Below are 115,343 nucleotides of genomic sequence, written 5' to 3' on the forward strand. Positions count from 1 at the left end.
GGTGTTTGTTTGGCGACTACACAATAACCTTTCCAGCCGTTTTCGTATCTAGTTCCCGCTAATGTGCGAAGAACCATAAAAAAAGCCAGCAACCGGTGCTGGCTTTTTTTGGGCTCTGAAACGAATCAGCCGAAGAACAGGCGCCACAACCAACTGCGGTCGAGATCCTCTTTGCACTGGTTGTACTGAGCCGCATAGCGCTTGGAGCGTGCCTCAACCTTGCGGGAGGTCTTTACCAGCCACTGCTTCTTCCTGTAGCTGCCGCGCTTATAGCCGCCCCAGCCCTCGTGGTAGTTGAGGTACTGGCGGTAGGCATCCCACTTGGAGACGCCGTTGATCTTGTTGGACTTGTAGATGTACCACCCCATGAAGTCCATGGCGTCGTCGAAGTCACTGCGGCTGGACCAGGAGTTACCGGTCTCCCGGGCATACTGATCCCAGGTCACCGTCTTGGCCTGAGCATAGCCATAGGCACTGGAGGCCCGGCCAATAGGAATGAACCCCAAAAACCACTCCATGGGAGGCTGGGCATTGTGCTTGAAGGAGCTCTCCTGATACATCATCGCCATGGGCACATGCACGGGCACCCCCCACTTCTCGCGGGTGTCCTTGGCCGCCTTATACCAGTCGCGGTTTTCCATAAAGATGTTGCACAGGTTTTCCGGGTCCCTGGGGGGAGGCGTGGCACAGCCAACCAGAGAAACCAGAAGCGCCGAGCTCAGCAGCAGTTTTACTATCTTCATCATGGGTTTGGATGTTCGTGAGTGTCCCTGAAAGCCTTGATTCTGCCCTGAGGCATTCACAATTGCCACCTTAAGATGATCAAAAGGCGCCGCCACGCCACCTGGATGAAAAAATTGCCCCTTTGTCAGCCAAAGCTGACAGGTGAGTTCTCAATTCCTGCGCTCGAATTCCCCTCGGTCCTTTACAGGTGATTGCCGCACTGGTTAAATGCGCCCCTTTCTTTTTAAACCCGCCATTTCCCAATGTCGACTGAGCTTTACCTGGTTTACCTTGCCACCGTAGTCATCCTGCTGGTCGCTCCCGGCCCCATGACTCTGCTGACCCTCTCCACCAGTGTCCGCCACGGCCATAAGAAAGCCCTGGCCACCGTGCTGGGTTCCAACCTGGCCGGACTGGCGCTGATGCTGTTGTCCGCCACAGGCGTCGGCGCGCTGATCACCAGCAGCCCGGCCCTGTTTGAACTGCTCCGGTATGGCGGTGCCGGCTACCTGTTGTGGTTAGGCGTCTCTGCCTGGCGCTCACGTCCGGAAGAGAACCTGGAGTCCGGCTTCAGATACCGGGACGACGCCTCCGCCTTCGGACTGTTTCGCCAGACATTGATGGTGGGCCTGGCCAACCCCAAGGGGCTGATCTTCTTTGCCGCCCTGTTTCCCCAGTTTCTGAATCCCGAGAAGCCGATGGTGCCTCAGTTGCTGGTACTCTGCTCCACCTTTACCGCCGTGGACTTCATCGTGCTCAATCTGGTGGCGTTCGGCGGCTGCCAGCTGGCCAACCGCCTGTGCAGCACCACGGCCCAGAAGCGGTTTAACCGGCTTTGCGGACTGACCTTTATCGGGCTGGGCGGCGCCATGGCCATCGCCTGATGGGCGCCAGACAGAAAAAAGGCCGCTGATGCGGCCTTTTTTGATCTGTGAAGGCTACTCCAAAGAGCAGGTCTGGGGCTGTTGCTGCCAGATGGTGGGCTCCCAATAACGCCCCTGTTCGACAGGCTGAGAGTCAGGGTCGAACCGGGCGGCCAGAGAGAACTGCTGATCCGCCTCCATCCACAGGGTCATCTCCCGATAACTGCGGTCCCGCAGACTGACCCCCAGCCTGGGATCATCAATCAGTTCCACCAGGCGCAGCTGATGCTCTCCTGGGGCCAGACGGTAACTGGCCTTGGAGACCACCGCCTTGCCATCGATGTGGGTCACCATCACCTGAAACAGTCCCTGCTCCGCAGGAGGGCGAACACCACTGGCCACCACACCACAGGCAAACTCCTGGTTGCTGGCACAGCCGGTCAACACCGCGCTGATCAGCAGTAACCACCCCTGGGGTTTCACTGCTCACTGCCTTTGAAGTAGTGATCTAGATACTCCTCAAAGCTACCCACCTGGTTGGCTTCCAGGGCCTGCTGGCGCTCAATGGAATCCTCGGCCTCCTGCTGCAGCCTCTGCTCAGGCAGGCGCTGGGACTGTCCACCGAGCCAGTGCTGACGGTGGGCCTTGGCCAGCGCCATCACAGGATTGGCCTGGGCTCTTTGCTCGGCCAGGATGCGACCAGACAGGGTCTGCTCAGGATCCTCAATACACCCCTGCCACAACGTCAGGGCGTCCTGATAATCACTGCCCTGGTCACCGTCGATCACCCTGGCAATCTGGCGCCAGCGTTCAAAGCTCTCCCCCAGCCATTGACTGAGTGGCTTGCTGTCACCACAACCGTACTCCAGCGCCAGACCGGGCTGACGGCCTCGTGCCACCACGGTGTCGAAGTTGCGCTGAGTCTGCTGCTGACATTCATCAGTCCAGCAGGGGCTGGGCAACAGCAGGCAGTCCAACAGGAAGAGATCCAGCAACAACACCTGGTCCCGGCTCACTCCATGGGGCGCGAAGGGGTTCACATCCAGGGTGCGCACCTCGATGTACTCAACGCCTGCGCGGTCCAGGGCATCGGAGGGGGTCTCACCGCTGTGGGCGGTGCGCTTGGGCCGGATGGGTGAGTAGAGCTCATTCTCAATCTGCAGGATATTGGTGTTCAGCTGTACTCGCTGGCCCCCCTCCTCCAGACCCAGCTCGGCGAAGCGCTCTGACGGCAAGGTAATGGCACGCTTGAGGTCGGAGACATACTCCTGCACCGAGTTGTAACGGATTCTCAGGTTGGTCTGCTCGCTGTTGGTGTACCCAAGGTCACTCATCCGCAGAGAGGTGGCCCAGGGCAGCACCAGCAGGCCGCTGGAGAGGGTATCGAATTCCAGCCCAACCTCGCGGCCATCCAGGAAGGAGGAGCAGAGCGTGGGGGAGGCACCGAACAGATAGGGCAGGATCCAGGCCTGATGACGGAAGTTGCGAATCAGGTGGAAGTAGCCGGTGGAGATGGTCTCCTGAGACTGATCCCCGTACAGGGCTTTCCACAGCGACTTCGGCAGAGAGAAGTTGAAGTGGACCCCGGCGATGGACTGCATCTTGGCCCCATAACGGCGCTTCAACCCCTCACGGTAGAGGGTTTTCATCCTTCCGACGTGGGAGTGACCATACTGGGCGATAGGCACATCTTCCTGATGATCGATAAAGCAGGGCATGGACTGGGGCCACAGCAGCTGATCGCCGATATGGTGGCTGACAAAGCGATGGATATCGCCCAGCTCCTCCAACAGGCCATCGACACAGGTGTTAACCCCGGTGATCAGCTCCAGCAGGGACTCAGAAAAGTCGGTGGTGACCCACTTATTGGTCAGGGCAGAGCCCAGGGCCTGGGGATGGGGATCCCGGGCCAGCAGGCCTTGGGGAAGAATACGCAAGGCTTCCCGCTCTATCCCGCGCCCCATAGAGCGCAGGGCGAGCCGCCCCTCCTCATTGGAGAGTCGGCTCAGGTTCCGTTCAAATTCCGTCAAGTCAGATACTCGTTAAAACGGGAGGGCGTTGCCCTCCCGGTGTAGATGGAAAGGGACAATTTTACAGCGTCAGTGTGACGATATCATAGCCCAGTTCTTTCAGAGAGGGCTCTACGCTGCTTTTATCACCAACAACCAGGATGATCATTTGTGACAGGTCCAGCTGATCTTTAGCCAGGCGATTCAGCTCTTCACGACTGATGCTGCGGATCAGAGCGCCCTGCTGTTCAACAAAGTCCTTGGGCAGGTCATAACGTTGCAGCTTGCCCAGGAAGCGGGCTTTCTGCCCTGGGGTCTCGAAACTCAAGGCATCAGACTGGGTCACCGAAGCCCGCATGAAGGCCAGCTCCTCCTCCGTCATCCCCTTGTCTGCGAAGCCCTGGAGCTCATCGACAAACTCCTTCACCGACGCCGCAGTGGCGTCGGCACGCACGCTGGCACCGGCCACAAAGGAGCCCAGCTCGGGGCCGCCGCGGAAGCTGCTACGGGCACCATAGGTGTAGCCCTTGTCTTCACGCAGGTTCAGGTTGATGCGGCTGTTGAAGGCCCCCCCCAGTGGGTAATTCATCAGCCCGGACTTGAAGTAGTCCCCCAGGGCATCGAAAGGCATGCCACGGCGACCTATCTTGATCACCGACTGAGCCGCACCCGACTTGTCCAGCAGGTATACCTTGGGACCGGCCAGTTGCGGCATCGCCTGCAGGGGGGCCCACTGACTGGCTTCGCCCTGCCATTGCCCCAGCCAGTTCAGCTTGGCCAGCAGCTGGGCCTGATCCAGGTCAGACACCGCCACCACGCTGGCGTTACCGGCGCGGAACTGCTCCATATAGAAGCCTTTGACCTGTTCCAGCGTCAGCTCCTGAACGCTCTCCAGAGTCCCGCCCACGGGTTTACCTGCACTGTTGCCACCATAGAGCAGTTCGCTCCAGGCGGTGTTGGCCAGCCAGCCCGGGTCGTTGGCCTGATGCTGCAGCCCCTGAATCTGCTGAACCTTAACCCGTTGGAAATCCTCGTCCTTGAATGCAGGCTTGAGCAAGCGCTCCTGCAGCAGGGCCAGGGTGGCGTCCAGGTTTACGGTCAGGGCGCTGACGCTGACATAGGTACGATAACCGGAGGCACTGACGGAGATGGAGGAACCCAGCTTCTCCAGCTCCTGAGCCATCTCAACCGTGGTGAAGGACTCGGTGGACTCACCCATCATGGTGGCGGTGAGCTGAGCCAGGCCCGCTTCGGTGGCTGAGGTCAGGCGCTGCCCGCCATCGAGGGCAATCATGATCTCTGTGGTGGGGGTCTCATCGCTCTGAGTGCCGATGACATCGATGCCGTTGGCCAGACGCAGCTGCCACAAGGCAGGCACCTTGAGCTGAGGTGCAGGGCCGGAGCCAGGCACCTGGCTTCTGTCGAAGCTGTCCTGGATCTGGGCCTGTTCAACCTTATCGGCATGGCTCAGTTGCTCCTTGGGGATCGGACCCGGAGCCGTGAAACTGGCTGGCGCGGCGGCCAGGGCCAGTTGCCCCTGGGGCACGACACTCATGATCACCGCATGTTTTCCCTTGATGTAGGTGTTGAACACCCGCATCACGTCTTCGGCGGTGACATTGCGGTAGCGCTCCAGATCCTGCTGAAGCAGGTCCGGCTCGTCGAAGAAGGTCTGGTTGTAGGCCAGGGAGGTCACCTTACCGCGCACACTCTGCAGGCCGAAAATGGTATTGGCTTCATGGCCTACCTGGGCTTTCTTCAGGTCGTCGGCCAGAACACCGCGCTTCTCAAACTCCGCCACGGATTCACGAATCACCTTCTCGATGCCGCCCAACTGGGGCTGTTTGCCTGGATTGGCCAGGGCATACATGGTGAACTCACAGGCCAGTTCCCGGCAGGGATGGCCAACGCCCGCCTGCACCGCCAATCCTGATTTCACCAGGTTCTTGTAGAAGATGGAGGTCTTGCCGCCACCGAGGATCTCGGACAGCAGGTCCAGAGCCGCTTCATCTTCATGACGGGCGTACACTGTGGGGAAAGAGAGGTAGATCAGGGGCAGGTGCACCTTGTCTTCCAGGGTGAGGTAGCGATCGCCCTCCAGGGAAGCGGGCGCCTTGGGCTGGGCGGTCACTTCCGGACCCCGGGGGATGGTGCCAAAGTACTTGACCACCCACTGCAGCACCTGCTCACGATCGAAATCGCCGCCAATGGTGAGGGTGGCGTTATTGGGGCCATACCAGCGCTTGAAGAAGGCGCGCAGATCGTCCACGTTGCCGTTGTCCAGCTCCTCCATCCAGCCGATCACCGGCCAGGAGTAGGGGTGCCCCTTGGGGTAGAGGGCTTGAGAGACCAGCTCATTGAGTCGCCCGTAGGGCTGGTTGTCCACCCGCTGGCCACGCTCATTCTTTACCGTGGCACGCTGAACCTCGAACGCCTCTTCGGTGACCGCAGGCAGCAGGAAGCCCATGCGATCTGCCTCGAGCCAGAGCATCTTCTCCAGCTGATTGGCCGGCACAGTCTCAAAGTAGTTGGTTCGGTCGCTGTTGGTGGTCCCATTCAGGGTACCGCCGGACTCAGTCACCAGTTGGAAGTGCTGTTCATCGGCCACGTTTTCGGAGCCCTGGAACATCATGTGCTCGAAGAAGTGAGCGAAACCGGATTTACCCAGATCCTCCCGGGCGGAGCCCACATGATAGGTCACATCCACGTGCACCAGAGGGTCTGAGCTGTCTTTGTGCAGAACGACCGTCAGACCATTATCCAGCTGGAACTTTTCGTAAGGAATTGTTACTTCTGCCTGCTGAGACAGATTAGAGCCAAGATAAGCGACCCCATCAGGCAGTGATGGGGTGGGTGCGTCTGATGCGCATCCTGCCAGGGTGATCGCCAGACTGAGTGCCAGCGGCTTGAACAATTTCACGGAATCCCTCCTGTAGCGGCCCACAGCCCGGTCGGGCTGCGCCTAGAACTGACTGATGATGCCCAGAGTGGTGAGGGCGATCACCAAGTATCGAAAAAACTTACCAATGAAGATCAACAGACTACTAGATAACATCCCAAACCGGAACCATCCGGCAAGCAGGGGGATGGCATCCCCTATCAAGGGCAGCCAGGCCAACAGCAGGCTCCAGACGCCATAGCGCTGCACCTTGGGTATCAGCCATTGGTGCTTCCCCTCAATCAGCTCTTCGGGAGATTTGGCACGCCGCCCCAAGCGTCCAAGGAGGTAACTGGTGAGGGAACCCAGAGTATTGCCTATGGTGGCGATTATGACGAGGCTTAACCAGGTATCAGGAGTGGATTGAACCAGATAGCCCAGAAGCAGCTCCGAGCCGCCCGGGGCCAGAGTGGCAGAGACAAAGGCACTGGCGAACAGGCCCCCTTCGGCAGAGAGCAAGAGGCTACTCGACGGTTTCCGAGGGGATCATCAGAGCCTTGAGCTCTTCATTATTGGCCAGCATATCGGCCAGGGTGTAGTTATCCAGAGTGCCCAAAAACGCATTGGTGGCTTCGGAGAGGACCTGCTTCAGGCGGCAGGCGGGCAGGATTTTACAGTAGGGTTCGCCGCAGTTGATCAGTTGGAGGGGTTCCAGGGCACGAATCACCTCACCCAGGCCGATCTCTTCAGGGGCTTTTGCCAGACAGATGCCCCCCTTCTTGCCCCGTACGGTCTTCACAAAACCCGCGTGACCCAGTTTGTTGATCACCTTCACCATGTGATTACGGGATACACCGTAGATCTCTGTCACCCGGGTGATGCTGGTCAACTCCCCTTCTGGCAGCGTTGCCATGTAGAGCAGGGAACGGAACGCGAAGTCACTGAAGCTGGTGAGTTGCAAGAATCTTACCTCCAATCAACCGCCAAAGGCGTTCAGAGGTACGGGCTGACGGGGCCTCTGCTCCCCTTGCGGTCAAAAACGCTGTGACTGCAGACAGCTGTATCTGTCGATACGGATCTCCTGGCTGATGTTGCCCGTATCATCCTGGTACAGGTGACGATACACCATGCCCAACTCCAGGCGCTTACGATAGTAGGCGCTGGTACAGAAACTGTAAATGGTCTCCTGAGCGTGGTTCTCCACCACAGCGCCGAAGGCACCGAGACGATCGCCGTTTACCTGACGATAGTACAGCATCATCTCACCATCGCCATATTCGGCTTTTAAGAAGTTAGGATTCTGGCTTTGTCCGATACCACTGTTGAGGTCCATCACCAGTTGATGACTCTCTCTATCCAGCCAGTCGGGAACCGCGTCGAACCAGGCCAGAACGGGTAGGGAAAACAAAGTCAGCAAAGTCAGATAGCGCATAGTCAATTTGATAATCCCCCGAGGGCTATATGCTACACGCGAATGGATAAATAAGAAGCCAATTTGTCAAAATTTTACACTCAGATCACAAGGGTTAACGTACTGATAAACATTGTCAATCCCTGTCGTCTTCCAGTGGGAATCGTGAGAAACCGGTAGTGGAAGCCTGTTTGAAAACCCGGCAAACTCTTGGTATCTATTAAGAAAATACCTTTAGCTCAATGATGAGGAACCACCATGATAGGAAGAATGTTTCTGCTGCCAATTATCCTGTCACTGCTGTGGTACCTGTTTCTGACCATGAACGGTTACAGCCTGAAGCAGGGACAGAAGGGGTTTTACTGGATTTTTGGCCTCTGCCTGGGGCTGATTGGCTTCTTCGCCCTGATGATTGAGCTGACTCAACCCGGCTAGCGCTTTTGATATCTCTTCAACAACGCCTAAGGGCTCCGCCCGCAGGCAAGCAATCCGACGAGCGCGCATAAAAAAACCCGAGCGTCAGCTCGGGCTTTTTTATCAATATGGCGCGCTCGGAAGGATTCGAACCTTCGACCGCCTGGTTCGTAGCCAGGTACTCTATCCAGCTGAGCTACGAGCGCGCAATGGCGGTGAGGGAGGGATTCGAACCCTCGATACCGATCAAGGTATACGCCCTTAGCAGGGGCGCGCCTTCAGCCACTCGGCCACCTCACCTAATCAACCTGTTTTCCGGTAGGTCCCCGGTCACCTGGAGAGCTCGCTCTGCCGTGGTGCGGGGCGTATATTACGTCGTAGCAGAAATATGTCAAACGCTTTTTGGCGGGCGCGATAACAACTGCACTGTTTTTATCCAGTCCAGCCAAGATTCCGGCAGCAAGCGCTGAAAATGATTATTTTACTGTCAGCAGCCGTGCCGGAGAGCGCCCTTCAAACGGGATTCAGGCATAAAAAAACCGACGCTGTTGCGCCGGTCTTTTTTAGAAGTTTCCACCCTGCGGAGTGCCGTCTTTCTCGGCTTGAATCCGCATGTAGATCTCCTCGCGATGCACAGAAACCTCTTTGGGAGCGTTCACACCAATACGTACCTGGTTGCCCTTTACTCCCAAAACAGTAACGGTTACTTCGTCACCAATCATTAAGGTTTCGCCTACGCGGCGAGTCAAAATCAGCATTCTTTCGCTCCTCTCTCTTCAAGTCCACGGCCTTCGACCGTGGAATCTTGCAGCGCTATTATAAAGTTAGCCTAGATTAATTCTACCCACATTGGCAGATATTCTCAGTCTTCACCCAGCCCAAACGAGCTGTGGAGGCTTCGGACGGCAAGCTCAAGATACTTCTCATCAATGGCAACGGAGATCTTTATCTCCGAGGTCGCAATCAAATGAATCTTAATTCCTTCTCGACCCAAGACTTCGAACATCTGCTTGGCCACCGAGGTGTGGTGAGTCATAGAGGCCCCCACTACGGAAACTTTGCAGATGTCGCAGGTTTCTATCAGTTCCCTGGCACCGAACCTCTCCATCAGAGGCTCGATAACGGATCGCGCCAGGGGAAGATCACCCCGAGGAACGGTAAAGGTCAGGTCGACGCGGCCTTCTCCGGCGCCCGCCTGAACTATCATATCCACGGCAATTTTGGCATCAGCCAAGGGGGAAAACAGGGCAGCAGCCACGCCGGCCTCATCCACCAGACCGGTCAGGGTCAGGCTGGCCTCTTCGCGACTGTATGCGATACCGGTAACGCAGTTGCCGGAGTGGCAACGGCCATCGTAATCGATCAGAGTCCCTTCTCCTTCCTTGAAACTGGACAGCACCCTGAGTGGCACCTGGTGCCGGCCTGCAAATTCAACAGAGCGCATTTGCAATACCTTAGCACCCAGACTGGCTAGCTCCAACATCTCCTCGAAGGTGATGTGGCTCATTTTGCGCGCCTTAGGTTCTATCCTAGGATCAGTAGTATAAACCCCTTCTACGTCGGTGAAAATCTGACATTCGTCAGCACCCAGGGCTGCAGCCAGTGCAACGGCCGTGGTATCTGAGCCTCCACGGCCCAGTGTTGTCACCTCTCCGTCAGGGCTCACCCCCTGAAATCCGGCCACAATGGGCACCTGTCCCGCATCGAGGCAGCGCTCCAGGCGCTGCTGTTCGACGGACTGAATCTCGGCGCGACCATGATGGCCGTCGGTGTGGATTCCAACCTGGAATCCCAACAGGGAGACAGCCTGCACTCCCCGCTTATGCAAAGCCATGGCCATCAAGGCGATGGAGATCTGCTCACCGGTGCTGACCAGCATGTCCAGCTCGCGCTGATCAGGCTGAGCCGACACCAGGGAGGCCAGTTCCAATAAACGATTGGTCTCACCAGCCATGGCTGACAATACCACTACCGTCTTGTGGCCTTCGCGTACGGTACGGGCAATACCGTCGGCGACCGCCTCGATGCGGTCAAAAGACCCCACCGAGGTGCCACCATATTTCTGTACGAACAGGGACACAGATTACAGCCGCTGCGTCAGCCAGTCGTTCACGCTTGCCAGGGCGGCAGGCAGAGCGGCGACGTCGGTTCCACCGGCCTGAGCCATGTCAGGACGGCCACCGCCCTTGCCACCGACCTGCTGAGCCACCATGTTCACCAGCTCACCGGATTTCACCTGGCCGGTAAGATCCTTGGTTACGCCCGCAATCAGGCTGACCTTGTCGTCCTTGGCGGTTGCCAGAACCACAATGCCACTGCCCAGCTTATTCTTCAGCTGGTCCAGAGTGTCACGAAGGGATTTGGGCTCAGCCCCTTCCAGATTGGCCACGATCACCTTGGTGCCGTTGATCTCAACGGCGTTGTCCGCCAGAGAGGCACCGGCCTGAGCGGTCAGCTTGGCGTTGAGGCGATCCACCTCCTTCTCCAGCCAGCGGCTGCGCTCCACCAGGGTGCGAACTCGCTCGCCCAGGTTGGTGGTGTCGCTCTTGACCATGGTCGCCAGGCCTTCCAGCTGTTCACCCAGCTGGTGCATGGCATCGATGGCCACCTGGCCGGTCAGGGCTTCAATTCGACGCACACCTGCGGCGATGCCGCCCTCGGAGATGATCTTGAAGAAGCCGATGTCACCGGTGCGGTTGACGTGGGTACCACCACAGAGCTCGGTGGAGAATTCGCCCATGTTCACGACCCGTACTTCGTCGTCGTACTTCTCACCGAACAGGGCCATGGCACCGGCGGACTTGGCATCGTCGATGTTCATCAGACGGGTGGCCACTTCGTTGTTGGTGCGGATCTCATCGTTCACCATCTTCTCTACGGTGCGCAGAACCTTGATGCTGACCCCTTCGAAGTGGCTGAAGTCAAAACGCAGCCCCTCGGCGTTCACCAAAGAGCCCTTCTGGTTCACGTGCTCACCCAGCACCTTGCGCAGGGCGGCGTGCAGCAGGTGGGTGGCGGTGTGATTGAGCTTGATCGCCTGGCGACGGTGGGAATCGATGGCCGCCGTCAGCTCTTCGCCCACGTGTATCTCGCCGCCGGACACGTAGCCAACGTGGACGATGGCGTTGCCCGCCTTGCGGGTGTCCTTGACGGTAAAGGCACCGTTGGCCATCATCAGTTCACCGGAGTCACCCACCTGACCGCCGCTCTCGGCGTAGAAGGGGGTGGTGTCCAGGATCACCTGGCCCTCTTCCCCTTCCAGCAGCTGCTCGACGGACTCGCCCTCCTTGTAGATGGCCACCACCTTGGCGGCCTGCTCGTTGAGGGTGTAACCACTGAACTCGGTGTCGCTGTCGATGCGCAGCACCTCGTTGTAATCCATGCCGAACTTGCTGGCCTGCTGGGCACGTTTGCGCTGCTCGGCCATGGCGGCATCGAAGCCCTGCTGGTCGATCTTCATGTCGCGTTCACGGGCGATGTCGGCGGTCAGGTCCGCTGGGAAGCCATAGGTGTCATAGAGCTCAAACACCTTGGCACCAGGGATGGTGTCACCGTCCAGGTTCTCCAGCACATCTTCCAGCAGCGCCAGGCCGCGGTCCACGGTGCGCAGGAACTGCTCTTCTTCGGTCTTCAGGACCTTGGAGATCACCGGCATCTGAGTGTTGAGCTCGTCGTAGGCGGCGCCCATCAGCTCAGCCAGCTTAGGGGCCAGGCGGTGGAAGAAGGGTTGACGGGCACCCAGTTTATGACCGTGACGCACGGCACGGCGGATGATGCGGCGCAACACATAGCCACGGCCTTCGTTGGAGGGCATCACGCCATCGGCAATCAGGAAGGCACAGGAGCGGATGTGATCGGCGATCACCTTGAGAGAGTTGTTCTCCAGATCCTCTACGGACAGCAGCTGAGCCGCCTGCTTGATCAGCGACTGGAACAGGTCAATCTCGTAGTTGGAGTGAACGCCCTGCATGATGGCAGCAATACGCTCCAGGCCCATGCCGGTATCCACAGAGGGCTTAGGCAGAGGTTCCATGGTGCCGTCGGCCTGACGGTTGTACTGCATGAATACGATGTTCCAGATCTCGATGAAGCGATCCCCATCCTCTTCAGGGGTGCCGGGACGGCCACCCCAGATGTGGTCGCCGTGGTCGTAGAAGATCTCGGTACAGGGGCCACAGGGACCGGTGTCACCCATCTGCCAGAAGTTGTCAGAGGCGTAAGGGGCGCCCTTGTTGTCACCGATGCGGATGATGGACTCGGCAGGTACGCCGATCTCCTTCAGCCAGATCTCATAGGCTTCATCATCGGACTCATAGATGGTGACGCACAGCTTCTCCTTGGGCAGCTTCATCTCCTTGGTGAGGAAGTTCCAGGCGAAGTTGATGGCATCACGCTTGAAGTAGTCACCAAAGCTGAAGTTACCCAGCATCTCGAAGAAGGTGTGGTGACGGGCGGTGTAACCCACATTTTCCAGGTCGTTATGCTTACCACCGGCGCGCACACAACGCTGGGAGGTGGTGGCACGGGAGTAGTTGCGCTGCTCTGCGCCGAGGAATACGTCCTTGAACTGGTTCATCCCCGCATTGGTAAACAGCAGAGTGGGATCGTTATGAGGAACCAGGGAGCTGGACTCCACTACTTCGTGGTTCTGAGTGCGGAAATATTCCAGGAAAGCTTCCCGAATTTCAGCAGTGGTCATACGCATGCGGTCATCCTGAAAAGAGTTGTATCTGGGTTGAGGCAGCGCACTGTCCATCGGCTTGGCAGCGCTGCCTGTTCAAACGGGTGATTATATCCGTAACAGGGCCGGGCAAACCAGCGATATGGGGGAATTAAGGGAAAATTACTCGCTTCGGGAAAGCTCCTCGAAGGCGTAGTGTATCTGGTCGCGGTCAAAGCCACGGCCGCTGAGGAAGCGCCACGCCTTCTGACGGGCGGCGTAGTCGGCCAGCAGCTGGGCGTCGAAGCGTCGTTGTGCCAGCTCCAGGCAGCACTGCCACCAATCCAGCTCCTCCTGCTCTATGGCCTGAGTAATCAGGGAAGAGGAAACGCCGCGCTGACGCAGCTCCTGCCTTACCTTGGCGGGCCCCTGACCACGAAGGGCACGACTGCGGGCGTAAGAGAGGGCAAAGCGCGCCTCATCCAGATAGCCCCACTCCTCCAGCTGAAGGAACAGCGCTTCGCTGCCAGAAAGATCAAAGCCGCGCTGACGCAGTTTTTGCTTCAGCTCGGCTTTGGCGTGATCCCGGCGGCTCAGCAGATTCAGAGCCGCCTGTTTGAGGTCGGCCTGGCTCAGGCTTCCTCACCCTCTTTAGCAGGGTCAAACTCGTCGGCCTGGGGCTCGGCCTTCACCAGCAGCATGGCGCGCAACTGGGTTTCGATCTCGTCGGCGATGGCCACGTTCTCCTTGAGGAAACGGATGCAGTTGGCTTTGCCCTGACCGATCTTCTCACCCTTGTAGCTGTACCAGGCGCCGGACTTCTCCACCAGCTTGTGCTTCACACCCAGGTCGATCAGCTCACCCTCTTTGGAGGAGCCCTCACCGTAGAGGATCTGGAACTCAGCCTGTTTGAACGGAGGCGCCACCTTGTTTTTCACCACCTTAACCCGGGTTTCGTTACCCACCACTTCGTCACCATCTTTGATGGCGCCGGTACGGCGGATATCCAGACGCACGGAGGCGTAGAATTTCAGGGCGTTACCACCGGTGGTGGTTTCGGGGTTACCGAACATGACGCCGATCTTCATCCGGATCTGGTTGATGAAGATGCACAGGGTGTTGGAGCGCTTGATGTTGGCGGTCAACTTACGCAGGGCCTGAGACATCAGACGCGCCTGCAGACCCACGTGGGAATCGCCCATCTCACCCTCAATTTCCGCCTTTGGCGTCAAGGCAGCCACGGAGTCGACGATCACCACATCGACGGCGCCGGAGCGCACCAGCATGTCGCAGATCTCCAGGGCCTGTTCACCGGTATCGGGCTGGGACACCAGCAGCTCCTGCACGTTCACACCCAGCTTCTCGGCATAGATGGGGTCCAGGGCGTGTTCGGCATCCACGAAGGCACAGGTTTTGCCCATCTTCTGGGCTTCGGCGATCACCTGCAGAGTGAGGGTGGTCTTACCGGAAGATTCGGGACCGTAGATCTCAACAACACGGCCTGCGGGCAGACCGCCAATACCCAGAGCCACATCCAGGCCTAGTGAACCGGTGGAGATGGCCTCAATGTCCATGGCAGTGGCATCACCCAGGCGCATGATAGAGCCTTTACCAAACTGCTTTTCAATCTGTCCCAGGGCAGCGGCCAAAGCCCGCTGTTTGTTGTTGTCCATTGCTAGCTCCACTCTAAAATTGGATGAGGCGTTAAATTTCACTGGGCTCAGTATACTGTATAGTCATACAGTATCAACCCCTGTTTACTGTATGGAGGCGTTTTTCGATCCGGGGTATGATAACGGCTTTGTCGATTTTGCCCAGCAGGAAACTCGTGAGCCCACAGTCCGACGCCCTAGCGCATCACACGCCGATGATGCAGCAGTACCTGACTCTCAAAGCCCAACATCAGGATGTGATCCTGTTCTATCGCATGGGCGATTTCTATGAACTCTTCTATGACGATGCCAAGCGCACTGCGGCCCTGCTGGACATTACCCTGACCGCCCGCGGCAAGAGCGGCGGCGATCCCATTCCCATGGCCGGGGTCCCCTACCATGCGGTAGAGGGTTATCTGGCCAGATTGGTTCAGATGGGTGAGTCGGTGGCGATCTGTGAACAAGTGGGTGACCCGGCCACCAGCAAGGGTCCGGTAGAGCGCAAGGTGGTGCGCATCGTCACCCCGGGCACAGTAACCGACGAAGCCCTGCTGACCGAGCGTCGCGATAACCTGGTGGCCGCCCTGTACGAACACCAAGGCCGTTTTGGCTTTGCCACCCTGGATCTCACCTCAGGTCGATTCTTCCTTAATGAATTGAACGACGAAGAGAGCCTGGCCGCCGAACTACAACGGGTGGCGCCGGTGGAGCTGCTCTACTGCGAATCGTTGATGGCGATGCACCTGGTGGAGGCTCTCAAGGGACTTCGTCGTCGACCCGAGTGGGAGTTCGATCTCGCTACCGCCCGCAAACAACTGACCGAGCAGTTCGGTACCAGAGACTTGACCGGTTTTGGGGTCGAGGAGGCCAACCTGGGCCTGTGCGCCGCAGGCTGTCTGCTCCAGTACGTCAAGGACACCCAGCGTACCGCCCTGCCCCACATCCGTAGCATCGGCCGCCATCTCTCCGATGAAGGCATCGTGCTAGATGCGGCCACCAGACGTAACCTGGAGCTGACCCGTAACCTGGGAGGCGGCCATGACAACACCCTGGCCTCGGTTCTGGACGCCAGTGCCACCGCCATGGGTTCCCGTCAGTTGCAGCGCTGGATCCACCAACCGCTGACTTGCCGCAACGCCCTGAACCAGCGTCTGGACGCCGTGGCGGAATTACTGGATCTGGGACTGAGCCCGGATCTCACGGACCTGCTCAAGGAGATTGGCGACATTGAGCGGGTGCTGGCGCGACTGGCCCTGCGCAGCGCCCGGCCCCGGGACTTTACCCGACTGCGCCAGGCGATGAGGGTGCTGCCGGAACTGAAACAGACCCTGGGTCAGTGCCAGTCTGCCCGGTTGAACACCCTGACCCAGCAGCTGGGCGAGTTTCCCGAAGAACTGGATCTGCTGGAGCGAGCCATCATCGATAACCCACCGGTGCTCATTCGCGACGGCGGCGTTATCGCCCCGGGCTACAACAGCGACCTGGACTACTGGCGGGATCTGTCCCAGGGGGCCACAGACTACCTGGCCGAGCTGGAAGCCCGAGAGAAAGAGGTCACCGGCATCGCCACTCTCAAGGTGGGTTACAACAAGGTGCACGGCTACTTCATCGAGGTCTCCAAAGCCCAGTCAGCCCTGGTGCCGGCCAGCTACATCCGCCGTCAGACCCTGAAAAATGCCGAGCGCTTTATCATTCCTGAGCTCAAGGAGCATGAGGACAAGGTGCTCACCAGTCAGGGCAAGGCCCTGGCCCTGGAGAAGCAACTGTATGAGGCGCTGTTCGACCTGCTGATGCCCAAGCTGGCCGAGTTGCAGATGTTTGGTTTTGCCTGTGCCGAACTGGATGTGCTGCAGACCTTCGCCGACCGGGCCGAGGCCCTCAACTACTGCCGCCCTACCCTGAGCGACAGCGTGGGCATAGAGATCCGCGGTGGCCGCCACCCCGTGGTAGAGCAGGTGATGAAGGAGCCCTTTATCGCCAACCCGGTCTCCCTGTGTCCCTCTCGCCGCATGCTGGTGCTGACCGGCCCCAACATGGGCGGTAAGTCGACCTACATGAGGCAGACGGCGCTCATTGCCCTGATGGCGCACATCGGCTGCTTTGTGCCGGCCGACAGCGCCGAGATTGGCCGTTTGGATCGGATCTTTACCCGAATTGGCGCCTCGGACGATCTGGCGTCCGGACGCTCCACCTTCATGGTTGAGATGACTGAAACCGCCAACATTCTCAACAACGCCAGTGAACGCAGCCTGGTGCTGATGGATGAGATTGGCCGCGGCACCTCCACCTACGATGGTCTCTCCCTGGCCTGGGCAGCCGCAGAGTTCCTGACCCGAAAGAGTCAGTCCCTGACTCTGTTCGCCACCCACTACTTCGAGCTGACCCAGCTGCCGGAGCAACATGCCGAAGCGGTCAATGTCCATCTGGATGCGGTGGAGCACGGGGCCACCATCGCCTTTATGCACGCGGTGCAGGAGGGGCCGGCCAGCCGCAGCTATGGCTTGCAGGTAGCCGCCCTGGCGGGTGTGCCTCAGGGGGTAATTCGCCAGGCCAAGCAGAAGCTGGCTCAACTGGAACAGCTGGGGCAGGCCCAGGCTGAACCCCAGCTCTCCCTGGCCATCAGCGCGGCAGAGCCGGAGCCCCACCCGGCCCTGGAGATGCTGGAGCACAGCGACCCGGATAACCTCAGCCCCCGCCAGGCCCAGGATCTGCTCTATCGCCTCAAAGCGATGCTGTAAGCCTGAGCGATAAAAGAAAACGCGGCCCAATGGCCGCGTTTTTCATTGCGCTAACAAATAACAAAATCAGGGACGGAACAGTGCCTCACTGGAGAGCCCCTGGGATCCCAGCAGATCCTTGAGGCGACGCAGGGCTTCAACCTGAATCTGACGAACCCGCTCTCGGGTCAGGCCAATCTCCCGGCCCACATCTTCCAGGGTGGAGGGCTCATAGCCCAGCAATCCAAAACGGCGAGCCAGTACTTCGCGCTGCTTGGAGTTGAGCTCATCAAGCCAGCGGACCACCGAGTCCTGAATGTCGTCTTCCTGCACCTTGGATTCGGGGCCGGAGCTGTCGTCATCTGCAATGATGTCCAGCAGGGCCTTGTCGGAGTCACCACCGATGGGCGTGTCCACCGAGCTGATTTTCTCGTTCAGCTTCAGCATCTTGCTCACATCCTCAACCGGCTTGTCCAGCTTGGCGGCGATCTCATCTGCGGTCGGCTCATGATCCAGGCTGTGGGCCAGCTCACGGGCGGTGCGCAGGTAGACATTGAGCTCCTTGACCACATGAATAGGCAGACGTATGGTGCGGGTCTGATTCATGATGGCGCGCTCGATGGTCTGGCGGATCCACCAGGTCGCATAGGTCGAGAAGCGGAATCCACGCTCAGGGTCGAACTTTTCCACAGCGCGGATCAGTCCCAGGTTGCCCTCTTCGATCAGGTCGAGCAGAGCCAAACCCCGGTTGTTGTACCGACGGGCGATCTTCACCACCAGGCGCAGGTTACTTTCGATCATCCTGTTGCGGGACTTGGCACAATCACGCTGGGCACGGCGAGCGTAATAGACCTCCTCCTCGGCGGTGAGCAAGGGTGAGAATCCGATCTCACTCAGATACAGCTGAGTGGCATCAAGATTTTTCTGCAGATCATCCTGAACCAGCTGATCTACGGCGGACTCTTTTGCTGCCTTTCGCTTACCTGACGTTGCTCGGTTAGAATCAGTCCCCAAAACTGCTTCTTCCCTGTTCAGATCCACGGCAGCACTGCTGTATTGCTTGATATTTCGACTCATTGGCCAGTCTCCCAATTTGTCCCAAACCACTGATGATTACTTCACGGTAAAGCCTCCATATACCTTGACGTCCCTGCAAGAAAGATTACTGCTTTGGCAGATAACGCTCCGGATCCACCGACTTACCCCGGTAACGGATCTCGAAGTGCAACATCACCCGATCGCTGTCTGTACTTCCCATTTCGGCGATCTTCTGACCTGCTTTCACTGCCTGTTTCTCTTTTACGAGTATTTTTCTGTTGTGGGCATAGGCACTGAGAAAATCGTCACTGTGCTTAATGATGATCAACTTGCCGTATCCCCTGAGAGCACTTCCGGCGTACACCACCCGGCCCTCGGCTGAAGCTACAACAGGCGCCCCCTCCCTGGAAGCGATATCCAAACCCTTCTGCCCCTGAGCGGAGTCGGAGTAGCGGGCCACTACCTTTCCTGAGGCTGGCCAGCGCCACTTGGACACTTTCTTCGGCAACGAAGAGTTTAATGACCTGTTAATATTTTGTGAGCTTCTTGTTGAAGCATACTCCTGAGAATTTTTGGGATCAACAGATTTAGTGTTTTCTTTTTGTTTCGGCGATCTGGCAGAGCTTGATGTGGATCGACTGGAATTCGCAGGTGTTTTTGCTGTTTTCCCGCTGCTGGAGGTGGTTGGTGCTGTTTTTTTGACCGATCGCAAATCAAGCCACTGTCCTACCCGGATTGTGTAGGGTGATGGCAGCTTGTTAATCCGGGCCAGATCCTTGTAGTCGGTGCCGGACGCCCAGGCAATGGAATAGAGGGTATCCCCGGACTTTACCTGGTACCTGGATTGGCTGACACTGCCGCGAGCCTTGTCCTTATAGGTTTTGCCTGTGTATAAACTTTCCACAGGCGCAGGCTTATGAGCCTGGAAACTGCATCCGGCCAGAGCGAAGATCAGAAACAAAAAGAAAGATCTGCTTACATAACGAGCAGCATGACGCACAGCAACCCTCCCAGTATCAACCATCCCAGCCAGGCATGAGACCTGGGCAGACGACCGGTCTCTTTGGCCACCCAGGCCACCAACAAATAACGGCTGGCACGACTCACCGTCGCCGCCAGCAGGAACAGAGGCCAAGACACGCCGCTGGCTCCGGCGGCCAACGTGGCCAATTTGTATGGCAAAGGTGTCAAACCCGACGCCGCCAATATCCAGGCGCCCCATTGGCCATAGAGTTCCAGGACCCCGGTCAGTTCCGCCTCATAGTGCCAACGCTGCACCAGGGGCATCACCAGAGCCTCCATGCCATAGCGCGCCGCCAGATAGCCAAGCAGGCCACCAAGCACCGACCAGAACACCGTCAACCCAGCCAGAGAGAGCCACTGCCCGGGTGCCAGCCGACACATGGGCGCCAGGGCCAGTTCTGCAGGAATCGGCAGAATCAGCCCCTCCAGAAAGGCAAACGCCGCCAGGGAACGGCGGCGTAGCCTGTGACCCTTACTCGGTGTCACCGGCCACCAAGGGCACGAAACGCACCTCCTCCAGCACCTCGCTCAGGTACCGATCCCCCTGACGGGTGATCAGGTGCAAAACCTGAACCTGCTCGCCTATGGGGATCACCATACGGCCCCCATCGGCCATCTGCTGCAGCAGCGCCTGAGGCAGTTCCCGGGCGGCGGCGGTCACGATGATCCCGGCAAAGGGCGCCCGAGCCGGCCACCCCTGCCAGCCGTCGCCGTACTTGAAGGCGATGTTGTGCAGATCCATCTTCTTCAGCCGCTGTCTGGCCTTGATCTGCAGTCCCTTGATGCGCTCCACCGAACAGAGCTCCGGCACCAGCTGGGCGAGGATCGCCGACTGATAGCCCGAGCCGGTCCCTATCTCCAGCACCGGCCCTTCGGGCATCTCCTCAAGCAGAGCCTGAGTCATCCGCGCCACGATGTAGGGCTGAGAGATGGTCTGCCCCTGGCCTATGGGCAGAGCGGTGTTTTCCCAGGCCTTCTGTGTCAGGGCCCCCTCCACAAAGGAGGTTCTGGGGGTATTGGCGATGGCCGCCAAAACCCGCTCATTGCGGATGCCCGCCTGACGAAGCAGATCCGCCAGTCGCTGACCATAAACCTGGGCCTGACCTATCATGACAACCCGCCCATCCAGCCTTTGAGCCCATCCAGCTGATCGTGGGCGGTAAGGTCTACCGTCAATGGAGTGATGGAGATGTAACCGTTGGCCACCGCATGGAAGTCCGTTCCCGGACCGGCATCCTGCTGCTGACCCGGAGGGCCCAGCCAGTAGATGTCGCGACCGGCGGGATCCTGGGTACGGATCATCCCTTCCGCCTTATGGCGGGCACCCAGGCGAGTCACCTGCACCCCCTGAATCGCCTCTTCTGGCAGGTCCGGCACATTGATGTTGAGGATCTGGTTGGAGGGCAATGGATTCTGTTTCAGATGCTTCACCAACTTCAGGGTAAACTGGGCGGCGGTCTCATAGTGGCGCAGTTCGCGGCCCACCAGGGAGACAGCGATGGTCGGCAGACCCAGATGGCGTCCCTCCATGGCCGCAGCCACGGTGCCGGAGTAGAGAGTGTCGTCCCCCAGATTGGCGCCCGCATTGATTCCGGACACCACCAGGTCGGGCTCGCCTTCCATCAGCTCACGAATGGCCAGGTGGACACAGTCAGTGGGGGTGCCGTTGACCGCCAGATAGCCGTTCTCTATGGATTGCACCCGCAAAGGGTTGGTCAGGGTCAAGGAGTTGCTGGCCCCGGAACAGTTGCGATCGGGCGCCACGGTCGTCACCTCTGCCAGGGAGGACAACGCCTCGGACAGGGCGCGGATTCCTGGGGCATGAACCCCATCATCATTGCTTACCAGAATCTTCATAGTGGGCTATTTTTATCCATTAACCGTTTGATTTTCAAGATTGTGTGCCTCTTCATAGCGGAGCAGCTCACGCAATACCGCCGTGGCATAGGCGCCGGCAGGCAGCTGGAAGCTGAGCACCAGGGTCTCCCCCTCCAGCGTCCAGCTCATCTGCTCAGGACGCAGCAGCAGGGGACGACGCTCCTGATCCATGCGCGCATCCTTGAGCCCCTGAACCAGTTCTGGCCAGCGAGCCATCACCCCTTGCTCAAACTGGTCAGCCTGGTCGTCACCGGCCTGGTAGTCGCCGGCCATGGGCGCGGACAGACGCAGTTCACCACGCTCCACCCGCCCCGGGATCTCGGCGTCAGCGACCTCAGACTTAAAGAAGCTGCCACCGGTGGGCATCATCACGGTGTCCCCGGACAGAGAGGCCAGGCCATGCTGCTGCAGCCGCTCAGACACCACATGGTTAAACAGGAAGCTGCGGGCCGCCGAGAGATAGATGCTGCGCTTGTTCCTGTCCTTGATGCGCTTGCCGGCGAACATCTCTGCGGCACGCTCTACGTTGCGCCCACCATGGCCAAAGCGCTGCTCACCAAAGTAGTTGGGCACCCCCTGGGCCTTGATCTGCTCCAGGCGCTGCTGCAGATTTGTACCCGGCTGCAATTGACGCAGGGTCAGGGTAAAGCGGTTGCCGCTGAGGGCGCCGGTGCGCAACTTCTTGCCATGACGCAGGGCCTGCAGCACCTGGAGGTCCTCACCATTGAGGGCGCTCCAGTCCGGGGTCTCCTTGCCTGGAATGCGGACGCTGAACCACTGGGTGGTCACCCCATACTTGTCCTTGAGTCCCGCCCAGGAGACATCCATCCGCTTCACCCCGGCAAAACTGGCGAGCTTTTGGGCCAGTTGGTGGGTGGTCATCAGTCGCTTGCGGATCTGCAGCAGGTGGTGCTCACCCTGACCATCGGCCTCGAAGGGGAGCGCCTCTTCGACGATGAAGTCTTCAGGCTGGGTACGCAGGATGGCATAGCCGTCAGGCTCGCCATGGAGATAGTGCCACTGGGGCAGGGTGTATTCAGTCACGGGTAAGTACCACTACTGCTTCGGTGGCGATCCCCTCGGCACGGCCGGTAAAGCCCAGCTTCTCCGTGGTGGTCGCCTTAACGTTAACTTGATCCAGCGCCGACTCCAGGTCGGCACTGATGTTGGCGCGCATCTGTTGGATGTGGGGCGCCATTTTGGGAGCCTGGGCGATAACAGTCACGTCCAGGTTGCCCAGTGTGTATCCCCGCTCCTTCACCAAAGCATAGCAATGGCGCAGCAGCACCCGGCTGTCTGCCCCCTTGAACTGGGGATCGGTATCGGGGAAATGATGGCCGATGTCGCCAAGGGCCAGGGCCCCAAGCAGGGCATCGCTGATGGCGTGAAGGATCACATCCCCATCGGAGTGGGCCAGCAGCCCCTGATGATAGGGAACCTTCACCCCGGCCAGGGTCACCGGCCCCTCACCACCAAACTTATGAACATCGAAACCGTGGCCAATGCGAATCATCTTTACTCCTTGATCAGTAACCCGGCGATGCGCAGATCGTCAGGGTGGGTTACCTTGATGTTGGCTGGGCTGCCCTCCACCAGGGTGGGGTGCCATCCCAGGCGCTCCATGGCGGAGGCCTCATCAGTAATATTGGCGCCCTGCTCCAGGCCCTGAGTCAGGGCATCGCGCAGGGCCTTGAGCGGAAACAGCTGAGGGGTCAGGGCATGCCACAAGCCACTGCGCTCCACCGTGTGGTCAATGGCACCATCGCCATTGGCCCGCTTCATGGTATCCCTTACCGGGGCGGCCAGGATGCCTCCCTGCTCGCCAGAGAGCCGGATCAGCCGATCGATATCTCCATGACTCAAACAGGGGCGCGCCGCATCATGGACCATCACCCAGGCCTGATCGTCCTGGATGTGGCTGAGCGCACTGAGAACCGAATCTGCCCGCTCCTGTCCCCCCGGGACCCGGGTCAGCCTGGGATCGGTGGACTCCGGCAACTCATCGAAGAAGCCATCTTCGCTGCCCAGTGCCACCACCACCCGGGTGATGTCGGGGTGGCTGAGCAACCTGCCCAGGGTGTGGGACAGTATGGGGCGGCCATTGAGCGGCAGGTACTGCTTGGGAATGTCGGCTCCCATGCGCTTGCCAACGCCGGCCGCGGGCACCACGGCGTAGAGGGGGGTATGCTTAGGTAACATCTTGGCTCCGAGATGGGCGGGATTACTGGTGCGCAGAATCAGCGGAGGGGCGTTTGATTACCCGAAAAAACTGCTCATTGGGTCCCACCATGCCCAGCTCGTTCCTGGCACGCTCCTCGATGGACTCCAGCCCATCGCGCAGATCGGTGATCTCCTGACGCAGCATCTGATTGCGCTGTTCCAGCATAAGGTTGTTGGCCTGCTGCTCGGCGATCTGCACCTCCAGCCGACGCACTTCGGCGTAGCCATTCTCACCATTCCAGAGACGGTACTGAAGCCCCACCAGGGACAGCGTCAAGACAATAAGCAGCAGTCGCATCGTATCCACCCGTTTTATGATGACAAGATCTTGACCCAAGGCGACCAAAAAGGAAAGTCACCAGGCACAAAAAAGCCGCCCTAAGGCGGCTTTTCAGTATGGTTTTCAACGCTTCAAGGCATTAGCCCTGGCCGTTGATCTCTTTCAGACCACGGTAAGGTACGTTACCGCCCAGGGCCTCTTCGATGCGCAGCAGCTGGTTGTACTTGGCTACACGGTCGGAGCGGCACAGGGAGCCGGTCTTGATCTGGCCAGCAGCGGTGCCCACAGCCAGGTCGGCGATGGTGGCATCTTCGGTCTCACCGGAACGGTGGGAGATCACTGCAGTGAAACCAGCGTCTTTGGCCATCTTGATGGCGTCCAGAGTCTCGGACAGAGAGCCGATCTGGTTGAACTTGATCAGGATGGAGTTACCGATGCTGTTGTCGATACCACGCTTGAGGATCTTGGTGTTGGTTACGAACAGGTCGTCACCCACCAGCTGGATCTTGTCACCCAGGATCTTGGTCAGGTAGGCCCAACCTTCCCAGTCGGACTCGTCCAGGCCATCTTCGATGGATACGATGGGGTACTTAGCGCTCAGGTCGCCCAGGTAGTCGGAGAAGGCGTTGGAGTCGAAGCTCTTGTCTTCGCCGCTCAGGACGTACTGACCATCTTTGTAGAACTCGGAAGCCGCGCAGTCCAGAGCCAGGGTCACGTCGGTGCCCAGCTTGTAACCAGCCGCTTCAACCGCTTCCTTGATCACCGCCAGGGCGTCGGCGTTGGATGCCAGGTTAGGGGCGAAACCACCTTCGTCACCTACGGCGGTGTTCAGACCCTTGGCCTTCAGCACCTTCTTCAGGCTGTGGAAGATCTCGGCACCCATACGCAGGGCTTCACGGAAGTTAGGTGCGCCAACAGGCTGTACCATGAACTCCTGGATGTCCACGTTGTTGTCCGCGTGCTCACCACCGTTGAGGATGTTCATCATAGGTACTGGCATGGAGTACTCACCAGGGGTACCGTTCAGCTCAGCGATGTGGGCGTACAGAGGCAGACCCTTGGCGGCAGCGGCGGCCTTGGCAGCAGCCAGAGAGACAGCCAGGATGGCGTTGGCGCCCAGGTTGTCTTTGTTCTCGGTGCCGTCCAGGTCGATCATCACCTTGTCCAGGCCACGCTGGTCAGCGGCATCGAAGCCTACCAGGGCAGGAGCGATAGTGTCGTTAACGTTGGCAACGGCTTTCAGCACGCCCTTACCCAGGTAGCGAGACTTGTCACCGTCACGCAGTTCCAGGGCTTCACGGGTACCGGTGGAGGCACCGGAGGGAGCGCAGGCCATGCCGACAAACCCGCCGTCCAGATGCACTTCGGCTTCTACAGTGGGGTTACCGCGGGAGTCCATGACTTCGCGGCCGACAATCTTAACGATCTTTGCCATTTCAAAGTTTCCTATTACAGAGTTTCAAAGTTAAAGGACGGGCGCCACTAGGGCACCCGCCCGGGAATCTCGCTCTAGTTTAGTTCCCTTTTCTGGAACTCGTCTGCTGCCTTAACAAAACCGGCAAACAGGGGGTGACCGTCACGTGGGGTAGAGGTGAACTCTGGGTGGAACTGGCCAGCCACAAACCATGGGTGACTCGGGATCTCGATGATCTCAACCAGCTTCTTGTCGGTGGACAGGCCGGTGAAGGCCAGACCCGCCTCTTCCAGGCGCTTGACGTAGTTGTTGTTCACTTCGTAACGGTGACGATGGCGCTCAACGCAGGCGGCGCCGCCGTACATCTGGGCTACTTTGGAGCCCTCTTTCAGGTGGCACAACTGGCCACCCAGGCGCATGGTGCCGCCGAGGTCGGAGCCTTCGCTGCGCTCCTCTACATTACCCTCTTCGTCGACCCATTCTGTGATCAGGCCCACAACAGGGTGATCGGTGCCGGAGTTGAACTCGCTGGAGTGTGCGCCTTCCAGGCCAGCCACGTTGCGGGCAAACTCGATCAGAGCCACCTGCATACCCAGGCAGATGCCCAGGTAGGGCACCTTGTTTTCACGGGCGTAACGGGCGGCCATGATCTTGCCTTCCACGCCACGCTCACCGAAGCCACCGGGAACCAGGATGCCGTCCAGGCCTTCCAGGATGGAGGTGCCCTTGGCTTCCACGTCCTGAGAGTCCACGTACTTAATGGTCACGGAGACGCGGTTCTTCAGGCCGCCATGCTTCAGCGCCTCATTGACGGACTTGTAGGCGTCAGGCAGTTCAACGTACTTGCCGACCATACCGATGGTCACTTCACCGGTTGGGTTGGCCTCTTCGTAGATCACCCGCTCCCACTCGGACAGGTCCGCTTCAGGACAGGTCAGGCCAAAGCGCTTGGCGCACAGCTCGTCCAGACCCTGGGACTTCAGCAGAGCTGGGATCTTGTAGATGCTGTCCACATCCTTCAGGCTGATTACCGCCTTCTCTTCCACGTTACAGAACAGGGCGATCTTGCGACGCTCATTGGCGGGCACCACGCGATCGGAACGGCAGATGAGGATGTCGGGCTGAATACCGATGGAGAGCAGCTCCTTCACGGAGTGCTGGGTCGGCTTGGTCTTCACTTCACCGGCAGCGGACAGGTAGGGCACCAGAGTCAGGTGCATGAACATGGCACGATCACGGCCCAGTTCTACCGCCAGCTGACGTAGGGCTTCCAGGAACGGCAGAGACTCGATGTCACCCACGGTACCGCCCACTTCCACAATGGCCACGTCATGACCTTCGGCACCGGAGATCACCCGCTCTTTGATGGCGTTGGTGATGTGTGGGATCACCTGGATGGTGGCACCCAGGTAGTCGCCGCGACGCTCTTTACGCAGAACATCGGCATAGATACGGCCGGAGGTGAAGTTGTTGCGCTTGCTCATCTTGGTGCGGATGAAGCGCTCGTAGTGGCCCAGGTCCAGGTCAGTTTCGGCACCGTCTTCGGTCACGAACACCTCACCGTGCTGAGTGGGGCTCATAGTGCCGGGATCCACATTGATGTAGGGATCCAGTTTCATGATGGTCACGTTAAGACCGCGAGCTTCCAGAATGGCGGCAAGAGACGCTGCTGCAATGCCTTTACCCAACGAGGAAACCACCCCGCCCGTCACGAAGATATAATTTGTAGTCATGCTGAACCTGAGATAAGAATGATACGACTTAGTGGGAGTTCACTATAGGACGGGATGACAGTATACCAGAGGCCCCAGGGTAGGACAATCTGAGAAGCGTTGAATCCGTCTCAAAATAATCCTTGAACCGACAACCCTCTAGTGGTCAATTTTGCGCCACATGAAGCGGGAACCAGGGGCTATTCCCGCCCCTTGATCTGCTGCCAGTAGGCCTCCAGCTCATCCAGGCTGTGGACATCGAGTTCACGACCAGATTCGCAGGCCAGGCTCTCCACCCCGCGAAAGCGTCGTTCAAACTTGTCGTTGGCCCGGCGCAGGGCCTGCTCCGGATTCACCTTAAGATGACGGGCCAGGTTGGTGACGGCAAACAGCAGGTCACCCACCTCCTCGGTGAGTTTCTCCTGGTCCACCGCCAGCTGATGGGCTTCCTCGAGCACCTCATCCACCTCTTCGTGGACCTTATCCACCACGGGCCCCAGGCTGTCCCAGTCGAAGCCGACGCTGGCCACCCGCTTCTGAATCTTTACCGAGCGGGTCAGGGCAGGCATCCCCCTGGGGATGTCGTCCAGCAGGGAGTGCTCGCCCTTGTCCGCCCGCTCGGCGGATTTGGTGGCTTCCCAGTTGGCCTTGAGTTCCGCCTCGGGGATCCGGGCATCGGTGAACACATGGGGGTGGCGCCGCTCCAGTTTGTCGCTGATGCGCCTGGCCACCTCCTCGAAATCGAACCACTGCTTCTCCTTACCCAGCTGGGCATAGAACACCACCTGAAACAGCAGATCCCCCAGTTCACCGGGCAGCCCATCCCAGTCGGCGCGCTCGATGGCGTCGGCCACCTCGTAGGCCTCCTCCAGGGTATGGGGCACGATGCTGGCAAAATCCTGCTTGAGATCCCAGGGGCAGCCGCCGTCGGGATCGCGCAGCTTGGCCATGATGGCCAGCAGTCTCTCTATCTGGCTCACAGTCGACCTACCTCCACCACGCCGGGGATCTGGCTCAGTCGGGACACCAGTCGGCTGAGGGACTCCATGTTATACAGCTCCAGCTTGAGCTCAATGATGGCGGTGTGTTTCATGTTGTCAGAGCGGCTGCGCATCTCGGTGACGTTGGACTTCTCATTGGTGAGCAAGGTGGTCACATCCCGCAGCAGGCCGTTGCGGTCATTGGCCACCACCCGGATGCTGACGCTGTAGCCCCCTGCGGCGCTCTCGCCCCAGACCACATCCACGCCACGCTCCGGGCTGCGCTCCAGCATATCCTTGAGCTGTTCACACTCCTCCCGGTGCACGGAGACGCCCCGCCCCTGGGTGATGTAACCGTAGATGGGATCCCCGGGCAGGGGCTGACAGCACTTGGCCATGTGGGTCATCAGGTTGCCCACCCCATTGACCTCGATCTGGCCACTGCGACGACTGGGGCGGGAGGGGGCCCGGTTGACCAACTCGGCCACCGCATCCTCCTCGTTCTCCATGGCCCGTTTGTGGCGGCTCTGGATGTGGTTGATCACCTGGTTGAGACGGATGTCACCGCCGCCGATGGCGGCCAGCAAGTCATCCAGGCTGTGCATATTGAAGCGCTCAACCGCGGAACTGGCCTCCTCCAGCTTGAGGCCATGGCGGCCCAGCTCGGTCTCCAGGATCTCCCGGCCGGCAACGGTGTTCTTCTCTTTGTCTTCCTGCTTGAAGAAGTGGGCAATCTTGGCCCGGGCCCGGCTGGTCTTGATGTAGCCCAGGTTGGGATTGAGCCAGTCGCGCTTAGGGTTCGGCTGCTTGGCGGTGATGATCTCCACCCGCTGGCCGGTCTCCACCTCGGTGGTGAAGGGCACGATGCGGCCATCGATCTTGGCGCCGATGCAGCGGTGGCCCACCACTGAGTGGATGTAGTAAGCAAAATCCAGCACCGTGCTGCCGGCAGGCATGTCCACCACGTCTCCCCTGGGGGTAAACACGTAGACCCTGTCCTCGAACACCTGGCTGCGCACCTCGTCGATGAGGTTGCCGCTCTCCACTACATCCTCCTGCCACTGAAGAATCTTCCTCAGCCAGTTGATCTTCTCTTCGAAGCCGGTGGATTTGCCGGACTGAGGACCCTCTTTGTATTTCCAGTGGGCGGCCACACCCAGCTCAGCGTCCTGGTGCATCTGCTCGGTGCGGATCTGAATCTCCACACTCTTGCCCGCGGGGCCCAGCACCACGGTGTGGATCGACTGGTAACCATTAGGCTTGGGGGTCGCCACATAGTCATCGAATTCGTTGGGAAGATGGCGCCACTTGGTGTGCACCACCCCCAGGGCGGCGTAACAGTCCTGCAGCCGCTCGGCGATGATGCGCACTGCGCGCACATCGAACAGCTCTGAAAACGCCAGGTTCTTCTTCTGCATCTTCTTCCAGATGCTGAAGATGTGCTTGGGACGGCCATAGACCTCAGCGCGGATCTCGTCTCTGTCCAGGTTCTGCTGCAAATCGGAAACAAACTCATGGATGTAGCTTTCCCGGTCAATGCGCTTCTCGTCCAGCAGCCTGGCTATGTCCTTGTAGGTGTCCGGATGCAGGTAGCGGAAGGAGAGGTCCTCCAGCTCCCACTTGAGCTGACCAATACCCAGACGGTTGGCCAGGGGCGCGTAGATGTCGCGCACCTCCCGGGCCAGCACCACCCGGGTCTCCTCGTCGGCGTTTTTCACCTCGCGGAGCATCACCACACCCTCGGCCAGCTTGATCACCACGGCACGGACATCCTCCACCATGGCCAGCAGCATGCGCCGCAGATTGTCGATCTGCCCTTCGGAGGCGTGAACGCCACTGCCGGTCTGCAGGGTACGGATGGCATCCATCACCTGAACGCTCTTGATCAGGGGCAGCAGCTTGGCGTCGTACTTCTCCTCGATCTGCTCCAGGGTCAGTAACCCCTCATCCAGGCAGGTAAAGAGGACACTGGCCTCCAGGGTGGCGATGTCCATGTTCAGGGGCAGCAGGATCTCCACCATCTCCCTGGCGCGGATCAGACACGCCTCCAGCACCGGACGCTCCTCCACGGTCAGTTCCTGACAATATCGGAAACAGGCCTCCAGCCTCTGGCGCGACTCCGCGCTGAGCTCCAGCTGCTTCAGCCACTGGCTAAGATCGACCTGCTGTTCTCCGAAATGGATCTGACGAACCGATACCATGGTGTTATGTCATCCTCTGTAGATCGTGATTCCTTCGCCGCTAGCTGGCGGCATCCTGTTGTTCAGAGCCCACTTTTTTCGAAAAGTGCCATGGACTCCAGATGTTGAGTATGGGGGAACATATCCACCAGTCCAACCCTCTTGAGGCGATATCCCTGCTCAGTGAGCAATTTTGCGTCACGGGCCAAACTGGCCGGATTGCAGGAGACATAGAGCACCCGCTTGGGAGACCATGCAGGCAGGTGGGTCAGGGCGCCGCCTGCGCCTGCTCGTGCAGGGTCAAGCAACAGCAGATCCACCGGCTTGAGCCAGAGTGGGTCACCCTCACCGTCGTTAAGATCCGCCTGACAGAACCTGAGGTTGTCCACCTCCAGCTCGCGGGCGCGCTCATTGCCCCGGGCCACCATGGTGTCCACCCCCTCCACCGCCAGCACCGACTGGCAGCGACGCGCCAGAGGGAAGCTGAAGTTACCGATACCGGCAAACAGCTCCAGTACGGTGTCGTCCTCGCCCGGAGCCAGCCAGTCCAGGGCCTGGGCCACCATCCCCTGGTTCACCTGATCATTGACCTGAATGAAGTCACCGGGCAGGTAGGCCAGGGGCTCACTCATCTCGCCCAACTCAATGGCGAAAGGTGCAAGAGGCTTGCCATCCAAGCGGCGCACCTGCGCCCCCTCATCCAGCAACACTGTCAGATCATGCTCACCGGCAAAATCACTCAGGAGGGCGCAATCCCCCTCAGCAAGGGGCTTAAGCACTCTCAGACAGAACAGGTCGCCGCTGGCGGTGCGGGTCAGCTCCAGGTGCCCCAACTGACGTTTTCCCTTGAGACTGCTCAGTAAGCTGTGGATCTGCGGCAGCAGCTCGCTGAAAGGCTGCACCAGTATGGGGCAGCGGCGCACCGATTCGATCTCATTACTGCCCTCCCGGCGAAAGCCCATCTGCAGCTCGCCCTTCTCCACCTTCAGGGCCAGACGGGCGCGGCGACGGTAGTGCCACCCCGAACCATGGAGGGGCTCAGCCACCTCGTCAGGCTCACAGCCCCCCAGCCGGGACAGCATGTCAAGCAGCGCCTGCTGCTTGTAGACCCGTTGCTGCTGCTGGGACAAGTGCTGGACCTGACAGCCGCCGCAGCGGCCGAAATGGTCACACTCCGGCTGAATGCGCAGCGGACTCTCCCCCATACGTTTGAGCAATTTAGCCTGAGCAAAACGCTTCTTCTGCTCAGTCAGCTGCACCTCACCACGCTCACCGGGCAGCAGGCCGGGAATGAACACCACCTTCCCCTCATGATCGGCCACCCCCTGGCCCTTGTGGTCCAGGCGCTGGACATCCAGGGTGATTTTTTTCGACAACTTCTTTAATTTATTGGACTTAGGGGTAAAAAACTGTGCCATGAAAAGGTCCGTTGATTACAATAGGGGGATCCACATAGGCGTGGTTACGACCGGGATCGCTTGCAGCGCCCGGTTTACCAGGGCACAAAGCGGATCGCCTGAGCCAAAACAGATAAGGGGAGCATTGTCCCACAGATGAATGGGGTCACCAAATACAGTCTCAGAGCCTGGGTACTGGTGCTGGCGTTGGCGCCCACCATATTAATCGGCATCCTGTTGGGCAGCTTCTTTACCCTGACCCGCTTTTCTGAGCTGGACCAGTCACTGATCAACCGGGGAGAGAACATCGTCAGCCCCCTGGCGATGGCGGCCAGCTATGGCCTGAGTACCAGTAACCGGGACTACAGCCAGCGACTGATCGACATGATCCACAAACAGAACTCCCTGTTTATCCAGTTGATCGCCATCTTTGACAACGAGAACCAGGTATTTGCCACCAGCCAGTACCGGCAGAACTTCGACCTGATCAAGCTGCCCCTGAACCGGGATCTCAAGCAAGGGATGGACGTGGAGCACATTGGCGACAACGTGATAATGCGTGCCCCCATCTTCACCCTGCCCACCCCCAACATCGACACCAACTTTACTCCGCGAACCCAGCTGGGCTATGTGGTGCTGCAGATCAACAAGCATGAAGCCCTGGTGAGTCAGTACCGAGGGGCGGGCTGGGCCTTCATCATCGTGCTGATCGGGGTACAGCTGAACCTGCTGTTCACCTTCCGGCTGATGAAGAACGTCACCCGGCCCATCACCGACATGGTGGCGGCGGTGGCCAAAATTCGTGAGGGCAAGCTGGATACCCGACTCCAGGGTGAGCTGATTGGCGAACTGGACCAGTTGAAGCGGGGCATCAACGCCATGGCCTCCTCCCTGGCGGAATACCACAATGAGATGCAGCAGAACATCGACCAAGCCACCTCGGATCTGCGGGAGACCCTGGAGCAGATCGAGATTCAAAACGTCGAGCTGGACATCGCCAAGAAGCGCGCCCTGGAGGCCAGCCGGGTAAAATCGGAATTTATGGCCAACATGAGTCACGAGCTGCGTACTCCCCTCAACGGGGTGATCGGCTTTACCCGGCAGCTGCTGAAGACCCCGCTCCACGACAACCAGCGTGACTACCTGAAAACCATTGAACGCAGTGCCAGCAACCTGCTCTCCATCATCAACGACATCCTCGACTTCTCCAAGCTCGAGGCGGGGCGCATGGTGCTGGAGAAGATGCCCTTTGCCCTGAGGGACGCCGTCGATGAAACCATGCAGTTGCTCTCCACCGCCGCAGCGGAAAAGGGGCTGGAACTGGTTATCGAGATCGATGACCACCTGCCCGACAGCCTCAACGGTGACGTAATGCGGCTGCAGCAGATCCTCACCAACCTGGTGAACAACGCGGTCAAGTTCACCGACAAGGGCAGCGTTCGCCTGCAACTGGATGCCGCCAAGGAGACCGCCGAGCGGGTGCTGATCCGCGGAGAGGTCTCAGACACCGGTATCGGCATCTCCAAGGAGCAGCAATCGCTGCTGTTCCAGGCCTTCGGTCAGGCGGACAGCTCCATCAGCCGCCGCTTCGGCGGAACCGGCCTGGGGCTGGTGATCACCAAACGCCTGGTCAACCACATGGATGGCCAGATTGGCTTCACCAGCAGCGAGGGCCAGGGCTCGACCTTCTGGTTTACCCTCAGCATCGATAAGAGTCCCTTCACCATCTCCGACCCCCTCAACCTGGATCAGGTCCGGGGACAGAGTGCCCTGGTGTTTGAACCCAGGCTGCTCACCCGCAACAACCTGGTACAGCAGCTGGAAAACTGGCAGATGGACACCACCGCCTGTGGCTCCAGCGCCCCACTGCAAAACTACCTGGAGGGGCGCCACTTCAGCCACGCGCTGATCGCCTGGCGCAAGTTGCAGCCCAGCGAGTCGATGATGGACACCCTGGGGACCATCCGCCAGCACTGTGACAACCTGGTGCTGCTGCTGGACAGCGACAACAGTGAGGTGGTTCATCAGGTTGAAGAGCTGGGCATCGACCACTGCCTGACCCTGCCCATGAGTGAGCGGCGACTGTTTGCCAGCCTCACCAACGGCGGTCCCCAGCACCTGCCCGCTGCCGAGCCCCCGCAGTTGCCTCCACGGGAGAAGCGCAAGCTGAAAGCCCTGGCGGTGGATGACAATAGGGCCAACCTGAAACTGATCGACACCCTGCTTCAGGAGCTGGTTACCCAGGTGGACACCCTCTCCTCTGGCACCGAAGCGATACGCCGGGCCGCCCAGGAGGAGTACGACCTGATCTTTATGGATATCCAGATGCCGGACATCGACGGCATCCAGGCCTCTCGGGAGATCCGCCGCGCCTCACTGAACACCCGCACCCCCATCATTGCCGTCACCGCCCACCTGCTGGGCGAGGAGCGGGAGGAGGTGCTGGGCAGTGGCATGGACGACATCCTCACCAAGCCCATCGACGAGCGTGGCCTGGAGGAGATGATCATGCGCTGGACCTCTCAGGTCACCGCCGAAGCCAGCCAGGTGGTGGATTGGGAGCTGGCCCTGACCCAGTCCGGTGGCAACGATGACCTGGCCCGGGAGATGCTGAAAATGCTGGCCCAGAGCATCCCGGAAACCCGAGAGCAGATCGAATACGCTCTACACCAAGGGGACCGTCACACCTTGCAGCAGACGGTGCACAAACTGCACGGCGCCACCTGCTATTCTGGGGTACCGGCGCTGCAATCCCTGTGCGCCAATCTGGAAGGGCAACTCAAGCAGGGACAGGACACCCTGGACCTGGAACCGGAAATTCTCGAGTTACTCGACGAGCTAAACAAGGTAGAATCCGCTGCCGAGACCATACTGGCAGCCTAAACGGAATCGATAGATGAGCAAGACACCCGGCTTCTTCAGCCGCATCAAAGCGCTGAGCGCAGATCAAAAACGCCTGTTTGCCACCGCCCTGGCGGAACGTATGCTGCCCAATTTCCAGCTGTTCTGTGCCGCCACAGAGAGCGAGGGAGCCGACCAGCTTCAGGTCTCCCTGGACCTGCTTTGGGAGAGCTGCTTCACCCAGAGGCTGAAGCTGGCCATGGAGCAGCAGATCGAAAAACTGGAAGCGATCACTCCGGACCCGGAGCAGCACGACATGTATGGGGTCTACCCCGCCATGGACGCCGTGGTCGCCGTGTCCACCATCTTCATTGCCATGCAGCAGAAGGTGGAGGAGGACCTGATCAACGTCTCCAAGCTCTCCAGCTCCACGGTCACCAACTACATTGAAGTGACCGAAATGCCCGAGCTGGAAGGGCGTGCCCTGGATGATTTCATCTTCAACCACGAGATGATGCAGGAGGAGAAATCGATTCAGTCCCAACTGCTGGACTGGGTGGAGTCCGAGCCCTCCTCAGACGATATCAGGGAGATGCGCAAAGAGATCCGCAGCAGCGGCATCTCCAATATCGGCATCAGCCTCTAAGATACCTGCCCGAGGGGCCCGTCAGGGCCCCTACTCCTACTCCAGAGCCGCCTCGGTGCGCTCAATCAGATCGTCCACCTCAAACTGCGCCAGTTCCTCATTCACCCTCTGACAGATGGTCAATACCCGCTCGCGATCCAGCCGTTCCAGAGACACCGACCAGTTCAGCTGCGCCAGAATGGGCAACATGGATTCCAGTACCCGCTCCATGGGCATCTGCATCATCTCATCCCGAAAGCTGTAGTTGTTGGAGAAGAGGGAAAACCCCCGCTCCAAGCAGGTCACCAGGTTCAGACAGTGATGAATCGCCTCATCACTGGCCTTAAGCTCCCCCCGCTCCCGGGCGCAGATCAGGAAATCGCAGTTGAGTTGATACCAGTTGTCCAACAGCCGGCGGGTGGTGGCGATTCTCTGGTGAGACGCGTGTTTCCAGACACAGGGCATGGCCGCCAGAAACTGGATGCCTCCCGGGTCCATGGAGAGCCGGGCCCGATAGACCCAGATGAGCTGCATCGCCACAAAGCGCTCGGCAAAGCTGCCCGACTCCAGGGCGATCTCCTGTGACGCCTTCACCCCCCACTTTCCGATGATCCGGTTGAACAGGGCGACGGCAATATCCTCCCGGCTGGAGAAGTAGTTGTACAGGGTATTGACCGGACAATTGGCCTGACGGGCCAACTCCAGCAGGCTGAGAGAAAACAGACCGTGATCCACAATGGCCTGTTCAGCGGAATTAAGAATGGTATTAATCCTTTTACGTTTTAATTCAGCGCGATTCATTTTGGCTCCGGATCACAAAAAGTCTGGGGAAAGTATTCATAAAACGTCGAGGTATTTCTGTTAACCAAAGCACAGCAAAATGGGGAATGAAGGGTTCTGAGAATCCAGTCACGGAGAAAAAGTATTTTATGAAATAATTCCCCAGAACCAGAGCCACAGCCATCACAGAAGCCGGTTGTGTCAGCCCCTATTCTGTTCTCCAACGACGGCACTGCCGCCCCCACCATCCAATGGAGAACTTATGAAACGCTTACTGTCCCTGGCCGCCCTTTCCCTGTTCGCCCTCAGCGCCAACGCCGCTGACTACAGCGAAGGCAAGCACTACATAGACCTGAAAGACAATGGTTTTTCTGCAAATAACCAAGTAGTAAAGGTCTATTCCACCAACTGCCCCTTCTGCTATAAATATGAAAAGGCGGTGATGCCGAAATATATTGAAAACTTGCCCGAAGGGGTCAGCTACGACGCCTATCACATCTCCACAAAACCTCCGTTTGGCAAGGAGAAAGCCACTGTGGTTGCCGTAGCGAAAACCCTGGGAGAAAAAGAGTACAAAAAGGCAAAGATGGCTTATTACAAGCATCTTCATGATGACAAAGTAAAATTTAAGTCCTCCGAAGAAGCCATTCAATTTGGCCTTAACGCCGCCGCCATCGATCAGGCCACGTTCTCCCGTCTGAAAAACTCCGCCAAAGTCACCGACTTGATGACCAAGTGGGACCAGGGGATCAAGGTCGCCAAGGTGAAGGGGATTCCCGCCATCGTGGTCAACGGCCGCTACCTGATCAATACCCAGTCGATCACCAGCATGAAGATGCTGGATGAACTGACCGCCGAACTGCTGACCAAGTAAGGGAAAGGCTCATGTCTGTATCACAATTGCAGCAAGGCTGGCACAGCCTGACATCTTCCCCCATAACCACCCTGGAGCAATGGCAGCAGCAGCGCTGGATCTGGCTGCTGATGAGCGGCGCCGCCCTGTTTCTTATCCTCTCCGCCATGGGCTACTTCCAGTGGTTTCTGGAGATGGATCCCTGCGAAATCTGTGTCTACATCCGCTTCAGCCAGATGTGCATCCTGTTTGCCGGGCTGATCATGGCGATTAAGCCAGACAGCACCCCACTGAAACTGGTGGGGATGGCCCTGGCCTGGTATGCGGTGATTCAGGGGATGGCCTGGTCCATCGACCTGGCCAGTCTGCACCACTCCTCCCACGCCCTGGACAGTGTCATGGCCGAGGGCGGCGACCTGTTTGCCGCCGGGGGTGGTGGCGGTGCCTGCTCCACCGAACCCAAGTTCCCTCTGGGCCTGCCCATGCATATCTGGTTCCCCTATGAGTTCCAGCCCTCGGGCATTTGCGGTGAAGATGACTGGAGTCTGCTGGGACTGAATATGGCCCAGTACTGCATCATCGCCTACTCCCTGTTTATTGCCGCCCTGGCCCCTTTAACCGGCGCCTGGCTTAAGACCCTCATCAAACGCTAACCAACCCCGGCTCCAAGGAGCCACCTGGAGATAAAGACTATGAAGACACGCGTAACCGCGCTGGCTTTGGCCCTGCTCACCTCAATTCCGGCTCAAGCCGCCATGCTGGCAGTCGAAACCGGTGTGATGGACTGGGGCAGCAAAGCGGAAAATCACTTCGGTGACGGCAAGAGCGAGAACGAATTCATCACCCTCAAGGGCGCCACCGGCAACGCCTTCGGTGATATCTACGGCCACGTCAAACTGGAGGATTTCACCGACTCGGAGATGATCGGGTCGGAGATCAACCTGGTGGGCCAGATAAACATCGGTGACAGCGACTGGAACTGGTACGGACAGGTGTTCAACAAGCAGAAGCCGGTCTGGTCGGAAACCAACACCACCCTGGGCCTCAGCCATGACAAAACCTGGCGCAGTGGCCTCTACACCCAGGTGGCCCTGGCCGCCCACATCGTCACCTCCGACTATGCCCACTTCAAAAAAGCCAATGGCGAACCCTTCGATGCCAACGGCTTCAATGGTGGCTACCTGTGGCTGTGCGCCACCAAGGACCTGGAGCTGGCGGGCCAGCAATTCTCCCTGGGCTGGTGGCAGGAGCACTTCTTCGGCCGCGGCGACGACTACCTGATTGTCTCTGGCGACGGCGAAGACCACGGCTTCAACGGTCAGCTGACCCTGAGGTACCACATCGGCCAGGGGCTGTCCGCCTCACTGCAGTACCGCTACGCCGAAAACAACCTGGGTAAGAAGGGCTACCACGATGGTCTGTTCTACGCCCTGCAATACAACTTCTGATAAAAACCATACTGGAGATACGATGATGAAAAAGACTCTGCTTGCCACCTCCCTGGCCATGGGCCTGCTGGGCCTGAGCCACTCTGCCCTGGCCGGCGGCGACGACTGGGCCGACAAGTACCTGACCTCGGTCGCCACCCAGGGCCAGATCGGTATCGTCAAGGTGAACCCCTATGATTTTGCCCCCCTGACCGCGGTGATCGACCTGAACGGTTTCCACATCAGCGACGTCAAGGTACGCATCGAACCCAAGAAGGGCGGCTCCCTGATTGAGTACCCGGTGTCCGACAGTGCGGTAACCACCCACAACGGCATCCCGGTGTTTGGCCTCTATCCTGACTACAACAACACCGTCTCGGTGGAGTACAAGAAAGACGGCAAAAAGATCAAAGAGCAGTACAAGATAAAAACCGCTCCGGTGAAACAGTTGCTGTTTGATGGCCAGGCTCGCTCCTTCCCGGAGGTGGATGTGGTCAAGGTGGACAAGAAGTTCAATGACCGCCTCTATCTGGTGAACCATCTGGGTGCCGACGAGAACACCCAGGGCTGGGACAACTACCCCATCGTCTTCGTGACCGACACTTCCGGCGAAGTGCGCTGGTTCATGGACTGGGACAAGGTGTATGACCAGGACACCACCAAGGGGATCGCCATGGGTTTCCATCTGTCCGACAACGGCGAACTCTACTGGGGCCAGGACCACTACTACGCCCGTTATGACATGCTGGGCCGCAAGGTATTCAAGCGGGAGATGCCCCGGGGGTTCACCGGTTTTTCCCACGCCATGCTGGAGATGCCCAACGGCCACTACCTGCTGCGAGTCGCCAAGGACAACTATCTGCGCGACGATGGCAAGCGGGTCAAGACAGTACGTGACCACGTCATCGAGGTGGACCAGACCGGCAACGTGGTGCAGGTGTGGGATTTCAACAAGATCTTCGACAACATGCGCGACGACCTGCTTATCGGCCTGGATTCAGGTGCCGTCTGCCTGAACGTGGATGAGAGCCACGCCGGCGAGACCATGGACATCGAGCCCGATGCCCCCTTTGGTGACCTCCCGGGCGTCGCCGCCGGTCGCAACTGGGCCCACATCAACTCCATCGATTACGATGCCAGTGATGATTCCATCATCGTCTCCATGCGCCACCAGGGCACCGCCAAGGTCAGCCGAGATGGCGAAGTGAAGTGGATCCTCGCCGCCAACAAGGGCTGGGGCAAACTGTCCGACAAGGTGCTGACCCCGGTGGATGCCAAGGGCAAGCCCCTGGACTGCAACATGAACACCGGCACCTGTGAGGGCACCGACTTCGACTGGCCCTGGACCCAGCACACCTCCTGGCTCACCAGCCGCGGCACCCTAGTCTCCTTCGACAATGGCGACGGCCGCCACTTCGAACAGCCCGCCATGCCCACCATGAAGTACAGCCGTGGCGTGGAGTACAAGATCGATGAAGAGAAGATGACGGTGCAGCAGACCTTCGAGTATGGCAAAGAGCGTGGCTACGAATGGTACTCCCCCATCACCTCCAACATCGAGTGGCGCGATGACAAGGACAGCTTCTTCATGTACTCCGCCTCCGCGGGCCTGTTTACCGGTGAGCCCGGCAAACACTTCATCAACGAGGTAACCGAAGGCGGCAAGGTGAAGGTGGAGCTGACGGTGAACTCCATGGCCAAGACCGAGCCCAGCTATCGGGCCCTGATCGTGGATCCAAAACAACTGTTCTAAGCGTTTCCCTCCTGACGACAAAAACCAAGCCTCGCTATGCGGGGCTTTTTTGATCCATTGCACAATTCCCTAAATTCTCTACCCATTTTGTGGGATTGGTCCGTTCCCATCGCTCTCTTTTGTGATTGCCACCTCACAAACCGGTAACAGATTCCGGTTTTATATACGCGAAACCACATATACACACATAGGCATATAGCTATGACCACAAAAAGAGAGTTCAGCACGTCCCGCCGGGCGTTATTGAAAGCTTCACTGGCCGGCACCGCCGCCACCGGGATCACCGGTGGCTTTGCCTTCGCGCCGGTAATGGATGCCATCGCCGCCGAGCTGCCCAAGATAGACCTGCGCACCAACACAGGCACCTGGGTCCCCACCACCTGTCAGGGCTGCACCTCCTGGTGTGCCAAGCAGGTGTACATCATGGACGGTCGCGCCACCAAAGTGCGTGGCAACCCCTACTCCAAGATCCACGACACGGCTGGCTGTCCCCGTCAACACCTGGGCTTGCAGATGGTGTACGACCAGGACCGCCTCAAGACTCCAATGATGCGCACCAACCCCAAGAAGGGACGCAACGAGGACCCCAAGTTTGTCCCCATCAGTTGGGACAAGGCCCTGGACATGATCGCCGACCGCATCCTGGATCTGCGTAAGCGCGGCGAGAGCCACAAGTACGCCCTGCTCCGCGGTCGTTACTCTCTGGTCAATGATCTACTGTATGACAAGATGACTAAGATCATCGGTTCTCCCAACAACATCTCCCACAGTGCCATCTGTGCCGAGTCCCACAAGACCGGCCCCTTCTTCCAGGACGGTAACTGGGGTTACAATCAGTACGATGTGAAGAACACCAAGTACATCCTCTCCTTCGGCGCCGACCCCATCGCTTCCAACCGTCAAGTAAGCTTCTACTCCAGTGAGTGGGGCAATACCCTGGACCGCGCCAAGGTGGTGGTGGTTGACCCTCGCCTGTCCGCGTCCGCTGCCAAGGCCCACAAGTGGATCCCCATCGAGACCGGCCAGGACTCGGCCCTGGCCCTGGCCATCGCCCACGAAGCCCTGGTGGCCGGCGTCTGGTACAAGCCCTTTGTGGGAGACTTCAAAGACGGCAAAAACCACTTCGTTGCCGGAAACAAGGTGGATGAGTCCCTGTTCGAAGACAAGTACAGCCATGGTCTGGTGAAATGGTGGAACCTGGCACTGAACGAGTACAGCGCCGAGTGGGGCGAAAGCGTGACCGGCGTGAAAGCCAACGACATCCGCACCATGGCCAGGGAGATGGGTGCCGCCGCACCCGCAGTACAGGTGTGGACCTCCCGTGGCCCGGTGATGCAGACCCGGGGCACCTACACCTCCCTGGCCTGTCACGCCCTCAACGGCCTGTTCGGTGCCATCGACAACGAAGGCGGACTGTTCCCCTATAACAAGTCGCCTCTGAACAAGACCTTCCCCGATGCCGCAGAATACCTGGATGAAATCGCCAAGAAGGGCAAGAAGCACGAAAAGATCGATCAGCGCGGACGCCTGGAATTCCCGGCCCTGAAGAAGGGCAAATCTGGCAAGGGGGTAGTGACCAACAACGCCGCCGACGGCATCCTCAATGCTGACCCTTACGAAACCGAAGTGATGTTGGCCTACTTCAACAACTTCGCCTTCGCTGCGCCGGAAACCGATCGTTGGGAGAAAGCCCTGAGCCGGCTGCCCTTTATGGCTCATGTGACCACCAACATCTCCGAGTTCAGCTGGTTTGCCGACCTGCTGCTGCCCTCCAGTCATCACATGTTCGAGAAGTGGGGCGTTCTCGCCAATGCCGGTAACGGCGTCAGCAACGTTTCCCTGCAGATGCCCAGCATCAAGCGGATGTACGACACCCGCCAGGATGAGACCGAAGTGCCCTACCTGCTGGCCAAGAAATTGGCGGACAAGGGCTTCGACAACCCCTGGCGCTACATCAACGAACAGATCGTCGACCCGGAAACCGGCAAGCCCGCCAAGGACTCCGAGGAGTTCGCCGAGATTGCCGTCAAGTACGTCACCGCCCCTCTGTGGCATAAAGATGCCTCCAAGTACGGTGAGAAGATCTCCGGCTGGAAGGAGTTTGTGAAGCGTGGCGTATGGAACTCCCACCCCTATGAGTACCGCAAGCGCTGGGGCAAGTTTAAGACCGACACCCACAAGTTCGAGTTCTACAGCGTCACCCTGGAGCACGCCCTGGGCAAACACGCCAAGCGTCACCATGTGTCCATCGACGAGGTGATCAAGGCCTGTGAGTACACCGGCTTCGGCGAATTGGCCTTTGTGCCTCATTACCAGGAGCCGGTCCGTGACGGCGATCCCAAGACGTTCCCGCTGCTGCTGGTGGACCACAAGTCCCGCCTCAGCCACGAGGGTCGCTCCCAGAACGCCCCCTGGTTCTACGAGTTTGGTGACCTGACCCCTGGCGATGAAGCCCATAAGGACGTGGCAAAGATCAACCCTGTGGACGCCAATGCCATGGGCATCAAGGATGGTGACGAGATTCGCATCATCAGTACCGTGGGCGAGCTGACCTGCACCGCCAAACTGTGGGAAGGGGTTCGTCCGGGCTGTGTTGCCAAGGCGTTCGGTCAGGGGCACTGGGCCTACGGCCGTCATGCCGCCAAAGAGTTCGGCAAGACCCCACGCGGTGGCAGCAACAACGCCATCATCCCGGCCCGCTACGACAGATTCAGCGGCGCCTCGGCCTACTATGGCCACATCCGTATCCGTATCGAGAAAGCGTGAGGTAACAACAGATGAAATTTGGAATGGTTATCGACCTGCAGAAATGCGTAGGTTGCGGCGGCTGTGACCTCGCCTGTAAGACGGAAAACAACACCCCTGACGGCATCCAGTGGTCCCATCACATCACCAAGACCGAGGGGAAGTTCCCCGACGTTAACTACAGCTACATCCCGACTCTGTGTAACCACTGTGAGGATGCGGCCTGTGTGAAAGTATGCCCCACAGGAGCCATGCACAAGGCGGACAACGGCCTGACCCTACAGGACAACGACGAATGCATCGGCTGCCGCCGCTGTGAGCGTGCCTGTCCCTATGGCGTCATCAGCTTCAACAAGGGGTCACCGCACCGCAACTGGCAGGATGACCACGAACTGGTGGCCGGCGGCACCGTCTCTCCCAAAGAGGTACTGATGGTGTCGGGTGCCAAGCACTCCCCCCACGAAAACCCGGAGCGCGGCGATACCTACCCGGTAACCCGTCCCGTCAAAACAGTGGAGAAGTGCACCCTGTGTGATCACCGGTTGGCCCAAGGACTCAATCCCGCCTGTGTGGACACCTGTCCCGCCGGCGCGAGAGTGGTGGGCGATCTCAGCGATCCCTACAGCGAGGTGTCCCGCCTGTTGAAGATGCATCAATCTATGCAACTGAAGCCGGAAGCGGGTACCAAGCCGAGGGTGTACTACATCCGCAGCTTCGGCGTCCGCCAAGCCTAAGTCAGTAACAGGACGGCGGGTTACCCCGCCGTTTTTTTTGGGGGGGGAAAATTGAATGGCGGATGACCCCGCCACTCAATAGACCCTACCCCATACCCTCACCAGAGTACGAATCCGCTCCGACAGCTCGTCAAAGCAGCGTTCAAACCCCGTCATCCCCTCCTCCTGTGCCGGGTCCGGGCAATCCCACTCCAATAGCTCCTCCACCTGGGGAAAGCGGCTATGGTGAACCGCCGACTTATTGCACAGGCTGATCACCGCATCGAAGCTCTGGCCATCAAACTCGTCGATGGATTTGGATCTCAACCCATCCACGGGCAGGTCATGCCTCTTGAGTTCGGTGAGAGTGCGCGGGTCGATGGGCTCGGGCTCACCGCCGGCGCTGAATGCTTCGAATCGCCCATCGGCGTAATGTTGGAGCAGGGCCTGGGCCATCTGGGAGCGGGTGGCATTGTTGCGGCAGAGGAAGAGGATACGGCGGGTCATGGGCGTTCTCGTCAGCCGGGGGACACCCGCCAAGTATAGGAAATGGGGGCAGACACCTGCCCCGGAAAGGTTATCTGTTGCTCCGCAGACGGACTGCGACAACAAGATTCAGCTCTGTTCTCCCTGGGAGAGGGAATCCCGGCTCTCCCTGGGCAACTTCAGCGAGATCAGGGTGGTCAGGGCCAAAAAGGCGGTGGAGACCCAGAGGCAGGCCGCCAGCCCGGCCAGCTGGAACACCAGTCCGGAGAGGATGGTGCCCACCAGCCGCCCCATGGCGTTGGCCATGTAGTAGAAGCCCACATCCATGGAGACCCCATCCTCACCGGCGTAGTGGACGATCAGGAAGGAGTGCAGGCTGGAGTTCACCGCGAACACCGCACCGAACAGCATCAGTCCCACCACTATGGTGAATTGGGGCAGAAACTGCAGCTGTACCCCCAGGGCCACTATCAGGGTCACGAAGGTAAGCAGCGCCGCCCACTTCAGGGCCCCCCCGCGGTCAGGCACCGCCCCGTGGCGACGATCGCTGCCGGTGATCCTGGGGGCAATCCCCTGAACCAAGCCGTAGCCGATCACCCACAGGGCCAGGAAGCCGCCTACGGCGGTGTGACTCCAGCCGAAGGTGGTGCCCAGGTAGACCGGCAGGGCAATCACAAACCACAGGTCCCGGGCCCCAAAGAGGAACAGCCGCGCCGCCGACAGGGTGTTGATGCTGTGGCTTTTGGAGAACAGTTGGGAGAACTTGGGCTTGCTCTTGGCCCGCCCCATGTCCTGCCCCAACCAGTTGAGGCTGGCCAGCAACACCAGCAGCAGCACACTGGCCATGGCCGCCATGGCGCCCTGGAAGCCCAGCAGCACCAACAGCAAGCCTCCGAGGAAGAACCCTGCCCCCTTGAGGGCGTTCTTGGAGCCGGTCAGCACCGCCACCCAGTGATAGAGGGCACCGGACTCCCCCTTGGGCACCAGAGTCTTAATGGCACTCTTGGCGCTCATCTTATTGAGGTCCTTGGCGATGCCCGACAGCGCCTGAGCCGCCATCACATAGGGCACCGACAGCCAGGTCGAAGGCACTGCCAGCATCAACAGCGCCACCACCTGCATCCCCAGTCCCAGGTTCATGGTGCGGTTGAGGCCGATGCGGGCCCCCAGATAGCCGCCCACCAGGTTGGTGACCACCCCGAAGATCTCATAGAAGAGAAACAGCGACGCGATGGCCAGGGGGCTGTAACCCAGCTGATGGAAATGGAGCACCACCAGCATCCTCAGGGCCCCGTCGGTCAGGGTGAAATTCCAGTAGTTGAAGGTCACCAGCAGGTACTGGCGTAGGCCTGGGCTCAGGCCGCGTATCTTGGCAATCATAGAGTCAATAGATAAACCAGCATAGAAAAGGCCGACCCAGAGGTCGGCCTGAAATCAAAGGCCCTGGGCCACCAGGTAGCGGGCCAACTCCATGGTGCGGTTCACATAGCCCCACTCGTTGTCATACCAGAGGTAGAGCTTGAGCTGGGTGTCGTTCACCACCATGGTAGAAGGCGCATCCACCACACTGGAATGAGGGTTGGTGCGATAATCGATGGAGACCAGTGGACGCTCCTCGTAGCCCAGTACCCCTTTCAGCTCGCCTTCCGCAGCCTCCTTGAGCAGGGCATTGACCTCCTCCACTGTGGTGGCCCGCTCCAGCTCGAACACGCAATCGGTAATGGAGGCGTTGCACAGTGGCACTCGCACCGCATGACCGTTGAGCCGGCCCTTGAGCTCGGGGAAGATATGGGTGATGGCGGTGGCCGATCCTGTGGTGGTGGGGATCAGGCTCTCACCACAGGCGCGGGCACGGCGCAGATCCTTGTGAGGGGCATCCAGAATGGTCTGGGTGTTGGTGATGGAGTGGATGGTGGTCATGGAGCCGTGCTTAATGCCCAGCTTCTCCTGGATCACCTTCACCGCTGGCGCCAGACAGTTGGTGGTGCAAGAGGCGGCGGTGACAATGCGGTGCACCTCTCGGTCGTACCAGTGATGGTTTACGCCATAGACTGCGTCCAGCACCCCTTCCTGCTTCACAGGCGCAGTCACCACGACGCGCTTAACCCCCTGGTCCAGGAAGGGCTGCAATGTTTCTTTGCTCTTGAACTTGCCGGATGCCTCAATGACGATGTCGCACACGGACCAGTCACCCTCCGCCGGAGTCTTGTGGCTGGTCACCTCGATGCGTTTACCGTCGATGATCATGGCATCGCCTTCGCTGCGGATGTCCGCATCCCAGCGGCCATGAACACTGTCAAAGGCCAGCAGGTGGCTCAGGCTGTCGGCGTTGCCCGCCGGGTCATTCACCTGAACAAATTCAAAGTCCGGCCACTGCCAGGCGGCGCGCAGGGCCAGGCGCCCCATGCGCCCGAATCCGTTGATGCCTACTTTTACCGTCATCTTTCTCTCTCTCAGTCGGTTGGTTACGCGGAGTGTGGCGCCGCGTCGGTATGGGGTTTGTCGTCGGCCTGGGGAAACCAGTGGCGGGTGCGGTTGGCCAGGGCCACCAGGGAGAGCATCACCGGCACCTCCACCAGAACGCCCACCACGGTCGCCAGCGCCGCACCGGAGTGCAGGCCAAACAGGGCAATGGCCACCGCCACCGCCAGCTCGAAGAAGTTGGAGGTGCCGATCATCGCCGCCGGAGCCGCCACATTATGGGGCAACTTGAGCAGCTTGGCACCACCGTAGGCGATGACAAAGATGCCGTAGGTCTGAATAAGCAGGGGGATGGCAATCAGGCCGATCACCATGGGGCTGGCCAGCAGAGTGGGCGCCTGGATGCCAAACAGGATCACCACGGTGGCCAGCAGGCCGGTCATGGACGCCGGCTTAAGGCTGTCACAGAAGCGGGCCAGGGCGGCTTCTCCGCGTCGCAGCAGCAACAGGCGAACCAGGATACCCACGGCCAGGGGCAGCACCACATAGAGCAGGGTGGACAACGCCAAGGTTTCCCAAGGCACGGAGATCTCAGACACCCCCAGCAACAGGGCGGCGATGGGGGCAAAGGCCACCACCATGATGAGGTCGTTCACCGACACCTGAACCAGGGTATAGGCGGGATTGCCCCGGGTCAGCTGCGACCAGACAAACACCATGGCGGTACAGGGCGCCACGCCCAGCAGGATCATCCCGGCGATGTACTGCTCCGCGTCGGCGGCGGGCACCAGATCCGCAAACAGACCGCGGAAGAACAGCCAGGCGATGGCGGCCATGGTAAAGGGCTTGATCAGCCAGTTGATCACCAGAGTCAGCCACAGCCCTTTGGGCTGGCGGCTCACCTGACGCACAGAGCGGAACTCCACCTGCACCATCATCGGGAAGATCATCACCCAGATAAGTGCGGCTATGACCAAGTTGATCTGCGCCACCTGCCAGTTGGCCAGGGCAGCGAACGCGTCAGGCCAGAGCTGGCCCAGCAGGACGCCCGCACCGATGGCCAGGGCCACCCACAGGCTGAGATAACGTTCAAACAGTCCCATGGTTTCCCCTCAGTCGCAGCACAGCGCTTTGCGGTCAGGGCGATCGCCCATGGCCGCCAGTCGCTTGACGTCGGCGTCGATGACGTCCGGCCTTTGCTGATTAAGGCCATCCAGGGTATCCAGAGTCCAGTCCGGCAGTTCGGCCAAACGGTAGAACACCCACTGACCTTTACGCACATCCCTCAGCAGGCCTTCGCTGCGCAGGCGGGCCAGGTGGCGGGATATCTTGGGTTGGCTCTCATCCAGGGCGCCGGAAAGCTCACAGACGCACAGCTCCCCCTCGCGACTGATGAGCAGCATGATCTTCAGCCGGGTGGCGTCGGCCAACCCCTTGAGCAGGGATACGGGATCTCTCATGGTGACTCACATATGGAAAAACGAATATGCACTAATTATATTCGCCAATCCGCATATGTAAAGCCAGAAAGATGACATTTTGATGACAAAAGGCCCGCTGAGTGCGGGCCTTTGGGGGAGCATCACAGATTGGGGAACAGGCGGGCCAGGGCTTGCAGCCACACCAGGGCAAAGATGCCGGCGAGGATGTCGTCCATCATGATCCCCAGGCCCCCCTCCATCTGCTTATCGAAGAAGCGGATGGGCCAGGGTTTCCAGATGTCAAACAGCCGGAACAGGGCAAAGCCGATCACCAGCCAGATCCAACCCGCCGGGACGGCGATCAGGGTGATCAGCATCCCCACCACTTCGTCCCAGACAATGGCGGGATGGTCATGCATCCCCATGTCCTCGGCGGTCTTGCCGCACAGGTAGATTCCCACCGCGGATAACAGGATCAGCGTCATCAGGTAGGGAAACAGGGACCAGCCCTGCATCACCCAGTAGAAAGGGAAGGCGGCCAGGGTACCAAAGGTGCCCGGCGCCTTGGGAGCCAGCCCCAACCCGCCCCCCAAGGCCAGAAAGTGCACCGGGTTACTCAGGCGCACACCTGCAAATCGAGTCATCTCTCGTCCCTCAGAAATGGCGGAAGCTCTGGGGCGCCTCAGCCAGAGGCTCACCATCGCAATAATAATGGATGCCGCTGCCGGCGCGAACCTGGCCGATGCAGGCATGGCTGACCCCAGCTTCACCCAGGGCGGTCATCAAGGCGCCCTTCTGGGCCTCGGGCACGGTGAACAGCAACTCATAGTCTTCGCCGCCACGGATCGCCAGTTGACGGGCGTCCTCCTCTCCCAGGGTTTCCAGCAGTGCCTTGGACAGGGGCAGCTTGTCGATATCCACATGGGCGGACACCTCTGACGCCTTGACGATGTGCTCCAGATCCCCGGCCAGACCATCGGAGAGATCCAGGCAGGCGCTGGCGATGCCACGCAGAGAGCGTCCCGCCAGGATTCGCGGCGTCGGCCTCAGGTGACGGGTCACCAGAAACTCCTGGTGATCATCACTGGCCTGAAGCTCGCCCTTGAGCAGCTTCAGGCCGGCTGCGCTGTCGCCGAGGTGACCGGTAACATAGATCCAGTCGCCGGGTTTGGCACCACTTCGGGTCAGGGACTGATCCGCGGGCACGTGTCCCAAAGCGGTCAGGGTAATGGTCAGCGGCCCGCGGGTGGTGTCCCCCCCCACCAGGGCGATACCATAGTACTCGCAGATCTGGTTGAGGCCGGCGGCAAAGCGTGCCAGCCAGGCTTCATCGCTGCTCGGCAGGGTCAATGCCAGGGTCAGCCAGGCGGGATCCGCGCCCATGGCGGCCAGATCCGACAGGTTCACCGCCACCGACTTATACGCCAGCACCTGAGGGTCGATGGAGGGCAGGAAGTGGATCCCCTCGACCAGGGTGTCCGTGGTGGCCACCAACTGATTGTTGTCCGGCATCCGCAGGACGGCGGCATCGTCGCCGATCCCCATCAATACGTCCTTGCGCTGGTTGCCTCGCTGACACCCCTGACGGAAGAACCGCTCGATCAATTCAAATTCGCTAATAGGCATACATAAAAAGGGCCACATAGTTATGTGGCCGCTCCATTAATCGATCAACGCTAAAGCTTAACGCTTCTGGGCGTTGGCCAGCTTGTCCAACACCCCGTTGACGAACTTGTGGCTGTCGTCGGAGGCGAAGACCTTGGCCAGTTCAATGGCTTCATTGATAGCCACCTTGAAGGGCACGTCGTCGCGATAGAGCAACTCGTACGCGCCCAGACGCAAAACCGCCAGTTCGATGGGGTCCACTTCCTCGATGAGACGAGCCAGGTAAGGCTTGCACTTTTCATCCAACTGCTTGGCGTGGGTCGATACCCCAACCAGCAGTTCACGGAAGTAAGCCACATCCACGCCGTCGGTTTCCTGCTCTGTGAGGAAATGGTGCTCTACATTAGCCACATCATTTCTACTCAATTGCCATGAATAGATGGCTTGCACCGCCAGTCGGCGGGCTTTGCGACGCTCTGAAGGCTTCACTTGGTTCTCCTGAATTATAGACGTCTCTTAAATCTGCTTAAGGACGTTGACCATCTCCAGGGCGCTCATTGCGGCCTCGTGGCCCTTGTTGCCAGCCTTGGTGCCGGCACGCTCAATGGCCTGCTCGATGGTATCGGTAGTTAGGACGCCGAAGGAGACGGGAGTATCAAACTCCAGCATCACCTGTGCCAGTCCCTTGTTGCACTCTCCGGCAACGAAATCGAAGTGGGGAGTGCCACCACGGATCACCGCACCCAGTGCGATGATGGCGTCAAACTCACCCTTGGCGGCCAGTTTGCGAGCTGCCAGAGGCAGTTCGAAGGCACCAGGTACGCGAACGATGGAGATATCATCGTCATTGACGTTACCCAGACGCTTCAGGGTATCGATAGCGCCCTCTACCAGGCTCTCTACGACAAAGCTGTTAAAACGGCCGACCACCAGGGCGATCTTAGCGCCTTTGGCTTCAATGTTTCCTTCGATGACAATCATGATTTATATCCAAAAAACAGATTGGTATACGCCCCTGCATGAGGCCGGGGCGAAAAGTGGCGTAATGATAGCACAGCCAGCATTAAAAACTTAACGCTGGCCGGCCAGTTTTATTCACCGATGTACTCGGTCACTTCCAGTCCGAAACCGGACAGGGCGTGGTAACGTTTCTGCCCGGACAGCAGGCGCATCCGGGTCACACCCAGCTCCGCCAGGATCTGGGAGCCCACACCCACGGTGCGGGAGGTGCCAAAAGGCTTGTGCTTGGGACTGGCCGCCCCCTTGTCCTCTTCGGCGTAAGCTTTGATCTGCTCCAGCAGCTCCTCGCTGGTCTGGTGGCGACCCAGCAGCACCAGCACACCGTTCTCCTCCTGAGCAATGCGGCCAAGCGCACTGTCCAGGCCCCAGGGGCTGGCGCCACCGCGCTCGGAGAACAACAGGTCATTGAAGCCGTCGTGCAGATGAACCCGAACCAGAGGGTTGTCGGTCAGGTCGCCCTTTACCAGAGCGAAGTGGGCTTCACCGTCAATGGTGTCGCGGAAGCTGACCAGCTCAAACTCACCATGGCGGGTGGGCCAGCGGCAGCTGGCTTCACGGACAATGGTGGTTTCGTTGAGGTTGCGGTACTCAATCAGGTCGGCGATGGTGCCCACCTTGAGTCCATGCTCTGCGGCAAACTCCTCCAGCTGAGGGCGGCGCGCCATGGTGCCATCCTCATTGAGGATCTCCACAATCACCGCAGCGGACTCATATCCGCCCAGACGGGCCAGGTCCACCGAGGCTTCGGTGTGACCGGCTCGGGTCAGTACCCCACCCTCGCGGGCACGCAGGGGGAAGATGTGACCTGGCTGTACCAGGTCGGTAGGCTTGGCGTCCTTGGCCACCGCGGTCAAAATGGTGACCGCGCGGTCGGCGGCGGAGATGCCCGTAGTGACCCCCTGAGCCGCCTCGATGGAGACGGTAAAGGCGGTGCCGTACTGCTCGGTGTGACGGGAAACCATCTGGTGCAGGCCCAGGCGATCACAGCGCTCACCGCTCATGGGCATGCAGATCAGTCCACGGCCATACTTGGCCATAAAGTTGATCGCTTCCGGGGTCACCGCTTCCGCGGCCATGATCAGATCGCCCTCGTTCTCGCGATCCTCGTCGTCCATCAGGATCACCATCTTACCCAGACGGATATCCTCGATGATCTCTTCAATGCTGTTCAGTGCCATCTTGATGACCTTGTTATTTTAAGAATCCAGTTTTTGCCAACATCTCCATGGTGATGCCGCCAGTCTCAGGCTCATCATCCAGAGGTTGCATCAGTCGCTCCAGGTAACGGGCGATCAGATCCACCTCCAGGTTCACCGTAGAACCGGGCTTGAGCTCACCTATGGTGGTCTCCTGGACGGTATGGGGTACCAGGGTAAGTCGGAAACGGTGACCGTCCACCTCGTTGGCGGTCAGGCTGATGCCATCAATGGTCACCGACCCCTTCTCGGGAATGTAGCGGCCCAGGCCCGACGGGGCCCGCAGCCAATACTCTATGGCGCGTCCGCGGGGGCTGACGCTTTCTACTGTGGCCAGACCATCGATGTGGCCGCTGACCAGGTGACCACCCAGACGGGTGTCCGGGGTCACCGCCCGCTCCAGATTGACCTTCTGGCCAACCTGATAGTGAGCAAAGTTGGTTCGTGCCAGGGTTTCACCGGACACATCGGCCACATAGCCGTCCGCCAGCTTCTCCACTACGGTGAGACAGACGCCGTTGGTGGCGATGCTGTCTCCCAGTTGCACGTCTTCCAGAGGCAGCTTGCCGCTGGCCACGGTAACCTTGAGGTCGTCACCACGGCGCTCCAGCTGGCGCAAGGTGCCTACCGCTTCGATAATGCCTGTAAACATCTATGACTCCGCGCGCACCAGGGTCAGCCGCAGATCGGCGCCAACCCGGCGTACGTCTTTAAATTGAAACTCTGGCACCTGGGCCATCTCAGCCAGCTCGGGCAGGTTCACTACCCCGCGACCATCGCTGCCCATCATCTTAGGTGCCTGATACAGAATTAGTTCATCCCAGAGCCCGGAACTGAGAAAGGCTCCGGCCAGTGAGGCGCCGGCCTCCACCATCACGGTGTTGATCTGACGCCCGGCCAGCTCAGCGATCAGGGCATGAAGATCCAGCTTCTCCCCCTTCGAGGGGCCCTGCCAGCACTCCACCGGTGATGGCCAGTCACAAGCGTAGGCCTGGGTGGACGCCAACAACATGGGACCGTCAATCTCGGTCATCTTCAGCGGTGGCGCCAAGCGGGCCCGGCCGTCCACCACCACCCGCAAGGGCTGAGACCAGTACTGAGGCAGTGCCAGCGACGAGGGCAACTGCTCGGGGCGCACATTCATGGACGGGTCATCCGCCAGCACCGAGTCGGCACCGGTAATGATAGCGCCGTGGGCCAGCCGCATCGCCTGAACATCGGCCCTGGCCTGAGGGCCGGTGATCCACTTGGATTGACCGTTGGCCAGGGCGGTGCGGCCATCAACGGAGGCCGCCAGCTTGATGCGGATGTAGGGACGTCCGGTGGACATCCGCATAATAAAGCCTGGGTTGATCGCCCTGGCGTCCCCCTCCAGCAACCCGGAGGCCACCTCGATGCCGGCCTCGCGCAGCATGGCCAGGCCCCGGCCCGCCACCTGGGGGTTGGGATCCACCATGGCGGCCACCACTCGGCCGACTCCGGATTTGATCAGGGCTTCGGCACAGGGAGGCGTGCGGCCGTAATGGGAGCAGGGCTCCAGGGTCACATAGGCGGTCGCCCCCCGGGCCTGCTCGGCGGCGGCGCGCAGGGCAAACACTTCGGCATGGGGCTCACCCGCCTTGGGGTGGAACCCCTCCCCCACCACCTGGCCATCTTTGACGATGACGCAGCCCACCGCAGGGTTGGGGCGGGTAGAGAAACGTCCGCGCCGGGCCAGTTCAATGGCCCGGCGCATAAATTGAAAGTCGTCTTCTGACCAGTTCATTACTTTTCCAGCTTGGCGATCGCTTCGCCGAATTGAGACAGGTCCTCGAAGGCCCGGTACACGGAAGCGAAACGGATGTAAGCCACCTTATCCAGGGCCATCAGCTGCTCCATCACCAGGTTGCCCACCATGTCTGACCCCACCTCCCGTTCGCCTGTGGCGCGCAGGGCAGACTTGATCTTGCTCAGGGACTGTTCGATCGCTTCCTGAGACACCGGCCGCTTCTCTACGGCGCGCTGAATGCCGCGGCGCAGTTTATCCTCGTCAAACGGCTCTCGGGTGCCGTTCTGCTTGATCACCCTGGGCATCACCAGTTCGGCGGTTTCAAAGGTGGTGAAACGCTCATGACAGGTGAGACATTCGCGGCGACGTCGCACCTGGTGCCCTTCGGCCACCAGACGGGAATCGATCACCTTGGTGTCGTTGGTTGAACAAAATGGACAGTGCATGTTGCCTCCGGCGGGGTCCCTTTTACCAGGACAGCTTAACTGACTGCATAGAATAGCGGATTTACGCCCTCAGGTTAACGGTTTGCGGGGGATTGGGGCTCGCCCTTTGATCTGGCTCTCCGTCTGGAAGGAGCTCCATAACCCTTTACTAACATTAGAGCGTCCCAAAAAGAGAATTCGGGTCATTATGGGCAGGAAAACAGCAGGGCCCATCGAACGATGGGCCCTGTACAGAAGGGGTAGTCACCCTGGTTTATTCAGCTTAACGGTAAACCGGACGGCGAGCACATAACTCCTTCACCTGGGACTTCACCCGCTCGACCACGGCTTCGTTGCCGAAATCATCCAGGATGTCACAGATCCAGCCGGTCATCTCGCGGCACTCCGCCTCGTTGATGCCACGGCGGGTCAGGGCAGGGGTGCCGATACGCAGGCCTGAGGTCACGAAGGGGCTGCGGGGATCGTTAGGCACAGAGTTCTTGTTGACCGTGATGTTGGCGCGGCCCAGGGCAGCGTCCGCATCTTTACCGGTAATGTCCTTGTCGATGAGGTCCAACAGGAACAGGTGGTTCTGGGTACCACCGGACACCACCTTGTAGCCTCGGGTCATAAACACCTCGGCCATCGCCTGGGCGTTGGTCACCACCTGCTGCTGGTAGGTCTTGAACTCAGGCTGCAGCGCTTCCTTGAAGGCCACCGCCTTGGCAGCGATCACGTGACACAGAGGGCCGCCCTGACCGCCGGGGAATACCGCGGAGTTCAGCTTCTTGTAGATGGTCTCGTCGCCACAGGCGGAGAGGATCAGGCCACCACGAGGACCCGCCAGGGTCTTGTGGGTGGTGGTGGTCACCACGTGAGCATGAGGCACAGGGTTGGGGTAGACACCGGCGGCAATCAGACCAGCCACGTGGGCCATGTCCACAAACAGGTAGGCACCCACCTGGTCGGCGATCTCACGGAACTTGGCCCAGTCGATAACACCGGAGTAGGCGGAGAAGCCGGCGATGATCATCTTGGGCTGGTGCTCCTTGGCCAGGGCCAGCACTTCGTCGTAATCGATCTCGCCGGTCTCGGGAGAGATACCGTACTGCACGGCGTTGTACATTTTGCCGGAGAAGGAGACGCTGGCGCCGTGGGTCAGGTGGCCACCGTGGGCCAGGCTCATGCCCAGCACGGTATCACCGGGCTGCAGCAGGGCCATGTAGACCGCGGCATTGGCCTGGGAACCGGAGTGGGGCTGCACGTTGGCGTAGTCGGAGCCAAACAGCTCGTTAGCACGGTTGATGGCCAGCTCTTCAGACTTGTCTACGTACTCACAACCACCGTAGTAGCGCTTGTGAGGGTAACCTTCGGCATACTTGTTGGTCAGCTGAGAGCCCTGGGCCTCCAGCACTCGGGGGCTGGTGTAGTTTTCGGAGGCGATCAGTTCGATATGCTCTTCCTGACGGACACGCTCCGCTTCCATCGCTTCCCAGAGTTCGGGGTCAAAATCGGCGATGTTCATAGTTTTTTCCAGCATCCATGTCTCCTGCGTAGGGGGTTATTTTTTAGGCGGCCACTAGTTTACTCCTGTGTGACCCCGATCCCAAGTCCAAACAGCCCGGATGCTGTTTCCTCATAAATGAACGCGATAGATGGCGCATCCCTGCGCATCGAAATCCGCCTTGCCAATCCCCCAGGAATCGGCGAGGCACCCTCTTAACCGGCCGCCTGCACCGGCACGCCCTGGCCAACCCCCTTCACGCGGTTGCCTTCGGCCAGATACACCAGGCAGGGCTTGTGGGCCTGGGCCTGATGCTGGGCCATCTGCACATAGGCGCAGATGATCAGCCGATCACCGGGGGAGGCTTTGTGGGCGGCGGCCCCATTGACGGAGATCACCTTGCTGCCCGCCTCGGCGGCAATGGCATAGGTGGCGAAGCGCTCGCCGTTGTCGACGTTGTAGAGTTCGATCTTCTCGTACTCCAGGATCCCGGCCAGGGCCAGAAACTCACGGTCGATGGCGCAGGAGCCTTCATACTCCAGTTCGGCGTGGGTCACTCGGGCCTGATGCAGCTTGCCCTTCAACATGGTTGTGATCATAAGTGGTCTCTTCTATTGGATGCGAAATTGACTGACGGCGCCGTGCAACTGGGAGGCGAGTTGCCCCAGCTCAACGCTGGCCCTGGCGGTCTGAGCCGAGCCGGCGGCCACCTCCCGGGAGGCCTGACTGACCCCTTCCAGGTTCTGGCCAAGCTCGGTGGCCACAGACTGCTGCTGGGCACAGGCACCGGCAATCTGGGTGTTCATGGCGGCGATGGCATCGATGCTGCTCACCACCTGGTTCATGGAGTGGCTGGCCCTGTCTGCCTGGGCCACACACCCCTTGATCAGCTCACAGCTGGCCTGGGTTGCCTCGCCGGCCTGTTTTGAGCTGGCCTGAAGCTGCTCGATGATGGCATTGATGCGACTGGTGGACTCCTGGGTTCGGCCAGCCAGGGTGCGCACCTCGTCGGCTACCACCGCAAAGCCCCGGCCCTGCTCTCCCGCCCGGGCCGCTTCGATGGCGGCATTGAGGGCCAGCAGATTGATCTGATCGGCAATCTCGCGGATCACATCCACCACCACGGTGATGTTATTGGTCTCCCGCTCCAGCTCTGCCGCCAGCTCTCCTGCCTGCTGGATCACCCTTTCAGCCTCACCAATGCCCTGGATGCTGCTTTGCACCTCACTCATGCCGGTTGCGGCGTCGTCATTGGCCTGATCCGCCGAGCCCGAGGCGGACTGGGTATTACCAGCCACCTCATCCACCGTGGTCTGCATCTGGGTCATGGCCGCGGCGATGGAGCCAATGCGGGCCTGCTGCTGCACCATCCCCTGAGACACCTGTTCCGATACGGAGCCAACCTCATCGATGGCGCCGCCAAGCTGATCGGCGGCCCCGGCAATTTCAGCCACCAGAGAGGCCAGCCGCTCGCCCATCCGCCTGCTGTCGGCGGCCAGTTGCCCCAGTTCATCCTGGGAAAAACGGGACTGATCCAGCTGACAGGTAAGGTCCCCCTGGGCCACAGCGGCAATGAAGGCCCGAACCCTGGCCAGAGGCAGGCAAATCTGGCGAACCAACACCAGGGCGGTCACCAGCATGAAGGCGCAGAGCAGCAGGGTGCCGCCGCCCAACACCCAGTAGCTGCGCTGAGACGCCTCCTGACTGGCGAGGGTGTCCGCCTCCACCACCTTCTGATTAAATTCCACCAGTGCCTCGGTGGCTTCCATCAGTTTCAGATAGGCGGGGTAGCTGGCCATGATGGCGCCGTTGGCGTCCTGGTATCGGTCTTCACTGACCAGGTCCAGGAAGGGGGCATTGGCGATCAGGTAGTTTTTCCAGGCTTGCTGAAGCTGCGCCAGAGTCTGGCGCTCCAGCTCAGACTCTACCCCGGCGGCATACTCTGTGAGGTGACCCTCCATGGTCAGCGGCATCTTGCGGCCATCGGCGACCCACAGGCCCATGTCCGGATCCCCGGCGTTGGACACCAGGGAGAAATCATACTTTCGATAGTCGATGATGAAGGCGCGCATATCCTCCACCAACATCAGCCTGGGCAGGGTCTGCTGGCTGAACTGGACCATGGTCCTGTCCATCTCCATGGTCTGACGGGTCACCAGACCGATCAACAGGGCAAAGGCCAGGGCGATGCCCAGGTACCCCAGGGCGATCTTGTTTCTCACACTCAGGTTACTGACTCGCACCTGATACTCCTTGCTTGATGATTGTTTTGGGGCCCTAGCGGACCGATACCGTTGAGAACAGGTGGATGACCAGAGTGCCGGCCAGGATCAGGCCACATCCCAGCAGCGCGGGCCCGTCCAGCTTCTGCCCCTGAACCAGCCAGGCGATGACGGCAACCAGCACCATGCCTATGCCACACCACAGGGCATAGGCGAGGCCGACGGGCATCTGGGTCACCACCCTGGCCAACAGGGCGAAAGCCAGCAGGTAGCCTCCAAGGCAAAAGAAAGTAGGCAGTGCCCGGGTGAAGCCCCGGGTCTGATCCAGCAAACTGGTAGCCATCACCTCCGCCACTATGGCCAGCAGCAGCCACAGATAGGTCATAGGTTGCCGCTCTAGCCCAGAAGCGGACGAATGTCCCGGGCGACCACCTCGAGGAAGTGATCCGCCTGGTCGCAACTGCCCAGCATCTTGATGAAGCCGTGAATGACCCCGTCAAACACCCGGTATTGCACCGGCACCCCGGCGCGGGCCAGCTTGTCGGAGTAGAGGGCACCGTCATCACACAGGGGGTCGTACTGGGCACAGTAGATCAGGGTCGGCGGCAACTGGCTGTGGTCACTGGCCCCAAGAGGGGCGCAGTAGGGGTGGAGGGCATCTGTGGCAGAACGCATGTAGTGGCCCCAGTAGTACTCCATGCTGGCACGCTCAAGCAGATAGCCTGTGCCATGGTCGACCATGGAGCGGGTCTCCAGGCCATACTGAACGGCGGGATACACCAGCACCTGACAGGCCAGACTGGGGCCCTGTTCATCCCGGCAGCGCAGGGCCACGGCGGCGGCCAAATTGCCACCGGCGCTGTCGCCAAACAGGCCAATGCGCTGCGGATCCAGCCCCAGTTTGGCTGCGTGGTCAAACACCCACTGGGTGGATGCGAAGCAGTCCTCCATGGGGATGGGGAACTTGTGCTCCGGGGCCTTCTGATAGTTGACCGCCACCACCACGGCGCCGGTGCGATTGGCCAACGCCCGGGCAAAGGGGTCGTTGGTGCCAACGTTGGAGACCATCCAGCCGCTGCCGTGAAAGAAGATCAGCGCCGGCATCCCCTGATCAGGGGCAGTGACGCCAGCAGGCCGGTAGAGGCGCACCGGCAGATCCGCCGTGGGACCGGGAATGAACAGGTGTTCCACGGCCGCCACGGGCTCCGGGGCCCGGGCTGGCTCGCCGCCTGAGAGCTCCAGGGCCCGGGCTTCCTGAGGAGTCATCGCCTCGTAGGGCTTGGCTCCGGATTGGCGTACCTCTTCCAGGTAGGCCGCCACTTGAGGGTCCAGTGACATCAACGTCTCCTTGGTTGTCAGTGGGGCGGCTTGCCGCCCCGGGTGTAGGGTGTCGCCCACCAGGATTGCCCGCAGGGGATCCGAGGATGAGAGAGGTGGATTCACTCCGGCAGATGACAGTGTTTGCTCCTCCGGCAGGCGACAAAATCTGTGTCAGGCTGAGGCCTTCACTTCGGTGACCCCTTTGAGTCGGGGCCGGTTCGCCTCTGCTCGGGTCAGGGGCTCAACCGGCTCCATGGAGAGGGCACTGCGTTTGGCCAGAGCCTGGTACTCCAGGGTATTGAGGCGCTTCCACTCCAGGTCCTGTTCGCTGAGGCTGCGCTTCACCTGAGCCGGGCTGCCCGCCAGCAGCTGCCTGGGCTCTCCCTGGAAACCCACCTTGACGAAACTCATGGCCGCCACCAGGCTTTCGGGGCCGATCACCGCCCCATCCATCACCACGGCGTTCATCCCCACCAGGGCATCACGACCGATGACGCAGCCGTGGAGTACCGCCCCATGGCCAATGTGGCCATTGGCCTCCACCTTGGTGTCCTGATCGCAATAGCCGTGCATGATGCAGCCATCCTGCAGATTGGAACCGGACTCCAGGATCAGCCTGCCGAAATCTCCGCGCAGCACCGCATTGGGTCCCACATAGACGCCGGGACCTATGATGACGTCGCCAATAAGCACCGCCGTTGGGTGCACATAGGCACTGGGATCCACCACGGGAATCAGGCCTTCAAACTGGTAACAGGGCATCACCACTCCAGATAAAAAATGTGATATCAACTCACGAGATAAAAATAAAAAAAGGGCGAGACTCTACTTATGGCACACCCGCCAGAATTCCTCGTGTAGAGCTCGCCAAGCGATAACGCTAACGCTCGATAGGTACAGGTTGAAAAAACACTTATCCCTCCGGATTGTCAGAAACAAACCAGATAAATAGTTTTGAACTCTAATAACCCAAAGGGTTAAGTGAATACGGAGTTTATTTTTACCTTCTCATTCCATCAGGCAAAATAAACGGTCAGACGATGATGATTACTTTCCTTTCCAGACGGGATCGCGCTTCTCTGCAAAAGCGGCGGGCCCCTCCAGGGCATCCTCGGAGTGCAGCACTGCCGGGTAGTGCTTCAGCGCGCCGCTGCGGGTAAAGCGGTAACCCTCTTCCACGGTCATCTCGGCGGTGGTGCGACACACCTCCTTCAGTGCGGCCACGGCCAGAGGTGCACTCTGAGCGATCTGCGCCGCCAGTTCACGGGCGCTGTCCATCAGTTGCTCCACGGGCACCACACGGTTGACCACACCCCAGCGCAGCGCCTCTTCGGCGTCCATGCGGCGACCGGTCATCATCATCTCGGTGACGATGGCCTGAGGCATCACCTTGGGCAGACGCAGCATGCCGCCGCTGTCGGGTACAATGCCCAGCTTGGCTTCGGGCAGAGCGAAGCTGGCGTTGTCGGCACAGACGATCATGTCCGCCGCCAGGGCCAGTTCGAAGCCACCGCCGAAGGCGTAGCCGTTCACCGCCGCGATCACCGGCTTATCCAGGTCGAACAACTCAGTCAGACCGGCGAAACCGCCAGGACCAAAGTCGGCGTCCGGGGCTTCACCCTCGGCGGCGGCCTTGAGATCCCAACCGGCAGAGAAGAAGCGCTCGCCAGCACCGGTAATGATGGCCACCCTCAGTTCCGGATCATCCCGGAACATCATGAACACTTCGCCCATGGCGTAGCTGGTCTTGGCGTCAATGGCATTGGCCTTGGGACGGTCCAGAACAATCTCCAGGACGTGGCCATTTCGGGTAACGTGCAATGATTCGCTCATACTCTTTCTCCAATAAGAGCCATTTAATGACTCCATCCATTAAAAATTCGTATTAATTAACTTCACACAGCAAATGTTTCTGAACCTTTCCCGTGCAAGTCTTGGGCAGGGCGCCCCTCAACTCGACAAAGGAGGGAACTTTAAATTTCGCCATGTTCTTAACGCAGTATTCCAAAATCTCTTCTTCGCCAATGTCGGCTCCGTCATTGACCACAACGAAGGCCTTGATGGCTTCATCACGAATAGAGTCTTTCACCCCGATAACCGCCGCCTCCACCACTTCGGGAATTTCGGAGATGATGTTCTCAATCTCCAGGCAGGAGACGTTCTCACCGCAGCGCTTGATCATGTTGCTGGCCCGGTCGACGAAGAAGAAGAACCCCTCCTCGTCCCGATAGGCGGAGTCACCGGTTTTCAACCAGCCGTCGCTGGTGAATGCTCGAGCGGTGATCTCCGGCGCCTGGTAATACTCCTTAAACAGGGTTTTACCCGGCTCTCCCCGCACCTGAATCTCGCCAATCTCCCCCGGGGCCAAGGTTTCCCCTTCGGGGCCGGCGATTCTGGCCTCATAACAGAGACCGGTGCGGCCAATGGAGGGCCAGCGGCGCTTATCCCCGGGACGATCGCCAATGATGCCGACGATGGTCTCGGTCATTCCCCAAGAGGTGAAGATGCGCACCCCGAAGCGGTCAATAAAGGCGTCCTTCTCCTGATCGGACATACTCAGGTAGAACAGCACCTCACGCAGCCGGTGATTGCGCTCCCAGGGCTGACGGGGCTGCATCATCATGGTCCGCATCATCAAGGGTATGCACTCGGTCACCGTGGCCTGGTATTTCACCACCTGCCCCCAGAATGCCCGGGCACTGAACTTCTCCAGCAGCACAAAGGTGGCGCCTGAGGAGAAGGCCGCCATGGCGGCGGTGCACTGGCAGTCGATGTGATAAGCCGGGGTCGCCGTCAAATAGACATCGTCACTGCGCAGGGCGATCTGCCACGAGGTGTAGTAACCGGCAAACCTCAGGTTGTAGTGGGTGATCACCACCCCCTTAGGCCTGGAAGTGGTTCCCGAGGTAAACATGATCTCTGCCACATCGTCAGCGTTGACGCTCTCCTGACTCTTCAGTTCGGTACACTGCTGAGCCAGCAGACGATCAAAGTTGGCGGTCCCCTTGAGGGAACCACAGCCACCGGTGATCAGCAGCTCGGTCAACACAGGTTGGCTCTGCTGAATCTCCAGATAGATGGGCAGGAACTCGGGCCGGGTTACCACCGCCTTCACCTGACACTGATCAACTATGTAGGCGCACTCCTCCTGAAGCAGGTGGGTGTTGATGGGCACCATCACCGCACCGATCTTGGCCAGACCAAACCAGCACAGGATAAACTCCACACTGTTGTTCAGGTGCAGAGCCACCCGGTCACCCTTGCTGATGCCTCGGGTGGTGAACAGATTGGCGGCCCGGTTGATCTCGTCATTGAGCCCTGCGTAGCTGTACTGCCTGGTGTGGCCCGCCACGTCCTCAAAGATCAGCGCCGTTTTGTCGCCATGCAATTGCGCCAGGTCATCCCAGGCTTCTCGCAAACTCTGTCCGTTAATAATGTCCATCTGCTACCTTACACATCAAACCAAGTTCAGGATGGGAAAACCCTAATTTCCGGAGTGAAGGTTGTCACGCCCGTCACTCCGGACTCGTGATCTCCAAGACTATTTGTCGGAGACCTTGGCCAGTCCCTTCTCCGCCAGTTGCTCAATCGCCTCATCGCTGTAGCCGATCTCGCTCAAAATGGCGGCGGTGTCCATGCCGTGACCCGGCATGCCGCGCCAGATCTGGCAGGGGTTGTTCTTGAACTTGGGCATCACGTTGGGGCCCTTGCAGGTGTCACCCTTCATGGTCTGCCACTCGGTGATCGACTCGCGAGCCACGTACTGGGGGTTATCCTCCAGATCTTCGGCGCTCAGCACCTTGGCACAGGCGATCTTCAGTTCGGCAAAACGCTCACGTACCTCGGCCACCGAGCGGGTATTGATGTAGCGGTCCAAGGCATCCTCAATCTCCTGCCCGTGAGGACATTCGATGCGGTGAATCAGCTGGGTGCCTTCCGGAACCGCCTCGGTGCCCAGCAGGTGGGCCAGGCCGATATCCTTGAACAGCTCCTCAATTTGATTGGCACCCACCATCTCCATGACGATGTAGCCGTCTTCACACTTATACAGGCCACAACCGGCGTAGTAGGGATCCCGTCCCTTGTACTGACGGGGCGCCATCTTGCCGCCGTTGAAGTAGTCCATCATGAAGTACTGGCCCATGCGCAGCATCACCTCATACATGGCCACGTCGATGCTCTCACCCTTGCCGGTCTCCTTGGCCTTGTGGAACGCCGCCAGGGCGGCACTGGTCACGGTCAGGCCGGAGAAATAGTCGGCGGCATAGGGGAAGGCGGAGGCAGGCTGGTCGATGTCACCGTTCTGCATCAGGTAGCCGCTGAAGCCCTGGGCGATGGTGTTATAGGCCGCCAGGTTGGTGTACTCGTCGGTGCCATACTGGCCGAAACCGGACAGGTGACCGATCACCAGCTTGGGGTTGCGCTCCCACAGCAGTTCATCGGTGATGCCACGACGGGCAAAGGCAGGCCCTTTGCTGGCCTCGATGAAGATGTCGGTGGTCTCCATCAGCTTGAGGAAAGCCTCGCGCCCCTCATCCTTGAAGATGTTCAGGGAGAGCGCATGCAGGTTACGGCGAGACAGCTCTGGGTAGTTGGGCTGCACCCGGATGGTGTCGGTGTAGGCCACGTTCTCGATCCAGATCACCTCGGCGCCCCACTCGGCCATCATCTGGGCAGAGAAGGGACCAGCAATCTCGATGCCGGAGAATACAACCCGAACGCCGGCCAGGGGACCAAACTCGGGAGTGAAAAGCTTTTGGGACATGATGGTCGTCCTTTTCAAAATCAGTCTGTGTTGGAGCGCCGCCGATGGCGGCTGCCCGGGGGAGGTCCTCCCCCGGGCTCCTTGCTTAGCGGTACTCTTTCAGTACTGCACGACCCAGGGTCAGGATCTGCATCTCATCAGAGCCACCGGAGACACGATCGACCCGCAGATCGCGCCAGAAACGGCTGATGCGGTGTTCGCCGGCGATGGCGTAGCCACCCAGCACCTGCATGGCGGAGTCCACCACCTCGAAGGCCGCGTTGGCGCAGTAGAACTTACACATGGCGGCATCACCGGAGGTCATCATGCCGTTATCCGCCTTCCAGGCCACGTGGTAGATCATGTTCTTCATGTTGCTCAGGCGGATGGCCATGTGAGCAAACTTCTCCTGGATCAGCTGGGTACGGCCGATGGCCTGGCCAAACTGAACCCGCTGGTTGGCGTACTTGGCTGCGTCTTCGAAGGCGCAGTAAGCGGTACCGTAGTTGGTGCAGGCCACCAGGAAGCGCTCCATATCGAACTCCTCCTTCACCCGGTTAAAACCGTTGCCTTCGGCGCCGAAGAAGTCCTTCTCCTCCAGCTCGACGTCGGTGAAGGTCACCTCGCAGCAGCTGTCCATCTTCAGGCCCAGCTTGGGCAGTTTGCTCAGCTTGATGCCGGCCTTGGTCATGTCCACGAAGAATTCGGAGAACACCGGAGTGTCGGAGGAAGCATCGCGAGCCATCACTACCAGGTAAGGCGTACCCGCGGCGGAGGTGATGAAGCACTTGCTGCCGTTGAGGTAGATCTTGCCATCTTTACGCAGGTAGTTGGTGGTCAGGCTGCCCACATCGGAGCCGGCGCCAGGCTCGGTGATGGCGGAGTTCCACATCTGCTTGCCGGTGCCACGCAGAGCCATGATCTTGTCGATCTGCTCATCGGTGCCTTCACGCAGCACTGTGGTGAAGCCAGCCAGCTGGTACAGCACGTAGGTGGGCGCACCCAGGCGGCCCAGCTCTTCCCAGATCACCGCCAGGGTGGTGAGGCCGGCGTCAAAGCCATCGTGCTCTTCCGGCAGCAGCAGGCTGTCGATGCCCATCTCCGCCAGCTCCTTCACGAAACGCTCGGGGTAGGTGCTGGTCTCGTCGCACTCGGCGAAGTAGGCCTCCCAGTTCTCGCGCTCCATCAGGTCACGTACGCCTTTGACAAACAGTTCCTGCTCGTCGGTCAATCTGTAGTCCATATTTCAATACCTTCTATTTACTTGCTTTCAGGGGACGTAGGTCGTCACCAAATGGAATCTAATCTGCCCACTTGTTGCGCTTGGCGTCCTTGAGGAAGGACATGATCACCAGGATGTTGACGATCACCAGAGGCGCGCCGCCGGCAATGATGGCGGTCTGCAGAGGCTTGAGGCCACCCAGGGAGAGCAGCACGATGCCGATAATTCCCACCAGTACGGACCAGCCCACACGAATCCACACTGGTGGCTCATTGTCGGCGTCCACGCCCTTACAGGTGGACATGGCCAGGGTGTAGGAACAGGCGTTGATCAGGGTCACTGTGGCCAGGAAACAGAGGATGAAGAAGCCCCACATGGTAATGGTGCTCATGGGCAGGGCCGCCCAGGTCTCGATGATGGCTCTTGGCGCACCATGCTCCTGAATCAGCGCTCCCATGTTGATGATCCCCTCATGCATCAGGTTCACGGTGTTGGAGCCCAGGATGGTCCACAGGAACCAGGTGGAAGCGGTCAGGCCACCCACCATGGTCAGGCACAGCTGACGTACGGTGCGGCCACGGGAGATCTTCGCCAGGAAGATGCACATCTGGATGCCGTAAACCACCCACCATGCCCAGTAGAACACGGTCCAGTCCTGAGGCCAGCTGCCTTCACTGATGGAGCTGGTGTAGAACAGCATGCGAGGCAGGTAGTCGATCATCACGCCCACAGACTCGGTGAAGTAGTTCACGGTGAAGCTGGTGGCGCCGATGAGGAATACCCAAACCAGCATGATGATGCTCAGGTAGCTACGCAGGTCACTGGCGATCTTGATGCCTTTGGTCAGGCCGAAAGCCACACACACGGCGTTGAAGATGATCCAGACGGAGATAACGAAAGTATCCACTTCGATGGTGCGTGGAATGCCAAACAGCCACTGGATGCATTCAGTCACCAGAGGCGTGGCCAGACCCAGGCTGGTGCCCATGGCCAGAATCAGTGCAACCACGTAGATGTTGTCGATGATGGAACCGGCGATGCCCTTATGGTGCTTACCCAGTACAGGCTCCAGGGTGCCACTGGGGCGAACCACGTCCATCTTCTTCACAAACAGGAAGTAACCCAGGGCCACGGTAAAGAAGCCATAACCCATCCAGGGCAGAGGGCCCCAATGGAACAGGCTGTAAGCCACGCCCAGCTCCTTCGCCTGAACCGACATGGATTCCAGCTCGAAGGGTGGGTAGGTCAGGTAGTAATAGGCCTCCAGGGAGCCCCAGTAAAGTACAGCCGCCGACGTACAGGAGGCGAACATCAGGAAGATCCAGCTTCCGGTACTGAACTCAGGTTCCTCCTGGCCCAGGCGATTGTTGGCGTAGGGTCCCCACACCAGCCAGGCCCAGCCAACGGCCAGAGCGATCATGTACCACTCGAAGGCCCAACCCCAGCTGTGGGTCAGGTAAGAAAATACTGCGCTGATCGCCTGGTTGGCCGCGTCCAGATCCCTAACGGTCAGGTAGGACAGCAGGATCACCACCAGCAGTGAGGGAAAGAATACGGTTTTCTCGATCCCCACTTTTTTCGGGAGTGCGCCTTTTAACGCTTGTACACCGTTCATCCTAAAATCTCCATATCTGCCGATTAGATATAATAAATAATCGGCAAGTTGTGATTTGTATTTGCTTCCACTCTAAATTCAGACAAAGCGATGCCCGGGCTGATATTTGTACATATCGCCTTAAAGAGTGGTTTGATTTTTTTCTGCCCCTAACGAGGCAATATTAAGCTGTTTCTAATTTAGCAAAATGCTTATCAGAAATAGTACTGCATATTAATGTTAAATCGACCGTTCCAGTCACCAGAAGCCTGTTCCAGACCCAGGCTATTTCCGCCCAGCCACAGAACATTCTTGGCATTGTAGTAATCGACATAAACAAAGAACTGCTTATAGGAAACAGAGAAGCCCGTGGAGTTCAGAATAGAATCATCAAAACCGGCCTCATCGGGCTGAAGTACACTGTAGTCGTTATACAGGGTGATGGTTCCCCAGCTCATTGGGAACTTCTTAGAAACGTTGGCGGTAAGAATTTTACCTTCACTGGCCACTTCATAGAAACCAGTTACTGCACCAATACCAATCTTATTGGTGTCCACTTCTCCATCATCATATTGGTCGAAGCTGTAATCCAGATATTGCAGCTGCAGACCCCACTCACCCATGGACAGATCACCGTGAGCGGCCCAGGTGAAGGTATCACCAGACTCGTTTTCAATTGCGTTGTACAGCTGGCCATATTCCAGTGAGGCGCCCAGCAGCAACTGGTAGTTTTCACCTTCCAGACGATAGGACTGGCGCAGATCGAAGGTGTTGCGCTCTTCGTTGTTGTAGGTGTTATCACCAATGGTTCCGGAGCTTACGGTACCAGCGTAATGACGATAATCGCTGGCGCCATAGGTGGCTCCTTGGTGGAAAGAAAACTCTGTTTCCCAAGGACCTTTTTTATAGGACAGGTTGGCACCCACACCCCAGTCATCCTCGAAACCCAGGTAGTAGTTCAGGCTGTACCACCAGTTGTGAGAGGCAAAGTTCTTGTTGCCGAACGCCTTCTCGACCACACCCAGCTTAAAGGTCAGGTCGTCGCTGGCATTCCAGTACGCGTAGGCATACTTGAGGTAGTCATAGGAGTCGGTGAAGCGGTACTCCGCGGTCACACCATAGTCTTCCCAGTCCTCAGACAACTTGATGGCAAACATGTTGAAATCAAGATCGCCCGATGTGGCTTTAGAGGAATCACTGAAATCCTTCCAAGCATAGTTAACACGGACATTTCCACCCACTTCAACAGCACTTGCTGTATTGCTCACAAGAAATAGAGCCAGTGGCAAAGCTAATATTTTTTTATTCATTACATCGACCTCCATTTTAGGTTGTTCGCATTATGCATATTGATTTCGTGGAAAAAACCGCCCCTCGTCACAATTCACTCTCCAAGATCGGGGCCAAACCGGCATTTATTTGACTACTATCACACTTTTCTTGGGCGAAACTTTGTTTTGCGCTTTTTTTGCACACCCCAAAAAGTGTGAATCGCATTTTTTTGTGACGGAGATAACATTTAGGTCGCCACAAGGACGGTTTCAATTGCCCTGAGAATATTTCGAGTTGTATTAATAAAAGCCAGAAAACAAACCAAGGAAATGAAATTGCTCGGCGCGAATCTTTTTACTGAAAAACGATTCCTTTCTTGAAGATAAGCAGTAATAACAATTGGCACCACCGCACATTTAAAATGGGCCGTGAACAACATTTGTTACCCAGTTAAAAACTGAGCAATAAAATTGGTTTGTACGTTATCAACCCCACAGTTTGCCCTGTGGTAAGTGAAAAAGTGTTTCCCCTTCCCTTTGTCACTTACCCCGGCAACGCAACAGCAACACTGGAGAGACGATGAAAATCCTTGCGTGTTACAAACTGGTTCCCGAGGAGCAGGACATCAACGTGCAGGCAGACGGTGCCATAGACACCGCCAAAGCTGCGATGAAGATCAGCCAATTTGATCTGAGTGCCGTCGAGGCGGCTGTCCAGCTCAAGGCTCAATTGGGTGAAGGCCACATCACCGCACTGAGCATGGGTGGCAAAGCTCTGGAAGCCCCCAAAGCCAAGAAAGACATCCTGTCCCGCGGCCCGGACGCACTGACACTGGCAGTGGACGACAGCTTTGAACAGGCCCTGCCTCATCACACCGCCCGGGTACTGGCCACCGCCGCGCAGAAGAGTGAATTTGACCTCATCATCTGTGGTGACGGCTCCGGCGACCTCTATGCCCAACAGGTCGGCTTGTTGCTGGGTGAGCAACTGCAGCTGCCCAACATCAATGGCGTCAGCAAAATCGTCGGTGCCGAAGCCGGCATTCTGACCGTTGAGCGCGAATTGGATGATGAAGTCGAGGTGCTGGCCATTCCCCTGCCCGCGGTAATCTCCGTATCCGCCGACATCAACGAGCCACAAATCCCCTCCATGAAGGCGATTCTGGGCGCGGCGAAGAAACCCAGCACCATTCTCCGTCAGGCGGACCTCGGCCCCATCGAGGTACCGGCCATGGCCGAACTGCTGACAGTGAAAGCCCCTGAGCAGCAGGAGCGCAAACGCATCCTGATTGAGGGTGACGGTGATGACCAGATCGCCGAATTCGCTGACCACCTGCGCAAAGCCGCCAACTGATTTCGGAGAAGAGAAGAATGAGCAAACTGCAAAATGTATGGGTTTTCAGTGATAACCCTTCCCGTCTGCCTGAGCTGATTGCCGGTGCCGGCCAACTGGGTGAACAGGTCAGTGCCCTGGTGCTGGGTTCCCAGCAGCAGGTTGACCAGGCCCTGGCCCTCGGCGCTCACAAGGTGTATCACCTTGGCGAGAAGCCTGCCGAGCGCATCGTCGAAGACTATGCCGATACCCTGATGGCGATCCTCGGTGAGACCAGCGACCGCAGCCTGGTACTTCTGGCGGCAACCCGCCGCTGCAAGGCGCTGGCCGCCAAGCTGGGTAACCGCCTCAGCGGCGCCGTGTTCAACGATGCCAGTGAGATCCGTTGCGAAGCCGACGCCATTGTCGCCAAGCACATGGTCTACGGAGGCCTGGCCCTGGGCGAGGAGAAGCTTACCTCCAAGATCACCCTGGTGACCCTGGCATCCGGCACCTTTGAGCCTGCGGCCGAAGGCGCAGCCCAGGGTGAGGTGCTGACCCTGCCCTTCGTCGAGCCCAAAACCGCCATTAAATGCATCGAGCGCCGCGCCAAAGAGGGTGAGGGTGTGGATCTGTCCCGGGCCAAGCGCGTTGTCGGCGTGGGCAGCGGCATTGTGTCCCAGGAGAACCTGAAGCAGGCCGAGGCCCTGGCTGGCCTGCTGGGTGCCGAGATGGGTTGCAGCCGCCCCATCGCGGAAACCGAAAAATGGATGGAGCGCGAGCGCTACATCGGCGTTTCCGGGGTAATGCTCAAGCCGGAACTCTACCTGGCGGTTGGGATCTCCGGTCAGATCCAGCACATGGTGGGCGTCAACGGTGCCCAAACCATCATCGCCATCAACAAGGACAAGAACGCCCCCATCTTCCAGTACGCCGATTACGGCCTGGTGGGTGACACCACCAAGGTGATCCCGGCCCTGGTAGCGGCTCTCAAGGGCTGATAGCTCTCCGCCAGCGGTCCCGTTTCAGGAGGAAGCGGGACCCGGCATCCAGCGATAGAGAAACAAGACTATGTCAGAAGAAGCATTTGACACCATTATCGTCGGCGCAGGCCTGGCAGGCAGCGTCGCCGCCTATATCCTGGCCCAGGGCGGTGCCGACGTACTCGTGATTGAGCGGGGCAACTACCCGGGCAGCAAGAACATGACCGGAGGCCGGCTCTACGGCCACAGCCTGGAGCGGGTGATTCCCGGCTTTGCCCAGGAAGCCCCCATCGAACGCAGGGTCACCAAGGAGAAGGTCTCCTTTATGACCGACGACAGCGCCGTCACCCTGGATTACCACAATGGTCAGGGCCAGCAGGCGGTGGAAGAGTCCTATACAGTTCTGCGCGGTGAGTTTGACCAGTGGCTGGCCGGCAAGGCGGAAGAGGCCGGCGCCCAGTTTATTACCGGTATCCGGGTCGACAAGGTGCTGACCCGCGATGGCAAGGTGGTAGGCGTCGAAGCCGATGGCGACGAGCTCCTGGCCAAGTGCGTCATCCTGGCAGAGGGGGTCAACCCTGTACTGGGTGAACAACTTGGGATGGTCCAGCCCAAGGTTCAGGCCAGCGCCATGGCCGTCGGAGCCAAGGAACTGATCGAGTTGTCCGAAGAGCAGATTCGCGATCGCTTTAACCTGAGCGGCGACGAAGGTGCTGCCTGGCTGTTTGCCGGCTCCCCTTCCAACGGTCTGATGGGAGGCGGCTTCCTCTACACCAACAAGAGCACTGTATCCCTGGGGATCGTCGCCGGCCTGCATCACATCGGTGACACAGACAAAACCGTGCCCCAGATGCTGGAAGACTTTAAAAACCATCCGGCGGTCAAGCCCCTGATTGAAGGCGGCAAGATGATCGAGTACTCCGGTCATGTGGTGCCCGAGGCGGGCATCCACATGGTACCCAAGCTGGTGGATGACGGTGTGCTGATCACCGGCGATGCCGCCGGCCTGTGTGTCAATGTGGGTTACACCGTTCGCGGCATGGATCTGGCCATCGCCTCCGGCGAAGCCGCCGCCCGGGCCGTGCTGACGGCAAGAGAGAGCAACGACTTCTCCGCCAAGGGTCTCGCCAGCTACCAGAGGATGCTGGAGGAGAGCTTTGTGATGAAGGATCTCAAGCTGTATCAAAAGCTGCCGGCCTTTATGGAGAACCCGCGCATCTTCAATCAGTACCCCAAGATGGTGGCGGATCTGATGCAGGAGATGTTTACCGTCGACGGCACCCCCTCCCAACCCATCCGCAAGACCCTGATGAAGCACTGCAAAGAGGTGGGTTACCTCAACCTGCTGAAGGATGGCATCAAAGGAGTAACCGCATTATGAGCAACAGCGTAAATGTCGACGTCAAGCTGGGGGTCAACAAGTTCCATGTGGACGAGGGGCACCCCCACATCGTCCTCAAGGAGAACCCGGACCTGGCTGAAGTGAAAAAACTGGTCAACGCCTGTCCCGCCGGACTCTACAAACTGATGGAGGATGGCAGCGTCAAGTTTGACTCAGCCGGATGCCTGGAGTGCGGCACCTGCAAGTTCCTCTGTGGCGACACCATATTGGAAAAGTGGGAATACCCCAGAGGGACCTTCGGCATCGAATATCGCTACGGTTAGCGGTGATAAAAAGAGGCAATAAGTATATTGCCTCTTTGTCGTTGCAGTTGGGTGCGCTGCCAGCAAGGCCGCCAGAAAACAAGCGCAACCAGCTGATATTAGATGCATTTAGAACAAACAAAACACAAACACTCACGACTTTAAAAATAACGAAGACATAGAGAGATTCTTTCGTACCGGCCGCTGTTAGCCACGACACACAACTCGGGGCTGAGAACTGATACACTCGCCGGCCAAATCTGGGCAGGGACAGGCCCACCCGCAGGAGAGTGGTCGCTCCTCGGGGGTGAAAACACAGACAGCAACATTAAGGGATATTTCACAGCGCGATCTTTCTATGCAGAAAAACAGAGGCTAATGATGAAAGCTGAAACAAGTTTCGATGATATGGAGTTTTCTCCACTGCATAAGAAGATCATGCTCTGGGGCAGCGGCGGTCCCTTCCTGGATGGCTATGTCCTGGTGATCATCGGCATCGCCCTGGAGCAATTGATCCCCAGCATGCAGTTGGACTCCAACTGGATCGGCCTGGTGGGCGCCTCCACCCTGGTGGGCCTGTTTGTCGGCACCGCCCTGTTTGGCTACATCGCCGATCTGTTCGGCCGCCGGCTGATGTTCCTGATTGATATCATCGCCATCGCCCTGCTTTCCGTAGGCACCATGTTTGTCTCCTCCCCCATGGAGCTGGTGATCATGCGCTTTTTGATCGGTGTGGTGATCGGCGCCGATTACCCCATCGCCACCTCCATGGTGGCGGAGTTCTCCCCCACCAAGCAGCGCGCCCTGACCATGGGGTTCATCGCCCTGATGTGGTACGTCGGCGCCACCGCTGCCAACGCCGTCGGCTACCTGCTCTACGACATGGAGGATGGCTGGCGCTGGATGCTGGGCAGCGGCGTCATCCCCTGTCTGGTGATCCTGCTGGGCCGCTTCCACCTGCCCGAATCCCCCCGCTGGCTGCTGAAAAAGGGCCGGGTGGAGGAGTGCCGCCAGGTGATGGAGACCTATTTCGGCAAGGGGGTCACCCTGGAACAGGAAGCCCCCAAAAAGACCAGCTATGGCGACCTCTTTCGCAAGCGCAACCTGAAGATGGTGATCTTCACCGGCACCATCTGGAGTTGCCAGATCATCCCCATGTTCGCCATCTACACATTCGGGCCGCAGATCATCGGCATGCTGGGGCTGCATGAGGGGAAAGATGCCGCCCTGGGTAACATCATCATCAGCGGTTTCTTTATCGCTGGCTGCATCCCCGCCATCTACTGGCTCAACTCCATCGGCCGCCGCCCCCTGTTGATCGGCAGCTTTGCCGCAATGACCCTGGCCCTGGCCGTGCTGGGGCTGATCCCCAATCCGAGCATCGCCCTGGTGGTCACCGCCTTCGGCCTGTACGCATTCTTTTCCGGGGGGCCCGGCATTCTGCAGTGGCTCTACCCCAATGAGCTGTTCCCTACAGAGATTCGGGCCTCGGCGGTCGGCGCGGTGATGGCATTCAGCCGCATCGGCACCATCGTCTCCACCTACGCCCTGCCACTGTTTATGGCCAGCTATGGGATCTCGGCCACCATGATGATGGGCGCACTCATCTCCCTGCTGGGATTGATGATCTCCGTCGCCATGGCCCCGGAAACCCGGGGAATGGCCCTGGCGGAAGCCAGCTCGGCCAAGTTTGGCTGAACCTATGTCCGAGGCCCCGCCGGCGGCGGGGTCCAGTCGCCCAATATGAATGGATGAAACTCCTGTGAGCGCAACCTCAAGTCATGAGCTGAAGCTGAACACCACCACTCCGCTTCCCCTGCTGGCCAATATCGATGGCCTGAAGTTCTTCGGCACCTTCCTGCTGGTGCTGCTGGGTACCCTGCCGATGCTGCTCCATCCCGAAGCGGCCAAGGCGCAGATCTTCGTGCTGTTCCGTTTTATCACCGAGGAGCTTGGCTGGCTCTACATTCTCGCCGGCGTCGGCTCCTTCCTCTGGTGCCTGTGGCTGGCCTTCGGTCGCTATGGCAATCGCACCCTGGGTGACACCACCGAATATTCGGATTACAGCTGGGTGGCGATGCTGGTGTGTGCCGGGGTCGGCTCGGGCATCATGTACGGCAGCATGCTGGACTGGGCCCACCTCTGCAATCTGGGGATCAACGGTACCCAGCCGGTCACTGCCGCCGCCAACGACTGGGCCGCCGCCTACGCCATGTTCCACTGGGGCCCCATCGCCTGGGCCATGTACGCCACCCTGGCGGTGCCCATCGCCTACCACTTCCACGTCAAGCGCACTCCAGTGCTGAACATCTCCCAGTGTTGCCGGCCATTCCTGGGCGACAGGGTCAATGGCCTGGCGGGCAAGACCATCGACATCCTGTTTATGATTGGCCTGATCGGTGGTGCCGCCACCTCATTGGGCCTGGGTGCGCCGGTGATCGCCGCCGCCGTCAGTGACCTGCTGGGTATTGCCAACGACACCCGCCTGGAGATTGCCGTGCTGTTCTTCGTCACGTCGGTGTTTGGCTGTAGCGCCTTCTTCGGCATCAAGAAGGGGCTGAGGACCATGTCGGACATCAACGTGGTGCTCTCCATCCTGCTGCTGGCCTTCGTACTGTTGGCCGGTCCCACGGTGTTCACCCTGGAGATGGGGATCAGCACCCTTGGGCGGGTTCTCACCAACTTCATCTCCATGTCCACCAATATGGACCCCATCGGCGACAGCGGCGTAACCACGGGCTGGACGGTATTTTACTGGGCCTGGTGGGCCTCATTTGCCCCCTTCATGTCGATGTTTATCGCCAAGATCTCCCGGGGGCGCACCGTCAAAGCCACCATACTGGTGACTCTGCTGGCCGCCTCCTGTGGCTGTGCCGCCTTCTACATCATCTTTGGCAACTTCACCCTGCATCTTCAGGTAACGGGTCAATTGGATGTGGCCAGCCTGGTGCAGCAGTACAAGGGTGGAGAGGTGATCATGATGGTGGCCAAATACCTGCCCGCCCATCAACTGTTTGAAGCGGTGTTTGCCTTTGTCTGCTGCATCTTCCTGGCCACCACCTACGATGCGGTCAGCTATGCCCTGTCAGCCACCACCACCGCCGAACTCACGCCAGAGCAGGAGCCGGCGCGCTGGAACCGTCTGTTCTGGGCCTGTGTCCTGAGTCTGCTGCCTCTGGGGATCATGGTGCTCGACGGCCCTCTGGAGGTACTGCAGACCGCCACCATAGTCTCTGGCCTGCCGGTCCTGGGGGTGATCACCCTGGGGATCCTCTCCTTTATCCGCGAATTGCGAGCCCATGGCTGGCAAAGAGGCAGCCCCCGGAAACCTACCTCTTAACCTCAGTTTCTCCTCTCTGTGGCGCTTATGACTGGATTCCCGCGGCCCAGCCAGTATCATAGGCGCCATCCCAATACTGCCGGCCCCCCTTTCCGGCCCCGGGGCCAATGATGAGACGGCCCGGGCCCGGGCTGGCAAAGCTTGAATTGATACAGGAAACCTCATGGCACAGTTTATCTACTCCATGCTCAGGGTTGGCAAGGTGGTACCACCTAAGCGCCACATCCTGAAAGATATCTCCCTCTCCTTCTTCCCCGGCGCCAAGATTGGTGTTCTGGGTCTGAACGGCGCCGGTAAATCCACCCTGCTGCGCATCATGGCCGGTGTAGACACCGAGTTCGAAGGTGAAGCCCGTCCCATGCCCGGCATCAATGTGGGTTACCTGCCCCAGGAACCCCAGATGGACATGGAAAAAACTGTCCGTGAAGTGGTTGAGGAAGCGGTTGCCGACGTGAAAGGCGCCCTGACCCGTCTGGACGAGGTGTACGCCGCCTACGCCGATGAAAACGCCGACTTCGACGCCCTGGCCAAGGAGCAGGGTGAGCTGGAAGCGATCATCGCCGCCAAAGATGGCCACGCCCTGGACAACGCCCTGGAGCGTGCCGCCGACGCCATGCGCCTGCCTGAATGGGACGCTAAGGTGAAGGTACTTTCCGGTGGTGAGCGCCGTCGTGTGGCCCTGGCCCGTCTGCTGCTGGAAAAGCCGGACATGCTGCTGCTGGATGAGCCCACCAACCATCTGGACGCCGAATCCGTAGCCTGGCTGGAGCGCTTCCTGGAAGAGTATCCCGGTACCGTGGTGGCCATTACCCACGACCGTTACTTCCTGGACAACGCCGCCGGCTGGATTCTGGAGCTGGACCGCGGCGAAGGCATCCCCTGGGAGGGCAACTACTCCTCCTGGCTGGAGCAGAAGGAAGCCCGTCTGGAGCAGGAAGCTGCCCAGGAGAAGGCCCGGATGAAGTCGATCCAGAAGGAACTTGAGTGGGTTCGCCAAAACCCCAAAGGGCGCCAGGCCAAGAGCAAGGCCCGTATGGCCCGCTTCGAGGAGCTGAGCAGCACCGACTATCAGCGTCGTAACGAGACCAACGAGCTGTTCATTCCACCTGGCGAGCGCTTAGGTGACAAGGTGCTGGAGGTGAGCAACCTGGCCAAGTCCTACGACGGCCGTGTGCTGATCAACGACCTCTCCTTCTCCGTGCCCAAGGGGGCCATCGTCGGCATCATCGGCGCCAACGGTGCCGGTAAGTCCACCCTGTTCCGCATGCTTTCCGGCAAGGAGCAGCCAGACAGCGGTACCATCGATCTGGGTGACACCGTGAAACTGGCGTCCGTGGACCAGTTCCGTGACGATATGGATGACAGCAAGACCGTATTTCAGGAGATCTCCGGTGGCCAGGATATCCTGAAGATCGGCAACTTCGAGATCCCATCCCGTGCCTACGTCTCCCGCTTCAACTTCAAGGGCACCGACCAGCAGAAGCGTGTTGGCGAATTGTCCGGTGGTGAGCGCGGCCGTCTGCACCTGGCCAAGCTTCTGCAGGCTGGCGGCAACATGCTGCTGCTGGATGAGCCTACCAACGACCTGGACGTAGAGACCCTGCGTGCCCTGGAGAACGCCCTGCTGGAGTTCCCGGGCTGCGCCATGGTGATCTCCCACGACCGCTGGTTCCTGGACCGCATCGCCACCCACATCCTGGATTACCGCGACGAAGGTCAGGTGAACTTCTTCGAAGGCAACTACAGCGAATACCGCGACTGGATGAAGAAGACCCACGGCGCCGATGCCCTGGAGCCTCACCGTATCAAGTACAAGCGCATCGACTGATGCCACTGCGGCGCCCGGTTCCCGGGCGCCCTTCTCCCCCCTTCAACCTTGAACTCTCTCAACTTTTCATCACCCCACCAGTGTTAAGCTTACCGCTTCAGGTGAGATTGGATGCTTTACTGACCCAGTACCCGGCAGAGGCCATACCCTTTCCCAGGTCCCTTGGGTAAGATGAGCACAACCCAGCCTCCCGGAAACGGATGCAAGACACGATTTTGGTGAAGGATCTATGAACTACCGATTGACCCACGAGCAGGAACAATTTGTCCGCAGCGTACGCGCCCTGATGGAGCGGGAAGACTGGGAAAGCTATTTCGCCCAGTGCGACAATGACTGCGTCTACCCGGAACGCTTCGTCCACGAACTGGCCCGCATGGGCATCGACAGCCTGCTGCTCCCGGAGGAGTACGATGGCTTCGACGCCGGCATGCTGACTCTGACGGTGATCTGGGAGGAGCTGGGACGCCTGGGCGCCCCCACCTATGTGCTCTACCAACTGGCGGGTTACGGCACCCTGCTTAAAGAGGGCAGCGAAGAGCAGATCAACAAGATCCTCGCCCTGCGCGGCACCGGCCAGCAGATGTGGAACTCCGCCATCACCGAGCCTGGCGCCGGCTCCGATGTGCGCAGCCTGCAATCCACCTACAAGCGCAAGAAAGGCAAGAAGGGCAAGATCTACCTCAATGGCACCAAGTGCTACATCACCTCCGCGGCCGGCTGTCCCTACCTGGTGGTGATGGCCCGGGACGCAGACGCGGTAGTACCCATCTTCTCCGAATTCTTCGTGGACATGTCCAAACCGGGCATCGAAGTCAGTGAGTTGCCCAAGCTGGGGCTGAAGATGGACAGCTGCTGCGAAGTCAGCTTCACCGATGTGGAGCTGGATGAGAGCGACCTGTTCGGCACCGAAGGCAACGGCTTCGAACGGGTGAAGGAGGAGTTCAACCTGGAGCGCTTCCTTATCGCCTGCACCAACTACGGCAGCGCCTACTGCGCCTTCGAGGATGCCGCCCGTTACGCCAACTCCAGAGTGCAATTTGGCCAACCCATCGCCCGCACCCAGCTGATTCAGGACAAGTTCGCCCAGATGGCGATCAATCTGAACAACATGAAAAACATGCTCTACCAGACCGCCTGGAAGGCGGACAACGGCCTGATGACCTCGGGCGATGCCGCCATGTGCAAGCTCTACTGCGCCAAGGCCGCCTTCGAGGTGGTGGATGAAGCGATGCAGGTGTTTGGCGGCTCAGCCATCACCGGCGAGCATCGCATCGCCCGATTCTGGCGGGACCTGAGGGTCGACCGGGTCTCCGGGGGCTCCGAGGAGATGCAGCGGCTGACCCTGGGGCGGGCGGTGCTGGCGGAGTACGCCGAAGAGTAACAGCGCCGCAATGCCACCCGGGTCACTGTCGGTGACTGATGTTCGGCACTATACTGAAATCAAACAGGTTTGGAGCAGTAACGGATGGAAGAGCGCAGACACTTTACCCGGGTACAGTTTATGGGGCCGGCCCTGCTTTGGCAGGGTGAACACCAATGTTCCACTAAGGTGCTGGATCTCAGCCTGCACGGCATTCTGCTGGCCCGTCCAGAGGGACTGACGGTCACCCCTGGGGAGACTCTGACCGTGCACATCCCCCTGGGAGAACAGGCCAGCATCGAGATGAACGCCGAGGTGATGAGGATAAACCGGCTCTCCCTGGGACTGGTGTGGCACAACATCGAAGTGGAAAGCCTGATCCACCTTAGACGCCTGATTGAACTGCACAGCCCCACCAGCATCGATAAGGAGCTGGAGGAGCTGTGGCAGGAGCTGTAGCTTAGACGGAAGCTAGATGGCTTCTAGGGCCTGAGCCAGCTTCGTGACGCCGATCACCTCCATCCCCTCCACCATCTGGCGGGGCACATTGCCCTTGGGCACGATGGCGCGGGTAAAGCCGTGCTTGGCTGCTTCGTTGAGACGCTCTCCGCCATTGGGCACAGGCCGGATCTCCCCGGACAGCCCCACCTCTCCGAACACCACCAGGTCCCTGGGTAGGGCCTGATCCCGGAAACTGGAAACCATCGCCAGCAGCAGGCTGAGATCCGCCCCGGTCTCGGTCACCTTGACCCCGCCAACCACGTTGGCAAACACATCCTGATCCGACATCTGCAGGCCACCATGACGGTGCAGTACCGCCAGCAGCATCGCCAACCGGTTCTGCTCCAGACCCACGGCGATCCGCCTGGGGTTGCCCAGCTGACTGTGATCCACCAGGGCCTGCAGCTCCACCAGCAAGGGGCGGGTCCCTTCCCAGATCACCAGCACCACAGATCCCGGTGACTGCTCCTCAGCGCGGGAGAGGAAGATGGCGGAGGGGTTGGCCACCTCTTTGAGTCCCTGCCCGGTCATGGCAAACACCCCAAGCTCATTGACCGCACCAAAGCGGTTCTTATGGCTACGCAGGGTGCGGAAGCGGGAGTCTCCGTCGCCGTCCAGCAGCACCGAACAGTCGATGCAGTGCTCCAGCACCTTGGGGCCGGCCAGAGAGCCATCTTTGGTGACATGCCCCACCAGGAACATGGCCACATTGTTCTGCTTGGCGAAACGGGTCAGGTAGGCGGCACTCTCCCGCACCTGGGCGACACTGCCTGGGGCAGACTGCACATCCGCCATATGCATCACCTGAATGGAGTCGATCACCATAATGGAGGGCTTCTCCTTATCGGCGATGTGGCAAATCTGCTCCACCGAGGTCTCTGACAGCATCTTCAGCTTGTCTGTAGGCAATCCCAGACGATTGGCACGCATCGCCACCTGCTGCAGAGATTCCTCTCCGGTCACGTACAGGGTGTTCATGGATTGGGACAGGCGACACATGGTCTGCAGCAGCAGGGTGGACTTACCGGCCCCCGGGTTACCGCCAATGAGAATGGCGGAGCCGGGCACGACACCACCGCCCAGTACCCGGTCCAGCTCACTGAAGCCACTGGAGAATCTGGGCAGCTCCTGCAGATCAATCTCGTTGAGCAACTGGACACCGCTGTTGGTGGCGTCACCGGCATAGCCGCTAAAACGATCGCTTCGCCCCTTGGGAGAGGCGCCCAGGCGCACCTCGGTCAGGGTGTTCCAGGCGCCACAGGCGTTACACTGCCCCTGCCACCTGGGGTGGTCAGCCCCACAATCGTTACACACATACGCTGACTTGGATTTGGCCATACTTTTCGCCCATGCTCATCGGAGGAGCCTCAAAAAATGGGACTCCAATCATTCACTTGAGCCAGGGATTATATACGTCATCCCCGCCACGGGTTACACTCTTGGGGATAAAAAATTGAACAGCGTTCCCATGGAAGAGCACCACGACCTCATAAATCAGCTGATCCCCCTGTTGCAGGACAGCAGCTTTGACAACCTGCTGGATCAGGCCACCACTCATCTGAGCAACTCGGATCGCTTCCTGATCCGCATGGAGCTCAGGCGCCTGAATCAGGACTGCCTGCGCCGCATCGACCTCAGTGGCACCGAAGCGGTGACGGAATGTTCCATTGCCGGCCTGACCCACAGGCTGACCGAAGAAGCCAAGCAGTTTCTCGAGCAGCAGCTGGAGCTTTACGAGGGACGCTACACCGTTGGCGCCTATGAGGCGCTGATGGCCTATCTCAAGGGTGAGCCCGAGCAGGAACAGCAGGAGAGCGACGAGCCCAAAGAGCCTGCGCCCTTCCGCATGGACCTGCTGCCCATGGGGCACTACATCCGTCGACGGGAAACACGGCATACCTTCTCCTCCGCCATCACCCTGTGGCAACCCGAGGGGGCACCGGTCTCCGGTCGAACCCAGGATCTCTCCATCCGCGGCGCCCGTGTCAAGACCGAGCGCAAATGGCATCTGAACCCGGACCTGCCCATCTTTGTCAGCTACACCGAGCTGGCTTCTGAGTTTGTTGCCCCAGAACTGAAACACGGCGTCAGCTACCGGCTGGTGGAAGCTTTGCCAGGAGATGACCACCAGAGCCTGAGGCTGGTTCGCAACGACAAAGAACCGGACCTGGACCAGACTCTGGAGCGAATTCTCAGCGTCAGCCGTCTGCGCACCCGCCCCGAGCTCAACCATCTGCTGCGCACCGCCAAGAGCCGGGGCTACGAGCGTCAATTTCTGCCCCAGCTCAGTTCGGTGCCTCTGGCCATGTCCATCAAGCAGGGCAAACTGCGCCCCTCCCTGGTGCTGCAGACCAAGGCCAACCAGGCCCACCTGGATTACTGGATGGATGAACGAGGTCACAGCCAGATTGGCTCCGCCCTGACCGAGGAGCGCCTGGCCCGGGTGCTGAAACACCCCGGCGACGTGGCGCACCAACTGCTGTTCAGCTTCATCCACCTTCATGAAGGCCACAGGCTGTTCTTCTCCGCCACCCTGTGGGAGCTCAACAAACTGGAGATGACCGCCTGCTTCTTCAAGCACGGCAGCCATAAGCAGGGCTTCAAGCTGCACCGCATTCGTCTCCATGCCATCAGCGAGCGTGACAAGGAGTGGGCCTGCCACTCTCCGGTCAATGGCCGCGCTGCCGACTCCCTGGTGCAACAGCAGCTGCGCGCCCTCTCCCTGCTGATCAACCTGGAGAGCACCTTCCTGGGCCAGGAGAGCGGCTTCGGCGGCTACGAGTCAGAGTGCCACATCAACCAGCTGCGTCGCTTCGGCCAGAAACGGGTCTCCGACCTGGACCCCAGCCCCCTGGCCAGCGATCACCAGGAGCTGCGCCGCGAACCCAGATTCTCCCTGCACACCAAGGTGGTGATAAACCAGGGACGCCGCGATCTCATCGCTCAATCCGTGGATGTGTCGCCACGGGGACTGCGGCTGATGCTCACCGAAACCGCCGAGCTGGAGTCCAGGAAGATGGTGAAGGTGGAGTTTCCTGAGCTGCAACCCATGGCGGGCAAACTCAAGCTCAAGGGGCTGCCCTACGAACTGGTGCGTTGTCAGCAGGACAAACGCACCCTGCACCTGAAGGCCTCAGAGGATGAGCCTCACGCCGGCGTGGTGTTCCTCTCCCACCTGCTGAGCCAGAATCGCAGCAAGATTGCCCAGGTGGGTTCCAAGCTGCAGCACCGTCAACTGCTGGAGGGGATGAAGAACCTGATCCTAAAACGACTCTACTCCCTGCCCTTCTTTGTGCATAAGCGAAAGACTCACCTGGAAGCCAACCTGGCCGGCAGCAGCCTGTTGCCCAGCGCCACCTTCCAGGCGCTGACCGACCCACAAGGGCTGAGCCTGGAAGCGATTCTGGACAATGCCGTGGTCAAGGAGCATCTGGAGGGGATCGGTAAGGGTCAGGAGCAACACAAGGAGTGGCACAGCACCCTGCTGCTCCACTGGCCGCCTGAGAGGGCGCTGCGCAAGAGTTGGACCCTGTCGGAGATTGGTGACACTCACAATGTCCACAGCAAGCTGATGGAGTTGGGAGCCAAGGGGCACCTCAAGGTGGTGAGCATCAAGCTCAGCCGGGCTCAGAAGCCGGACCTGGATTATCTGCAGGGCGAACTGGCCGCCATCAGCACCCACGCCCTGCACCGGGCCAAAGAGCTGGAAGAGATGCTGTGGCAGGTGGTTGTGGTGGGTGAGCTCAAAGAGATTACCCCTGAGACCCTGCTGGAGTATCAGCTAGCCACTGGGGAGACTGCAGCCAGCTGAGCACATCGGGGTACAGCTCGTGGGCTGCATCCCGGTGAGTCAGTAAACCCGCATGGTCGTAGTCGCGGCGCCAGCCCTGGCGTCGTCCCACTACCTGGTAGCGCGCCATCTCCCCCAGACCACACTCCTCCATCAGGTCTTTGACATCCCTGGGATTACCCAGAGCCTTGTCGCCAGCCCCCGCCAGAAACCAGGTGGCGGGCCATCGCCCCTGAGCCACCAGCGCCCGGGCCGACTCGCCGTAATCAAAGCCATCCATCTCATCCAGCCAGTGGGCGTCGGAGATCCAGGGCAGAGAGTCCATCAAAAAACGGGTCGACTGATCATCCATTCCCACCCGCCAGCGCTGCAGGGGCAGATAACCCAGCTTTTGTCCCAGCCAGGGAAACAGACGCTTCCAGGCCAGCTCTATCTTCAGCAGCCGCTCGGAGCTCCAGCTGCGCACCGTCCGCTTGGACGCAAACAGGATCAGGGTGGGGATCTGTTCCAACAGGGAGGGATAACGGGCCAGGGCGGCGATCATCAATACGCCCCCCCAGGAGTGGCCCACCCAATGGACGGGCCGATCATGGCGCTCCAGCAACAGACGCTGCACCAGGGGCAGTTGCTCATGGATCACCTCATACTGACCGTGTTCCTCACGGTGAGACAGGGGAGGATGGGACTGCCCATGACCGTAACAGTCGAGCACATAAACCAGGTAGCCCTGATCCGCCAGGTAGCACCCCAGGCCACGGCCGCCACTGCTGTAAAACACCCGGCCATTGCTCATGGCGCCATGCACCATCAATACGACGCCTTTGGGCGACTCTTCCGGGGTCAGCACCCGCAGATGCAGCTGACCGCTGCGATAATCGATATACTCCGATCCCTGGCTGTGTGTCATGGCCGTTCCAAACCTCCTACTCCTTGGAGGGTTGATTAGACCCTGTTTTGTGATCTAGATCAACAGTGCTAATGTGGCGTCCAGACCCAGAACGGCCAGGTGGGCATCCGCCTGGGGCGCCACCGCCGGCTTGGCCCTGAAGCCCACACCCAGCGCCGCCCGGTTCATCATCGGCAAGTCGTTGGCTCCATCGCCCATGGCCACCCACTGGCTCTGAGGAATGTCGTACTTCTCGCCCAGCTGAGCCAGGATCGCCGCCTTCACTTCGGCACCGACAATCTCACCACTGACCCGGCCGGTAAGCAGCCCATCGGCCTCCTCAAGATCGTTGGCCTGGAAGTGATCCAACCCCAACTGGGCCGCCAGAACCGAAGCGATGCGGTTGAAGCCGCCGGAGGCCAGCGCCACCTTCCAGCCCGCCTGTTTCAACCCTTCTACCAGGGCTTCCAGGCCAGGGTTCAGAGGCAGGTTGGCGGCAATATCATCCAGTACCGAGGCCGGGATGCCGTCCAGCTTGGCCACCCGCTGGCGCAGACTCTCCTCGAACCCCAGTTCACCGCGCATGGCCGCTTCGGTCACCTGACTCACCTCGTCGAACACGCCCCCTGCCCGGGCGATCTCATCGATGCACTCAATGTCGATGGCGGTAGAGTCCATATCCATCAGCAACAGGCCAGGAGTGTCCAGGCGCGGACGATCAGCACGCAAGCTAAAGCACTCGGCCCCCTCGGGCAGAGGCAGGATCACCTCCCCCAGCCAACTGACCCAGTGATGGGCGCCTCTCTGGCCGGTTGAGACCACCCGCCCCTGTTGTCGGGCGTCACCGGCCAGTCGCTCTGCGGCGGCTGCGTCGGTGAGGACAATCCGGGTCTCCTGGACGGTAAGAGGCTGAGAACTCATGGTTTACTCCTTGAAAAGCGACAGGCTGTCTGTTCATTGCACAGATTAATCGCTAGGATCACAAAAGGATTAAGAGGCTGCAAGGACATTGGCTTGACCCATAACGGCGAGACAACCAACCATAACTACGGACGACTGACCCTTAGGCTGACGCAGGTGGTGGCCGCCGTGGCCCTGCTCTGTGCCATCTTACTGATGTGGCAGCACCAGGTGACACAGCGCAGCGAACTGCTCTACAGCAAGGCCGATGGTCAGGCGGAACAGATCGTTCAGTTTGCCGCCATCGCCGCCGCGCCAGCCCTAGCCGAGGAGAAGGACGATCAGCTGCAATGGCTGGTGGACAGCCTGGTGCAAGACAGCCGAATCCTCTCCGCAACCCTGTTCAGCGCCGATGGTCAGCGGCTGTTCCAGGCTCAGAGCCTGTTCCCCCTGTCGCAACTGCCGGAGGAGTCGGTCCTTGAGGCCGCCCTGGACCGATTCGATCCCTTTGTGGCCGAGGTGATCCTGGATGAGCAGTCCCTGGGTTACCTGCGCATTCGCACCAATACCCACTTGTTCTTCATTGAGCAACGGCGCTTGGAGCGCACTCTGATTCGACAGCAGCCGCTGATGATGTTGATGGCCGGCCTGGTGGGCGCCCTGCTGACCCTGGTCCTGTCCACCCGCCGCCTGGACATCAACCGTCGCCGGAAACAGCTGAAGGCCGCCATGACCGCGAAAACGAAGGAACCGGAGGAGCCTGAGAAAAGCGCCCGGGAAGAAGGAGAAAAAGCCGCCCCTCCAGGGGAGAAAAACTAGGCGCCAGATACACAAAAGGCGGGCCACAAGGCCCGCCTTTTTCATCTGGAACTCTGACTTACAGCAGGGAATCCAGAGTCATCACGATCATGTCGTTGAAGGTGGTCTGACGCTCTTCAGAGGTGGTCGCTTCACCGGTACGGATGTGATCGGATACGGTCACTACGCACAGGGCGTTGGCACCGTACTCGGCAGCAACACCGTACAGGCCGGCAGCTTCCATCTCTACGCCCAGAACGTTCATCTTCTCCATGATGTCGAACATCTCTGGATCAGGAGTGTAGAACAGGTCGGCAGAGTAGATGTTACCGATCTTAACGGCGATGTTGGAGGCTTCGGCAGACTTCACGACGTTGGACAGCAGGCCGTAGTCGGCGATGGCAGCAAAATCGTAGCCTTTGAAGCGAGTGCGGTTTACGCCGGAATCGGTGCAGGCACCCATGCCGATGATCACGTCACGTACTTTAACGTCGGTGCTTACGGCGCCGCAGCTGCCTACGCGGATGATGTTCTTCACACCATACTCGGTGATCAGCTCTTTTGCGTAGATGGAGCAGGATGGGATGCCCATACCGGAACCCATTACGGACACTTTCTTGCCCTTGTAGGTACCGGTGAAGCCCAGCATGTTACGTACATCAGTAACCTGCTCAACGTCTTCCAGGAAGGTTTCCGCGATGTACTTGGCGCGCAGAGGGTCGCCAGGGAACAGAACGGTTTCGGCGAAAGCGCCAGCAGGTGCGTTAATGTGTGGAGTTGCCATTATTATTGACCCCTATTTCATTTCATCAGTTAATTCAGGAAGGACTTGCCGTAGTCCATAGCATCCAGCTTAAAGTAGCTGGCGATGGACTGACCGATATCGGCAAAGGACTCACGGTGCCCCAGGGAGCCCGCAGCCACAGGCTTGCCATAGGCCAGTACGGGAACATGCTCACGGGTGTGGTCGGTACCTGACCAGGTAGGATCACAACCGTGATCAGCAGTCACCAGCACGACGTCACCGTCGCTGAGCTTCTCGAGAAGCTCTGGCAGCCGCTTATCAAAGTATTCCAATGCATTAGCATAGCCGTTTACGTCACGGCGGTGGCCATAAGAGGAATCGAAATCTACGAAGTTTGTGAACACGATGGTGTTATCACCCGCTTCATCGACCTGCTCCAGGGTGCGATCCCACAGCGCTTCCAGGCCACTGCCCTTCACCTTCTTGGTGATGCCGCAGTTGGCGTAGATATCGGCGATCTTACCTACGGAAACCACTTCACCACCGGCAGACTTGAGCTTGTCCAGCACTGTGGGTGCCGGCGGCTCAACGGCGTAGTCGGCACGGTTACCGGTACGAGCAAAGTCAGCGGCGCCGCTGCCAACGAAAGGACGGGCAATCACACGACCAATGTTGTAGGGCTCCAGCTCTTCGCGAGCGATTTTGCACAGTTCGTACAGTCGCTCCAGGCCGAAGGTCTCTTCGTGACAGGCGATCTGGAATACGCTGTCTGCAGAGGTGTAGAAGATGGGCTGACCGGAGCGCATGTGCTCCTCACCCAACTGCTCCAGGATAGCAGTACCTGATGCATGGCAGTTACCCAGGAAACCGTCCAGGCCCGCACGCTCGAGGATGCGATCGGTCAGCTCTTTGGGGAAGCTGTTCTGCTTGTCGGTGAAGTAACCCCAGTCATACAGAACTGGCACACCCGCCATCTCCCAGTGACCACTGGGGGTATCTTTGCCGGAAGAGAGCTCAGACGCATAGCCATATGCACCGGTCACTTCAATGTCGGCATCCATACCCGCAGGCACCTGACCGGTGCTCTCCTGAGCAGCCTTGACCAAACCAAACTTGGCCAGGTTAGGCAGCTTCAGGGGGCCACTGCGGCCCACTTCGGCGCGACCCTCGGCACACTCTTTGGCGATGTGGCCAAAGGTGTCGGAGCCCACGTCACCGAACTTGTCAGCGTCTCCTGCGGCACCGATGCCGAAGGAGTCCATCATCAGGATAAATACGCGTTTCATTCAATTACTCCTTAGCGACCGCGGATGGTCTCGTACACATCCGGAGTGGCTTCATAGGCATCGCCCAGGCTGATCGCCTGGCGCAGCGCTGCCTCAGCTTCCTGGAACTGCGCCTCGTTACGGGCGTGAACCATAGCAATAGGCGTGGCACTGTCAACAGTTTCACCCAGGGAGATGATGTTGGTCATGCCCACAGCGTAGTCGATGCCGTCGGTAGGCAGACGACGACCGCCGCCCAGGCCAACCACAGCCATGCCCATGGCGCGAGTGTCCATGGCAGTAACGATGCCGCTATCTTCAGCATATACGGGACGGATGATCTCCGCCTGCGGCATGTAGATATCCATCTTGGAGATGAAATCAGCAGGACCGCCCAGGCCAGACACCATCTTGGCAAAGACCTCGGCGGCCTTTCCGCTGTCCAGAGCGTGTTGCAGCTTGGCGCGTGCTTCGGTGGTGTCGGCAGCCAGCTTGCCCAGAACCAGCAGTTCAGCGGACAGAGACATGGTCACTTCATGCAGACGTGGGTTACGGTATTCGCCAGTCAGGTAGCGCACCGCTTCACGCACTTCCACGGCATTACCGGCGCTGGACGCCAGAGTCTGGTTCATATCGGTCAGCAGCGCAGAGGTGCGAACACCGGCGCCGTTGGCCACATCCACGATGCTTTGAGCCAGGTCTTTGGACGCGTCATAGGTGGGCATAAAGGCGCCGCTGCCCACTTTCACGTCCATCACCAGGGCTTCCAGTCCGCAGGCCAGCTTCTTGGACAGAATGGACGCGGTAATGGCGGCGATGGACTCAACGGTGGCGGTCACATCGCGGATGGAGTAGAAACGCTTGTCTGCAGGAGCCAGGTCACCGGTCTGGCCAATGATGGCCACGCCCGCATCCTTCACTACCTTACCGAACACTTCGTTGGTCGGAGTGATGTTGTAGCCGGGAATCGCTTCCAGCTTGTCCAGAGTACCCCCGGTGTGGCCCAGGCCACGACCGGAGATCATGGGCACATAGCCGCCACAGGCAGCAATCATGGGGCCCATCATCAGGGACACAACATCACCCACACCACCGGTGGAGTGCTTGTCGATAACAGGGCCGTCAAAGTTATGGGCATCCCAGTTCAGCACCATGCCGGAATCACGCATCGCCTTGGTCAGGGAGATGCGCTCATCCATGGGCATGTCGTTGAAATAGATGGCCATGGCGAAAGCCGCAATCTGACCTTCACTGACGTTGCCGTTGGTAATGCCTTCGACGAAGAACCGGATCTCCTGCTCGGACAGGGGCTCTCCATTACGCTTCTTGCGGATTATCTCTTGCGGTAGAAACATCCTATGCCTCCGATATGGGTTGCTCCTGCGACGGGAGCAACACCTTATAATTTTGAAACGGACTCGGAACTAATGTGTCGTAAATTTACTAGCGCTGAGCCAATTTTAGTCAAGGTCAGCGCCAGTTCCGGCGATCCAGATCACAAATATCAATCTGAGTGTAGATTAATAACCTTTGCTTTCTGCTGGGGCGTCAGCCAGTTCCAGAGTATGCAGCAGGCTGTTCAGCAGACTGGAGGCACCGAAGCGGAAGGTGCGAGGGGAAACCCAGTCTTTACCCAGGAGTTCGGCAGCCAGGTCCAGGTATTCACCGGCCTGTTCAGCGTTACGAACGCCGCCAGCAGGCTTGAAGCCGATGGCAGGGTTCTTCTCGGCAATCACGGTCATCATGATGCGAGCCGCTTCCAGGGTGGCGTTGACCGGAACCTTACCGGTGGAGGTCTTGATGAAGTCAGCGCCGGCATCGATGGAGATTTCGGAAGCCTTGCGGATCAGGGCCTCGTCCTTCAGCTCACCGGACTCGATGATCACCTTCAGCAGTACATCGCCGCAGGCTTCTTTACAGGCTTTAACCAGATCGAAACCAACCTGCTCATTGCCAGCCATCAGGGCACGGTAAGGGAATACTACGTCAACTTCGTCGGCACCATAGGCTACCGCAGCCTTGGTTTCAGCAACGGCGATGTCGATGTCATCGTTGCCGTGTGGGAAGTTGGTTACGGTGGCGATCTGTACCTGTTCGGCACCGATCTCACGCAGGGTCTTGCGGGCAATAGGAATAAAGCGAGGGTAGATGCAGATGGCCGCAGTGTTGCCAGCACCAGTCTTGGCATTGTGGCACAGGTCAATCACCTTCTGATCGGTGTCGTCGTCATTCAGGGTGGTCAGGTCCATCAATTGAATGGCGCGCTGTGCAATCGCTTTGATATCACTCATGGTGAGTCTCCAGTCTAAATTTAAACTAAAAGCAGTATAGAAAAAGAATGGTCACTCGCACGTGGCACGAATTCTAATAAAACCTATTAACGGCAGGCACTGAACCCGGACGGGTTCGAGGCTGGAGGTCACCTACGCTCACATGCGTGACGCGAGATTGATTCCTTGGAGAGTTCCCGAAGCACCTCACTGGCACTCCAGTGCGAACACTCAGTTTTGTACAATGAACAAACTATGCAGCATCATGGCAGTAGAAACGCCAGATTACAACCGCTCAGAGCGGATTTTGTTGAATTATTACTGACAAAATTCTGGCCATGACTCGTTACAGTCTGATTGGCTTTCACAAAGGGCCAGAAGCAGGAAAAACAAAGCCCCGGGGCCTGAGCGCCGGGGCTTATTCTTCAGCAAGTTAACTTAGAACTTGTAAGTAACTGCGAAGTAGTGGGAGACACCAGTGGACTCCAGACCTACGATACCGCCCTTGTCTTCCAGCAGGTATACGTCTTGGTAACCCTTCAGACCGTAACCAGCGGCGAAGCGGTCAGAGTGCCAGTACAGGCCGAAGAAGGCTGCACCACCGTTGGAGGTCATAGGCACGAACTCGTTACCCATGTCTTCGTCACCAGCAAACTGATAATCAACGTAGCCCTGGAAGGACAGGAAGGAGCCGTTCTCGAAGAACTTGAAGGGCTTGAACCAGTTCATGGAGAACTGATAGCCGTTCCACTCTTTGGCGTTCAGGTCGTAGTGAGCGTACAGGTTCATGCCGGTTTTGCCCAGCCAAGGAACCATAACGTCGGCACCCACACCCCAGAAGGTAGTGTTAACGCCGCTGTCAATCTGGCCATTCCAGTTGAACAGGGTGGAGAAGTAAACTTCCTGAACAGGACCGAAGGACAGGTCCTTACCGGTCAGCGCGTCCAGAGAAACGCGAGGAGCAAACTTCATGAACATCTTGCTTTCGCCAGGACCCTTGTCGGAATCGCTGGAATCGTTGTTGGTCAGGTTGAAGATATCAACGTAACCGTACAGATCGAAGATTCCGGAACGACCGCCGAACTCCATCTCCAGGTAATCGTGCTGATCACCAGTAGCTGGGTTATTAGGCTTCTCGCCGATGGAGTACATCAGGTTAAACTGCATCCACTTGTAGTCATTCTTGTGGATGTCGCCGTCAGAGTAGTCAGCAGCGAAAGCGTTCATTGAGAGAGCAGCAAGAGCTGCACCAGCCAACATCTTTTTCATCATCAACCCCTGTATATATACAGATTATTAAAATTTGGTTTTCCAACATCCTTGGAACAGGGCGCATTTTATCTAACGCACCCACAGGAACAATCGGTTGTTCCCCGTTTCCAATAAAAAGAAAGTGAAAATGTGCAGGATCGTGATCCGGGTAACATTTTAGCCTGTTTTTGATAGACATTTTGTCATACTGGCACAACAGAACCACCTTCGTCACATAATTCCTCAACATGTAGTTTTATTTCATGCAACGCCAGCTTCAGCACAAATGTTAACCAAATAATGATCTGACAACACAGCTCACCCGATCATTGTGAAAGCAAACTACAATTGAAGAGTATTCACCCGAAATCCGAAGAGGATTCAAACGGCGGCGACGCACTGAAAATTTAATACCAAAGAGCAGCCAATTTTTGACCAGTCAGGACGCACCCCATATCCCGAATCAATCTCACTCTCAAGCGCGTGAAAAAATAACCCCCCTCACATCGACAAACCTTGCGTGACCCGAATCACAATCACCCCCTGACGCTCCCGCCTGCAACGAGAAGCGGAGCGAAGCCAAAAGCGGCCCAACGAGATCCAGATCACCCTCCCAGACTGGACCAACCAGCGTTACCAACCAACAGTTCTGATTCATGAATTACGCCGACCCTTCACCCACCACACTTTGGGGCGATAGGCAAGCCCTTACGCCATTTGTGATGCAAAGATCTGTCAACCCAGTTTGTGGGTGCTTAAGAGAGATGAAAGAGCGGGATATGGCGCAGCAGAACCAGCAACCGTGCGGCTTGCACTTAGATCACACACTATCACCAGCGACTTTGAAGACTGCTCTCCCATTTCCCGCGGAATATGGCGCAAACAAGAAAACATAGGGATTTGCCACTGGTCCCGGGGTAAGGCCAATGACGCGTTGGAACAAGCGAGTTGCAAGGCTGTGCCCAATGCCTCAGCCTGGCTTGGTCACTCACCCAGGGCGTCTATGACAGCATCCTGACACGTGGCGATAAACAACGAGACTCGGAACCAACCAGCGCTTGATAAGAGCTCAGGATCTTTCACCCGCCCCTCATCTACGCAAGCCAAACGGGATTCTCCAGCCAGCAGTGGCTGCACGCGCCCTTTCGCCCTAGCCTACCTGAAAGGGGCCGCCACTCACCTTCTGGAGCTTCGGGAACAGTTCTGCCAAGCAGAAAAGAAAAATTTGAGTAGGGAGAAAACAATAAAAAAGGCCGAACCCTAAGGTTCGGCCTCTCTACACTCTACAGTGCTGTGCGATTACAGAGCCAGGAACAGGCCTGCCAGAGTCGCACTCATCAGGTTGGACAGGGAGCCAGCCAGTACCGCACGTACACCCAGACGAGCCAGGTCGTGACGACGGTTAGGAGCCATGGCGCCCAGACCACCCAGCAGAATGGCGATAGAGGACAGGTTGGCGAAGCCACACAGAGCGAAGGACAGGATAGCCTGAGTACGGTCAGTCATAACTGCACCGTTGATCAGAGCTTCACCGCTCAGGTAGGGAGCCAGGTTGATGTAGGCAACGAATTCGTTAACAACAATCTTCTGACCAATGAAGGAACCGGCAACCAGAGCTTCTTCCCATGGAACACCAATCAGGAAGGCCAGAGGGGAGAACAGGTAGCCCAGCAGCAGCTCCAGGGTTACGCCTTCGTAACCGAACCAGCCAGCAACGCCGCCGATGATGCCGTTGATCATGGCGATCAGGCCGATGAAGGCCAGCAGCATTGCGCCAACGTTCAGAGCCAGTTGCATACCGGAAGATGCACCAGCCGCGGCGGCATCCAGTACGTTGGCAGGCTTGTCTTCGGCTTCGCCGATTTCATCCATGTCCTGCTTGGCTGCTTCAGTCTCAGGCACAATCAGTTTGGCCATCAGCAGACCACCTGGGGCAGCCATGAAGGAAGCGGCAATCAGGTACTCCAGCTTAACACCCAGACCGGCGTAACCAGCCAGTACGGAACCGGCTACAGACGCCAGACCACCGGTCATGATGGCGAACAGCTCGGACTGAGTCATGGTCGCGATGAAAGGACGAACCACCAGGGGTGCCTCAGTCTGACCCACGAAGATGTTGGCGGTAGCAGACATGGACTCAGGACGAGAGGTGCCCAGAGCCTTCTGCAGCGCGCCACCCAGGATGCGGATGATCCACTGCATGATGCCGAGGTAGTACAGAACCGCAATCAGGGAGGAGAAGAATACGATGATTGGCAGAACGTTGATGGCGAAGATAAAGCCAACTTTGAACTTGGCCAGATCGCCGAACAGGAAGCCGATCCCGTCGTTGGCGTAACTAATTACGCTGGAAACACCGCTGGAAATTGCGCCCAGTACGTCCTTACCGAAAGGAACATACAGAACGAACGCACCCAGAGCGGCCTGGATAGCCAACGCACCACCAACGGTACGCAGATTGATCGCTTTGCGATTGGTCGAGAACGCGACAGCGATCGCGATTAGGGTTACCACCCCTACTAAGCTCATCAGAATACCCATGAACCCATCATCCTCTTGTTAAATTTTATAAATAGTGTCGTAAACCAACTTATCATCCGCACGGGATTATACTGTGACTCACAACAAAAATCGCCGATCAGATCGCATTTTTTGAGCAGAAATCAGCCTGTCGCCATATTTATCTTACAAATCAGTAATTCGCATACAAAATTTGTTGCTCAAATTACAGTCAAACCCAACTCAAATGCTGAAAAGTCAAGTGTAGCAGCCATTAAGAGGTTGGTTTGATGTTGAATTTACGACAACCGCTTAAACAGTCGGATGTGATTTTGAGACAAAACCTGAGCAACCGACGAATAGGGTAAGTCTAGAAGCTGACTCAGCTCCTGCAATACAAGTGCGGCTCGTTGAGGTTCATTGCGCTGCCCCTGATGGCCATTGAGGGGCATATCGGGAGAATCCGTTTCCAGCAGCAGTCGTTCCAGTGGCGCACTGGAAACCGCTGTACGGGTTTTTGATGCTCTGGGATAGGTGATGACGCCTCCGACGCCGAGGTAGAGACCCCGACGCAGATATTCTGAGGCAACCTGGGTGCTGCCACTAAAGCCATGCACCACCCCACCCGCCTTCAATGGCTCTCTGTCCAACAGGGCCAGCAGGTGATGATGGGCCTTCCTTATATGGAACAGCACGGGAAGGTCGAAACGATTGGCCAATCGCATCTGCTCCAGGCACAACTGAATCTGCTCAGGCATGGGCAACGGCGAATTGACCCCGTCCAGACCGCACTCTCCCACCGCCACCAGTTTGGAGGGTAAGCCGCTGAGCAATTTCTCTAACTCCTCAAGTTGAGCAAGGCTCTCCTTGGTGGCAAAACAGGGATGGATGCCCAGGGCAAACCAAAGCTGATGATGAGCCTGACAGAGTTGGATCACCCGCTGCCAGTTTTCTGGCCCTATGGAGGGAATGATGGCTCCCTGAATATCTGACATCCGGGCGCAATTGAGCACCTGCTCCCTGTCCTGGTCAAAATCAGGGAAGTCCAGGTGGCAATGGCTGTCAATCAGCATCGGGATGAGGGCTCTTTTCAGGGGAACGCTCCTTGGAACGGGGCACGCAGGAGCGTTTGTGCTCAGGGCTGAGCCCATTGGCATCACACCAGGCGCAGTAGGCCTGCCACCAACGCTTAATCCATCCCATGACACTCTCTCCTTGAAAAACTGTAGATAAAGAAAAAGGGCAGCGATTGCTGCCCTTCATTATATGTGGCTTTTTCTCCACGACCCAGCCTAGTGCTCCCGGGTCTTGTGGAAAACGATGTCCGGGTAACGCTCCATGGTCAGGTTCAGGTTCACCATGGTGGGTGCAATATAGGTCAGGTTATCCCCCCCATCCAGGGCCAGGTTGGTGGAAGCCTTGCGACGGAACTCATCCAGCTTGCGCGGATCCTCACAGTTCACCCAGCGGGCAGTGGCCACACTGACCGCTTCATACAGGGCGTCCACCTTATACTCAGACTTCAGACGGGCCACCACCACATCAAACTGCAGCACACCGACGGCGCCCACGATCAGATCGTTGTTATCCAGAGGGCGGAATACCTGCACCGCGCCCTCTTCGGAGAGCTGCACCAGCCCCTTGAGCAGCTGCTTCTGCTTCAGGGGGTCCCTCAAACGGATGCGACGGAACATCTCAGGCGCAAAGTTGGGGATGCCGGTAAACTTCATCTCCTCACCCTGGGTAAAGGTGTCGCCAATCTGGATGGTGCCGTGGTTGTGCAGACCGATGATGTCCCCCGGGTAGGCTTCATCGGCGTGGCTGCGATCACCGGCCAGGAAGGTCACCGCGTCGGAGATGGACACATCCTTACCGATACGCACGTGGCGCATCTTCATCCCCTTGCTGTATTTACCGGAGCAGATCCGCATAAAGGCGATGCGGTCCCTGTGTTTGGGATCCATGTTGGCCTGGATCTTAAAGACGAAACCGGAAAACTTCTCTTCGTCGGCGGTCACGTCGCGGGCATCGGTGGCACGAGGCTGAGGCGCAGGCGCCCACTCAGTCAGACCGTCGAGCATGTGGTCCACACCGAAGTTGCCCAGTGCGGTACCGAAGTACACCGGCGTCAGCTCCCCGGTGAGGAACATCTCTTGATCGAACTCGTTGGAGGCACCCAGCACCAGCTCCAGCTCCTCCCGCAGTACTTCTGCCAGCTCTGCGCCGATCTTGTCATCCAGCTCGGGATTATCCAGCCCCTTAACGATATCCACGTCCTGAATGGTGTGACCCTGGCCGCTCTTATAGAGGATCGCCTCGTTACGGTGGATGTGGTACACCCCTTTGAACTCCTTACCACAGCCGATGGGCCAGGTAATGGGGGCGCACATGATGTTCAGCTCGGTTTCCACCTCATCCATCAGCTCCATGGGGTCACGGATGTCGCGGTCCAGCTTGTTCATAAAGGTCACAATGGGGGTGTCGCGCAGTCGGGTCACCTCCATCAGCTTGCGGGTTCGATCCTCTACACCCTTGGCGGCGTCGATCACCATCAGGCAGGAATCCACTGCTGTCAGGGTACGGTAGGTATCTTCCGAGAAGTCCTCGTGACCCGGGGTATCCAGCAGGTTCACCAGGGAATCACCATAGGGGAACTGCATCACGGAGGTGGTTACCGAGATGCCACGCTCCTTCTCCATCTCCATCCAGTCGGACTTGGCGTGCTGGCCTGAGCCGCGTCCCTTCACGGTCCCCGCCTTCTGGATCAGGTTTCCGTACAGCATCACTTTCTCGGTGATGGTGGTCTTACCCGCGTCGGGGTGAGAGATGATTGCGAAGGTGCGCCTCTTGGCCACTTCCTGCTGGTGCGTAGACATAACAACCCATGGATGAACAAACAAAGGCCGGCATTATATCAATCCCGCCAAGCCTTGGCGACGGCCTCATCCTCTTTGGCTGAGTCGGTGGGGACAATGGCTATAAAGGAGGAGCCAAGCAGGCCTATCCCGCCACAGGGCTGTGCGAATCAGTCCTTGTTCTCTTGAAAACGGCCGGACAGGTTGTATTTATCAAGCATCCTGTACAGGGTCACCCGGGAGATCCCCAGCTCCTTTGAGGTCTTCATGATGTTGTTATCATTGCTGTTGAGGGCCGCCACCAGAACCCTAAGGTCGGCCTCAGCCCTGGCATCGGCCAGGGTGCTTACCTCATTCTGAAGCGACTCTATCTGCAGGTTAAGGTCCTTGGGACCCAGGGTTCGCTGTTCACACATCACCAACGCCCTCTGTACCCGGTTCTTCAGCTCCCTGATGTTGCCCGGCCACTCATAGGCCATCATCTGCTGCATCGCCTTGGGGGCGAATCCCTGAACCTTGGAGCTGGCCAGGTTGCGATATTTACGGAAATAGTAGTGGGCCAGCAATTCGATGTCCTCCCGCCGCTCACGCAGAGGGGGCAATTTCAGGTTGAGGATGCATAGCCTGTAGTAGAGATCCTCGCGAAAGCGACCCGCCTTCACCTCGGCAGCCAGATCCTTATGGGTCGCGGCAATCACCCTGACATCCACGGGTATCTGCTTTACTCCCCCAACCCGGACTATGGTCATCTCCTGCAGGAACCTCAGCAGGTTGACCTGCACCTCCAGTTGAAGGTCTCCTATCTCGTCCAGGAATATGGTGCCCCCACAGGCAGTTTCAATGTGGCCACGATGGCGGGAGTGAGCACCGGTGAAGGAACCACGCTCATGACCGAAAAGCTCTGACTGGATGAGATTGATGGGGATCGCGCCACAGTTCACTGCCACAAATGGGCCTTCACAGCGCAGTGATCCGCGGTGAATTGCCTGAGCAACCAGCTCCTTGCCGGTCCCACTCTCCCCCTCCAGCAGGACGGTGGCATCCACTTTGGCCACCTTGCGAATCTGTCGGTAGACATTGCGCATGGCACTGCTCTCGCCCACCAGGGAGACCCCTTCAGGGTGAGCCTCCTCCTCAAGAGCACTGGCCCGGCGCAACCGAGCCATGCCTTCTGCGTGACCGAGAGACATCATCAGCCGCCGGGGATCAACCGGCAGGGTATGGTAATCGCTGCAATAGCGGGCGATCAGCCTTCGGGTATTTTCATTCTGAGTCCAGTTTTCGGGCACCAGCCCAATCCACTCCACCGCGCCGGCGGTGTCCTGCAGCAACACCTCGAGCGCCTGATTGAGGCCATTAATCCAACGACTGTCCAGAAGAACGACACCCAAAGAGGGCTGTTCTGCACTTATGAGTGCTCGAGCCTTGTCTATTGAGTCCAGGTAGATGGGAGACCAACCTGACTGAATCACTTCGTCAGGCAGTATCCATTGTTTCGGGTCTTGCAGACAGATAAGCTTCCGAGATGCCATGAACCAGTATCCAAATTATGTCCCTTGATGAACCAGGCAATCCCTTAATACTGCATTAGGTTTAGTCCACGAACCTCACTCAAGCCACAGAAACGATCAGTTAATTGACACTAATCAGGATACTCGACTGTGTCCCTTCGATGCCGTTGCCTAGCATAAGGTCCCGCCACCTTGCAGCTATAGAAGAAATTTTCAACAAAAAAATAAGATGGTTAAAAGGCCATACTGAAGGTATTTCTCTCTCAGAAGGTGTTACACACTGCCTGACTGGTCACCTAAAAAAGGAGCGTCACGCCCACCTCGAAGCCACGACTGTTAACCGGGCGAATCCAGCAGCAATTAATAAGCTCCCCAAAAAACAATTAATTGACTCTGGCACACTAAAATCACTGTTTCATTACTGAGACAGATGAAAAAGCCAGGCTTCGACAAACATGAAAAGCTGTTGTTTTTATTACCCTTATTCTTCTGGCCCAAGGCTTGCTTTAGTTCAGGCAGAGGTTCACCAGAACCAACCTCAGGCTCCAAGACGCTGACGTGCGACTGGACGCCGGTTTCAGAAACCCTAACACCTCTACCGCACTGGCAGGCTGTCCCTGAGTTGTCACTGATAAGGACACGCCGTTGCCAACACCATGGCGTCATAGATAAGAATGGGGATATGACATGATGAGAATGAAAGGCTTTACACGACTAACGGCATTGGCGGCCGCCATTGGACTGGCTGCCACCTCTGCGGTTGCCGTCCACGATGACGGCACCTTCGAACTGGAAGGTAATGCAGTCCAGGATGCTGGCACCCCGCCGCCAGATGACTGGCAAACCCTGTATCAGGGAGGGGGCAGTCCCACGGTGTTCTCCGGCATCATCAAAGATAAAAACGGCCAGGATGACATCTTTACCGGAGGGGGCTCCAAGACACCCAACTTCATCGCAGACTGGCGACGCAAGTTCTCTCCCCCACCACCGGATAAAAACAACATCACCAACGCCTATGCCGCCAACTATGTGGTTTCTGGCGAGCAGGTGATCTATTTCGGTGCCGACCTGTTTGCTGACAACGGTGACGCCGAACTGGCGTTCTGGTTCTTCCAGGACGACGTCGCACCTGCGGGCACCGGCTTTACCGGTGAGCATGTGGACGGCGACGTCTACGTGGCGGTGAAGTTCAGCAATGGTGGTACCCAGTCCAACATTGCGGTGTATGAGTGGTGGGAAGCCTGTGATAAGCAGGACGTTCCCGGTGGTGGCGGACCTTTGTCTGCAGGCGACTGTGCCGCCGATAACATTCGTGTTGTGGTGCCTGAAGGCCCAGCAACCTGTAACGGTGCACACGCCGCGGATCAGCCTGCTTGCGCCATTACCAACATCAACGAAGAGAATTCGCCCTGGCCTTACAGCCCGAAATCCGGGACTGACGGGAAGTTCCCTCCAACCACCTTCTTCGAGGGCGGCATCAATATCTTCGACGCCTTCGGCGAAAACAAGTGCTTCTCCAGCTTCATGGCGAGCACAGGTGCGTCTACCTCCTTTACCGCCACAGCGAAGGACTTCGCCCTGGGCGACTTCGATGTCTGCTCCGTCGACGTTAGCAAGACCTGTGTCAACGACACCGAAGACGACGATGCCCCCACCGCCATCGTTTACAACGTGCGCGGTTGTGGCTACAACGATGGTGGCGGTGCCATCAACCTGACCACCTTCCAAAACTCCATCAACGGTGGCGCCAACTATGTGCCCGCCGATCTGGCCTGGTACCAGCCTGGTCCGGTGGACGATGGAGCCGGTGGAACCCGGGACTTTGATCCCACCATCGATTGTGATGACCCGGTCAAACTGGCGGATGCCATTGCCGATGGCAGTGTAGTAGGCTCCCCCAGCACCTTCGACCTGGGCAGCGGCGATGCGCTGATCTACCAGTTCAGCGAAACCACCGCATCCAATGGCCCGTCCGATACCGTTACCCTGGGGGCCCAGGGCACCGATGGCTCCCCCATCGATGCGGCATCCGATTCCGCCACCTGTCCGCTGCGCACCTTTGCCGCCTCCTTCAATGTGGTCAAGCGTTGTGCTGCCGATCTGGAGGATATTGGCGATAACCTGGCGGTGCTCATCAACGTTCAGGGCACCGTCTGCAACACAGGTGAAGTGGCGCTGACCAACCTGACCCTGGTGGACGACCCCATGATGCCGACCGGAGTGGCCGTCACCCTGACGCCTCTGAGCACTACCCTGCAACCCGCAGGAGATACTGGTGACTGTACCACCTACAGCGGCTCCTACTCACCGGACACCATCCCTGCCGGGGATATTTGCCCCTTCTCCGATCAGGTGAAGGCCACCGCCATTGCTCCGGTGAACTCTGCTGGCGCCGGCTGTACGCTGCTGGGTGATGGCACCAGCGAGTGTGAAGCCATCTCCAACACCGCCACCTGTAACCTGAGGGCGGTCAATGGCGACAACAACTGTGCCACAGGTCCCCTGAGTCCCCTTCCCTCTAACTAGGAGGCATTAAAAGGAAACGGGGCGATGGTTAACACCATCGCCCCGTCTTGATTAAACAGATTGCAACTGGCAACAACTCCTCACTTGCCGCCCTTACCTCCTTTTCCACCGCCACCATTGCCGCCACCACTCTTCTGCAGGGTGATGCTGACCTGACCGGTGACAGTATCGGTGCCATCAGACAGCTGATAACTGAAGCTGTCGCTGCTCTTGAATCTGTTTGCCGGCGTATAGAGGATGGAGTTGTCCCCCTGCAGGGTGACACTTCCTTTGGCCCCTTGCGTGGTTCCCACTACCTGCAGGGCGTCACCATCCGGATCCCAGTCGTTACCAATAACATCGATAACCACTGACTCCACCTGGGTCAGCACCACGCTATCTTCCACGGCTACCGGCGCCTGATTGCTGCCCCCGGAGCTGTCACTAACGATGTAGGTGACCACATTACTGCTCTGATAAGCGGCATCGTTACCGTGAACCGCGTTGACGGTCAGGTCGTAATAGCCATCGGTTGCAGAGGTGGAAGAGGTTACCGTCAACTCAGTGGTTGCCGTCGCACCCGGCGCCAGCCTCAGGGAGGAGTCGGCAAAGGCAGCACTCCAACCCTGTGGCACATTGGCTGCCAGATCGATGGGGCTATCACCACAACCCTCTGCATCGGTGTTGGTGACGCTGACGGAGTAGGTCACCGGTGTGCCGGGGGCTACCCACTGGCTCTCACCCGGCGTCACCGCCAGATGAGGCGCGGCAAAAGAGCAACTGGTCTGGTCATAGCTGATGCTGACGGTGGCGCCATCGCTGCCGATGCTGGTCAGGGTGATGCTGACCCCGGCAGTGCTGTCTGTGTAGGTCTGCCCCAACGGCAAGGCCAGGTCATTCCAATCGTAGTACTGGCTGCCCGGGGTCATATCCAGCAGATAGCCACTGCCGGCATACTGGTCGGTTCCCAGTCTCACCACCAGCCCCTGTTGAACACTGTCACCGTATGGGGAGCTGTTCAGGAATTCATCGAACCCTTGTGCCTGGTGAGTTTCCAGGTAGTACCAGCGCTGCTGGCCGGTCACCGGATCCAGATCACGTGGCACCCGTATCGCTTTGGTGCCACTGCTTTGCAAAGACGCGGGCTCCAGTTGATATTCACCGGAAACACTGGCGGTCACAACCGGAGGGGTACCGGCATAATTGAGCCAGCCCAGGCGCTCCTTCTGAAAGGCACTGAAATGACCCGCGGTGTGCTGCCCCATACGGTCCAGCACATCTCCATACTCAACGGAGATGCAGCCATCACTCAAGGGGGGCTTGCCCGCACAAGCCAGGGCGTGGGAGTGCATCAACCCCAGGTTGTGCCCCAGCTCGTGAGACACCACTCCAGCTGAGTCCAGGGTGCCATCAAACCATGCGTGAGAGGGAGACCCACCAACGGTGGCCTCACCTGACCAGGAACAACCGATATTGGGGAAGGCGTACACCAGACGGTCATAACCCGACAGATCTGCACCGCTGTCGATGGCTGCGCTCCTAGCCGCCTGGGCAATGTCCATGGTTGGGCAGCCGGTAGGATCGACCGCCAGGGTGAACCAACCAAGCACCTCACCGCTCAACCAGGTCTTACCAAAAGAGTTTTCCCGGATAAAGTCATCGACCTCACCAAACACCAGATCATGGGCTTGTTGCGCCGTCCAGGGTTCTTGAGTGTTGCTGGTGAAGTTCACCAAGAGTACTGCGGTACGTTGTTCACCCAGCGCATCGGTCAGCGCCGGCTCACCACTGCTGGTGTTTGTGCCATCGGCCGCCAGGACCAGGATGTCGCTGTCCGAGGTCAGTGCCATAGCCTCGCCTACGCGCAGGCCGTTGGCGCGCACCTTGGTGCCACTTGCCAGGCCTCTCGCCTGACTGCCAAGATGCAGAGTGATGCGCTTGCCATTGGCCATCTTCAACTGATGACGCAACTTATGAGTGCCATCCTCATAATCTTCGTAAAACACTTCCAGCTCACCATCAACACTGCCTTTATACTCCAGCATCGCCTGAACCTCGGCTGGCATTCCCTGGCGGCTGTTCGCAGGTAGGGCTGCTTTCAGGGCGGCGGCCGGATTGTGCTCGGCGAGCTGCATCAACTCAGCCTGACGCACACGTACCGTGTTGACCAATTGATCGAGCAGCGCCGCTTTCTGAGCTTCATCAGCCTGGCGGTACTGCATCATGAGATCGGCGAGGGCCATGGACTGGCTGCTGAAAGAGTGCTGACTGTGTGAAGCGCTCTGGGCCGGGGCCGCGTTGGCATGGTTCACCGCCATCGGCAGAGACAAGCCGAAGGTAACAAGGGCAGCGAACAACGAGGAGCGAGCGGATAGGTTGGCCACGGCGAGATCGCGCGAAGCCACGGAGAAGTTTATTGTTCTCAATTGGGAACCCTCAAAGTTTACAAAAACTCGAAAGCTCCCAAAATCGGGCAGAGGCAGCGCGACTCCTTCGGTAGTCCAGCCCTCTTTGGTTAAACCAAAGAGCTGTGACTTTGCGTACCACCAGTTGCCCGGAGGCTTGCCTTTTCGGGAGTGCTTTCGATTATTTTACCGACCAAATGGTTTTTATCTGGCCAATTTATTGATAATCCAGCAAGAACATCAAATGTGAGCACCCACTTCGCCCACAAACCCCGCATTCATTGACGCGAAGTAAAGGCATGCTAACAACCACCGCAAAGGGAGACAACGTAAACTCGTCGATTTTTTGATCGATATTTCCGAATTTACTTTGCCTGGTGAAATGGCGCTAAAGATGTGTTTGGACACTCTCAGGCTAACCTAACCATGAAGACAACTGGACTGTTTAATTTAAAACTAAAAAACCAAATAATAATAAATCAGCAAGTTGAAAATGATATTTAAGATATATCGGATGCAGTTATCACTATTTCAGTGAAAGACTGAAAAGCAACCATTCAATACCCGTCAATCCAGGTAAAACAAAAAGTTTCATGCCTCGGCGTTCAATAAATCAGGCAAAAGCCTGCGACATCCGGCTGCTGCGTCACCTGTCGATGAGCTAGCCTAAGGGTAGCGCCATTTGTCGAAGATCAGGAACAAGCCGGCCCCCGGCCCCCGGCCTCAGTCACCTCCAACCGGAGTTATCATGAACGACACCATACACCGAACACTCAGTATCACCGTCGCGTTGCTGGGAGGAATCTTGCTCCTCTCACTCTGGAGCTCCTGGGTGTGGGCAGAGGAGACCCCAAAGCAGCAGGAGCACGCCGCTCTGGTGGAACAGATCACTCGGGAAGTGATCCGGGAACTGAAAGAGAGCGGTCAGTTGAAGGAGGAGGTAGATCAGGGCATTCAGGAGTACTTCGACCAGCAGCGTCAAGCCAGAGCCAAAGCTCGCGAGCAGAGAGAAAAGTTGGCTCAGGAGCGGGCGAAACTGGTGCGCCCCCCCACTCCGGGACGAGACCACTTTTACGGTAACCCGGATGCCCCCATCTCCCTAATCGAATACTCAGACTTTGAGTGTCCCTTCTGCAAACGATTTCACTCTACCGCACGACAGCTGGTGGACCAGTCCAATGGGCAGATAAACTGGGTCTATCGCCATTGCCCTCTGGGATCCCACAACCCTGGAGCCCAGAAACAGGCAGAGGCTTCAGAGTGTGCCTTTGAACTGGGGGGAGACTCCGCCTTCTGGCGCTTTACCGACGCGATCTACCTTCGTACCAAGTCCGGTGGCCAGGGGTTTGCCCTTGAGGGCCTCCCCCCCCTGGCCGAGGAGATCGGCCTGAACAAAGAGCAGTTTCAAGAGTGCCTGGACAGTGGCCGACACGCCAACCGGGTCCTCGAGGATTTCAACGAGGTCGCAAAAATTGGCATAACCGGCACTCCCGGTAACATCCTTCGCCACAACGCCAGCGGGGAGGTGATCCAGGTGTCGGGAGCAAAGCCTCTTGGAGAACTGAAACAACATGTCCAGGTCCTGGTGGGACAGACGCAGCTACTGAGTCAGCAAGGCGCAGCGGCGCCAAACTCTCCTGAAGCCAGAAAGCAGGAGTGAGTACCCTAGAGACTCAGATCAAGCCCAAAAAGGTCTGCGATCGCAAGGCGTGGCTTGATGGCTGTAAAAAAGGAGGGCACTGCCCTCCTCTCTGTTACCCCTAGCGTTCTCGCAGCGCGTTGGCCCGGGCACGATTAATGGGTTTCAGCAGGTAATCGAGCACAGACTTTTTGCCTGTGAGGATGTCCACCGACGTCATCATGCCGGTGATGATGGGCAGTGGGTTGGCCTCGGGTCCCAGGTAGGCCCGGTCGGTTTCCACCCGCACCAGGTAAAAGCTGCGACCCTCTTCATCGATAACCGTATCCGGGCTGACGTGCACCACCTTGCCATGCAGGCCACCATAGATGGCAAAGTCATAGGCGGTCAGCTTGACCACCGCTTCCAGCCCGGTACGGATAAAGGCGATATCCTCCGGCTTGATGCGCGCCTCCACCAGCAGGTTACCCTCCAGGGGCACAATCTCCACCAGGTTCATCCCCGGCTGAACCACCCCGCCCAGGGTGCTGACGTTGATGGTCTGAATGATGCCGTGCATGGGGGAGACGACCAGGGTGCGATTGAGTTTATCCTCCAGCCCTACCCGGCTCTCCTCCATCTGATTCAGTTCCGACTCGCTGGTGCTCAGCTCACTCAGGGCATCTGAGCGGGCCTTGGCCACCATCTCGTACTGTTTCTGAATCAGCTCGGCGGTCTCCTTCTCCACCATGGGGATGGAGAGACGAATCGCTTCCCGTTCGCCGTTGAGATCATTGAGGCTGCGCTGATCCTGGAGAAACTCGATCTGGGACACCACCCCTTCAATCACCAATGGCCGCTTGAGCTCAATCTCCTCTTCGGCCAGCTCATAGGAGATTTTCAGGCTGGCCCCCTTGTTCTTCAGGGCGATCAGCTCATCCCGCTTTTGGTCAACCTGGCCGGAGAACACATCCAGTCCGGCTTCCAGATTATTGATTTTGCCCTCCAGAACTTCCCGCTCCCGAGCGACCAGCATGCTGAGTTCCGTGGGCAAGCCGTTAAGGTATACAGAACTGGCCTGCAGGTTGGGGGCGCTGAACTGGTGAGACTCATGCATCAGCCTGAGGATAGAGGCCTCATCCTTCAGACGGGCGACAATCACCCGCAAGTTATCGTAGGCCTGCTCATTCTCCCTGAAGGTGGCCTTAAACTGAGTGTCGTCCAGCCTGAGCAGGGGCTGACCGGCTTCCACCTGGTCCCCCTCTTTCACCAGGATGGCATCGACGATCCCCCCTTCAAGGTTCTGTACCACCTGCAGCTGTTTGGACGGGATCACCTTACCCATGCCAACCGCCACCTCATCGAGTTCGGCGAAGTTGGCCCAGACCAGGGCCACCACCACAAACAGGGCGATGCCCCAGAGCAGCAGGCGCGCCCCCTTGGGAGAGGATTCCAGAACCACCGCCATGCGGTCGGAGGTGAACTGCAGGTCCGCTTCCGGGACATGACTTCCCCGAGAGGAATTGTCGGGGCCAGGGTTGGGCTGCCGCGGTTGTGACTCTGAAGAGTGTCTGTCTTGATGTTCCATAGCTGCTCCTGCCACTCTTACCGGTCAACGTGGAGACGGCCGGAGCGAAGCGCTTCCTGAACCACCTCTTTCGGACCATCGGCCACTATCTTGCCCTTGTCCAGAATGATCAGCCTGTCCACCAGTTCCAGCATGGAGGCTTTGTGGGTGATCAGCACCAGGGTGCGATCCTTCAAGCTCTCTTTCATCTTATTCAGGAACCTGGCCTCCGAGGTGTTATCCATGGAGGAGGTGGGTTCATCCAACATCAGAATCCTGGGCTCCAGCAACAGGGCGCGTGCCAGGGCAACACTCTGACGCTGACCGCCGGACAGGTTGCTGCCCCGCTCGGCAATGGGCATATCCAGGCCGTCGGGATGCTGACGGACAAACTCCATCACCCCGGCCATCTCCGCCGCATGAACCACCGCATCGTCGTCGATCCAGGGAACCCCCAGCTTCAGGTTGTCCCTCAGGGTTCCATAGAACAGAGTGATGTCCTGAGGAACAATGCCAATCAGGTGACGCACATGGGTCGGCGAGAGCTGACGAATATCCACATCGTCCAGCAGCACTTCCCCTTCGGTCGGCTCGTAGAAGGCGGTCATCAGGCGCCCCAGGGTGGATTTGCCTGAACCGATGCGGCCAATGATGCCCACCCGCTCCTTGGGTTTGATGCGGAAGCTGACCCCATTGAGGGCCAGGGTGCGCTGCTCAGGGTAGGCGAAGTTCACCTGATTGAATCGGATGTGTCCCTCAAGCTGCTCCTTGTGAAGGAAGCGCTTCTCCTCGGGGCGTTCCACCGGCAGCTCCATGATGTCACCCAGCAGCTTCAAGGCCGATTTGGCCTGGTTGTAACGGGTGGCCAGGGACGCAATCTGAGCCATGGGGGCCAGGGCCCGGGAGGAGAGCATCACACAGGCAATCAGCCCCCCCATGGAAAGGTCACCCTCCTGAATCAGGTAGACTCCCATGATGATGATCCCCACTGTGGTCATCTGGATGCAGAAGCTGGCCACAGAACTGGCGGAGGACGCCAGGCGGCGGGTCTTGACGTTCCATTCGGCAATGTGGCCCACGGCCTGCTCCCAGCGCTTTTGCAACTGACCTTCGGCGCCAGCCAGCTTGATGCTTTCCAGGCCGGAGAGGGACTCCACCAGGGTGGCGTTCTTAACGCTGGCCATCCGGCTGGACTCCTCCACGCTCTCCCTCAATGGGCGCTGCACCCAGATGCTGAAGCCGATGACGATCAACATGGCGGTCAGTGGGATCACCGAGACCCAGCCACCCAGTGCAATGATGATGAAGATAAACAGCAGGCCAAAGGGCAGATCCAGCAGGGCGGTCACCGTCGCCGAGGTGATAAAGTCCCGGACAGAGTCAAACTCCTGCATATGCTTGGCAAAGGCCCCCACTGAGGAGGGCCGGGCGGACATCTTGATGGACATCACCTTCTCAAAGATCTGAGACGACAACAGCACATCCGACTTCTTCCCCGCCAGATCGATAAAGTAAGCCCTAAGCTGTTTCAGCAGGAAGTCGAACAGAAAGACGATGCTGATGCCGATGGCCAGCACCCAGAGGGTGTCCACCGCATTGTTGGGCACCACCCGGTCATACACATTCATCACAAACAGCGGACTGGCGATGGCAAACAGGCTGATCAGCAGGGACGCCAGAAACACGTCACGGTAGATCTTCCAGGACTGCTGCAGAGTCCCCCAGAACCAGTGGCGTCGGTTCACCTTGAGGGAACTGGGAGCCCGCTTGTCATAACGGAACTGCTTCTTCAGGTAGAAGACGTACCCCAGGTACTCCTGCTCGAACTCCTCCCTGGAGAGGCGAATCTCACCCTCACCCGCTTCCGGACGCACCATCAGGGCAGACTCTGCACTGAGCTCGGTGAGTACCGCCACCTTGCCATCCTCAAGGAACACGATGGCCGGCAGCAGCAGGTTGTCTATCTGCTCTGATCGGCGACGCAGCAATCTGGCGGATAACCCACCCCGCTTGGCCGCCCGGGGAAGCAGGTCCGGGGTCAGCCGGTTGTCTTCCAGCGGCAGCCCTGCCCTCAGCTCATCTGCCGAGCTGGGCACCCCATACATTTTGCAGGCGATAAGCAGTGCATCGAGCAGAGGATCGAAGAAGGTATCTTCCTGAGCGAAGAAATGCCATTTTTGCTCAGGTTCTTTCAGGATTTGGTCTGGCATATTAAGGATATGAGCCGCTTGTTTTTGCCGAAATTTACATATACTTTTTGCTGATGCTAACACTTTTTAAAACAGGACAGTCCATGTTTTATGTGACGCGCAATCCGCAGGGTGAGATTCAGTCCCTCTCCGACACTGCCCTCTTCGCGGACCAGGAGCAACTTCCCTCTGATCACCCCGATGTTTACGCCTTTCTCCAGCGTAACCATGAGGAGGGCAAAGAGTACTCCGCACTCTCGCAAAGCGACATGGCCTTTATTCGTGTGCTGGAGGATCTTATCGATCTTCTTACCGATAAAGATCTGATCCAGTTTACCGAACTGCCACCGGCCGCTCAGCAGAAACTGCTTGAGCGACGCTCCATGCGAGAAGCCCTCTCCACATTGAGCACCAGTTCCACGCTGATTGCCGACTCAGACAAGGATGAGATCCTCATCTGACCCGCAAGGGTTATCTGAACACTAGCCTTTGTTGATGTAGCCCTGGAATCCATCGATGCCCGTTTGCTGCAGCTTCTCCAGCTGAGCCTGGTTCTCCACCACAGTGGCATACACCGGCACTTCCAGGTTGTGCACCGTATTGCAGATCCCCGTCACCAGCATCAGGCTGTCTTCGTCCGTTCCCCGGCACAGTCCAGGCGCCACCTTCAGATAGGCGGGCTTTAAGCCGGTCACATAGTCCAGGCTGATCCCTGTGGCCCCGACATTATCGAAGCCGAACTTGATGGAGAGGGAGTTGAGGATCTGAATAAAGCTCTCCACCAGCTCTCTGTCTCTCTTGAGCTGCTGCTCGGACACCTCGATGACCACCCGACCCAGCTCCTCTCTGCTCAGGGACGAGAGACGACCGACAAAGCGGGTGTCCCGCATGGAGGAGAGTGAGATATTCAGCGCCTGGGGCGCCCCTTGGGGGGTCGACAGCACCTTCTTCAGTACCGAGAGATCCAGGGCCACACCCAGGTCAAACTGTTCGATGACCGGCATAAAGGCCCCGGCAGGCATCTGGGTGCCAGACTCATCCAGCAGCCGCACATAGACCTCATGATGGATCGCCTGGCCATCCAGCTCGGAAAACACCCCCTGAGTTTCCAGGTGGAGCTTGCCCGTGTCGATGCGCTCGCGCAGCAGGGCCACCCACTCCTGACCGGTTCTCAGTGATCCTTGGGGCATATTATCGGCCCACTTGGCCAGGTTCACCCCTTTGGCTGCCAGTTCAGAGAGCAGGTTGTCGCTGCGGGTCAGCACACTGGCCTTGGTGTCATCGGCGAGTATGGTGGTTCCGGCCAACAGGAAGATGGCGTCCTGAGGGGCAATGCCATTCTGCCTCAGGGAAGTGAGTGTCTCCCTGAGCCCCTGCAGCTCAGCGGAGAGGTCGGCCCTGGGCACCGTGGGGATCAGCAGGGCCAGTTCAGCCTCGGACATGCGTCCGACCACCACCTCTTCTGAACCAAAGGCCCCTTGCAGAGACTCAATGGACTGGTTCAGCAGCTTGCTCCAGGCACCGTAGCCAAAGCTCTTGCGGATCTTTTCCGCGTCCAGCAGACGCAGCATCACCAGGGCACCGTGCTTATCGGTATCGGCGATGTTCGCCTCCAGCTCATTCACCAGGTGCTGACGGGTGGCAATGCCGGTTTCCCCATCCTGTTGCAGTTTTACCCTCATGGTTTCCAACTGCCGTGCATGGCTGGCAAAGCGCTCCTGCAGGATCTTCATCAGATTGTTCATCACCAGCACCACCCGCTTCAGCTCACGGGTCTTGGGCAGGGGAATACGGTGATCGAAGTCTTTGGCTTCAATGGCTTTCGCCTGAGCCTCGATCTGACTGAGGGGGCGAATCAGCAGACGGATCCCCCAGGAGCCAAACAGCGCTGCCGCCAGGAACAGGGAGCCATAGACCAGCAACAGCTGGAAGGTGATCTGCCACAGCTGCTGCTGAATAAAACCAGGGTGCCCCTCGATGGTCACCAGGGCAGACTCGGTCCAGCCTGTGGTGATGGGCGCTTCAGCCACCACAGAGGGGAACGGAAACAGGGTGATAAACCAGGCGGGCACCCCTTCCGGGTTGGCGCTGTTCTCCCTTTCGAATACCCGGTCTACCGCATAGAGCTCAATTCTCATCTTCCGGTAAAAGGCGCCATCAAATGCCGCGTTCAAAGTACCTTCCACCAGGGTTTCGTCGACAGGATCCAAATAGGGGGACACACTCATTCCCAGAGAGGTGAGCGCATTTTCCGTATTGGTGTGTAACTGCGCCTGCAGCGATTCTGAGCTGGCCCGGAAATTCACCGCTACCACCGCCACCAGGGAGATAAGCAATGTCATCCAGAGCAAAATAAGAAGTTGTCGATAAAGCGTCATGGTTGTTTATCCTGTTGCGCCGAACCCTCGGGGACCAGATATTCTGATTGCCTGGTTAAAATATCCTGCCATAGGCTGAGGCGCTCCGAGCCCCCCACCATCTTACCGCCGCCCCTGGCCTTAGCCAGCCAGAGGTAATCGGCGTTGAAACTGTAGATAGGAATAAGATCCTTTCGCTGCCCCGCAGGCTTGATCTTGGGATCAATGTTATCCAGCACCAGGGGCTCAGCCCCCTTTTTCGGGTAGTAGGTCAATACCATATGGTGCTGATTAAACTCCACGGCCTTCACATACATCAGCCTCAGCTTGTCCGCCGGGAACCCCATCTCCACCAGGGAGAAGTATTTGGCCAGGGTATAGTCTTCGCAGTCACCGGCCCCCCGGCCAATAAACTCCACCGGCGTAGCCCAGTAATCCTCCTGCTCCCAGACATAGATGTCGTCGGCAAAAGTGAGCTGGTTGAAAAAGTCATTGACCGCCTTTAATTGCGACTGCTTTGGCTGAGTTTGATATTTATCCAGCAGCTGCTGCCACTGAACGCCCCTTTCGTAGGCTTCAGTGCCGTAATTGGATTTAAGAAAGGCGCCAATTTTAGAGAAGTCCAGACCCTGGCCGGCTTTTAACAAGCCGACCCAGAGTATCAGGAGAATAAGGCAGGTGTATCTGAACCAATGCATAGATGACGACCCAAAATGCGCCATCTACGCATTCCAGTTTACTTTCGAATTCCGACTTTTTCGTTTACCGACAATACTGCCATAATCCGGCGATTGGCGGCATGGATTTTTTCGCTGTTGCCTTTAAGCAGAGGGTTGGATTCCCCGTAGCCCTTGGCGGATACCCGAGCGCCATCGATGCCATAGTCACTGACCAGAATCTCAGACACCGCATCGGCACGACGCTCAGACAGCTGCTGGTTATAGTCGTCCGCGCCGACGGAGGAGGTGTGCCCTTCGATCACCACATTGAGCTGAGGGTACTTCTCCATAAACTCGGCCAGCTCTTGGATATCCTCTTTGGATTCAAAGGGCACTTTGGCGCTGTCGTTGGCAAAGTTGACCATCAGTCGTTTGGAGACGGTTTCTTCCCTGTACAGGGTGCAGCCGGACGAATCAACGGCGTAATCCACCGGGGTCGCAGGACACTCATCCAGGGAGTCCACCACACCGTCACTGTCGGTATCCACAATCACCACAGGAGCGAGCTGCACAATCGGCGCCGGCTTGGGCTCTGACTTATGACCACCAAAGTAGTAACGGATGCCGATGCCCGCGGTGAAGTCTGAGTAACCCTCATCAAAACCCTGATGCACCATAGCCTCGCCAGTCAGCACCCAGGAGGGAGTCATGTTGTAGCGAATGCCGAAGCCCAGGTGGGCAGCCTTGGTCGCTTCATTGTCCAGGTCGATGTAATCCGCACCCAGGATGAAATAGTTGCGCTTGTCGTTGATGTGATACAGCAGGTCCGCGCCGTACCACATGCCAGACTCATCCTCGCCTGCACCGTCGGAGTTCAGATCCGCGTTGGCGGCGGTGAGTCGCCAGGCGAACCTGTCTGAGATATCAATGCCCAGCTCCAGTCCGGCCAGGGTGCCGCGGCGAATCTCATTGCCGTTGGCGTCCTTGCGGTCACCATCAAATTCAGCATGTTTCAGCTGGGCGCCAACAAACCAGCCCTGGCTGGGCTCGATAACACCCTTTTGTGCCCAGGCAGAGGCGCTCATCACCGCAGCGGTCAGTACAGCCACTGTGGTCAGTTTTGTCTTATGGTGCATGATTAGCGCACTCCCAGAGTTTCGTTCAATTGTCCCATCGCGTTGAGGATCCTCACTTTGGAGGCCTCGTAGTCGTAATCTGCCTGGATGTAGCTCTGACCGGCAGTAAACACCTCGTTCTCAGAATCCAGCATGTCCAACAGGGTGCGCTTACCCAGGTTGAACTCCTTTCGGTAAGCGTTGCGGGTTGCGATGGTGGTCTTCTTGTAACCGGAGAGGAAGTTGCGCTGACGGCCCAGAACGTCGTAGGCCACCCAGGCCAGTCTCAGCCCTTGCTCTGCCTGGCGAGTGGCATCGTCAGAGATGGCAAAGGCCTGATCCAGTTGCTTGGCTGCCTGGCGGGTGGAGGCCTTATCGCGGCCACCGTTGAACAGGTTCCAACGCATCTCGACCACGGCACGATAATCGTTGTTCAGGCCGCGAATGCCGCTGAGGTTGTCACCGTAATTTCCCTTAAGAACCAGATCAAACTCTGGGTAGTTGGACGCCTTGGAGCCCTTGAGTTGGAAGCGGGTCTCTTCGATGTCAGAGCGGGCCGCCGCCAGAGTGGGGTTGTTCTCCAGCATAATCTGCAGGCCCTGCTCCATAGTGGCAGGCAGTACGGTGGAGCTGATGCCAAACTCTTCCATCTTCTGAGGGGCCAGTTCCCCCACCTGACGCTGATACAGTGTCTCTGCATCAATCAAGTTATTCTGGGCAGACAACACATTGGCGTGGGCGTTGTTCAGCCGGCTCTCAATCTGAGACAGGTCAGAAGAGGTACCCACGCCGCGATCAACCCGGCTTTTGATCTGCTCATAGATGGTCTGGTGGTTGCTGAGGATCTGCTCAGCCAACTCCAGCAATTGACGCTGCTTCTGAACCTCAAGGTAAGCCTGGCTGACAGAGAGGGCCAGATTCTCCAGGGTCGCATCCAGCTCATGACGGCGCGCCTGGGTAAAGGAGTGGGTGCGATCCACATTGTTCTCTGTGCTGAAGCCATCAAACAGCATCTGACGAACCTCAAACCCCACCTGATTGCGTCTCCAGGTGTCGTGCTCCTCGCCGCGGCTGCGGGTGGAGTTGTTGTCCACCACCTCAAACCCCCAGTCACCGGTCACTTCCACTGTCGGCAGATAGCCGCCCTTGGCGCCCTCGGTTTGCCACTCACCCTCTTCGACACGGGCCTGGCCCTGTCTGACATCGGGGTGGTTTTGCAGTGCCTTGAACACGGCCTCTGGCAGAGTGACAGCCTGAGCTTGAAGCGCTATCCCACAGGAGAGGAACAGCGGTATTGAAATGAGTCGGAGTTTCATAGTTCCCTACAAATTTTCTGTTATTAACCTGATGGCAGAGATCCCCTCTACCCCAGTAAAAAAGCTGCGGGCAGCCTCGCCGCCCAGCCCCTGAAACAGTGCCTGCACGGGCCTCTCAGCTTCAGCCGGAGAGGCCCCTCAAGGTACTCAGATGATGTCCGGATCGTTGGTGTTGGTGTTTTCCAGCATACGATTCAGCTCATCTGCCGCCGAGGTGGTGCCAGAGGCGCCGTCAGCGGTGATGTTGTTGTCACCGGCATAGTCCTTCAGGTTCAACGTAAGTCCTGTAGGCCCACCCACAACCGGGTCAATCTCAATCAGCAGATCACGACCATCTTCGGAGACCGTGGCATTGAGGTAATCGCTGATCTCATCCTGCTCCTCCAGGCCGGTCAGCACCTCAGAGATGTCCAGCACATCCCCCTCTGACGGATTGAAGTCGATGATGGTGTCGGTGGAACCATCCGCATCGCCCGGCAGCCACTTGAAGGTGTCGGCCCCTGAGCCGCCGATGAAGATGTCGTCCCCTTCTCCACCGATCAGCAGATCATTGCCTTCACCGCCAATCAACAGGTCATCTCCGGACTCTCCGATCAGGGTATCGTCCAGCCGATCTCCGATGATGGTCACCGACGTCTCATCATTGGATTCCTTGGTCTCAACAACCACGGTAGGCTCAAAATCGCTCTCAAGTGGCTGCTCGGTGACCAGGTAGATTCCATCGACGAAGCGTCCCTCCTCATAAATGTTGCCGAGAAGGGAGGGCTCCAATACAAAGGCATCGCCATCGATGTAGCTGGAGTACCTCGCCTCGATGGTCGCTTCTGTACCGTCCTGATAGACGATCCTGAGTACGGAGTTCTCTGGGAACCCGCCCAGTAGCAGCGCCGACAGGGTCTCGCTGCCATCCAGGTCGGAAAGGGTCGCATCCACATCAATCTGGTAGGTATGGACATCATCCAGCTCGCCGGTACCGAACAGGACCTCTTCAATTTGATAGCCGTTGTCTTGGTTGCCCTTTTGCTTCCCTGAACCGGATGCGGCCGCGGAGAAGGAGAGGTTGCCAATGGGCTCACTGACCTCCATAAACAGCCTCTGATTGGCGCCGTTGCCCCAAGAGGAACCGTCGAGCATCCAGGTCAACTCGGTGGAGGTGATGGTGTCGAATTGGCTGGAGAGATCCAGGTCAAACTGCCAGGAACCGTCCGCCGCGATGCTGACCGTATGGGAGATAGTCTCAATTTGGCCATCACTGTTCAGGCCGGTCACTTCCAGCACAACGCTGCCCGTCGGAGACACGTCTTTCTGACCATTTTGCCCATCAACCTGACCTGAGATGGCCACATTGGACGGGTCACTGGTATCCAGTTTGATGTCATCGGAACTCAGCAGCAGGGTATCGCTCTTGGTGTTCTTGATGCCCACTTCCACACTGTGCTTGGCCACTGGCAGGGTTAAGGTCACCACTTCACCGACATCGATGCGGTTTCGGTCTTCCCCTTTAGCTCCGTCGGGTGCCACTCCCAGTCCAAGCCCATTGCTGAAGTGCAGGACGCCGGAGTCGGTGCTTATTGTAACTCCCGACGCACTGGTCGCCGTGGAGTTACCTCCCTCGGCTCCTCCCAGATCATACACACCGGAGATAGGATCGCTGATTTGCACCCTCACAGAGGCTTCATCGACGGGATCGACCACAGGATCCACAGTAACGGTCACTGTGGCGTTATCCACCCCGCCATGCCCATTGCTGATGGCGTAGTGAATGGTGTCAGTACCGCTGTAGTTCTCATCCGGCGTGTACAGAATCCTTCCATCTTCGGTGATGGTGACACTGCCATGGGAGGCGGTCGCACTGGTCACAGTCAGAGTGGCGGTGTTTCCGCCCAGATCATTGCCCAAGACATCAACGACAATGGAGGTATCTTCCTGGGTGGTCACCGCATCATCGTTGGCAACGACACTTTCAGACAGAGTCTTGGTATTGATGACCACAGTACTTGACTGCCCCTGACCATCGACAATGTCGCCACCGACCAGGGTAACGTTGCCATTGCCGTCGGTTTCCACGGGCAGATAATCGAAGCTGTCGTTGTAATCGACACCAACGGACAGGTTACGAACCTCAAAACTGCCGGTACCGGCGTGGCCCACTTCCACTGAGCCAATCTGAATGCTGGGGTCAGTAACGATGATCCTGACCTGCTCGGTGAGGTCTCCAGTAGTCGCCTCTTCGCTGTTGGCCACCAGGTAGGAGTTGGAAGCGGCGTCCCACACCACATCCTGAGTGCCGTTGGCATCGTCTGTGGTGGTCACCAACAGCTTGCTCGCATCGATGGGGTTGCCATCGGTATCCAGCACAGTAATGGTGGCTCGGCCAGCCATGGTATGACCCGGCACGAAGTAGCCTCCCAGGCCGGTCAGGGTAATATTCACCTCATTAACCGCAACCCCGCGCTCACTGCTGGAGCC

The 115,343-nt window shown here is 58.6% G+C and carries 98 protein-coding genes, 2 tRNA genes and 1 riboswitch (1 of these 101 running past the window's edge); of the genes, 25 read left to right on the plus strand and 75 right to left on the minus strand.

Translation table 11 applies throughout. The features are described from left to right. Positions 1-125: 125 nt before the first annotated feature. Positions 126-743, minus strand: coding sequence for a hypothetical protein (locus ACN0RV_RS12320; protein WP_417348024.1), 618 nt, complete (start codon positions 741-743; stop codon positions 126-128). 243 nt (positions 744-986) lie between these two features. Between ACN0RV_RS12320 and ACN0RV_RS12325 the strand changes: the two genes are divergently transcribed. Next, positions 987-1,607 (plus strand): LysE family translocator, encoded by a 621-nt coding sequence (locus tag ACN0RV_RS12325; protein WP_417347887.1) that lies wholly within the window; start codon positions 987-989, stop codon positions 1,605-1,607. Between the two features lie 54 nt (positions 1,608-1,661). On the opposite strand, the gene ACN0RV_RS12330 is transcribed toward ACN0RV_RS12325, so the two are convergent. From ACN0RV_RS12330 to ACN0RV_RS12355, 6 genes are all read right to left on the minus strand, one after another. Beyond that, complete coding sequence (locus ACN0RV_RS12330; protein ID WP_417347888.1) at positions 1,662-2,069, minus strand: hypothetical protein; 408 nt, start codon at positions 2,067-2,069, stop codon at positions 1,662-1,664. Next, the gene (gene gshA / locus ACN0RV_RS12335; RefSeq protein WP_417347889.1) at positions 2,066-3,616 is read right to left on the minus strand and encodes a glutamate--cysteine ligase; all 1,551 of its coding nucleotides are present in this window, start codon (positions 3,614-3,616) and stop codon (positions 2,066-2,068) included. The genes ACN0RV_RS12330 and gshA overlap by 4 nt, the downstream gene beginning before the upstream one ends. Positions 3,617-3,677: 61 nt before the next feature. Next, positions 3,678-6,515, minus strand: coding sequence for a M16 family metallopeptidase (locus tag ACN0RV_RS12340; protein WP_417347890.1), 2,838 nt, complete (start codon positions 6,513-6,515; stop codon positions 3,678-3,680). A gap of 42 nt (positions 6,516-6,557) precedes the next feature. Beyond that, positions 6,558-6,992 (minus strand): YqaA family protein, encoded by a 435-nt coding sequence (locus ACN0RV_RS12345; protein ID WP_417347891.1) that lies wholly within the window; start codon positions 6,990-6,992, stop codon positions 6,558-6,560. Positions 6,993-6,996: 4 nt separating this feature from the next. Continuing rightward, the gene (nsrR, locus tag ACN0RV_RS12350) at positions 6,997-7,434 is read right to left on the minus strand and encodes a nitric oxide-sensing transcriptional repressor NsrR (RefSeq protein WP_417347892.1); all 438 of its coding nucleotides are present in this window, start codon (positions 7,432-7,434) and stop codon (positions 6,997-6,999) included. 72 nt (positions 7,435-7,506) lie between these two features. Continuing rightward, positions 7,507-7,905 carry a hypothetical protein gene (locus tag ACN0RV_RS12355; RefSeq protein WP_417347893.1) on the minus strand — a complete coding sequence of 133 codons (399 nt, stop codon included), beginning with the start codon at positions 7,903-7,905 and terminating at the stop codon, positions 7,507-7,509. A gap of 237 nt (positions 7,906-8,142) precedes the next feature. On the opposite strand from ACN0RV_RS12355, the gene ACN0RV_RS12360 reads away from it, so the two are divergent. Beyond that, positions 8,143-8,319, plus strand: a complete 177-nt coding sequence (locus ACN0RV_RS12360; RefSeq protein WP_417347894.1) for a hypothetical protein — start codon at positions 8,143-8,145, stop codon at positions 8,317-8,319. Positions 8,320-8,427: 108 nt separating this feature from the next. On the opposite strand, the gene ACN0RV_RS12365 is transcribed toward ACN0RV_RS12360, so the two are convergent. From ACN0RV_RS12365 to recA, 7 genes are all read right to left on the minus strand, one after another. Further along, positions 8,428-8,504: transfer RNA gene (locus ACN0RV_RS12365), tRNA-Arg, on the minus strand. Between the two features lie 4 nt (positions 8,505-8,508). Continuing rightward, positions 8,509-8,598, minus strand: a tRNA-Ser gene (locus tag ACN0RV_RS12370). A 263-nt stretch (positions 8,599-8,861) separates the two neighbouring features. Beyond that, positions 8,862-9,056 (minus strand): carbon storage regulator CsrA, encoded by a 195-nt coding sequence (gene csrA / locus ACN0RV_RS12375; protein ID WP_028109924.1) that lies wholly within the window; start codon positions 9,054-9,056, stop codon positions 8,862-8,864. A 104-nt stretch (positions 9,057-9,160) separates the two neighbouring features. Next, positions 9,161-10,378, minus strand: coding sequence for an aspartate kinase (locus tag ACN0RV_RS12380; protein WP_417347895.1), 1,218 nt, complete (start codon positions 10,376-10,378; stop codon positions 9,161-9,163). Positions 10,379-10,381: 3 nt separating this feature from the next. Further along, positions 10,382-13,003, minus strand: a complete 2,622-nt coding sequence (gene alaS / locus ACN0RV_RS12385; protein WP_417347896.1) for an alanine--tRNA ligase — start codon at positions 13,001-13,003, stop codon at positions 10,382-10,384. 138 nt (positions 13,004-13,141) lie between these two features. Continuing rightward, positions 13,142-13,594: a regulatory protein RecX gene (locus ACN0RV_RS12390; protein WP_417348026.1), complete on the minus strand. Its 453-nt coding sequence runs from the start codon at positions 13,592-13,594 to the stop codon at positions 13,142-13,144. Then, positions 13,591-14,631, minus strand: a complete 1,041-nt coding sequence (recA, locus tag ACN0RV_RS12395; protein ID WP_417347897.1) for a recombinase RecA — start codon at positions 14,629-14,631, stop codon at positions 13,591-13,593. Before recA ends, ACN0RV_RS12390 begins: the two co-directional genes overlap by 4 nt. 194 nt (positions 14,632-14,825) lie before the next feature. Between recA and mutS the strand changes: the two genes are divergently transcribed. Beyond that, positions 14,826-17,348, plus strand: a complete 2,523-nt coding sequence (mutS, locus tag ACN0RV_RS12400; protein WP_417348028.1) for a DNA mismatch repair protein MutS — start codon at positions 14,826-14,828, stop codon at positions 17,346-17,348. A gap of 66 nt (positions 17,349-17,414) precedes the next feature. On the opposite strand, the gene rpoS is transcribed toward mutS, so the two are convergent. From rpoS to rlmD, 14 genes are all read right to left on the minus strand, one after another. Then, positions 17,415-18,404 carry an RNA polymerase sigma factor RpoS gene (gene rpoS / locus ACN0RV_RS12405; RefSeq protein WP_286341848.1) on the minus strand — a complete coding sequence of 330 codons (990 nt, stop codon included), beginning with the start codon at positions 18,402-18,404 and terminating at the stop codon, positions 17,415-17,417. 85 nt (positions 18,405-18,489) lie between these two features. Further along, positions 18,490-19,365, minus strand: coding sequence for a peptidoglycan DD-metalloendopeptidase family protein (locus ACN0RV_RS12410; protein ID WP_417347898.1), 876 nt, complete (start codon positions 19,363-19,365; stop codon positions 18,490-18,492). Then, positions 19,341-19,874 carry a YqaA family protein gene (locus tag ACN0RV_RS12415; protein WP_417347899.1) on the minus strand — a complete coding sequence of 178 codons (534 nt, stop codon included), beginning with the start codon at positions 19,872-19,874 and terminating at the stop codon, positions 19,341-19,343. The genes ACN0RV_RS12410 and ACN0RV_RS12415 overlap by 25 nt, the downstream gene beginning before the upstream one ends. After that, positions 19,861-20,499, minus strand: a complete 639-nt coding sequence (locus ACN0RV_RS12420; protein ID WP_417347900.1) for a protein-L-isoaspartate(D-aspartate) O-methyltransferase — start codon at positions 20,497-20,499, stop codon at positions 19,861-19,863. The genes ACN0RV_RS12415 and ACN0RV_RS12420 overlap by 14 nt, the downstream gene beginning before the upstream one ends. Continuing rightward, positions 20,496-21,245: a 5'/3'-nucleotidase SurE gene (surE, locus tag ACN0RV_RS12425; RefSeq protein WP_417347901.1), complete on the minus strand. Its 750-nt coding sequence runs from the start codon at positions 21,243-21,245 to the stop codon at positions 20,496-20,498. Before surE ends, ACN0RV_RS12420 begins: the two co-directional genes overlap by 4 nt. Before the next feature lie 12 nt (positions 21,246-21,257). Next, positions 21,258-22,310, minus strand: a complete 1,053-nt coding sequence (gene truD / locus ACN0RV_RS12430) for a tRNA pseudouridine(13) synthase TruD (protein WP_417347902.1) — start codon at positions 22,308-22,310, stop codon at positions 21,258-21,260. Then, complete coding sequence (gene ispF / locus ACN0RV_RS12435; RefSeq protein ID WP_417347903.1) at positions 22,303-22,779, minus strand: 2-C-methyl-D-erythritol 2,4-cyclodiphosphate synthase; 477 nt, start codon at positions 22,777-22,779, stop codon at positions 22,303-22,305. Before ispF ends, truD begins: the two co-directional genes overlap by 8 nt. A gap of 2 nt (positions 22,780-22,781) precedes the next feature. After that, positions 22,782-23,465, minus strand: coding sequence for a 2-C-methyl-D-erythritol 4-phosphate cytidylyltransferase (gene ispD, locus ACN0RV_RS12440; protein ID WP_417347904.1), 684 nt, complete (start codon positions 23,463-23,465; stop codon positions 22,782-22,784). A gap of 22 nt (positions 23,466-23,487) precedes the next feature. After that, a complete protein-coding gene (ftsB, locus tag ACN0RV_RS12445) occupies positions 23,488-23,784 on the minus strand; it encodes a cell division protein FtsB (RefSeq protein ID WP_417347905.1) in 297 nt (98 codons plus the stop codon). 121 nt (positions 23,785-23,905) lie between these two features. Then, complete coding sequence (eno, locus tag ACN0RV_RS12450; protein WP_417347906.1) at positions 23,906-25,201, minus strand: phosphopyruvate hydratase; 1,296 nt, start codon at positions 25,199-25,201, stop codon at positions 23,906-23,908. A 74-nt stretch (positions 25,202-25,275) separates the two neighbouring features. Continuing rightward, positions 25,276-26,913, minus strand: coding sequence for a CTP synthase (locus ACN0RV_RS12455; protein ID WP_417347907.1), 1,638 nt, complete (start codon positions 26,911-26,913; stop codon positions 25,276-25,278). Between the two features lie 179 nt (positions 26,914-27,092). After that, positions 27,093-27,872 (minus strand): nucleoside triphosphate pyrophosphohydrolase, encoded by a 780-nt coding sequence (gene mazG / locus ACN0RV_RS12460; protein WP_417347908.1) that lies wholly within the window; start codon positions 27,870-27,872, stop codon positions 27,093-27,095. Beyond that, positions 27,869-30,073: a GTP diphosphokinase gene (relA, locus tag ACN0RV_RS12465; RefSeq protein ID WP_417347909.1), complete on the minus strand. Its 2,205-nt coding sequence runs from the start codon at positions 30,071-30,073 to the stop codon at positions 27,869-27,871. The genes mazG and relA overlap by 4 nt, the downstream gene beginning before the upstream one ends. Positions 30,074-30,135: 62 nt before the next feature. After that, the gene (rlmD, locus tag ACN0RV_RS12470) at positions 30,136-31,470 is read right to left on the minus strand and encodes a 23S rRNA (uracil(1939)-C(5))-methyltransferase RlmD (protein ID WP_417347910.1); all 1,335 of its coding nucleotides are present in this window, start codon (positions 31,468-31,470) and stop codon (positions 30,136-30,138) included. A gap of 135 nt (positions 31,471-31,605) precedes the next feature. Between rlmD and barA the strand changes: the two genes are divergently transcribed. Both barA and ACN0RV_RS12480 read left to right on the plus strand, forming a co-directional pair. Next, entirely contained in the window at positions 31,606-34,332 is a 2,727-nt protein-coding gene (barA, locus tag ACN0RV_RS12475) for a two-component sensor histidine kinase BarA (protein WP_417347911.1), read from the plus strand. A gap of 13 nt (positions 34,333-34,345) precedes the next feature. Continuing rightward, positions 34,346-34,936: a YjaG family protein gene (locus tag ACN0RV_RS12480; protein WP_417347912.1), complete on the plus strand. Its 591-nt coding sequence runs from the start codon at positions 34,346-34,348 to the stop codon at positions 34,934-34,936. A gap of 36 nt (positions 34,937-34,972) precedes the next feature. On the opposite strand, the gene ACN0RV_RS12485 is transcribed toward ACN0RV_RS12480, so the two are convergent. Then, entirely contained in the window at positions 34,973-35,716 is a 744-nt protein-coding gene (locus ACN0RV_RS12485; RefSeq protein WP_417347913.1) for a TetR/AcrR family transcriptional regulator, read from the minus strand. Positions 35,717-35,957: 241 nt separating this feature from the next. Between ACN0RV_RS12485 and ACN0RV_RS12490 the strand changes: the two genes are divergently transcribed. The 6 genes from ACN0RV_RS12490 to arrB all read left to right on the plus strand — a co-directional run bounded on the left by ACN0RV_RS12490 (position 35,958) and on the right by arrB (position 43,207). Continuing rightward, on the plus strand, positions 35,958-36,569 hold the full coding sequence (locus tag ACN0RV_RS12490) for a thiol:disulfide interchange protein DsbA/DsbL (protein ID WP_417347914.1): 612 nt from the start codon (positions 35,958-35,960) through the stop codon (positions 36,567-36,569). Between the two features lie 11 nt (positions 36,570-36,580). Next, positions 36,581-37,201, plus strand: coding sequence for a disulfide bond formation protein B (locus ACN0RV_RS12495; protein WP_417347915.1), 621 nt, complete (start codon positions 36,581-36,583; stop codon positions 37,199-37,201). Between the two features lie 39 nt (positions 37,202-37,240). After that, the gene (locus tag ACN0RV_RS12500; RefSeq protein ID WP_417347916.1) at positions 37,241-37,996 is read left to right on the plus strand and encodes an outer membrane protein OmpK; all 756 of its coding nucleotides are present in this window, start codon (positions 37,241-37,243) and stop codon (positions 37,994-37,996) included. Positions 37,997-38,018: 22 nt separating this feature from the next. Beyond that, complete coding sequence (locus ACN0RV_RS12505; protein ID WP_417347917.1) at positions 38,019-39,728, plus strand: aryl-sulfate sulfotransferase; 1,710 nt, start codon at positions 38,019-38,021, stop codon at positions 39,726-39,728. Between the two features lie 201 nt (positions 39,729-39,929). Then, positions 39,930-42,494, plus strand: a complete 2,565-nt coding sequence (arrA, locus tag ACN0RV_RS12510) for an arsenate respiratory reductase molybdopterin-containing subunit ArrA (protein WP_417347919.1) — start codon at positions 39,930-39,932, stop codon at positions 42,492-42,494. A gap of 11 nt (positions 42,495-42,505) precedes the next feature. After that, positions 42,506-43,207, plus strand: coding sequence for an arsenate respiratory reductase iron-sulfur subunit ArrB (gene arrB, locus ACN0RV_RS12515; protein ID WP_417347921.1), 702 nt, complete (start codon positions 42,506-42,508; stop codon positions 43,205-43,207). Between the two features lie 75 nt (positions 43,208-43,282). Here arrB and ACN0RV_RS12520 read toward each other — a convergent pair whose 3' ends face one another. The 25 genes from ACN0RV_RS12520 to ACN0RV_RS12640 form a co-directional block, all read right to left on the minus strand. Continuing rightward, on the minus strand, positions 43,283-43,693 hold the full coding sequence (locus ACN0RV_RS12520; protein ID WP_417347923.1) for an arsenate reductase ArsC: 411 nt from the start codon (positions 43,691-43,693) through the stop codon (positions 43,283-43,285). Between the two features lie 108 nt (positions 43,694-43,801). Beyond that, positions 43,802-45,052 (minus strand): organoarsenical effux MFS transporter ArsJ, encoded by a 1,251-nt coding sequence (gene arsJ / locus ACN0RV_RS12525; RefSeq protein WP_417347925.1) that lies wholly within the window; start codon positions 45,050-45,052, stop codon positions 43,802-43,804. Between the two features lie 54 nt (positions 45,053-45,106). Next, a complete protein-coding gene (locus ACN0RV_RS12530; RefSeq protein WP_417347927.1) occupies positions 45,107-46,114 on the minus strand; it encodes an ArsJ-associated glyceraldehyde-3-phosphate dehydrogenase in 1,008 nt (335 codons plus the stop codon). Between the two features lie 23 nt (positions 46,115-46,137). Further along, complete coding sequence (arsB, locus tag ACN0RV_RS12535; RefSeq protein ID WP_417347928.1) at positions 46,138-47,196, minus strand: ACR3 family arsenite efflux transporter; 1,059 nt, start codon at positions 47,194-47,196, stop codon at positions 46,138-46,140. Between the two features lie 9 nt (positions 47,197-47,205). Next, positions 47,206-47,553, minus strand: a complete 348-nt coding sequence (locus ACN0RV_RS12540) for a metalloregulator ArsR/SmtB family transcription factor (RefSeq protein WP_417347930.1) — start codon at positions 47,551-47,553, stop codon at positions 47,206-47,208. Positions 47,554-47,675: 122 nt separating this feature from the next. Continuing rightward, a complete protein-coding gene (locus ACN0RV_RS12545) occupies positions 47,676-48,158 on the minus strand; it encodes a phosphatidylglycerophosphatase A (protein ID WP_417347932.1) in 483 nt (160 codons plus the stop codon). A gap of 10 nt (positions 48,159-48,168) precedes the next feature. Continuing rightward, positions 48,169-49,134 carry a thiamine-phosphate kinase gene (gene thiL / locus ACN0RV_RS12550; protein ID WP_417348030.1) on the minus strand — a complete coding sequence of 322 codons (966 nt, stop codon included), beginning with the start codon at positions 49,132-49,134 and terminating at the stop codon, positions 48,169-48,171. A 63-nt stretch (positions 49,135-49,197) separates the two neighbouring features. Then, a complete protein-coding gene (nusB, locus tag ACN0RV_RS12555; protein ID WP_028109890.1) occupies positions 49,198-49,608 on the minus strand; it encodes a transcription antitermination factor NusB in 411 nt (136 codons plus the stop codon). 27 nt (positions 49,609-49,635) lie between these two features. Next, positions 49,636-50,100, minus strand: coding sequence for a 6,7-dimethyl-8-ribityllumazine synthase (gene ribE / locus ACN0RV_RS12560; protein ID WP_028109889.1), 465 nt, complete (start codon positions 50,098-50,100; stop codon positions 49,636-49,638). Between the two features lie 110 nt (positions 50,101-50,210). Then, on the minus strand, positions 50,211-51,317 hold the full coding sequence (gene ribBA / locus ACN0RV_RS12565; protein WP_417347934.1) for a bifunctional 3,4-dihydroxy-2-butanone-4-phosphate synthase/GTP cyclohydrolase II: 1,107 nt from the start codon (positions 51,315-51,317) through the stop codon (positions 50,211-50,213). Between the two features lie 13 nt (positions 51,318-51,330). Next, positions 51,331-51,987: a riboflavin synthase gene (locus tag ACN0RV_RS12570; protein ID WP_417347936.1), complete on the minus strand. Its 657-nt coding sequence runs from the start codon at positions 51,985-51,987 to the stop codon at positions 51,331-51,333. Then, positions 51,988-53,100, minus strand: coding sequence for a bifunctional diaminohydroxyphosphoribosylaminopyrimidine deaminase/5-amino-6-(5-phosphoribosylamino)uracil reductase RibD (ribD, locus tag ACN0RV_RS12575; RefSeq protein ID WP_417347937.1), 1,113 nt, complete (start codon positions 53,098-53,100; stop codon positions 51,988-51,990). Further along, positions 53,100-53,549, minus strand: coding sequence for a transcriptional regulator NrdR (nrdR, locus tag ACN0RV_RS12580; protein ID WP_136852605.1), 450 nt, complete (start codon positions 53,547-53,549; stop codon positions 53,100-53,102). The genes ribD and nrdR overlap by 1 nt, the downstream gene beginning before the upstream one ends. 262 nt (positions 53,550-53,811) lie before the next feature. Continuing rightward, entirely contained in the window at positions 53,812-55,068 is a 1,257-nt protein-coding gene (glyA, locus tag ACN0RV_RS12585) for a serine hydroxymethyltransferase (protein WP_417347940.1), read from the minus strand. Between the two features lie 179 nt (positions 55,069-55,247). Beyond that, positions 55,248-55,631 (minus strand): aspartate 1-decarboxylase, encoded by a 384-nt coding sequence (panD, locus tag ACN0RV_RS12590; RefSeq protein WP_417347941.1) that lies wholly within the window; start codon positions 55,629-55,631, stop codon positions 55,248-55,250. Between the two features lie 12 nt (positions 55,632-55,643). After that, complete coding sequence (locus ACN0RV_RS12595) at positions 55,644-57,275, minus strand: methyl-accepting chemotaxis protein (protein ID WP_417347943.1); 1,632 nt, start codon at positions 57,273-57,275, stop codon at positions 55,644-55,646. Between the two features lie 34 nt (positions 57,276-57,309). Then, positions 57,310-57,639, minus strand: coding sequence for an SMR family transporter (locus ACN0RV_RS12600; protein ID WP_417347945.1), 330 nt, complete (start codon positions 57,637-57,639; stop codon positions 57,310-57,312). Between the two features lie 11 nt (positions 57,640-57,650). Next, the gene (locus ACN0RV_RS12605; RefSeq protein WP_417347947.1) at positions 57,651-58,592 is read right to left on the minus strand and encodes an alpha/beta hydrolase; all 942 of its coding nucleotides are present in this window, start codon (positions 58,590-58,592) and stop codon (positions 57,651-57,653) included. 153 nt (positions 58,593-58,745) lie between these two features. After that, positions 58,746-59,336: a carnitine operon protein CaiE gene (gene caiE, locus ACN0RV_RS12610; RefSeq protein ID WP_417347949.1), complete on the minus strand. Its 591-nt coding sequence runs from the start codon at positions 59,334-59,336 to the stop codon at positions 58,746-58,748. Between the two features lie 285 nt (positions 59,337-59,621). Then, positions 59,622-60,407 (minus strand): crotonobetainyl-CoA hydratase, encoded by a 786-nt coding sequence (gene caiD, locus ACN0RV_RS12615; protein ID WP_417347951.1) that lies wholly within the window; start codon positions 60,405-60,407, stop codon positions 59,622-59,624. 52 nt (positions 60,408-60,459) lie between these two features. Beyond that, a complete protein-coding gene (gene caiC / locus ACN0RV_RS12620) occupies positions 60,460-62,016 on the minus strand; it encodes a crotonobetaine/carnitine-CoA ligase (protein ID WP_417347953.1) in 1,557 nt (518 codons plus the stop codon). A 99-nt stretch (positions 62,017-62,115) separates the two neighbouring features. Continuing rightward, positions 62,116-63,339, minus strand: coding sequence for an L-carnitine CoA-transferase (caiB, locus tag ACN0RV_RS12625; protein ID WP_417347954.1), 1,224 nt, complete (start codon positions 63,337-63,339; stop codon positions 62,116-62,118). 85 nt (positions 63,340-63,424) lie between these two features. After that, on the minus strand, positions 63,425-64,561 hold the full coding sequence (gene caiA / locus ACN0RV_RS12630) for a crotonobetainyl-CoA dehydrogenase (protein WP_417347956.1): 1,137 nt from the start codon (positions 64,559-64,561) through the stop codon (positions 63,425-63,427). A gap of 58 nt (positions 64,562-64,619) precedes the next feature. Then, positions 64,620-66,155: an L-carnitine/gamma-butyrobetaine antiporter gene (gene caiT / locus ACN0RV_RS12635; RefSeq protein WP_051216168.1), complete on the minus strand. Its 1,536-nt coding sequence runs from the start codon at positions 66,153-66,155 to the stop codon at positions 64,620-64,622. Between the two features lie 194 nt (positions 66,156-66,349). After that, entirely contained in the window at positions 66,350-67,444 is a 1,095-nt protein-coding gene (locus ACN0RV_RS12640) for a hypothetical protein (RefSeq protein ID WP_417347958.1), read from the minus strand. A 541-nt stretch (positions 67,445-67,985) separates the two neighbouring features. Between ACN0RV_RS12640 and fixA the strand changes: the two genes are divergently transcribed. The 9 genes from fixA (at position 67,986) to ACN0RV_RS12685 (ending at position 78,331) form a co-directional block, all read left to right on the plus strand. Continuing rightward, positions 67,986-68,759, plus strand: a complete 774-nt coding sequence (fixA, locus tag ACN0RV_RS12645; protein ID WP_417347960.1) for a putative electron transfer flavoprotein FixA — start codon at positions 67,986-67,988, stop codon at positions 68,757-68,759. Between the two features lie 17 nt (positions 68,760-68,776). Then, positions 68,777-69,718, plus strand: a complete 942-nt coding sequence (locus tag ACN0RV_RS12650) for an FAD-binding protein (RefSeq protein ID WP_417347962.1) — start codon at positions 68,777-68,779, stop codon at positions 69,716-69,718. 70 nt (positions 69,719-69,788) lie between these two features. Further along, positions 69,789-71,081 (plus strand): FAD-dependent oxidoreductase, encoded by a 1,293-nt coding sequence (locus ACN0RV_RS12655; RefSeq protein ID WP_417347964.1) that lies wholly within the window; start codon positions 69,789-69,791, stop codon positions 71,079-71,081. Further along, positions 71,078-71,365 carry a 4Fe-4S dicluster domain-containing protein gene (locus ACN0RV_RS12660; protein WP_028109869.1) on the plus strand — a complete coding sequence of 96 codons (288 nt, stop codon included), beginning with the start codon at positions 71,078-71,080 and terminating at the stop codon, positions 71,363-71,365. The genes ACN0RV_RS12655 and ACN0RV_RS12660 overlap by 4 nt, the downstream gene beginning before the upstream one ends. Positions 71,366-71,725: 360 nt before the next feature. After that, positions 71,726-73,042 carry an MFS transporter gene (locus ACN0RV_RS12665; protein WP_417347966.1) on the plus strand — a complete coding sequence of 439 codons (1,317 nt, stop codon included), beginning with the start codon at positions 71,726-71,728 and terminating at the stop codon, positions 73,040-73,042. Positions 73,043-73,106: 64 nt separating this feature from the next. Further along, positions 73,107-74,684, plus strand: a complete 1,578-nt coding sequence (locus ACN0RV_RS12670) for a BCCT family transporter (protein WP_417347968.1) — start codon at positions 73,107-73,109, stop codon at positions 74,682-74,684. A gap of 163 nt (positions 74,685-74,847) precedes the next feature. Next, positions 74,848-76,512 (plus strand): energy-dependent translational throttle protein EttA, encoded by a 1,665-nt coding sequence (gene ettA, locus ACN0RV_RS12675; RefSeq protein WP_417347970.1) that lies wholly within the window; start codon positions 74,848-74,850, stop codon positions 76,510-76,512. A 229-nt stretch (positions 76,513-76,741) separates the two neighbouring features. Continuing rightward, positions 76,742-77,893, plus strand: a complete 1,152-nt coding sequence (gene caiA, locus ACN0RV_RS12680; RefSeq protein ID WP_417347972.1) for a crotonobetainyl-CoA dehydrogenase — start codon at positions 76,742-76,744, stop codon at positions 77,891-77,893. 84 nt (positions 77,894-77,977) lie between these two features. Beyond that, the gene (locus ACN0RV_RS12685; RefSeq protein WP_417347974.1) at positions 77,978-78,331 is read left to right on the plus strand and encodes a PilZ domain-containing protein; all 354 of its coding nucleotides are present in this window, start codon (positions 77,978-77,980) and stop codon (positions 78,329-78,331) included. Between the two features lie 12 nt (positions 78,332-78,343). Here ACN0RV_RS12685 and radA read toward each other — a convergent pair whose 3' ends face one another. Then, the gene (gene radA, locus ACN0RV_RS12690; RefSeq protein ID WP_417347975.1) at positions 78,344-79,711 is read right to left on the minus strand and encodes a DNA repair protein RadA; all 1,368 of its coding nucleotides are present in this window, start codon (positions 79,709-79,711) and stop codon (positions 78,344-78,346) included. A gap of 115 nt (positions 79,712-79,826) precedes the next feature. Between radA and ACN0RV_RS12695 the strand changes: the two genes are divergently transcribed. Beyond that, positions 79,827-82,184, plus strand: a complete 2,358-nt coding sequence (locus ACN0RV_RS12695) for a PilZ domain-containing protein (RefSeq protein ID WP_417347977.1) — start codon at positions 79,827-79,829, stop codon at positions 82,182-82,184. Here the strand turns inward: ACN0RV_RS12695 and ACN0RV_RS12700 are convergent. Both ACN0RV_RS12700 and serB read right to left on the minus strand, forming a co-directional pair. Then, positions 82,126-83,070, minus strand: a complete 945-nt coding sequence (locus tag ACN0RV_RS12700; RefSeq protein ID WP_417347979.1) for an alpha/beta fold hydrolase — start codon at positions 83,068-83,070, stop codon at positions 82,126-82,128. The two genes, ACN0RV_RS12695 and ACN0RV_RS12700, sit on opposite strands and share 59 nt — an antisense overlap. Positions 83,071-83,124: 54 nt before the next feature. Then, positions 83,125-83,970, minus strand: coding sequence for a phosphoserine phosphatase SerB (serB, locus tag ACN0RV_RS12705; protein ID WP_417347981.1), 846 nt, complete (start codon positions 83,968-83,970; stop codon positions 83,125-83,127). A gap of 93 nt (positions 83,971-84,063) precedes the next feature. Between serB and ACN0RV_RS12710 the strand changes: the two genes are divergently transcribed. Beyond that, the gene (locus tag ACN0RV_RS12710) at positions 84,064-84,768 is read left to right on the plus strand and encodes an AhpA/YtjB family protein (protein WP_417347983.1); all 705 of its coding nucleotides are present in this window, start codon (positions 84,064-84,066) and stop codon (positions 84,766-84,768) included. Positions 84,769-84,826: 58 nt separating this feature from the next. On the opposite strand, the gene deoD is transcribed toward ACN0RV_RS12710, so the two are convergent. From deoD to ACN0RV_RS12760, 10 genes are all read right to left on the minus strand, one after another. Continuing rightward, entirely contained in the window at positions 84,827-85,531 is a 705-nt protein-coding gene (deoD, locus tag ACN0RV_RS12715) for a purine-nucleoside phosphorylase (protein WP_028109859.1), read from the minus strand. Between the two features lie 29 nt (positions 85,532-85,560). After that, a complete protein-coding gene (locus ACN0RV_RS12720) occupies positions 85,561-86,778 on the minus strand; it encodes a phosphopentomutase (RefSeq protein ID WP_417347985.1) in 1,218 nt (405 codons plus the stop codon). A gap of 11 nt (positions 86,779-86,789) precedes the next feature. Continuing rightward, the gene (deoA, locus tag ACN0RV_RS12725; protein WP_417347987.1) at positions 86,790-88,112 is read right to left on the minus strand and encodes a thymidine phosphorylase; all 1,323 of its coding nucleotides are present in this window, start codon (positions 88,110-88,112) and stop codon (positions 86,790-86,792) included. A 165-nt stretch (positions 88,113-88,277) separates the two neighbouring features. After that, positions 88,278-89,048: a deoxyribose-phosphate aldolase gene (gene deoC, locus ACN0RV_RS12730; protein WP_417347989.1), complete on the minus strand. Its 771-nt coding sequence runs from the start codon at positions 89,046-89,048 to the stop codon at positions 88,278-88,280. Positions 89,049-89,465: 417 nt separating this feature from the next. Beyond that, positions 89,466-90,299 (minus strand): outer membrane protein OmpK, encoded by an 834-nt coding sequence (locus tag ACN0RV_RS12735; protein ID WP_417347991.1) that lies wholly within the window; start codon positions 90,297-90,299, stop codon positions 89,466-89,468. Positions 90,300-91,577: 1,278 nt separating this feature from the next. Next, positions 91,578-92,819: a NupC/NupG family nucleoside CNT transporter gene (locus ACN0RV_RS12740; protein WP_028109854.1), complete on the minus strand. Its 1,242-nt coding sequence runs from the start codon at positions 92,817-92,819 to the stop codon at positions 91,578-91,580. Between the two features lie 257 nt (positions 92,820-93,076). Beyond that, positions 93,077-93,850, minus strand: coding sequence for a TatD family hydrolase (locus tag ACN0RV_RS12745; protein ID WP_417347994.1), 774 nt, complete (start codon positions 93,848-93,850; stop codon positions 93,077-93,079). Then, entirely contained in the window at positions 93,840-93,980 is a 141-nt protein-coding gene (locus ACN0RV_RS12750; RefSeq protein ID WP_417347996.1) for a hypothetical protein, read from the minus strand. Before ACN0RV_RS12750 ends, ACN0RV_RS12745 begins: the two co-directional genes overlap by 11 nt. An 89-nt stretch (positions 93,981-94,069) precedes the next feature. Beyond that, entirely contained in the window at positions 94,070-95,653 is a 1,584-nt protein-coding gene (gene prfC / locus ACN0RV_RS12755; protein ID WP_417347998.1) for a peptide chain release factor 3, read from the minus strand. A gap of 149 nt (positions 95,654-95,802) precedes the next feature. Further along, positions 95,803-97,164: a sigma 54-interacting transcriptional regulator gene (locus ACN0RV_RS12760; RefSeq protein ID WP_417348000.1), complete on the minus strand. Its 1,362-nt coding sequence runs from the start codon at positions 97,162-97,164 to the stop codon at positions 95,803-95,805. A gap of 666 nt (positions 97,165-97,830) precedes the next feature. On the opposite strand from ACN0RV_RS12760, the gene ACN0RV_RS12765 reads away from it, so the two are divergent. Continuing rightward, entirely contained in the window at positions 97,831-99,669 is a 1,839-nt protein-coding gene (locus tag ACN0RV_RS12765) for a hypothetical protein (RefSeq protein ID WP_417348002.1), read from the plus strand. An 80-nt stretch (positions 99,670-99,749) separates the two neighbouring features. Here the strand turns inward: ACN0RV_RS12765 and ACN0RV_RS12770 are convergent, their stop codons facing one another. Next, the gene (locus ACN0RV_RS12770; protein WP_417348004.1) at positions 99,750-102,074 is read right to left on the minus strand and encodes an Ig-like domain-containing protein; all 2,325 of its coding nucleotides are present in this window, start codon (positions 102,072-102,074) and stop codon (positions 99,750-99,752) included. Between the two features lie 66 nt (positions 102,075-102,140). Continuing rightward, positions 102,141-102,225: riboswitch (cyclic di-GMP riboswitch) on the minus strand. 576 nt (positions 102,226-102,801) lie between these two features. Between ACN0RV_RS12770 and ACN0RV_RS12775 the strand changes: the two genes are divergently transcribed. Beyond that, on the plus strand, positions 102,802-103,713 hold the full coding sequence (locus tag ACN0RV_RS12775; protein ID WP_417348006.1) for a DsbA family protein: 912 nt from the start codon (positions 102,802-102,804) through the stop codon (positions 103,711-103,713). Between the two features lie 100 nt (positions 103,714-103,813). Here ACN0RV_RS12775 and ACN0RV_RS12780 read toward each other — a convergent pair whose 3' ends face one another. Together ACN0RV_RS12780 and ACN0RV_RS12785 are read right to left on the minus strand one after the other, a co-directional pair. Next, positions 103,814-105,259, minus strand: a complete 1,446-nt coding sequence (locus tag ACN0RV_RS12780) for an HlyD family type I secretion periplasmic adaptor subunit (protein ID WP_417348008.1) — start codon at positions 105,257-105,259, stop codon at positions 103,814-103,816. 17 nt (positions 105,260-105,276) lie between these two features. Next, positions 105,277-107,448, minus strand: coding sequence for a type I secretion system permease/ATPase (locus tag ACN0RV_RS12785; RefSeq protein ID WP_417348010.1), 2,172 nt, complete (start codon positions 107,446-107,448; stop codon positions 105,277-105,279). Between the two features lie 83 nt (positions 107,449-107,531). On the opposite strand from ACN0RV_RS12785, the gene ACN0RV_RS12790 reads away from it, so the two are divergent. Further along, positions 107,532-107,888, plus strand: coding sequence for a hypothetical protein (locus ACN0RV_RS12790; protein WP_417348012.1), 357 nt, complete (start codon positions 107,532-107,534; stop codon positions 107,886-107,888). Positions 107,889-107,909: 21 nt separating this feature from the next. On the opposite strand, the gene ACN0RV_RS12795 is transcribed toward ACN0RV_RS12790, so the two are convergent. From ACN0RV_RS12795 to ACN0RV_RS12815, 5 genes are all read right to left on the minus strand, one after another. Beyond that, the gene (locus ACN0RV_RS12795; protein ID WP_417348014.1) at positions 107,910-109,805 is read right to left on the minus strand and encodes an EAL domain-containing protein; all 1,896 of its coding nucleotides are present in this window, start codon (positions 109,803-109,805) and stop codon (positions 107,910-107,912) included. Then, the gene (locus tag ACN0RV_RS12800; protein ID WP_417348016.1) at positions 109,802-110,482 is read right to left on the minus strand and encodes a transglutaminase-like cysteine peptidase; all 681 of its coding nucleotides are present in this window, start codon (positions 110,480-110,482) and stop codon (positions 109,802-109,804) included. The genes ACN0RV_RS12795 and ACN0RV_RS12800 overlap by 4 nt, the downstream gene beginning before the upstream one ends. 38 nt (positions 110,483-110,520) lie before the next feature. Next, complete coding sequence (locus ACN0RV_RS12805; protein WP_417348018.1) at positions 110,521-111,579, minus strand: OmpA family protein; 1,059 nt, start codon at positions 111,577-111,579, stop codon at positions 110,521-110,523. Between the two features lie 2 nt (positions 111,580-111,581). After that, positions 111,582-112,874, minus strand: coding sequence for a TolC family outer membrane protein (locus tag ACN0RV_RS12810; protein WP_417348020.1), 1,293 nt, complete (start codon positions 112,872-112,874; stop codon positions 111,582-111,584). A gap of 147 nt (positions 112,875-113,021) precedes the next feature. Then, the coding region annotated (locus ACN0RV_RS12815; protein WP_417348022.1) for a tandem-95 repeat protein crosses the window boundary (this coding region is incomplete at its 5' end): on the minus strand, positions 113,022-115,343 show 2,322 of its 4,647 nt. Its footprint extends 2,325 nt past the window's final position.

It is taken from the genome of Ferrimonas sp., from assembly GCF_048263965.1.
Taxonomy (GTDB): domain Bacteria; phylum Pseudomonadota; class Gammaproteobacteria; order Enterobacterales; family Shewanellaceae; genus Ferrimonas.

Coding starts and splice junctions, on each gene's coding strand:
- ACN0RV_RS12320 (WP_417348024.1), bottom strand. CDS start 743: ATGAAGATAGTAAAACTGCTGCTGAGCTCGGCGCTTCTGGTTTCTCTG.
- ACN0RV_RS12325 (WP_417347887.1), top strand. CDS start 987: ATGTCGACTGAGCTTTACCTGGTTTACCTTGCCACCGTAGTCATCCTG.
- ACN0RV_RS12355 (WP_417347893.1), bottom strand. CDS start 7,905: ATGCGCTATCTGACTTTGCTGACTTTGTTTTCCCTACCCGTTCTGGCC.
- ACN0RV_RS12360 (WP_417347894.1), top strand. CDS start 8,143: ATGATAGGAAGAATGTTTCTGCTGCCAATTATCCTGTCACTGCTGTGG.
- csrA (WP_028109924.1), bottom strand. CDS start 9,056: ATGCTGATTTTGACTCGCCGCGTAGGCGAAACCTTAATGATTGGTGAC.
- alaS (WP_417347896.1), bottom strand. CDS start 13,003: ATGCGTATGACCACTGCTGAAATTCGGGAAGCTTTCCTGGAATATTTC.
- recA (WP_417347897.1), bottom strand. CDS start 14,631: ATGGACAACAACAAACAGCGGGCTTTGGCCGCTGCCCTGGGACAGATT.
- mutS (WP_417348028.1), top strand. CDS start 14,826: ATGATGCAGCAGTACCTGACTCTCAAAGCCCAACATCAGGATGTGATC.
- rpoS (WP_286341848.1), bottom strand. CDS start 18,404: ATGAGTCGAAATATCAAGCAATACAGCAGTGCTGCCGTGGATCTGAAC.
- ACN0RV_RS12420 (WP_417347900.1), bottom strand. CDS start 20,499: ATGATAGGTCAGGCCCAGGTTTATGGTCAGCGACTGGCGGATCTGCTT.
- surE (WP_417347901.1), bottom strand. CDS start 21,245: ATGAAGATTCTGGTAAGCAATGATGATGGGGTTCATGCCCCAGGAATC.
- ispF (WP_417347903.1), bottom strand. CDS start 22,779: ATGATTCGCATTGGCCACGGTTTCGATGTTCATAAGTTTGGTGGTGAG.
- ispD (WP_417347904.1), bottom strand. CDS start 23,465: ATGTTACCTAAGCATACCCCCCTCTACGCCGTGGTGCCCGCGGCCGGC.
- ftsB (WP_417347905.1), bottom strand. CDS start 23,784: ATGCGACTGCTGCTTATTGTCTTGACGCTGTCCCTGGTGGGGCTTCAG.
- eno (WP_417347906.1), bottom strand. CDS start 25,201: ATGGCAAAGATCGTTAAGATTGTCGGCCGCGAAGTCATGGACTCCCGC.
- ACN0RV_RS12455 (WP_417347907.1), bottom strand. CDS start 26,913: ATGACTACAAATTATATCTTCGTGACGGGCGGGGTGGTTTCCTCGTTG.
- relA (WP_417347909.1), bottom strand. CDS start 30,073: ATGGTATCGGTTCGTCAGATCCATTTCGGAGAACAGCAGGTCGATCTT.
- rlmD (WP_417347910.1), bottom strand. CDS start 31,470: ATGGCACAGTTTTTTACCCCTAAGTCCAATAAATTAAAGAAGTTGTCG.
- barA (WP_417347911.1), top strand. CDS start 31,606: ATGAATGGGGTCACCAAATACAGTCTCAGAGCCTGGGTACTGGTGCTG.
- ACN0RV_RS12480 (WP_417347912.1), top strand. CDS start 34,346: ATGAGCAAGACACCCGGCTTCTTCAGCCGCATCAAAGCGCTGAGCGCA.
- ACN0RV_RS12485 (WP_417347913.1), bottom strand. CDS start 35,716: ATGAATCGCGCTGAATTAAAACGTAAAAGGATTAATACCATTCTTAAT.
- ACN0RV_RS12490 (WP_417347914.1), top strand. CDS start 35,958: ATGAAACGCTTACTGTCCCTGGCCGCCCTTTCCCTGTTCGCCCTCAGC.
- ACN0RV_RS12495 (WP_417347915.1), top strand. CDS start 36,581: ATGTCTGTATCACAATTGCAGCAAGGCTGGCACAGCCTGACATCTTCC.
- ACN0RV_RS12500 (WP_417347916.1), top strand. CDS start 37,241: ATGAAGACACGCGTAACCGCGCTGGCTTTGGCCCTGCTCACCTCAATT.
- ACN0RV_RS12505 (WP_417347917.1), top strand. CDS start 38,019: ATGATGAAAAAGACTCTGCTTGCCACCTCCCTGGCCATGGGCCTGCTG.
- arrA (WP_417347919.1), top strand. CDS start 39,930: ATGACCACAAAAAGAGAGTTCAGCACGTCCCGCCGGGCGTTATTGAAA.
- arrB (WP_417347921.1), top strand. CDS start 42,506: ATGAAATTTGGAATGGTTATCGACCTGCAGAAATGCGTAGGTTGCGGC.
- ACN0RV_RS12520 (WP_417347923.1), bottom strand. CDS start 43,693: ATGACCCGCCGTATCCTCTTCCTCTGCCGCAACAATGCCACCCGCTCC.
- arsJ (WP_417347925.1), bottom strand. CDS start 45,052: ATGATTGCCAAGATACGCGGCCTGAGCCCAGGCCTACGCCAGTACCTG.
- ACN0RV_RS12530 (WP_417347927.1), bottom strand. CDS start 46,114: ATGACGGTAAAAGTAGGCATCAACGGATTCGGGCGCATGGGGCGCCTG.
- arsB (WP_417347928.1), bottom strand. CDS start 47,196: ATGGGACTGTTTGAACGTTATCTCAGCCTGTGGGTGGCCCTGGCCATC.
- ACN0RV_RS12540 (WP_417347930.1), bottom strand. CDS start 47,553: ATGAGAGATCCCGTATCCCTGCTCAAGGGGTTGGCCGACGCCACCCGG.
- ACN0RV_RS12545 (WP_417347932.1), bottom strand. CDS start 48,158: ATGACTCGATTTGCAGGTGTGCGCCTGAGTAACCCGGTGCACTTTCTG.
- ribE (WP_028109889.1), bottom strand. CDS start 50,100: ATGATTGTCATCGAAGGAAACATTGAAGCCAAAGGCGCTAAGATCGCC.
- ribBA (WP_417347934.1), bottom strand. CDS start 51,317: ATGGCACTGAACAGCATTGAAGAGATCATCGAGGATATCCGTCTGGGT.
- ACN0RV_RS12570 (WP_417347936.1), bottom strand. CDS start 51,987: ATGTTTACAGGCATTATCGAAGCGGTAGGCACCTTGCGCCAGCTGGAG.
- ribD (WP_417347937.1), bottom strand. CDS start 53,100: ATGAACTGGTCAGAAGACGACTTTCAATTTATGCGCCGGGCCATTGAA.
- nrdR (WP_136852605.1), bottom strand. CDS start 53,549: ATGCACTGTCCATTTTGTTCAACCAACGACACCAAGGTGATCGATTCC.
- glyA (WP_417347940.1), bottom strand. CDS start 55,068: ATGCTGGAAAAAACTATGAACATCGCCGATTTTGACCCCGAACTCTGG.
- panD (WP_417347941.1), bottom strand. CDS start 55,631: ATGATCACAACCATGTTGAAGGGCAAGCTGCATCAGGCCCGAGTGACC.
- ACN0RV_RS12600 (WP_417347945.1), bottom strand. CDS start 57,639: ATGACCTATCTGTGGCTGCTGCTGGCCATAGTGGCGGAGGTGATGGCT.
- ACN0RV_RS12605 (WP_417347947.1), bottom strand. CDS start 58,592: ATGTCACTGGACCCTCAAGTGGCGGCCTACCTGGAAGAGGTACGCCAA.
- caiE (WP_417347949.1), bottom strand. CDS start 59,336: ATGCCCTGTTACCAGTTTGAAGGCCTGATTCCCGTGGTGGATCCCAGT.
- caiD (WP_417347951.1), bottom strand. CDS start 60,407: ATGAGCGAATCATTGCACGTTACCCGAAATGGCCACGTCCTGGAGATT.
- caiC (WP_417347953.1), bottom strand. CDS start 62,016: ATGGACATTATTAACGGACAGAGTTTGCGAGAAGCCTGGGATGACCTG.
- caiB (WP_417347954.1), bottom strand. CDS start 63,339: ATGTCCCAAAAGCTTTTCACTCCCGAGTTTGGTCCCCTGGCCGGCGTT.
- caiA (WP_417347956.1), bottom strand. CDS start 64,561: ATGGACTACAGATTGACCGACGAGCAGGAACTGTTTGTCAAAGGCGTA.
- caiT (WP_051216168.1), bottom strand. CDS start 66,155: ATGAACGGTGTACAAGCGTTAAAAGGCGCACTCCCGAAAAAAGTGGGG.
- ACN0RV_RS12640 (WP_417347958.1), bottom strand. CDS start 67,444: ATGAATAAAAAAATATTAGCTTTGCCACTGGCTCTATTTCTTGTGAGC.
- fixA (WP_417347960.1), top strand. CDS start 67,986: ATGAAAATCCTTGCGTGTTACAAACTGGTTCCCGAGGAGCAGGACATC.
- ACN0RV_RS12650 (WP_417347962.1), top strand. CDS start 68,777: ATGAGCAAACTGCAAAATGTATGGGTTTTCAGTGATAACCCTTCCCGT.
- ACN0RV_RS12655 (WP_417347964.1), top strand. CDS start 69,789: ATGTCAGAAGAAGCATTTGACACCATTATCGTCGGCGCAGGCCTGGCA.
- ACN0RV_RS12660 (WP_028109869.1), top strand. CDS start 71,078: ATGAGCAACAGCGTAAATGTCGACGTCAAGCTGGGGGTCAACAAGTTC.
- ACN0RV_RS12665 (WP_417347966.1), top strand. CDS start 71,726: ATGAAAGCTGAAACAAGTTTCGATGATATGGAGTTTTCTCCACTGCAT.
- ettA (WP_417347970.1), top strand. CDS start 74,848: ATGGCACAGTTTATCTACTCCATGCTCAGGGTTGGCAAGGTGGTACCA.
- caiA (WP_417347972.1), top strand. CDS start 76,742: ATGAACTACCGATTGACCCACGAGCAGGAACAATTTGTCCGCAGCGTA.
- ACN0RV_RS12685 (WP_417347974.1), top strand. CDS start 77,978: ATGGAAGAGCGCAGACACTTTACCCGGGTACAGTTTATGGGGCCGGCC.
- radA (WP_417347975.1), bottom strand. CDS start 79,711: ATGGCCAAATCCAAGTCAGCGTATGTGTGTAACGATTGTGGGGCTGAC.
- ACN0RV_RS12700 (WP_417347979.1), bottom strand. CDS start 83,070: ATGACACACAGCCAGGGATCGGAGTATATCGATTATCGCAGCGGTCAG.
- serB (WP_417347981.1), bottom strand. CDS start 83,970: ATGAGTTCTCAGCCTCTTACCGTCCAGGAGACCCGGATTGTCCTCACC.
- deoD (WP_028109859.1), bottom strand. CDS start 85,531: ATGGCAACTCCACACATTAACGCACCTGCTGGCGCTTTCGCCGAAACC.
- ACN0RV_RS12720 (WP_417347985.1), bottom strand. CDS start 86,778: ATGAAACGCGTATTTATCCTGATGATGGACTCCTTCGGCATCGGTGCC.
- deoA (WP_417347987.1), bottom strand. CDS start 88,112: ATGTTTCTACCGCAAGAGATAATCCGCAAGAAGCGTAATGGAGAGCCC.
- deoC (WP_417347989.1), bottom strand. CDS start 89,048: ATGAGTGATATCAAAGCGATTGCACAGCGCGCCATTCAATTGATGGAC.
- ACN0RV_RS12735 (WP_417347991.1), bottom strand. CDS start 90,299: ATGATGAAAAAGATGTTGGCTGGTGCAGCTCTTGCTGCTCTCTCAATG.
- ACN0RV_RS12740 (WP_028109854.1), bottom strand. CDS start 92,819: ATGGGTATTCTGATGAGCTTAGTAGGGGTGGTAACCCTAATCGCGATC.
- ACN0RV_RS12745 (WP_417347994.1), bottom strand. CDS start 93,850: ATGCTGATTGACAGCCATTGCCACCTGGACTTCCCTGATTTTGACCAG.
- ACN0RV_RS12750 (WP_417347996.1), bottom strand. CDS start 93,980: ATGGGATGGATTAAGCGTTGGTGGCAGGCCTACTGCGCCTGGTGTGAT.
- prfC (WP_417347998.1), bottom strand. CDS start 95,653: ATGTCTACGCACCAGCAGGAAGTGGCCAAGAGGCGCACCTTCGCAATC.
- ACN0RV_RS12760 (WP_417348000.1), bottom strand. CDS start 97,164: ATGGCATCTCGGAAGCTTATCTGTCTGCAAGACCCGAAACAATGGATA.
- ACN0RV_RS12765 (WP_417348002.1), top strand. CDS start 97,831: ATGATGAGAATGAAAGGCTTTACACGACTAACGGCATTGGCGGCCGCC.
- ACN0RV_RS12775 (WP_417348006.1), top strand. CDS start 102,802: ATGAACGACACCATACACCGAACACTCAGTATCACCGTCGCGTTGCTG.
- ACN0RV_RS12780 (WP_417348008.1), bottom strand. CDS start 105,259: ATGGAACATCAAGACAGACACTCTTCAGAGTCACAACCGCGGCAGCCC.
- ACN0RV_RS12785 (WP_417348010.1), bottom strand. CDS start 107,448: ATGCCAGACCAAATCCTGAAAGAACCTGAGCAAAAATGGCATTTCTTC.
- ACN0RV_RS12790 (WP_417348012.1), top strand. CDS start 107,532: ATGTTTTATGTGACGCGCAATCCGCAGGGTGAGATTCAGTCCCTCTCC.
- ACN0RV_RS12795 (WP_417348014.1), bottom strand. CDS start 109,805: ATGACGCTTTATCGACAACTTCTTATTTTGCTCTGGATGACATTGCTT.
- ACN0RV_RS12800 (WP_417348016.1), bottom strand. CDS start 110,482: ATGCATTGGTTCAGATACACCTGCCTTATTCTCCTGATACTCTGGGTC.
- ACN0RV_RS12805 (WP_417348018.1), bottom strand. CDS start 111,579: ATGCACCATAAGACAAAACTGACCACAGTGGCTGTACTGACCGCTGCG.
- ACN0RV_RS12810 (WP_417348020.1), bottom strand. CDS start 112,874: ATGAAACTCCGACTCATTTCAATACCGCTGTTCCTCTCCTGTGGGATA.